At 57.6% G+C, this 115,343-nt stretch carries 89 protein-coding genes and 1 pseudogene; 38 read left to right on the forward strand and 52 right to left on the reverse strand.

Going from position 1 to position 115,343, the window contains the following annotated elements:
• Positions 1-447: 447 nt before the first annotated feature.
• Both J1G34_RS07460 and J1G34_RS07465 read right to left on the reverse strand, forming a co-directional pair.
• The gene (locus J1G34_RS07460) at positions 448-933 is read right to left on the reverse strand and encodes a hypothetical protein (RefSeq protein ID WP_186753139.1); all 486 of its coding nucleotides are present in this window, start codon (positions 931-933) and stop codon (positions 448-450) included.
• A gap of 20 nt (positions 934-953) precedes the next feature.
• Positions 954-1,160 carry a hypothetical protein gene (locus J1G34_RS07465; protein ID WP_186753138.1) on the reverse strand — a complete coding sequence of 69 codons (207 nt, stop codon included), beginning with the start codon at positions 1,158-1,160 and terminating at the stop codon, positions 954-956.
• A gap of 855 nt (positions 1,161-2,015) precedes the next feature.
• On the opposite strand from J1G34_RS07465, the gene J1G34_RS07470 reads away from it, so the two are divergent.
• The 6 genes from J1G34_RS07470 (at position 2,016) to J1G34_RS07495 (ending at position 17,424) form a co-directional block, all read left to right on the forward strand.
• The gene (locus J1G34_RS07470; protein ID WP_186753137.1) at positions 2,016-3,329 is read left to right on the forward strand and encodes a PDDEXK-like family protein; all 1,314 of its coding nucleotides are present in this window, start codon (positions 2,016-2,018) and stop codon (positions 3,327-3,329) included.
• 168 nt (positions 3,330-3,497) lie between these two features.
• Positions 3,498-4,118 carry a hypothetical protein gene (locus J1G34_RS07475; protein WP_225930663.1) on the forward strand — a complete coding sequence of 207 codons (621 nt, stop codon included), beginning with the start codon at positions 3,498-3,500 and terminating at the stop codon, positions 4,116-4,118.
• 536 nt (positions 4,119-4,654) lie between these two features.
• Positions 4,655-5,950 (forward strand): DNA cytosine methyltransferase, encoded by a 1,296-nt coding sequence (locus J1G34_RS07480; RefSeq protein ID WP_225930664.1) that lies wholly within the window; start codon positions 4,655-4,657, stop codon positions 5,948-5,950.
• A gap of 477 nt (positions 5,951-6,427) precedes the next feature.
• Complete coding sequence (locus tag J1G34_RS07485) at positions 6,428-9,490, forward strand: hypothetical protein (protein WP_186753136.1); 3,063 nt, start codon at positions 6,428-6,430, stop codon at positions 9,488-9,490.
• A 36-nt stretch (positions 9,491-9,526) separates the two neighbouring features.
• Positions 9,527-15,796 carry a DEAD/DEAH box helicase gene (locus tag J1G34_RS07490; RefSeq protein ID WP_222993705.1) on the forward strand — a complete coding sequence of 2,090 codons (6,270 nt, stop codon included), beginning with the start codon at positions 9,527-9,529 and terminating at the stop codon, positions 15,794-15,796.
• An 11-nt stretch (positions 15,797-15,807) separates the two neighbouring features.
• On the forward strand, positions 15,808-17,424 hold the full coding sequence (locus J1G34_RS07495) for an NERD domain-containing protein (RefSeq protein WP_186753134.1): 1,617 nt from the start codon (positions 15,808-15,810) through the stop codon (positions 17,422-17,424).
• A gap of 633 nt (positions 17,425-18,057) precedes the next feature.
• Here the strand turns inward: J1G34_RS07495 and J1G34_RS07500 are convergent.
• Complete coding sequence (locus tag J1G34_RS07500) at positions 18,058-18,447, reverse strand: transposase domain-containing protein (protein WP_437182532.1); 390 nt, start codon at positions 18,445-18,447, stop codon at positions 18,058-18,060.
• A 4-nt stretch (positions 18,448-18,451) separates the two neighbouring features.
• Complete coding sequence (locus J1G34_RS07505) at positions 18,452-19,249, reverse strand: NYN domain-containing protein (protein ID WP_222993707.1); 798 nt, start codon at positions 19,247-19,249, stop codon at positions 18,452-18,454.
• 156 nt (positions 19,250-19,405) lie between these two features.
• Between J1G34_RS07505 and J1G34_RS27125 the strand changes: the two genes are divergently transcribed.
• Positions 19,406-19,711, forward strand: a complete 306-nt coding sequence (locus J1G34_RS27125) for a hypothetical protein (RefSeq protein WP_225930665.1) — start codon at positions 19,406-19,408, stop codon at positions 19,709-19,711.
• A gap of 326 nt (positions 19,712-20,037) precedes the next feature.
• A complete protein-coding gene (locus J1G34_RS27625) occupies positions 20,038-20,385 on the forward strand; it encodes a DUF6957 family protein (RefSeq protein ID WP_437182540.1) in 348 nt (115 codons plus the stop codon).
• Positions 20,386-20,552: 167 nt separating this feature from the next.
• On the opposite strand, the gene J1G34_RS07510 is transcribed toward J1G34_RS27625, so the two are convergent.
• The 3 genes from J1G34_RS07510 to J1G34_RS07520 are packed head-to-tail and all read right to left on the reverse strand — an operon-like array spanning position 20,553 to position 24,837.
• On the reverse strand, positions 20,553-21,902 hold the full coding sequence (locus tag J1G34_RS07510) for a transposase (RefSeq protein WP_186753132.1): 1,350 nt from the start codon (positions 21,900-21,902) through the stop codon (positions 20,553-20,555).
• Positions 21,899-23,908: a transposase gene (locus J1G34_RS27130; RefSeq protein ID WP_262411745.1), complete on the reverse strand. Its 2,010-nt coding sequence runs from the start codon at positions 23,906-23,908 to the stop codon at positions 21,899-21,901. Before J1G34_RS27130 ends, J1G34_RS07510 begins: the two co-directional genes overlap by 4 nt.
• Positions 23,905-24,837 carry a PDDEXK family nuclease gene (locus J1G34_RS07520; RefSeq protein WP_225930667.1) on the reverse strand — a complete coding sequence of 311 codons (933 nt, stop codon included), beginning with the start codon at positions 24,835-24,837 and terminating at the stop codon, positions 23,905-23,907. Before J1G34_RS07520 ends, J1G34_RS27130 begins: the two co-directional genes overlap by 4 nt.
• A gap of 644 nt (positions 24,838-25,481) precedes the next feature.
• Here J1G34_RS07520 and J1G34_RS27630 point away from each other — a divergent pair.
• Both J1G34_RS27630 and J1G34_RS27135 read left to right on the forward strand, forming a co-directional pair.
• A pseudogene (locus tag J1G34_RS27630) lies at positions 25,482-25,967 on the forward strand (TniQ family protein); the annotation flags it as partial.
• Between the two features lie 531 nt (positions 25,968-26,498).
• Positions 26,499-27,065, forward strand: coding sequence for a TnsD family Tn7-like transposition protein (locus J1G34_RS27135; RefSeq protein ID WP_262411746.1), 567 nt, complete (start codon positions 26,499-26,501; stop codon positions 27,063-27,065).
• A 51-nt stretch (positions 27,066-27,116) separates the two neighbouring features.
• On the opposite strand, the gene J1G34_RS07530 is transcribed toward J1G34_RS27135, so the two are convergent.
• The 17 genes from J1G34_RS07530 to mnmG form a co-directional block, all read right to left on the reverse strand.
• The gene (locus J1G34_RS07530; protein ID WP_222993711.1) at positions 27,117-28,178 is read right to left on the reverse strand and encodes a TniQ family protein; all 1,062 of its coding nucleotides are present in this window, start codon (positions 28,176-28,178) and stop codon (positions 27,117-27,119) included.
• Between the two features lie 155 nt (positions 28,179-28,333).
• Positions 28,334-30,166 carry a glutamine--fructose-6-phosphate transaminase (isomerizing) gene (glmS, locus tag J1G34_RS07535; RefSeq protein ID WP_065886689.1) on the reverse strand — a complete coding sequence of 611 codons (1,833 nt, stop codon included), beginning with the start codon at positions 30,164-30,166 and terminating at the stop codon, positions 28,334-28,336.
• 10 nt (positions 30,167-30,176) lie between these two features.
• A complete protein-coding gene (locus tag J1G34_RS07540; protein ID WP_065886690.1) occupies positions 30,177-30,944 on the reverse strand; it encodes a DeoR/GlpR family DNA-binding transcription regulator in 768 nt (255 codons plus the stop codon).
• Between the two features lie 220 nt (positions 30,945-31,164).
• Positions 31,165-32,532, reverse strand: coding sequence for a bifunctional UDP-N-acetylglucosamine diphosphorylase/glucosamine-1-phosphate N-acetyltransferase GlmU (glmU, locus tag J1G34_RS07545; RefSeq protein ID WP_122464291.1), 1,368 nt, complete (start codon positions 32,530-32,532; stop codon positions 31,165-31,167).
• 123 nt (positions 32,533-32,655) lie between these two features.
• On the reverse strand, positions 32,656-33,072 hold the full coding sequence (locus tag J1G34_RS07550) for a F0F1 ATP synthase subunit epsilon (RefSeq protein WP_003195825.1): 417 nt from the start codon (positions 33,070-33,072) through the stop codon (positions 32,656-32,658).
• A gap of 44 nt (positions 33,073-33,116) precedes the next feature.
• Positions 33,117-34,493, reverse strand: a complete 1,377-nt coding sequence (gene atpD / locus J1G34_RS07555; protein ID WP_065886692.1) for a F0F1 ATP synthase subunit beta — start codon at positions 34,491-34,493, stop codon at positions 33,117-33,119.
• 27 nt (positions 34,494-34,520) lie between these two features.
• Positions 34,521-35,381 carry a F0F1 ATP synthase subunit gamma gene (atpG, locus tag J1G34_RS07560; protein WP_003195829.1) on the reverse strand — a complete coding sequence of 287 codons (861 nt, stop codon included), beginning with the start codon at positions 35,379-35,381 and terminating at the stop codon, positions 34,521-34,523.
• Positions 35,382-35,431: 50 nt separating this feature from the next.
• Complete coding sequence (atpA, locus tag J1G34_RS07565) at positions 35,432-36,976, reverse strand: F0F1 ATP synthase subunit alpha (protein ID WP_003177064.1); 1,545 nt, start codon at positions 36,974-36,976, stop codon at positions 35,432-35,434.
• Positions 36,977-36,997: 21 nt separating this feature from the next.
• Positions 36,998-37,534, reverse strand: coding sequence for a F0F1 ATP synthase subunit delta (locus J1G34_RS07570; protein ID WP_015886646.1), 537 nt, complete (start codon positions 37,532-37,534; stop codon positions 36,998-37,000).
• 12 nt (positions 37,535-37,546) lie between these two features.
• Complete coding sequence (locus J1G34_RS07575) at positions 37,547-38,017, reverse strand: F0F1 ATP synthase subunit B (protein ID WP_003195835.1); 471 nt, start codon at positions 38,015-38,017, stop codon at positions 37,547-37,549.
• 56 nt (positions 38,018-38,073) lie between these two features.
• Entirely contained in the window at positions 38,074-38,331 is a 258-nt protein-coding gene (gene atpE / locus J1G34_RS07580) for a F0F1 ATP synthase subunit C (protein ID WP_002555987.1), read from the reverse strand.
• Between the two features lie 133 nt (positions 38,332-38,464).
• Positions 38,465-39,334, reverse strand: coding sequence for a F0F1 ATP synthase subunit A (atpB, locus tag J1G34_RS07585; protein ID WP_057725770.1), 870 nt, complete (start codon positions 39,332-39,334; stop codon positions 38,465-38,467).
• Positions 39,335-39,350: 16 nt separating this feature from the next.
• Positions 39,351-39,758 carry a F0F1 ATP synthase subunit I gene (locus tag J1G34_RS07590; RefSeq protein ID WP_065897804.1) on the reverse strand — a complete coding sequence of 136 codons (408 nt, stop codon included), beginning with the start codon at positions 39,756-39,758 and terminating at the stop codon, positions 39,351-39,353.
• Between the two features lie 160 nt (positions 39,759-39,918).
• Positions 39,919-40,791, reverse strand: a complete 873-nt coding sequence (locus J1G34_RS07595; protein WP_065894359.1) for a ParB/RepB/Spo0J family partition protein — start codon at positions 40,789-40,791, stop codon at positions 39,919-39,921.
• A gap of 9 nt (positions 40,792-40,800) precedes the next feature.
• Positions 40,801-41,598, reverse strand: coding sequence for a ParA family protein (locus J1G34_RS07600; protein ID WP_057725767.1), 798 nt, complete (start codon positions 41,596-41,598; stop codon positions 40,801-40,803).
• Positions 41,599-41,616: 18 nt separating this feature from the next.
• On the reverse strand, positions 41,617-42,261 hold the full coding sequence (gene rsmG / locus J1G34_RS07605; protein ID WP_065894363.1) for a 16S rRNA (guanine(527)-N(7))-methyltransferase RsmG: 645 nt from the start codon (positions 42,259-42,261) through the stop codon (positions 41,617-41,619).
• Positions 42,258-44,150 (reverse strand): tRNA uridine-5-carboxymethylaminomethyl(34) synthesis enzyme MnmG, encoded by a 1,893-nt coding sequence (gene mnmG, locus J1G34_RS07610; RefSeq protein WP_065897870.1) that lies wholly within the window; start codon positions 44,148-44,150, stop codon positions 42,258-42,260. Before mnmG ends, rsmG begins: the two co-directional genes overlap by 4 nt.
• 541 nt (positions 44,151-44,691) lie before the next feature.
• On the opposite strand from mnmG, the gene J1G34_RS07615 reads away from it, so the two are divergent.
• The 3 genes from J1G34_RS07615 (at position 44,692) to J1G34_RS07625 (ending at position 48,664) form a co-directional block, all read left to right on the forward strand.
• Positions 44,692-45,198, forward strand: a complete 507-nt coding sequence (locus J1G34_RS07615; protein WP_065886696.1) for a sigma-70 family RNA polymerase sigma factor — start codon at positions 44,692-44,694, stop codon at positions 45,196-45,198.
• Entirely contained in the window at positions 45,198-46,142 is a 945-nt protein-coding gene (locus J1G34_RS07620) for a FecR domain-containing protein (RefSeq protein ID WP_065894364.1), read from the forward strand. The genes J1G34_RS07615 and J1G34_RS07620 overlap by 1 nt, the downstream gene beginning before the upstream one ends.
• 89 nt (positions 46,143-46,231) lie before the next feature.
• Positions 46,232-48,664, forward strand: coding sequence for a TonB-dependent siderophore receptor (locus tag J1G34_RS07625; protein WP_222993713.1), 2,433 nt, complete (start codon positions 46,232-46,234; stop codon positions 48,662-48,664).
• 8 nt (positions 48,665-48,672) lie between these two features.
• Here J1G34_RS07625 and mnmE read toward each other — a convergent pair whose 3' ends face one another.
• The 5 genes from mnmE to rpmH form a co-directional block, all read right to left on the reverse strand.
• Complete coding sequence (mnmE, locus tag J1G34_RS07630; protein WP_222993715.1) at positions 48,673-50,043, reverse strand: tRNA uridine-5-carboxymethylaminomethyl(34) synthesis GTPase MnmE; 1,371 nt, start codon at positions 50,041-50,043, stop codon at positions 48,673-48,675.
• Between the two features lie 79 nt (positions 50,044-50,122).
• A complete protein-coding gene (gene yidC / locus J1G34_RS07635) occupies positions 50,123-51,805 on the reverse strand; it encodes a membrane protein insertase YidC (RefSeq protein WP_065894368.1) in 1,683 nt (560 codons plus the stop codon).
• Between the two features lie 2 nt (positions 51,806-51,807).
• Positions 51,808-52,053, reverse strand: a complete 246-nt coding sequence (gene yidD, locus J1G34_RS07640; protein WP_003233592.1) for a membrane protein insertion efficiency factor YidD — start codon at positions 52,051-52,053, stop codon at positions 51,808-51,810.
• A complete protein-coding gene (gene rnpA / locus J1G34_RS07645; protein WP_020302575.1) occupies positions 52,046-52,453 on the reverse strand; it encodes a ribonuclease P protein component in 408 nt (135 codons plus the stop codon). The genes yidD and rnpA overlap by 8 nt, the downstream gene beginning before the upstream one ends.
• Before the next feature lie 13 nt (positions 52,454-52,466).
• The gene (gene rpmH, locus J1G34_RS07650; RefSeq protein WP_003213577.1) at positions 52,467-52,601 is read right to left on the reverse strand and encodes a 50S ribosomal protein L34; all 135 of its coding nucleotides are present in this window, start codon (positions 52,599-52,601) and stop codon (positions 52,467-52,469) included.
• A 585-nt stretch (positions 52,602-53,186) separates the two neighbouring features.
• Here rpmH and dnaA point away from each other — a divergent pair.
• From dnaA to gyrB, 4 genes are read left to right on the forward strand one after another with little or no spacing between them, the layout of a single operon-like run.
• Complete coding sequence (dnaA, locus tag J1G34_RS07655) at positions 53,187-54,692, forward strand: chromosomal replication initiator protein DnaA (RefSeq protein ID WP_065886701.1); 1,506 nt, start codon at positions 53,187-53,189, stop codon at positions 54,690-54,692.
• A gap of 38 nt (positions 54,693-54,730) precedes the next feature.
• The gene (gene dnaN, locus J1G34_RS07660; protein ID WP_065886702.1) at positions 54,731-55,834 is read left to right on the forward strand and encodes a DNA polymerase III subunit beta; all 1,104 of its coding nucleotides are present in this window, start codon (positions 54,731-54,733) and stop codon (positions 55,832-55,834) included.
• Between the two features lie 20 nt (positions 55,835-55,854).
• Positions 55,855-56,958: a DNA replication/repair protein RecF gene (recF, locus tag J1G34_RS07665; RefSeq protein ID WP_057725758.1), complete on the forward strand. Its 1,104-nt coding sequence runs from the start codon at positions 55,855-55,857 to the stop codon at positions 56,956-56,958.
• A gap of 4 nt (positions 56,959-56,962) precedes the next feature.
• Entirely contained in the window at positions 56,963-59,380 is a 2,418-nt protein-coding gene (gyrB, locus tag J1G34_RS07670; protein ID WP_065894369.1) for a DNA topoisomerase (ATP-hydrolyzing) subunit B, read from the forward strand.
• A 175-nt stretch (positions 59,381-59,555) separates the two neighbouring features.
• On the opposite strand, the gene J1G34_RS07675 is transcribed toward gyrB, so the two are convergent.
• From J1G34_RS07675 to J1G34_RS07695, 5 genes are all read right to left on the reverse strand, one after another.
• Positions 59,556-60,320: a fimbrial biogenesis chaperone gene (locus J1G34_RS07675; RefSeq protein ID WP_262411747.1), complete on the reverse strand. Its 765-nt coding sequence runs from the start codon at positions 60,318-60,320 to the stop codon at positions 59,556-59,558.
• A complete protein-coding gene (locus tag J1G34_RS07680) occupies positions 60,317-61,630 on the reverse strand; it encodes a fimbrial protein (protein WP_065936493.1) in 1,314 nt (437 codons plus the stop codon). The genes J1G34_RS07675 and J1G34_RS07680 overlap by 4 nt, the downstream gene beginning before the upstream one ends.
• Positions 61,631-61,654: 24 nt before the next feature.
• Positions 61,655-64,294: a fimbria/pilus outer membrane usher protein gene (locus tag J1G34_RS07685; RefSeq protein WP_222993717.1), complete on the reverse strand. Its 2,640-nt coding sequence runs from the start codon at positions 64,292-64,294 to the stop codon at positions 61,655-61,657.
• Between the two features lie 19 nt (positions 64,295-64,313).
• Entirely contained in the window at positions 64,314-65,039 is a 726-nt protein-coding gene (locus J1G34_RS07690) for a fimbrial biogenesis chaperone (protein ID WP_222993719.1), read from the reverse strand.
• Between the two features lie 90 nt (positions 65,040-65,129).
• Positions 65,130-65,657, reverse strand: coding sequence for a fimbrial protein (locus J1G34_RS07695; protein WP_222993721.1), 528 nt, complete (start codon positions 65,655-65,657; stop codon positions 65,130-65,132).
• A 225-nt stretch (positions 65,658-65,882) separates the two neighbouring features.
• Between J1G34_RS07695 and J1G34_RS07700 the strand changes: the two genes are divergently transcribed.
• The 5 genes from J1G34_RS07700 to J1G34_RS07720 all read left to right on the forward strand — a co-directional run bounded on the left by J1G34_RS07700 (position 65,883) and on the right by J1G34_RS07720 (position 74,349).
• On the forward strand, positions 65,883-68,690 hold the full coding sequence (locus J1G34_RS07700) for an ATP-binding protein (protein WP_222993723.1): 2,808 nt from the start codon (positions 65,883-65,885) through the stop codon (positions 68,688-68,690).
• Entirely contained in the window at positions 68,687-69,883 is a 1,197-nt protein-coding gene (gene pvrR, locus J1G34_RS07705; protein WP_065886709.1) for a response regulator cyclic di-GMP phosphodiesterase PvrR, read from the forward strand. Before J1G34_RS07700 ends, pvrR begins: the two co-directional genes overlap by 4 nt.
• A gap of 91 nt (positions 69,884-69,974) precedes the next feature.
• Complete coding sequence (locus J1G34_RS07710) at positions 69,975-73,220, forward strand: hybrid sensor histidine kinase/response regulator (protein ID WP_222993725.1); 3,246 nt, start codon at positions 69,975-69,977, stop codon at positions 73,218-73,220.
• 2 nt (positions 73,221-73,222) lie between these two features.
• Positions 73,223-73,870: a response regulator gene (locus J1G34_RS07715; RefSeq protein WP_065897826.1), complete on the forward strand. Its 648-nt coding sequence runs from the start codon at positions 73,223-73,225 to the stop codon at positions 73,868-73,870.
• Between the two features lie 86 nt (positions 73,871-73,956).
• A complete protein-coding gene (locus tag J1G34_RS07720; protein ID WP_222993727.1) occupies positions 73,957-74,349 on the forward strand; it encodes a hypothetical protein in 393 nt (130 codons plus the stop codon).
• A 91-nt stretch (positions 74,350-74,440) separates the two neighbouring features.
• Here J1G34_RS07720 and J1G34_RS07725 read toward each other — a convergent pair whose 3' ends face one another.
• Positions 74,441-75,097, reverse strand: coding sequence for a NeuD/PglB/VioB family sugar acetyltransferase (locus J1G34_RS07725; RefSeq protein ID WP_122685339.1), 657 nt, complete (start codon positions 75,095-75,097; stop codon positions 74,441-74,443).
• 487 nt (positions 75,098-75,584) lie between these two features.
• Here J1G34_RS07725 and J1G34_RS07730 point away from each other — a divergent pair, with 487 nt between their 5' ends.
• From J1G34_RS07730 to J1G34_RS07740, 3 genes are all read left to right on the forward strand, one after another.
• Complete coding sequence (locus tag J1G34_RS07730; protein ID WP_222993729.1) at positions 75,585-76,709, forward strand: DegT/DnrJ/EryC1/StrS family aminotransferase; 1,125 nt, start codon at positions 75,585-75,587, stop codon at positions 76,707-76,709.
• 118 nt (positions 76,710-76,827) lie between these two features.
• Positions 76,828-81,159 (forward strand): glycosyltransferase, encoded by a 4,332-nt coding sequence (locus J1G34_RS07735; RefSeq protein WP_222993731.1) that lies wholly within the window; start codon positions 76,828-76,830, stop codon positions 81,157-81,159.
• A gap of 90 nt (positions 81,160-81,249) precedes the next feature.
• Positions 81,250-81,918, forward strand: a complete 669-nt coding sequence (locus J1G34_RS07740) for a class I SAM-dependent methyltransferase (RefSeq protein ID WP_065886714.1) — start codon at positions 81,250-81,252, stop codon at positions 81,916-81,918.
• Between the two features lie 26 nt (positions 81,919-81,944).
• On the opposite strand, the gene J1G34_RS07745 is transcribed toward J1G34_RS07740, so the two are convergent.
• On the reverse strand, positions 81,945-82,667 hold the full coding sequence (locus tag J1G34_RS07745) for a response regulator transcription factor (protein WP_065886715.1): 723 nt from the start codon (positions 82,665-82,667) through the stop codon (positions 81,945-81,947).
• Between the two features lie 431 nt (positions 82,668-83,098).
• Here J1G34_RS07745 and J1G34_RS07750 point away from each other — a divergent pair, with 431 nt between their 5' ends.
• On the forward strand, positions 83,099-85,075 hold the full coding sequence (locus J1G34_RS07750) for a CHASE2 domain-containing protein (protein WP_222993733.1): 1,977 nt from the start codon (positions 83,099-83,101) through the stop codon (positions 85,073-85,075).
• A gap of 181 nt (positions 85,076-85,256) precedes the next feature.
• Here J1G34_RS07750 and J1G34_RS07755 read toward each other — a convergent pair whose 3' ends face one another.
• The 4 genes from J1G34_RS07755 to glyQ form a co-directional block, all read right to left on the reverse strand.
• Positions 85,257-86,027 carry a lysophospholipid acyltransferase family protein gene (locus J1G34_RS07755; RefSeq protein WP_065886717.1) on the reverse strand — a complete coding sequence of 257 codons (771 nt, stop codon included), beginning with the start codon at positions 86,025-86,027 and terminating at the stop codon, positions 85,257-85,259.
• Positions 86,028-86,109: 82 nt separating this feature from the next.
• Positions 86,110-86,649, reverse strand: a complete 540-nt coding sequence (gene gmhB / locus J1G34_RS07760) for a D-glycero-beta-D-manno-heptose 1,7-bisphosphate 7-phosphatase (RefSeq protein WP_222993775.1) — start codon at positions 86,647-86,649, stop codon at positions 86,110-86,112.
• On the reverse strand, positions 86,649-88,703 hold the full coding sequence (gene glyS / locus J1G34_RS07765) for a glycine--tRNA ligase subunit beta (protein WP_130138103.1): 2,055 nt from the start codon (positions 88,701-88,703) through the stop codon (positions 86,649-86,651). Before glyS ends, gmhB begins: the two co-directional genes overlap by 1 nt.
• Complete coding sequence (glyQ, locus tag J1G34_RS07770; protein ID WP_003187265.1) at positions 88,700-89,653, reverse strand: glycine--tRNA ligase subunit alpha; 954 nt, start codon at positions 89,651-89,653, stop codon at positions 88,700-88,702. Before glyQ ends, glyS begins: the two co-directional genes overlap by 4 nt.
• 81 nt (positions 89,654-89,734) lie before the next feature.
• Here glyQ and J1G34_RS07775 point away from each other — a divergent pair, with 81 nt between their 5' ends.
• On the forward strand, positions 89,735-90,292 hold the full coding sequence (locus J1G34_RS07775) for a DNA-3-methyladenine glycosylase I (protein WP_065936502.1): 558 nt from the start codon (positions 89,735-89,737) through the stop codon (positions 90,290-90,292).
• A 40-nt stretch (positions 90,293-90,332) separates the two neighbouring features.
• Entirely contained in the window at positions 90,333-91,220 is an 888-nt protein-coding gene (locus J1G34_RS07780) for a lysophospholipid acyltransferase (RefSeq protein ID WP_065886720.1), read from the forward strand.
• Between the two features lie 124 nt (positions 91,221-91,344).
• On the opposite strand, the gene J1G34_RS07785 is transcribed toward J1G34_RS07780, so the two are convergent.
• From J1G34_RS07785 to def, 5 genes are all read right to left on the reverse strand, one after another.
• A complete protein-coding gene (locus tag J1G34_RS07785) occupies positions 91,345-91,656 on the reverse strand; it encodes a tetratricopeptide repeat protein (protein ID WP_222993735.1) in 312 nt (103 codons plus the stop codon).
• Between the two features lie 18 nt (positions 91,657-91,674).
• Positions 91,675-93,048: a Trk system potassium transporter TrkA gene (trkA, locus tag J1G34_RS07790; RefSeq protein WP_065886722.1), complete on the reverse strand. Its 1,374-nt coding sequence runs from the start codon at positions 93,046-93,048 to the stop codon at positions 91,675-91,677.
• 22 nt (positions 93,049-93,070) lie between these two features.
• Positions 93,071-94,381 (reverse strand): 16S rRNA (cytosine(967)-C(5))-methyltransferase RsmB, encoded by a 1,311-nt coding sequence (gene rsmB, locus J1G34_RS07795; RefSeq protein ID WP_065897833.1) that lies wholly within the window; start codon positions 94,379-94,381, stop codon positions 93,071-93,073.
• The gene (gene fmt / locus J1G34_RS07800) at positions 94,378-95,331 is read right to left on the reverse strand and encodes a methionyl-tRNA formyltransferase (protein WP_065895242.1); all 954 of its coding nucleotides are present in this window, start codon (positions 95,329-95,331) and stop codon (positions 94,378-94,380) included. Before fmt ends, rsmB begins: the two co-directional genes overlap by 4 nt.
• A 68-nt stretch (positions 95,332-95,399) precedes the next feature.
• Positions 95,400-95,906 (reverse strand): peptide deformylase, encoded by a 507-nt coding sequence (gene def / locus J1G34_RS07805; RefSeq protein WP_005783383.1) that lies wholly within the window; start codon positions 95,904-95,906, stop codon positions 95,400-95,402.
• 135 nt (positions 95,907-96,041) lie between these two features.
• On the opposite strand from def, the gene J1G34_RS07810 reads away from it, so the two are divergent.
• The 3 genes from J1G34_RS07810 to J1G34_RS07820 all read left to right on the forward strand — a co-directional run bounded on the left by J1G34_RS07810 (position 96,042) and on the right by J1G34_RS07820 (position 98,601).
• A complete protein-coding gene (locus tag J1G34_RS07810; protein ID WP_065895243.1) occupies positions 96,042-96,818 on the forward strand; it encodes a peptidoglycan-binding protein in 777 nt (258 codons plus the stop codon).
• A 63-nt stretch (positions 96,819-96,881) separates the two neighbouring features.
• Positions 96,882-97,985, forward strand: coding sequence for a DNA-processing protein DprA (dprA, locus tag J1G34_RS07815; protein WP_065895244.1), 1,104 nt, complete (start codon positions 96,882-96,884; stop codon positions 97,983-97,985).
• Positions 97,986-98,043: 58 nt separating this feature from the next.
• Complete coding sequence (locus tag J1G34_RS07820; RefSeq protein ID WP_065886727.1) at positions 98,044-98,601, forward strand: L-threonylcarbamoyladenylate synthase; 558 nt, start codon at positions 98,044-98,046, stop codon at positions 98,599-98,601.
• Positions 98,602-98,705: 104 nt separating this feature from the next.
• Here the strand turns inward: J1G34_RS07820 and J1G34_RS07825 are convergent, their stop codons facing one another.
• On the reverse strand, positions 98,706-99,683 hold the full coding sequence (locus J1G34_RS07825; protein ID WP_065895245.1) for a quinone oxidoreductase family protein: 978 nt from the start codon (positions 99,681-99,683) through the stop codon (positions 98,706-98,708).
• Positions 99,684-99,842: 159 nt separating this feature from the next.
• On the opposite strand from J1G34_RS07825, the gene hemF reads away from it, so the two are divergent.
• Together hemF and aroE are read left to right on the forward strand one after the other, a co-directional pair.
• Positions 99,843-100,775, forward strand: coding sequence for an oxygen-dependent coproporphyrinogen oxidase (gene hemF, locus J1G34_RS07830; RefSeq protein WP_065895246.1), 933 nt, complete (start codon positions 99,843-99,845; stop codon positions 100,773-100,775).
• The gene (gene aroE / locus J1G34_RS07835; protein WP_122561522.1) at positions 100,775-101,593 is read left to right on the forward strand and encodes a shikimate dehydrogenase; all 819 of its coding nucleotides are present in this window, start codon (positions 100,775-100,777) and stop codon (positions 101,591-101,593) included. Before hemF ends, aroE begins: the two co-directional genes overlap by 1 nt.
• Positions 101,594-101,706: 113 nt before the next feature.
• On the opposite strand, the gene J1G34_RS07840 is transcribed toward aroE, so the two are convergent.
• The 3 genes from J1G34_RS07840 to betC form a co-directional block, all read right to left on the reverse strand.
• Positions 101,707-103,275 (reverse strand): SulP family inorganic anion transporter, encoded by a 1,569-nt coding sequence (locus tag J1G34_RS07840; RefSeq protein ID WP_222993737.1) that lies wholly within the window; start codon positions 103,273-103,275, stop codon positions 101,707-101,709.
• A 173-nt stretch (positions 103,276-103,448) separates the two neighbouring features.
• Positions 103,449-104,363, reverse strand: coding sequence for a choline ABC transporter substrate-binding protein (gene choX, locus J1G34_RS07845; RefSeq protein WP_065936510.1), 915 nt, complete (start codon positions 104,361-104,363; stop codon positions 103,449-103,451).
• Between the two features lie 19 nt (positions 104,364-104,382).
• Positions 104,383-105,894, reverse strand: coding sequence for a choline-sulfatase (betC, locus tag J1G34_RS07850; RefSeq protein WP_222993739.1), 1,512 nt, complete (start codon positions 105,892-105,894; stop codon positions 104,383-104,385).
• Positions 105,895-105,997: 103 nt separating this feature from the next.
• Here betC and J1G34_RS07855 point away from each other — a divergent pair, with 103 nt between their 5' ends.
• The 5 genes from J1G34_RS07855 to J1G34_RS07875 all read left to right on the forward strand — a co-directional run bounded on the left by J1G34_RS07855 (position 105,998) and on the right by J1G34_RS07875 (position 111,385).
• On the forward strand, positions 105,998-106,948 hold the full coding sequence (locus tag J1G34_RS07855) for a choline sulfate utilization transcriptional regulator (RefSeq protein ID WP_065886734.1): 951 nt from the start codon (positions 105,998-106,000) through the stop codon (positions 106,946-106,948).
• Positions 106,949-107,119: 171 nt separating this feature from the next.
• Positions 107,120-108,079, forward strand: coding sequence for a 2-dehydro-3-deoxygalactonokinase (locus tag J1G34_RS07860; protein ID WP_065886735.1), 960 nt, complete (start codon positions 107,120-107,122; stop codon positions 108,077-108,079).
• A 1-nt stretch (position 108,080) separates the two neighbouring features.
• Positions 108,081-108,701, forward strand: a complete 621-nt coding sequence (locus J1G34_RS07865) for a 2-dehydro-3-deoxy-6-phosphogalactonate aldolase (RefSeq protein ID WP_222993740.1) — start codon at positions 108,081-108,083, stop codon at positions 108,699-108,701.
• 48 nt (positions 108,702-108,749) lie between these two features.
• The gene (dgoD, locus tag J1G34_RS07870) at positions 108,750-109,898 is read left to right on the forward strand and encodes a galactonate dehydratase (protein WP_003187297.1); all 1,149 of its coding nucleotides are present in this window, start codon (positions 108,750-108,752) and stop codon (positions 109,896-109,898) included.
• A 182-nt stretch (positions 109,899-110,080) separates the two neighbouring features.
• Positions 110,081-111,385, forward strand: coding sequence for an MFS transporter (locus tag J1G34_RS07875; protein ID WP_065897841.1), 1,305 nt, complete (start codon positions 110,081-110,083; stop codon positions 111,383-111,385).
• 35 nt (positions 111,386-111,420) lie between these two features.
• On the opposite strand, the gene J1G34_RS07880 is transcribed toward J1G34_RS07875, so the two are convergent.
• The 3 genes from J1G34_RS07880 to trpB all read right to left on the reverse strand — a co-directional run bounded on the left by J1G34_RS07880 (position 111,421) and on the right by trpB (position 115,294).
• On the reverse strand, positions 111,421-113,082 hold the full coding sequence (locus tag J1G34_RS07880; RefSeq protein WP_222993742.1) for an FAD-dependent oxidoreductase: 1,662 nt from the start codon (positions 113,080-113,082) through the stop codon (positions 111,421-111,423).
• A 176-nt stretch (positions 113,083-113,258) separates the two neighbouring features.
• Positions 113,259-114,068, reverse strand: a complete 810-nt coding sequence (gene trpA / locus J1G34_RS07885; RefSeq protein WP_065897843.1) for a tryptophan synthase subunit alpha — start codon at positions 114,066-114,068, stop codon at positions 113,259-113,261.
• Positions 114,068-115,294, reverse strand: coding sequence for a tryptophan synthase subunit beta (gene trpB, locus J1G34_RS07890; protein WP_065886741.1), 1,227 nt, complete (start codon positions 115,292-115,294; stop codon positions 114,068-114,070). Before trpB ends, trpA begins: the two co-directional genes overlap by 1 nt.
• Positions 115,295-115,343 lie beyond the last annotated feature (49 nt).

The raw sequence follows: 115,343 nt of genomic DNA on the forward strand, positions 1-115,343 counted from the left end.
CAACTGGAACCCTATCGGGACGGTGTATCTGAACCCCGAAAGGGAGCTGACCGTGGTAATAAAAGTCGCGTAGCGCGACGGTGGACGCGACAACTACCTTGAAAAACGCCGATCCCTTGATGCTTTGAGGGGTAAAGCCACATATGGAACCGTAAAGTGGAATGCAGTCCGACCTGTTCTTGAAGGACAAAACAGCGTTTGTAGGCACACAAGAGGCCATATCCCTAATGAAAGTACGCCACTCATTTCTATGTCTAGCGACATCGGGCCCGTTCAGGAGTGACCCTATTCATTGCAATTGAGAATATGGCTTAAGAGGGGCGGGTAATCTGCTAGCCCAATGTCAATCTCTCGCGAATTTTTTCGCCATTTTAACACGCTCAAATCGATGTCAATGCACGAGGGGGCATTGTCAGCTTTCAACAGCTTCTTCATCGCTTTTCCCCCTCAAAGAGCGGCGCTGACTTTGGCAGCACATTCACTGACGCGATCAGCAATAGATTCGAGGGCCGCGTAAGCATTCTCGGGTGTGCCATAGGATGACGCCATCAGCTCAAAAGCAGGTCCGTTGAGACCTGCGTTGGTCAACCGGTCAAAGCGGTATTCGTTATTGCGAACTGTCATGGCGAAGGCGACGTAGTTGCTGAACTGGAGGGAAGCGTAGGCCTTTCCACTCGACTTAACTACTCCATCGATTTGTACCGGGGTTACTGTTAATCCATCGACTTCAGCCTGCATACATGCAAGGACACGAGAGACATCGGCTTTAGGACGCTTAAACGTGATGGACTTTACGACAGGGTATCCATCCTTTCCCGTACCGGTGATAACACCCTGTTTAGACGCTAGCTCCTGCGAAACAGTTTTTGTACCGCAGCCAGCAGCTATAGCCGTACAGATTAACGCTCCGATAGTTACCAGCTTCCAATTCATAGAATTTGTCCCTTTTTCCCTTAGCTGATGATGTTCCTGATGATCCGTGCAAGGCCAAGGCCCGAATAGCCCTCCGAGTATCCGTGAGACACATCAACCTCATGCTGCTCCAATGCTTTCAGGACACGGTTCTTCACCATCTTTGAGCCACGCGATTGCCCGGCCTCATAGGCGAGGAAAGCCGCAAAACAGGCCAGTACAAAGCACATAGCGTAAGTGCCAAACATTTTTGCTCCATTCCAATATCGCCCCGGCTGGAGGGGCTGTGGTGTTGCGGGACTTTTGTTCGCACATGCGGCCAGAGCGATGTGCAAGCGCTCCATCCACTCTCGTTGATCAGCGCTAGGCTCATCCACGTTAGCGGCCGCGTCCAGCACATCCAGCAACTCGGTGGCAACCTCGACAATCGCAACCGTCCGACGGCGTATCGCCTCATCCAGTTGTTCGGCGTCTTGGCAGTCTTCACGCAGATTGGCAGCGAGTTGCTCTGGTGTATCGCAGTACCCGCAGGCTTAGGGGATACCTACCGAATGCTCATCACCCTCGATTCTGTAAACGAACAGCAGTCATCTTCGCCCTTTGCTGCTCCCTGACCACAGCCTGCTGATCTATTCGCGTCTGGATTTGGGTATAGAGCTGAGCCCGCTCGTTGTCGCGGTCGGCCACCGTAACCACCAGCGAATATTGTTCCTTTTCTGCAGCCGAGGGATTCCAGTCACGATCCTGCCTGACTACGACCACAAACCACTTCTCGCCGGGTTTCCCTTGTTTGAACGTCCAGCGAGAAGACTGAACCGTGCCATGGTTTCTCATTTGGGCGGGAATGTCGCGATTTGTGTCCCTGGCTGTTGGCGCCGGCGCCGAATTAAACCAGTTGCGGAGATATTACTGACCCGGGCAGACTCCTCGAGAACCACTACTTTTACTGGATTTGTGTTGACTTGAGGGTGGGTTAATCCCAAGTCAGCACGTGGGTCAATTCAGCGTTGGCGTTAAAAGCCTGGGCTATGGAACGGATCTACTGGTTTTTGAATTGCCCCCCAGAAATTTGTGATTAGCATTTTACCAACATGGAGGTGAACGTGGAACCGGCGGAATTTTATGCATTCTTGAGGGACCCCAAGCTATTGGAGCTGATGGAGCTCAACAAAACCGTCGACGACGTTTTTGAGGTGACGACACTTCTGGAGAACCAGAACTCTGAAGTGCTTGCTTGGTGCATGAACCCCCATGAAGGCCATTCCCAAGGCGACTGGGTTATCAAGGACTTTCTGGAAGCGGCCCACGCCGCCAGCGATGGATGCACGTATGACAACCGTAAGTTTTTTGCGAAGTGGACGCCGGGGAAAATTCGCACCGGCAGCTTCGGTGCGGCATTCGTCACCCGCGAGTTCAGTATCAAAGTAGACGAAGGCACCGCCAATGGTAGGCTGGATCTGTTTCTGGTCGACCCGGCGAACAAGATTCTGGTCGCGATTGAAAACAAGGTGAAGGCATCGCTGACAGTGCAGCAGCTCGAAAAATATGTACGTGCTGTCAAGGGTCAAATCAGCAATCGTAGAGTGTTTGCGGACTACGACTTGGCTTTCATCGTGCTCGATCAGGACCTTGAGAGCTACAAGGAAAGGCAATTGCTGGAGTTGGGCAAGCGCTGGGCGCTTCTCGACTATCGATGGCTGGAAGCCTCCGCTAGCAGGGCGCGATTCCAACTGAGTCGGGGTAACAACTCCGCGCAGTTGCTGATTGCCTATTGCCAAAGCGTGACCCGATGGCAAAGCCCGACCAACGAAAAAATCTCGGACCTTGCAGCGGATCTGGTCCTGACTCATCAGACTGTGGTTAATGCAATGCGCTCGTCGAAAGGTAAGCCGCTGAATCAGTGGATACCCGCCACCGTCCAGGGGCATCTGGGCGAGTTGACCCTGTTCGTCGTCCAGCATCGCCAAGTATGCGACAAGCTACTGAGCGTAAGGGGCGTGGCCAGCCTAACGCCCCTGTTGCTCAAGGCCATCCCGACGCTCTCAACCGAGCTGGTTGATCAAGGTGTTCAATGGATCTCAATAACACCACCGGAAACGACGGGGCTAATGCGCGATGAAGGCTGGCCGGTCTACGTCACTATCTACCGGGTGGCCAAGGTGTCTAAGCCATCGGCACCCAAATATAACGTAAGGCTGGTCTGGGATAAAAACGAATTCGATGTGGACAAGGTCAGTGAGAACGCTCTACGGCTTCACTTGAGCAAAAGCTTCCCCGGGTTGGAGAAGTTTGCTTCATCGCAAATGCGCCGGATCCTGTTGGCTGAGCATGTAACGCCCATACAGGCGATCAACTCTGCCGCAAAAATCATGAAACTTCTATCTGCCCAGATATCCAATTGTCCCGGGCTGGATTAAACCGATAAGGAGGCAAATCGGGTCGAGCCCAGCTTTGCACGTCTACCCATCAAATGGATTCAAAGTGGTGGCGTCGCGGCCTTCGATAGTCGTGTAGGAAATGAGGCACGCTGCGCACTGCAGCAAAACACCAGCATCGGAGCACTGAGGCTTTTCGTAAGCTTGTGCATGCTTGCGGATTACTACACTGGGCAGGTGAAGACTACTTATCCAAAGCTGATTGCTTTGTCCGGTTTATCGAGGCCGATTGTTGCTCGATCACTCAAGCGACTCGTGGATGAAGGGATGCTCGATAAATATGACAAGCCCGTGCGTGAGGGGACCATATTGCAGATGGCCGGATGGGAGGATGGCTTCCATGGAAAGCCTCCCAAATCCAAACTCTACGACGGAAGCAGGACACAATTGCTCATGTTGCACCAATTTGAATTTAGTGCGTTGAGCCTATACGCGCTAAAGGTATTTTTCGTGCTTTGTGCGTTCAGGAATAGAAACAATTTCAACATCGCAACCATTAACTATTCCACCATTTCGCGCCTGTCGGGTGTACCGATGTACCAGATTCCAAGCTCATTGAATCGTCTGTATCACTTGGAGCTAATCTCCTACAAACAGGCTGACTACTACGAGCCAGGAAACACTGATCAAGATCGGACCAATCGCTACCTGATTCGAGGCCTTGGTGACAAGTCGCCCGCATTCAATCCTGAGAAGTCGACAGCTAAGTCAGGCAAGGCAAGCAAGGCGAAAATCGCGGCTGCCAATGAATTCGTCGCCATCAAACCCTGAATTCGTAGATGTAAATCGCCCGCATCATCAGGTGTTCGGTCATTCGTTCGTTGTCAGTCTTGAAACGTGACACTGTTTATCGGCTACTTGGCCATTGAGGGAAGTGCTGAGTAGCGTGGATGAATCCACTCAGGGATTTTGGTCATAGTGGTGAGGAGGCGCTCGGTAAGCGTACGGCCAACTCATCTTGACGTAAGCGTCCGGCTAGGACTTGGTACTCCAGGAGAGACAGAGCTGTCGGCGCCGAGGCCGATGTGACCCGGTTGCCGAGATTTCACTGCCCCAGCCTGACTTTTCGTAAATCATTGTCTGTGCTGGATTTTTGCAGGTTTGGAGATGGGGCAATCTTGCGTCGGCAACTGGATCAATCCAGGGGCAGCGCCAACAGCTACGCGCCCTGTCGATAACCGCATGCACAAGCTAACCATGCATCCTCCAGAACATTCAAACCTCCTAAAAATCATAGCCGCTCAAGCACTACTAAAGCAGTCCTGGAACTTAATATGGGGCTGTGCGACAATTCATTGGCACACTAAGTGGCCGAAGGCCATCACTTGACTATGCTAAATGCGATGACAACCCCGAAAAAGCTACGATTTTGCGACGTGTTTGCCGGATGTGGAGGCCTCTCATTGGGCCTCCTTGAGGCTGGACACGAAGGTGTCTTTGCCATAGAGAAGAGCTCTCTAGCTTTTGAAACGCTTCGCTTCAACTTGATCGAAGGAACTAAGTACCAGTTCGCTTGGCCAAAATGGCTTCCAAAGCAGGCCATGACCTGCGAAGACTTACTCTCAGGCTTTTCTGAAAACGTTGCGGCGCTCCGAGGCCAGATTGATCTCATCGTTGGTGGTCCTCCATGCCAAGGATTTTCAACGGCGGGAAAACGCGACCCCACTGACCCTCGCAACAAAATGACAGAGCAGTACCTTGCTCTTGTTGGTTTATTGCAACCTCAATACTTAGTTATTGAGAACGTTGCTGGATTCAACATGCGCTTCGAGACCAAGGGAGGAGTTGCCGAAGATATTGCGAATGCCGGCCAGGCCTCATACGCGAAATACATTGCAGAGAAATTAGATGCTCTCGGATATGACGTCGACTCAGGACTCGTCAATTGCGCAGATTTTGGTGTCCCCCAAACCCGCCATCGCTACTTTATGCTCTGCGAGCGAAAAGGGAATTCTTCTCAACGATCTAACCTGCTGAAAATGGTACAGGAAAGCCGGCGCGATTTTCTAACCGCCAAAGAATTACCCATCACTCGCCATGTAACAACACGAGAAGCAATTTCTGACCTTGAAACACATGGGAAAATTCTTGTTTCCAATGAAGACTCTGGAATGTCGAGATTTCTTGAAGCAGAATATACCCCTCACCCAAACCCCAATGCGTTCCAAAAACTTATGAGGCTAAGCTGCGAGAATCGTGCACCGAATAGCCGAAGACTTGCGAGACACAAGGCCGAAACCAGAGAATATTTTAAGCATATTCAGGAAATCTGTCGCCCAGGGTATTGCTTATCACAGGAGGAGCGAGAACAAGTAGGAACTAAAAAGCACGCAACAACAGTTCTCGATCAAGGTAGACCAGCCCCAACAATTACGACCTTGCCTGATGATATCCTCCATTACAGTGAACCAAGAATTCTTACCGTACGTGAAAATGCTCGGCTTCAATCATTCCCAGATTGGTTCGAATTTCAGGGAAAGTATACGACCGGTGGAAAGCAAAGAAAGCAAGAATGCCCCCGCTACACTCAGGTTGGTAACGCCGTCCCACCATTAGTCGGCGAGGCTATTGGTCGGATGTTAGCCGTCCATAAGCTTTACTAAATCGCAGAGCTCCTTACCGGTACCATTTGAAAATACCGGCCTTCGGGTCGGTGTTACAAAAGCCCGCTACACAACACCTCCCATATCCGCCCGGGAACTGCTCTGTCACCTAAAGAGCTCTTGCTGCACTGCCTGCACAGTATGCATATAGCCTAATCTAAGGGTATGATAGCCATGTGCTGCATACCCTATACAAGCGTCCGCCACACCCAGCAGCCTACATCACTAAACATCTCAAGGGAGCTCCCGATCTTGAGACAGTCTGCTTGTGACTGGCCGGCTGCCCGGACAGGCCAGCTGCTTCCGGACTTCGCAAAACTAACTCTGACAAGAAGCCAAAAGAGTGCTTTAACTATACCCAAACAGGGAGGCTGCTCGGACGTACCAGGCACAAACGACTAAATGCATCGCACCTGACTATACGGAGCTACCTTTCAACGGTTCGCTATCTTGCCGCATGAGTGAGAAATCATACGTATGAACGCTAGTGAGGACGGCCTTCTCGAACCCCAGACTGAGATACCCAGCCAATTTGGCCATGTACAGGAGCTGCCAGATTCCAAGAGCAAGCCACTCGACGATAGATTCAGCGAATGGAATCTTCGCTTGCTACATAGCTTCTTCTCCGAGGCATCCAAGGGTGAGGAGGTGTTCCTTAGGGTGGACAAGGAGTTTCTCGACCAAATTGGTCAAGATATCGGTGGTGACGCTGGATTTTTGGACGCAGTTCGTATTGGCCATATCTGGGCCAACCCAGACGGTAGCCTCGCTCAACGCATACGTGATCTGGTTGAACAACGAAAAGGAGATGCTAATAACCGCAACTACATGGACCCTGGCGCTTTGGATCCTACCTACCTAGGCCTGCATGCCCCTGCATACCTTCCCTACCTTGCCGCTCTGATCAGGAACGATGCGGAGAACCCGAACTCGTATTATGGGGGGCTACAAGCAGATCTTAAACTGCACCATACTTTCGGCCCCAATGAAATGGATCGCGTTGAATCGGCTTGGGCCGATTTGCAGAAGTGGACGGAAAGAAATGCTGGGCGGTTCGGCTCCTTTAAACTGAGGAGATTGGGTGGCTATCACCGGATCGGCGTGCCAAGATCCCAAAGCATTTTAAAGCCCCAAGATATAGAAAGCCTTGCACAAGCGTTTGTACAGGCACAAATTAGACCTGGCCAAGAATTGTCCAAAGCATCCTTATCGCGGATATTGGACGAGGCGCGTGCGACGAAACGGATTTTCACTGCCGGATTTCAAAAGGCACTCGATATTCCTGATTTCGAACAGCCTATCCTTGCTGCAATCAGCACTGCATATTCCGATTGGGATGGAACATTAACGGATAAAAATAGTAGTTCACATTATTCATCCACTGATTTAAAAGATTTAAAAGGAGTTGGCATTTCTTTAGTGGTGGTGCAGGATGCCCCCCTGGAGATTTCCCCTCGCTGGCGTCTGCCTGCTTTACAAGATACTGGTAAGTTTGTGCTGTCCCACAATGAATTGAAGTGGAAGGGATGCTTTTCCGGCACGGAAGGGACAAACTGCACGTCATCTGCCAAGCAAGATGCGGAGTTCTGGAGAATCGCTGAACAAGCATCTGAAAACACCCTGCAGTTTAATGTCCAGTACCTTGGTATCGAAGAGTCAGAACCTACAACACTCCAACTTCTGTTAAGGCGACATCTGCTCTGGGTTCTGGTTCCGGCGTTTGATTCTGTGACTGGAAACTTAGAGTTGAGAGAGGGTGATCTTCCTGGGAGTGGACAGGCCTTTCTATTGGCCCCGCCCCACAGTTTTGCATCTCTCAAGAGCTACCTCGAACGTGTCAAACCTGATCACAAACTGATATCGGCGGCAGGAATTCCTGATAACTGGTTGTTTGTTAATTTAGTGGCGTGTGACAGTCTTACGCTTGAGCAACGTCTTCTCCCTGATGGGGAGGAATGTGCCCATCCAAAGCCTCGTAGTATCCGTTTTGTTGGTGGAAGGTCGATTCGACGCGGCTACAGTCGCATGTATCTGCCCTACGATCTACCCATGATTGAGTTAGACGCTCCTGAGGACACGCGCATAACATGCTCTCAAGACATCATTATCCATGAGACGTTCTTACCCACTTATGCGAACACGGGCGAGCAAGCCCAATTGATACCGTTAAGACGATTCGAGATTAGGCTGCCTAGTGCAAGAAGTGCATCGTATGTGCTCCACGCAACTACCAAAAATGGTACCCAACTCGGCCAGGCAAAGTTGAGAGTTGCCGGTCTGGGAGGAGACTTTGTTGATATAGGGCGTCCATTTAGTCTGGACAATCTTGGAATACCGATGACATCAGACGAAGGTTTGTCTGGTGTTTTCCTGCCAGTTATTGAGCAATCAGCCTTCAAGGTCGTTGGTTTTGATTTAAAGCCCGTAGAACTTGGGGCCATCGTTAAACACGACGCTGTCATTATCGATGTTCGGAAAAAATTCCTCGACTCACTCGCCCAGTCAGGTAGTTTTGATTACGGCGTAGCAAGAAATCAATTACAACGACTTATCCGTACTTCTGATGCATTCGGTGATCCCGCATTAATCCTGCTGGACCTTTGTCGGCGCGGTCACCTCGAAATTTCCAGAACGCATAAGGGGCATATAGCTCGAATACATTCGGTTAAGCCCACTTTTTACTCGCTACCTTCCACATCTCACGGCCCTCAAATTTGGGGGGTTGCGGGAACCTTACGTATCTCTCATTGGGAGAATATCGCAAGAGCAGAAAAGGCGTGGACTACGCACAGCTTGATCACCAATGCGGTTGAATTCGAGTCATGGCGATTGCTCATCATTAATGAATTTGAAGCTAAAAAAACATTAGATCAAATAGGTTTCCAGCTTACACAAACACCTTGCATTTCAATTGCGAATTGGGCTGGCAGTTTGAAGGAATTCACAAACGTAACGCTTCACAACACAATGGAGTCTATTGGAAGCGCTCGAGGTAGCGCCATGCGATTCCACGCAGGCCAGGGGCGATTTACAGCCAACCCCTGCGGCAATACAAGCGAGCTTTGGAAGGTGCAAGATCTTGACACAGGAATGGACAACCTGTACGTGCTCGCGGACCAAGGAAGGTACGCCTTCGTCCGCGACTCACGTTGGGGTGTTTGGCTGGCGCTTGACGCATTTGCAAAGTGGGTGAGCATTAGAACAGGCCTTGAGGACCTTCACCCAATACCTATCACGTATGAGCGAAATAATGGGACCGTTTGGCTCCCAGCCAGAATTGGCTTACCAAGTGTTCTTGAACGTGCCCTTGTTCTATGTGCTGGCTATGCCCCAGAGGTTCTTACGCTTCAAAAACAAGAGACGAATGGCTCAGGTAATAGGATCTCACTTTCCTACACAGTAGATGGACCAACAGTCTTTTTCGCCAATCGGTTTTACAACGATATGGCAGAAGGCAAGTGGCTTGCATACCGACATGTCCCTGAGGTGGTTGCTAATCTTATTGCCACCAAACTTGGGGCGGTTCTAGATATTTTCTGATTCGCAGCACACTAATTGAAGCTATAAGGAAAAAAAATGAAAGACCCAGTTGGCGCTTTCGATACTTTCCAGAACGGAATCAAGCGATACATAACCTCAGCATTTCGAACGAACTCCCAAACCTTTGAGGAAGATCGAAAGGAATTACTGGACCTGCCTGGGGTTCTGTTTCAAACACCCTATGTTGAACCAATTCCTTCCTACAAGTCAGGTCGAAAACTTACAGAGTTGCTCGAAAGTGACCTCCCTAGCTTAAACGAGGTGGGACGCGATGCGTTCAAAGCGGTTGTCAGTGCTGGGCTATTCAGTGGTGGTCATCCACTCTACCTACATCAGCAAACGATGCTTAGGAAGTCACTGGAAGGCAAGCATTGCGTCGTCGTAACCGGCACAGGTTCAGGCAAGACGGAATCCTTCTTGCTTCCCGCCTTGGCCAATATCGTCCGGGAGGCTACAAGTCTATCCACTCAATGGCAACATCCTTCGAAGACTCCTAGTGAGTGGACCAAGGAAGAACTGCCGAAATGGAATGATACTCGAAAAGAGTTGCGTGGTGAGAAGCGTACGGCGGCAGTTCGGGCACTCGTTCTGTATCCCATGAATGCACTCGTTGAAGATCAGGTTTCTCGCCTACGCCTCGCACTCGATACAGATGAAGTCCATGCAGCGCTTGACCAATATCTCGCGGGTAATCGAATCCGATTTGGCCGCTACAATGGTTCCACGCCAGTTTCCGGCCATCCTTTCAAGGCCGATGGGAAGCCACATACAGGCAAGCGCTCCGAGCTACGCGAGGATTTGAAGGCAGCAGTCACAGACTATGTCTCAATGTGCCAAAAAATTAAGCATTGCCGTGATGCGGTTGCTGAAGCTGAGGCAGCCAATATCTCGGAAGAGATTGACAAGGCCAGAAAACAACTATCTCAATCATTAGAGGAAGCCAGTTTCATCCGACGTATGTCACCAGACGCGGCGGAAATGTTTCATCGCTGGGAAATGCAGGCAATGCCGCCGGACATCCTCGTCACAAACATCAGCATGTTGTCCATCATGCTAATGCGGCACCCCGATCCCCACATACCCGGTGATCGTGCCGACTCCGACATGTTCGAGGAAACGCGAAAATGGCTTGAAAAAGATCGTCAGAACCACGTATTCCAACTCATCGTAGATGAACTCCACCTGCATCGTAGCTCGGCAGGTACGGAAGTCGCTTATCTAATACGTCTCCTTCTGAACAGACTCGGGCTTGACCCGACAAGCCCTCAGTTACGGATACTCGCATCTAGTGCGTCGCTTGATGGAAGTGATGATGCCACCTACGAATATCTTGGCGGCTTCTTTGGTTATACGAGTGAGGATGCGAAGTCTCGCTTCCATATCGAATCCGGAGAGCACCTCCATACACTGGAAGACGACATCCCCGAATTCAACAATGCCATAGTGGAAGCCTGCCTCAAGGCTGGGGGTACCAATATTCAAGAAGGCGACGACAATGAAACCCTAGAAGTGATTTCTGTCGTTGATCTCCTTGCCGTCGACGAAGTCACCAGCAACAAGTGCATTCTCGCTGGATTCGATACCAACGGGCAGATCCGAGCCAAGCCGATCAATATGCTTTCCGATTACTGGTTCGCTAGCCTTCCCGCTAACAAGCGCCCCATTGCCGCTAGGGGTTTGTTCCGTGCCATTGGTTCCAAGCACGCGAGGGACAAGAGGCTGTCCTTCCCGCGCCTTCGCTTCCATTGGATGGCCAAGAATGTCGAAGGTCTCTGGGCAACCATCGAGTTGCACGACGAAGACCATGATCGACGCAGCGGAATGCTCCTGCCTGACCGGAAGCTCTCCTTGGATGGGCGGCGCGTGCTTGAAGTTCTTTATTGCGAGTGTTGTGGCACGCAGCTTCTATGTGGGAACAGGATTCCGCTAAAGAATGGGCTGGGAATCGAAACACAATTCGAATTAACTTCCCTCGAAACCCAAATCAACGGACTTCCCGAGACTACAGTCGAGACACGCACAGACGCCCAGAGATATAAGGATGTCGGTGTCGTTTGGTTGCGTAACCTTGATTTCGACCCTACTACAATCCCGGACAATCTGAAATGGAAGCACGGTACGATTGAAACTGACTCAAAGGATGGTCGCCCAGGTAAGCCACGAGACAACAAACCCGCAAGTTGGATTACGGCGACCATCGATCCCATTACAGGTCTAGTCACTACTGGGACACAAAAAGGTGGTCAGCCCTGCTATCTCTTTCACGCAGAAATACCAGAGGCAAACCGCCATGAATACTCGGCGATGCCCCAGCGTTGTCCATCGTGTCACATTGACTATTCAGAACGTTATGGCCGTCGTACGCCGATCCGATCGTTTGTGACTGGCTTGGCGCGCATGTCACACTTGTTCTCCAAGCACCTGATGGGAGTCCTACCTGAGGGAAAGAGCCGTAAGCTTGTGGCTTTCTCTGATAGCCGCGAGGCGGCAGCGAATCTTTCTGTTGGCGTGGAAGAAGAGCAGTGGATGCTGCTGCTACGCACTTTCATCAATCAAGAGCTGAAGAAACGATCTGATAGCGGCATAGATGTGTTGATGAAGGACGCTCTGCATGCAATTGAATCTGTAGAGGTAGAAAAAGTCCAAGGCATTCGTGAAAGGGTCAAGAATCTATTTGGTCAAACAGATGGATCGCTACAAAGATTCAATTTGTTCGTGCAAGCCGCAAGGGCGGTGGTCGAAGACAAGGAAGGCGCTACAGACGAGCAAGTAGACCAAGTAAAAAGAATACGCGCCCATAAGCATGGGTATGTGCGTGTCGATGACATCATTGCAAAGCCAGGCCCCGATAGACAGTTAAGCCCTCTTTGGCGAGATTTCATCGAGAAGGGAATTAACCCTGGCGGTGCATCCGTCGATAAACGAAAGGTTGGACACAAAGGGAAAGATTGGACGTCTATCTTCAAGACATCTGACGGAAACCTGGTCGCCAAATTAGAAGATGAGGCCAACCTGCATGATATTGAGTCAATTTCCGAGTCGCTGAGAAAGGTTTCGTGGCGAACTCTAGCCGGGCGCCTCTTGTATGACCTTGAGGCGCAAGGGATAGGTCACCTAGCTTTTCCGCCAGACAAGGCTCTTCAGTCGCCAATTGGCATGCCTTCAGAAGTCTTCCGCCTCGCATGCGATAGCATCCTCCGTATCCTCGCTGAGGAAAACCGGCTGGATCCCAATCCATGGAACAGGCCAACCGATGGCTGGAGACACGACCAGCCCACTGGCGCGGCAAACGAAGGAGCTGCGAAGAAGCGCGTCCATGGCTATCTGACGAAAGTGGCTGCGGCCCATAGAATTAACCGTGACGCACTGCATGACTCCATGGTTAATGCCTTCAAGTTGGTGGGGCATGTACAGGGGGACCTTTGGGGCGTGGTCCGGCTGGAAAAACTGTGGACCCGTGTTGTCGGTCCTGAAGACTATCCATGGGTATGCTCGAACTGCGGGCGGGTTCATTGGCATGCATCTGCGGGCGTGTGTTCACGCTGCCTAGGCAAGCTCGAGACACAGCCCAATGGGAAGGCCACGGCCAAGGAAATCGAAGACGAGCACTACTATGCCCACGAGGCGAATGATAAGTCGTCTGCATTTCGCATTCATGCTGAGGAGCTAACCGGCCAAACTCAAGACCAAGCCCAACGCCAAAGGCACTTTCGCGACATCTTTTTCGATGAAGAAACGATTGAAGATATCGGTACGCGCAATGTATTGAGGAATGTAGATTCCATCGATTTCCTGTCGGTCACGACAACGATGGAAGTTGGTGTGGACATCGGTTCGTTGCAGGCTGTGATGCAAGCGAACATGCCCCCAGAGCGCTTTAATTACCAGCAGCGTGTAGGGCGAGCTGGTCGTAAGGGACAGGCTTTTTCAGTGGCCTTCACCTTTTGTCGCGGACAAACTCATGACCGCATTCACTTCGAACACCCCAGCGAAATGACAGGGGGCGTGCCCCCGCAGCCACGACTTGCCATGGGCGACGATCAACGCATATTAGCCGAGCGCCTCATCGCCAAGGACATTTTGAGACAAGCTTTTCGTGCTGCAGGCATTTCATGGGTTGCAACTAGCCAAGATCCTGATACACACGGTGAGATGGGCACCCTTGCCAATGCCGAAGCAAATATTGCGTTGGTCAGGAATTGGATTGCTGTGAATGGAGAAGCCATCAAGAACGTGGCACGAACCATAACCTCAGGCTCTAATGTATCCACCGAGACCCTCATAGAGTATGTGTCACATCTGCCCGAAAAAATGAAGGATGCCGTTGAAGGAAATGAGTTCGTGGCATCCACACTGGCTCACCGCCTCGCTGAGGCGGGTATTTTGCCAATGTTTGGCATGCCAACGAGCGTCCGAGAGCTCTACTTCAAACTTCCCTCTGGAAAAGGTGACGCGGAGCGCGATGCAAAGTCTCTCGACAGGCCTGCAGACCAAGCCATCGCGGACTTCGCTCCAGGCTCGGAGCGCACATGGGACAAGCGACGGCTAACCCCACTGTACGTTACAGGACCACTGTTCAATGATCCTCGTGTTGGTCGCTGGAAAGCCTCAGGGGCCCCCATAGGAGCAGCGTATGTGCACGTACGCTGCGGAGCATGTAGGCAACTTCATGTAGAGCGCATTTCTATAACCGCCATGAGGACTCACGCAAGTGAATCAGGGTTGTGGAATCCAAGCTGGCTTCAGAACCCTCCTCTGAGCGTTATTTGCCCAAATTGTGGGGCACAAGACGCGAAGCCTTACATGGCCGTAGCTCCGCGTGCATTTGCAACTGACATGGATACTACTAAGCCAGCGCTTGGAGGCGGCGAGAATAGGGGGCGTTCGGGCTCAACAGACATCTCCAGCCCCCGACTCAGCGCTGAGGGTTTCAAACAAGTCTGCAATACACAGGTCAAGCTAGAGCGGCAAGCTCCCGTATTTCGTACCAATACCAACCGTAGTGAATACTTTGGCTTTAAAGAGGTTGGTAGTATTCAGGAAGGCGGGAGTAAATGGATTCATGCTGAGGGCGAATCCATCTGGCGATCAGAAGACGAAAACCCGGATTTTAAGGTTGCACTTACTTCACCCAAGACCACGGATATCCTTGCAATACGCATGCTCGATGGTAATGGCTTGAAATACTTCGAAAGCAAGGACGAGGCTAGCCTAACAAGACGCCGCGCCGCTTGGTATTCTGCCGCGACCATCTTGCAGCGTGCCATCGCTCTAGAATTAGATGTTGATTCGATGGATGTAGAGATCGCATCTGTCCACGCGGTCACAGACCTTGGCGGTGGGGAGATGTACCTTGCCGACGCCCATCCGAACGGTGCGGGAATCGTAGATTCGGCAATGTCTCAATGGGAATCCATCCTACGAGGGAGCTTGTTTGGGGAGGGTGACACTCCGCGAATGGGCAATATGATCCGTGAAGAGATTGATCTCTCAAAAACGAAAGGCAACGAGTGGCGCAGCCCGGACCTCCTACTCCGGGGTTTCCGTAACCGTCAAGTTCATGGTCTTCTTGATTGGGAGCTAGGCATCGACTTGTTGGCCTCCATGCTAGATGCTAACTACAAACCTGGGTTAGATACCGTGGCTGCCAACAAGGTCCTGCCCATTGGAGCAGAGGGCAAATGGGACGTTCGCGCAGCTAGGCTTGTCGATGCATGGACTAAGAATGGATTTCCTGCAGAATCTATCATCCACGATGGTAACGTTCATGGATGGGCAACTGATGGAGTTCTCAACGTAGTCGTCCATCCTCTGTGGGATGGCTATGCTAGCGAACGAAACGCGATTGGTGACGCACATCATCTCGCTGCCAAACAAGGCCTTGGCCGGATCCGGCGCATCGATTCCTTCAACTTGTCCCGTCGCATGATCTGGGTCCGCGCTAACCTACAAAACGACCAGATGTTTGTCGTCGAAGACGTTGATCCCAATTCCACGCCGGGAGCACTGAGCAAGACGCAACTAAGCTCGCAGTACAATGTAACTGCGAAGGCTCTTACCAGCCTTCCGGATGACACCACTTTTTCTTTTGCCGGCAGAAACTGGCGGAAAGTTGGCCCGCGCAAGATCAGCCAGCTCAGTGATGGCGAGGAATGGCTAGCAGTTACTAATAGGGGGGAACTCTTGCCTGTCACCGCGTACTTCAAACGGAGTATGGCTACCCCAAGGCTCCGCACCCGCGACGGTTTCATCCGGAGCGAAGAAGCCGAAAAATTTCGGTTTGTTGCGCTGCTTACCAATTCATAGGACGGAAACCGATGCCAAGGATCATTGGAAATCTTCCAGCAGACCGCTGGGAGAACGAAGTGCTAAAAGCACTCAAGAACCAGTTACCAGACAATTGGGTCGTCATGCCTAGTGTTAAATGGACGCTTGCGAAGAACGGCTACGTCCGTGATGGAGAAGCAGACTTCGTCGTTCTCGCACCAGACTCAGGTCTTGTTGTCCTTGAGGTGAAGGGTTCCAAGGAGTTCAAGGTGGACGAGGATGGGAAGTGGAAGCGAAAGCAAGACGATGAGACGTGGGTCTTGCTTAAGGAATCCCCACCCGAACAAGCCATGCGGAATATGCACGATCTGCTTGGTGTCCTGTTGGAAAGAAACAAATGGAAGGAGTTTCCGGGACGATTCTCCTACATCGTTGTGTATCCCCAAGGAGAGGCACGCAGCCTTCCGGCTATGTTCGATGAGTCCACCATCGGAACTCGCCGTCATATGAGCCAGTTAGTGTCCCGGCTTCGAAATTCACTGGAAAAGCGTGGAGGGACGGGACGTGCCGCGCAGTTCACTCCACAAGTCGTTGAGTCTGTGATCAATGACCTCAAGAACAGACAATTCCAGATCCAGAAAGTGGATACGGACGAGGACGTTGTCAGCGACATGGGGAAAATCGAGCAACTGACTCGACAGCAGTTCGCTAGCCTGAAAGGCTTATTCCAGCTTCCAAGCGTTGCAGTTATAGGCCCTGCGGGGTCAGGGAAAACTGTTCTGGCTATGTGGAGACTGCACGCTTTAGTCGAACAAGGTCTACGGTGTATATACGTTTGCTATAACCGCACGCTCGCCAACATCTTGCGTCTTCGCAATCCAGACCACACCGAGTTCATCTGGAACGTTGATAGGTTGTTCCTTGAACTTTGCCCGGATTCGCGCCACAGGTTTGGCCAAGACGATTTCCATCGGGAGGTTCTGCCGAGCCTGGTCATGGACAGATCGGATGAAGTAGTCAAATACGATGCCATCATCGTTGATGAAGGCCAAGACTTCTCGGAAGAACAGATCATCGCACTACTCGAGCTCCTTTCTGACGAAGGAGGATGGGCATTCTTCGCCGACTGGAAACAGGATTTGTACAGTGCCGGAAAAGGTGTCCCGATCGGCGCAGAAGTGATTTTCCATCTCCACTACAATTGCCGGAATACGGTGAAGATCAACGAGGCATCAAATCGCTACTTAAATACAAAAGTTGAATCAATGACCGGCATGCCGGTTGGTGTTTCGCCAATGGTCGAATCGACTAACGATCAGGTGAAACGCGCTTGGGAGATTGCGAAACAATGGAGTGGAGAAGGCCCAGTGGCGATACTGAGTCCATTCAAGCTTGAAAATTCCGCTATGAAAGGCCAGAAGTCTGGGCACGGACTTAGTCTAAGTACAGATATTGAAGATCTAGGAAAGAAGGATACAGTTTTCTTCTCTACTATCAAATCATTCAAGGGTATCGAGGCCACATCAGTCATTGTTGTTGACGTAGGCATCCCAGGTGAACATATTGCGTTCACAGATGAAGACCTCTATGTCGCTTGTACACGCGCAACCACAAGGCTGGCCCTTCTTTCTTCGAAGAAAGAAGTAGTCAATTATTATAATAATTGACTGGCTGTTGGCGCTGATGTGATTTTGATCCCACCTGCTGATTTCGACTGACCTATATGCTTCCTCTGAAACTCCGCGCAAAGACAGAGTGTTACTGAGTATCCGGTTGGGTTAAAAAATTTCCGCAGTTTGGGTCAGAATCGCATCAGCGCCAATATGCCGATAGCCCAAAGTAAAGAAATGTTGTCCTTATGGTTATTTTTAGCACTTAAAGGAAACATTTCTTTTCCTTGCTGCATGGATTTTTTGGACGCCCAGCCAGCAAGCTGTTGGCGCCGGCGCCGAATTGACCCAGTTGCCGAGATATCACTGACCCGGGCAGACTCCTTGCGAACCACTACTTTTACTGGATTTGTGTTGACTTGAGGGTGGGTTAATCCGACTTCAGCACGTGGGTCAATTCAGCGTTGGCGTTAACATATGGGGTAATGAAAGCATTCCTAGAGATCTTCCTCAAAAGCCGCTTACCCTCCTTTGTTACAGGGTCGAATTGCCGCGCTTCTCTTCGTACGAAAACTATCGGCTGAACCGGGCGAAGCTGTAGGGAGGAATGCATGGATAACCAGCATAAAGGCTAAGTAGACCGGTAATGGCACCAGTTGGAGGTGCGTCCGGACATCCCGTCTTGCGCAACTAAACCGGTCGCCACCTATGCGGTAGTAGCTCCGCAATCTCACTTGCCCGCTGCGTCGGCAGGCGCGTGAGGACGTCCTTCAAATAAGCATACGGATCATGGCCGTTGAGTCGCGCCGATTGGATCAAACTCATGATCGCCGCTGCACGTTTACCGCTGCGTAACGATCCCGCAAACAGCCAGTTCGAGCGACCAAGAGCCCACGGACGAATTTGATTCTCGCACCAGTTATTATCGATGGGCACAGCACCGTCATCGAGATCCAACTCAACTTCGGAGCCGTGTCGCACACCCGGCCAGAAGAAGCGTCCTTGATTCAAACGCCGGGCGGCAAGGTGTGTTGCCCGGACGGTTACTTCGCGGTGCCCAAGCCTGGTGATTAAGAACAAATCATTATCTGCTCTGCTGTTTATGCCGGGCGTACATCACAGCGCTGCCACCGGAAGCATTACGTGCCTGAAGCTCGAAGGCGTGCGGGTAGCCTTTTATAAGGTCGCTCAGCTTTTTGTAGCCATGAGTCCTGGGATCGAAATCTGGCCGCAGCTTCGTGATGTTCGCGCCAAGCGCGCCTAGGTGTGCCCACCCATCCTCGTCAGCGATGTCGTCGAGGATTTTCGCGATGAATCCCACAGGGGCTTTGGGCTTTTTAAGCGGCTCAGTCTGCGTGGCTTCACTGGACTCGCTGGCGCTGGTAGCGGATGTACCGGATAGTTCACTTGTGGGGAGAGGAAGGGCATCCTCACGTAGCAATTCGATGTAAACGAACTTGTCGCAGGCAGCCACGAACGGCTTCGGTGTTTTCTGTTCACCGAACCCATATACCGTCAGTCCCTCTTCACGCAGGCGAGAGGCGAGGCGGGTGAAGTCGCTGTCACTGGACACTAAGCAGAAGCCGTCGAAGCGTCGGGTGTACAACAGATCCATCGCATCGATGATCAGTGAGCTGTCGGTCGCGTTTTTCCCTTTGGTGTAGGCGAACTGCTGGATCGGCTGGATGGAGTGATCGAGCAGGACCTTCTTCCAACCGCCTAGCTGTGGGCCAGTCCAGTCGCCATAGATGCGCTTGACGCTGGCAACCCCGTATTTGGCGATCTCTTCGAACAGAGCTTCGACGATTGCTGCCGGGGCATTATCAGCATCGATCAGAACTGCCAAATGCTTCTGTGTATTGGAGGAGGTATTTATGGCCATGGATCATCCTTGAGTGATAGCACTGCACACCACCATACCCACAATTGGAGAATTATTCCGGGCATTTGGGCGGTTCTGTAAGAACTGACCGATGGCAAAGCGGCCAAGCTTTGAACCTCTAAACTTGAGTTATGTGTTAACCGAGGCTTGGATGGGATGAAAATCACAGGTCGTGTAGAAGTCGAAGCTGTGACCGACGTGCGTTGTGACGTATGCGATTGCTCTACCCGTCTAGGAAGCGGCAATTTGAAGTATGGGAGCCTCCATGCGCATTGGGGCTATGGTGCCTTGCACGACGGTGAACGCTATGAGGTGCATCTCTGCGAAACCTGTTTTTTTGCTACCCTCGCTTACCTCAAGCAGGAGAGACGCACAGCGCACATGTTTGAGACTGACCCTAAATGGCCGGGAGACGATTTCGGGCTGGCCACCAAGGATGACTTTTTCCATGACAGGCACTGACCGACAACCATGGTGAGGTCATCTATCTAGGCTTTTTGGAACCGGATGACGGCGACTCCATGTACTGACGGAAGGATCGCATTAAGTCCTCGTCGGTAGCCTTTGGTACGGGCGCGCACCGCGTGGATTTGGCTGGGTGTCGCCAATCGTTGTGGCGATACCGCATAAGCCAAAGCATGAGTCGCAGGGGAAATTGCTGGGCAACTCACTTACCTTTGGAATGACCAACCAGGCTATCGAACACGCACATTGAAGAGATTGTGAACACGGAGGCGCCGCTCATGAAACTCTCGGACTTCGCGATTTATTTGGGAGCAGGTGAGCCTATGTCAGGTTGTTCTTTGCCTCTAGAGGCAGCAACGGATCTGGCTAAGACGCGATGTCCCGAGCACCCCTTCTGCTTGGTTTCGGACTGGATACTCTTTGACCTCACGATGACGCCCGAGCAGATAGGTGCCGTTCATTCCGTTGGACAAGAGCCTTCAGCTGTCTATGCGCGCAAAGTTGTTTTGGACAGTAGACGTAGATTTCAGGAAGGCGACTGGGTAGTGAGCACTTTAAAGATCTGGTGCGAGGACGAAGGGCTTTTTTGTACGCGTAACACGCTCTACATACTTTTAGGAAATGGACGCCGACATTCGCTTACGCTCACAGACTATCTATCACTTATCTGAAAGCGGCCTGCCGCGGCCCACATGATTATGGACTGATGGGCTCGCAGCCTGTGCGGGTTTGTGGCGGCAAGTCCATGTTGTTTGAACGCTCCTGCCCAACGCGCGTAACAATCTGATTTCATCACATAGAAAAGACCCAAGCCATTTTACACATGATTAAGGAATCGCTATTTGGGCTTCGTCGGCTTGGGCGGTGCTACCGTATCGATGTACTCGAAGAATGCACTCGCTTGCTCCTCTGCCGACAGTTGAACTAATGAGGTGGACCGACGTTTTTTGGATAGTTGGGGATCTGTCTGCACGAGAACGTCCACAGACTTCTGAGCCGCTCGTTCGTGCTCAGTCAGCGCTGAATCGAAGACCTTAGAAATGACACGCTGATGACGGTCATCACGCGTAAATTTCACAACGTTCGACTTCATCGGTGCCGGCACATCAAACGGGCATACCAAATGCAGCTGCGCTTTCTTGGGCCGCCCACCTATCGCCAAGTATTGCAATTCCTCCACCTGACCGGCGCTTACTGTGTAGGCGGTAGACCGGTATGCGTTAAGGATGTCTATAACATTCACCGACTGCCGACCCGCACTGCGACATTCCACATATGCAAGCTTCAAAAGCAGCGCTACCAATCGCTTGATCCCAAAAGTGCAACGGTATACCTCCTCAGCAAGCTCAACGATGTCCACGCTAATGTAACCATTGCTCACCCGCAGGCATTCAGCGATGTAATCTATCCAATCCTGGCTATTGGGCTCTTCCGGTAACATCAGTCGAGGAGCAGCAAGCAGCCGCTGAGTATCTTCGCTGTTTCGCTTAAGAAGCTTGTGGGCAAGACTGTAGTTGCACACGAAAACCATGGGTGGGCCAATCGCTGCCATGGTCAACAGGATATCAGTCACCATTGCGGCCCCAGCCCCCGTGCTAATGTGTTGCATCTCCTCCAGTATCGTGAGAGAGACCCCATGCTTGTTAGCCGCTCGTCGCGACTCCTTTAGAAGTATGGCAACAGTGCTCATGCGAAGCTTGGGGTTATCTCCAAAAACAAAGTTCTCAAGAAGAGCTTTTCCGCTCGCCTTACCTCTAGCACTAGCATACCAATGCGACAGCAGGGGCACGGTGCCTTGGTAAAGATCGCACGACAGCTCTGTTGGCTGCGGTAGTACCTTGCGCAACGCCACAATGGTTTGGCTTTTTCCAATCCCGGCCAAACCCGTTAAGCACAGGGGGGATACTTCGAGCTCTGGTGGGTTGAATACCCTCGCTGAGTATTGGGCCTGGCTCGAGAAGAGCTGCTGACTGTGTAATGACGCCCTGCCTACCATCTCTTTGATGAATGCCAGGGAAAACTGATTGGGGATAAAAATTTGTTTAAGCGTACTTTCCAACAGCTCAGCTGCAATCAGAGGATCGATGGATTCCAGTCCCTCTACAGGCTCTGGTCTTACGGTGACCTTGGTACGGATTTTTTCTGAGTCCAGGCAATCACTGAACCGAGTGTCGGTTAGAGTGTTCATCCCGTTTTACCTGTTAAGCGATCATAGTCGTCTGAATCTCGCAGCACCGACGAGTTTCTTGGAGGACGCCCCGGTTTTCGACTACCGCTGAATGCTTCCTCCCCTGTGTTCTGCTTGAACTTGTCCCACATGTGCTGCTCCGTGGCTGGGGTTTCGTCGCGAAGCACAGCCTTACCTTCGTGCCTCATTTGATCAATGTCTTGGAGATCGCGTAGCGAAATATCCACGAACCTCTCACTGGTCCTTTGAGAGCGGAGGAAGTCGAGCTCATAGAGCGTACCGTTTACCTCAATCCATATGTGCCGTACGCACATTGTGAGGGTGTAGGCTGATGTAGAAATCACTCCGTTCTTCGCTACCCGATCAAATACACCTGTCGCGACCAGCGATTGAGATCTGTACTTACGCCCGTAAAAGTACACTGCGTCCTTCTGGATTGTGGCTGGTCTTTCCGCCAGGAATTTCCTGACAGCAGTATCGGGATGCATCGTTTGGCCTGAGTTTCTGGCCCGCTTGTCCCAGTACTGAAAGATCGCAACCGGTGTAGGCTTAACTCCCGCCAGTATCAGCTCCTCATCCATTCGACGACTGGCGTCTGACACACGATTATCCAGTAGCACCTGCACGATTTCTCGTTTTGCCATCTGCACGAAATTCAGCGTGCTGTGGAAATAGCTGGGTTGATCCCATGTTTTCTTGTCTCTCGGGTGAGATGACTCCACCGTCGCTTTGGACTGTCCGGAGAACACAGGGGTATTCTCAAAGGTGCCTAGCCAACCGATTTCGGACTCCACGTCGTAGTTAGCTCCCGGACCGCGATCGAATACGAGCGCCCCAGATAGACCGTGACTTGGCCAATCATCAGCCTCAATGGGAATCCCGAATAGCTCACAATATTTGACCTTATCGCTAGCCATCGAATACAGGCACATTCTGTAGGCGTCCATGCTTTCCTTTCCATCAGCGAAACCGATGCCCAAGATGAGTCCCGAGAGTCCACACACGGCTCGAACGACGCAAAAGCTATCGACCGCGCTACCCTCCGTTACTCCGGAAAGCTTCTCGGAGATGTAATAGCCATCAAATTCAACACGCTGATTCACGTTGAGCAATCGATCCGCGAAGCTTCCCAGAGATCCCGAGATGGCACGCGTCTTGTGCGTCCCTCTAACCCCAATGGATCGCTGCTTAGGATTGACCGCTTGTTCAATCTGATATCGGACTTGGGAAAACGTGGGAAAAGGTTCACCGTTGGGATGAATGAACCTGATGCCATCGCTACCTTTCTTCGTCACACACCCAAACACCTTGGTAAGAATTTCCGCATAAATGGTGTTTGCAGTTTTGTAGGGAGAACGGCAAGCGATATATCCCGAAAGAATCTTTTCTTTCATCGCTTGGTCGGACCGAAAGCCCCAGCTCTTACCATGTGGCGAGGGGCGCCCCAATTTGCGTACGTATGACGGATCATCTCGATTCCACCCACCAATACGATGCAGTGGTGGCATCAGCGCCCATTTGTTGTGGCCGAATACGATGTAGGTATAGAACCAGAGCCGTAGACGAGCAGCATTTTGCTCAGGCTTGTGAGCCTTGGCATGTGCATTGATGATGGCGTCCGGGCTGTCACTGGAGAGTATTTCGGCGAGTCTTAGGACCAGATCAGAAATGGCAGCGAAACGACGATTGACCTTCTGATCATAGCTTTCCTTGGAAGACACACGTCGGCTCTCTCGATGCGATATGGAAATGCCTCCAACAGGCTCAAGCCACGGGGGAGTATTGTCTGTTATACCAAGCTCGAGTATCAGTCCATCCTCAAGCGCCTCTTCAAATTCGATTCGTGTCAACGTAATGAGAAGTGAGGCAAGCTCATGATTGCCGTCATAAAACTCAACCAGGCGGACTCGGTTGGTACTGCCGTCACTGTGGAGGAAGTGGTAGATCTTCCCCTTTTCCAGAGACAAAAAACCCTCAGGCGCGATCAGTCTAGCGCCCGAGATCACGACGCTATCCCCTGAAAAAGTGATGCGTATATCTGAAGAAGATCACCTCCTTCCATGTCGAGAGGCTGATCAATGAGTATAGGTTTTAAGAAGTTGACCAGGAGCTTGCGTTGCCAGATATCCTGGTAGATTTTCGCAATGAATTGATCCCGACTCGCCCAGCATTTCGCGTATCGGATCGCAACGTACGCTACAGGCTCGCCGGCAAAAGCTGCTTCCCGAACCGCAGAGCTAAAGTCATCTAACAAATTAGGACCTAGCGACAACGGCAGTTCGTGGGTCATGAATAGCAGGTCCAAATTGGCAATCACTGTAGGGGACAGCTCATCCATGGACATCTGCACAGTTCTGACGCCAGCGCTGGCGTAGTAGAGCTTTTCCAACTCGGTTCGAAGGGTAGCGTGCGCGCGATCTTTCTTTTGCTGCACCGGGGTTTTTGCAGCCGTGATCCGACGTTCACCGAATGCCGCTTTGCTGTCCTTCACCGTCCAGTTGATGGTATATGGAATGCCTTCCTGGTCCTTCAGATACAACAGGAGGTCTCCTTGGTAGGGGAACGGCATTTTCACCCGCCGCCCATCGGCCAAGTCCACACCGATCTCGTGATGCTTAAATCCCAACTCTTTGGCTATCTCGACCGTCCCAGTGACAGGACAGAGGAAGTAGCCCTTCGTGAGTGGATGACCGCGGAGCGGATGCCCGGAGCTCAACGGCCACAGCATTTTCTGCTCGTGAAGGTCGATCAAATCGGGATGGTAGAGCGCTAACTGACTAAAGACCTTTTCTGGAGTCGAAAGAGCATGTATTGCGCGGCCCAGCCTTCGACTATTGAGCCGGCTTATGCGAGAACCCTTCGGTGCCTCCCGGGGAATTGCCAACGTCGCCGGGATGTACGTGTCGCCCCATTCGAACCGACCTTGCCGGCTCATTATGAGCTCCATTCTTTTCTGCGGTGTCATACAGATAGTCCAATTTCTATAGGGCACCACTCAGTCATAAAAGCTGGGGATAAAATCAATGACTTACGTGGAGCCCTTGCCGTTCGGGCACGTGTACATCAGCGCTTCTGTGGATAAAGCGCATTTCTTGTGGATGAACGAATCCTTGCGAGGCTTGACGCCTCACAACCAGAAATAGAGAATGGAATGGTCAGCCGGTTAAATCTGACTTATCCACAGGGACTCAAGGTCGCACTTGAGTCCCTGTCTCTAATTAGTTCGTAACGTAGAAATTTAATAGTTATTCATCGGTAGCCTCGGTGATTCCGCCATTGCTTACCCCATAGTCAGTTATCACTCTACCTTCTCTGGGTTTAAACGCGCATAGAAGAAGCATATTACCGTTAGGACGGCGACAGTGACAACAGATAGCGTTGTTCCCGTCGGTGGGTGTTCGTGGGCTATAAGAGGTTAATCGACAAGCTCTCATAATCATTTCTTACTTAAAATATCCAGTTATACGATTTGGAAATTAAAAGCCTAATTAAAAATTTTGGAATACCACTGTTATAAAAATAAATCTCCCTCCGTGTAGAAGCATTTCCTAGTCTTAATGCTCTATCGAGGATGGACTAATGAGTATCTGCATTTCAACAGCGCCCACAGAAGTGCTCAAATGGTTTGAAGATGAAACCTTCTACAGCCTTTGCAGCCGCCAGCACTGCTGGTTGGGGCATATAGATACGCCGGCAACGCTAGAGTGGCTCTATGGCCCTAACTACCGCTCAGTAACTCACGATTTCCCTGGCAATCTCGATGCGCTAAGCAGCCGGCTTACAGATTGCTGGGGCGACGTAGAGTCCATAATCTATGGACACACCATCTTCCCGTTATTTCGCCCATTCCAGTGCCAGACACAGATCCAAAGTGTAGAGACGTTGATGAGAGGTCCATCAGTCGGCTCACTGAAATATCGCTTAGGGTTGCTAACAGGCCGGTTCGGGGCTGAGCACCCCTTGAAAGCATGTTCCATCTGCATGGGCCGAGATCTGAGTCTACATGGCGTAGCTTACTGGCATAGGAGCCATCAATATCCAGGAGTGCTTTTGTGCCCAATACACCATTCGCCTCTGCTGGTAAGTGCACTCAATCGCCCATGGTCAGGGCGCTTTCGCTGGGTCCTTCCGGAAGAGCAATATCTGGAACCCTATACATCAGTCCTTCAAACGAACAGTGCAGCGCGGTCTATTGGAGGCGCTGTTTTGGATCTGGCATCCCTCCCATTATCGAGACGTTTTGAACCATCCATAGTCTGCACCGTGTATCGAGACTTTATAGATAGACCTACGCATAACCTATCAACTTTTTTGGAGCACACTAACTTACTGCAGCCGTATTCACCGTTCACATCACTCCCTACTACTAATAAGCAAGCGAAGATGTTCATCTCGCAAATGTTAAGAGCCCCACGTGGCCATCACCATCCGTTGAAGCACTTGACGTTAATAACTTTCCTTTTCGACAGCTTCGCTGAGTTCGTTAGTGCGTATGATCGCATGGTAATTTCGCACGATGAGCAACCCCATTTCAGAGTTAGTGCTAATAAGCGCCTCAAAACAACGCGAGTTTTAACATCCCCGAATCGCCAGACTATGGCTCGCAAGCCAAAAAAGCTAAAACCTCCTATACGGGCTAGCATAGTTCGGCTCTTGTTAACAGGATTACCAAAGCAGGATATTTGCGATAAATTCGATATCACTATCTGTACGCTAAATCGGATTATCCGAGAAGAAGAAGGCCTAAAGTATAAAAGGAAAGAAATTGAGCTGGAATTAAATCTACAAGCGTATCGATCAACGTGGACAAATGCAGTCTCTTTAAATAAAGATGCTAGTGCCAAAAAAATACGATATGTTATTCCTGAAACCTACGCTTGGCTATATAGAAATGATCGAGAATGGCTGAATACGCAAATCCGCAAATTGCCGTCAGGGCGTGGCGGAAACAATTCTAGATTGAATTGGGATGAGCGTGACGTGTCGCTTGTCTCTCTGGTCGAGACCGTCTTAAAAGAAAGCGCTCAAAAACCGGATGGAGCACATATTAAAATGAATGATATTTATCGTTTGGTGCCTATGTTGTATCGATCCCTCGAGATAAAGGACCGCTATCCGAAGACTAGAGCATTAATCCGAAAAATTATTTGTGGACGATATTAGTTCTTATAAACTCCGCTTACTCTGATGTTTGACGTTCAAAATTATGCATCGCTATAAACAAGCGGTTTTTTTTGGGGCGGGAAAGTCGCAGCACGCATACCTTGCCTTTTTTCTACGGGCGAGACTATCTAAAGTTTCAGATTCCGCAAAATCTTTAAACGGATACGGACAAGACCAGTACCCCATGCCATGCACTTCATCCTCTTGTACAAACTGAAGCGACTCGAATCCACCAGAGTTATAAGTATGCCAAAGAGAGTCTATAGGACGAAAGCTAGCGCTGGCTGCTCTCAGGCTATTCAGAAAATGATCGAACCTGTCAAAATAAACTATTACCATGTCAAAATAAGAGAAGCTCAGCACATTGACCATCAGTCCGTTATTTTGGGACTTGGCACAGCTCATCGAATGTATGCGCTTATCGAGCCATTCTAGGTCATTTTCAAGTTGATCGATACGTTCAGACGTTGTAGATCTAAGTTGAAGCAGTCTTTCTATTAAAACGCAAATGGCTTTTTCAATTGGAATATGGAATGAGCATTTATAGAAACCCACTACGAAAGAGGCCAATTTAGCTTCCACTTCATCAACACCGGTGTCTGCAACTACCTCATTCAGATATCTGCCATTGCAGCCACTCCACATTACTTCCAGCCCATGATTATCGACCGAAAAATGTTCACCACAAAATGGACAGTTGTGAACCAGCTTGGTTGAATGCTTTGTACAAACATTCACATCGCTGTGCAAGGGACGGCGCCAGTACGAATAGCCCAATGACTTTATGTCGTCTGATAAACAACCAGGGCAGAACGAGTGTGAAAGCGCGCTGCTCTCAATCACATATCCAGAATTGGTGTAGCTGGCTAGCGAATATGAAATGTCATGCTCATCCTTGAAAACTGAGTTCATTGGATAGTTAGTATGCTCATGCAGAAGCCGATTAAACCCATGACATCCTGACCAGCCAAGGATGGAAGCAATCTTTCTAACATCCTTGGTTAGGATATTCCCATTGGCTAACGAGGAAAGCTCATGTTTTCCGAAATTCAGGTACAGAGTCCGCGCTACGTATGAACGCAAAGACTCACCACGCTGGATTCTGAGACGCATCGAATCCCCAGTGATTGGCATTTCTTTCACCACGACACAACCGACGATCAAGAAATGTCGAGAGGCTACCTAGCCTGGCAGCCCCATCGACAGTTTTAATTCGCAAGCGACAGCTTTAATTCACAAAGACCAACCTTTCGGTACGCCAGTGAGGCTTATTCCACCGTCACCGACTTCGCCAGGTTGCGCGGCTGGTCAACGTCGGTGCCCTTGAGCACGGCGACGTAGTACGACAGCAACTGCAGCGGAATGGTGTAGAGGATCGGCGACAGGGTGTCGTGGATGTGCGGCATGTTGATCACGTGAGTGCCTTCACCGTTGGTCATGCCGGCCTTTTCGTCGGCGAACACGATCAGTTGGCCGCCACGGGCGCGTACTTCCTGCAGGTTGGACTTGAGCTTTTCCAGCAGTTCGTTGTTCGGCGCCACGGTGACAACCGGCATGTCGTCATCCACCAGGGCCAGTGGGCCGTGCTTCAGCTCGCCGGCCGGGTAGGCTTCGGCGTGGATGTACGAGATTTCCTTGAGTTTCAGCGAACCTTCCATGGCCACCGGGTATTGCGCGCCACGGCCGAGGAACAGGGTGTGGTTCTTGTCGGCAAACAGTTCGGCGACTTTTTCCACGGTGCCGTCCATGGCCAGGGCTTCGCCCAGGCGGGTCGGCAGGCGGCGCAGCTCTTCTACCAGGGTGGCCTCAACGCCTTCGGCGAGGGTGCCGCGTACTTGACCGAGGGACAAGGTCAGCAGCAACAGCCCGACCAGTTGGGTGGTGAAGGCTTTGGTCGAGGCGACGCCGATTTCGCGACCGGCCTGGGTCAGCAGGGTCAGGTCCGATTCACGCACCAGGGAGCTGATGCTGACGTTGCAGATCGCCAGGCTGCCGAGGAAGCCCAGCTCCTTGGCGTTGCGCAGGGCAGCCAGGGTGTCGGCGGTCTCGCCGGACTGGGAGATGGTCACGAACAGGGTGTCGGGCTGCACCACCACTTTGCGGTAGCGGAACTCGCTGGCAACTTCGACCTGGCACGGGATACCGGCCAGTTCTTCGAGCCAGTAACGCGCAACCATGCCGGCGTGGTAGCTGGTGCCGCAGGCGACGATTTGCACGTTGCGCACTTTGGCGAACAACTCGGCGGCTTGTGGGCCGAAGGCGTTGACCAGCACCTGGTTCTGGCTCAGGCGACCTTCGAGGGTGCGCTGTACCACGGAAGGCTGCTCGTGGATTTCCTTGAGCATGAAGTGGCGGAACTCGCCTTTGTCAGCGGCTTCGGCACCGTCGCGGTATTGCACGGCTTCGCGCTCGACGGACTGACCGTTGATGTCCCAGATCTGCACGCTTTCACGGCGGATGTCAGCGATATCGCCTTCTTCCAGGTACATGAAGCGGTCGGTGACCTGGCGCAGGGCCAGTTGGTCGGAGGCGAGGAAGTTCTCGCCCAGGCCCAGGCCGATCACCAGTGGGCTGCCACTGCGCGCGGCAACCAGGCGGTCCGGCTGGCTGGCGCTGATCACGGCCAGGCCGTAGGCGCCGTGCAGTTCCTTGACCGTGGCCTTGAGGGCGGTGGTCAGGTCGCTGTGGTCCTTGAGCTTGTGGTTGAGCAGGTGGGCGATGACTTCGGTATCGGTGTCCGAGGTGAATACGTAGCCCAGGCCCTTGAGTTGTTCGCGCAGCACTTCGTGGTTTTCGATGATGCCGTTGTGCACCACGGCCAGGTCACCCGAGAAATGCGGGTGAGCGTTGCGCTCGCACGGCGCACCGTGGGTGGCCCAGCGGGTGTGGGCGATGCCCAGGCGGCCTGCCAGTGGCTCACCGGCCAGGGCCTGGTCCAACTCGCTGACTTTACCCGGACGGCGCATACGCTCCAGCTTGCCGGCGTTGGTGAAGACCGCCACACCGGCGCTGTCATAGCCACGGTATTCCAGGCGCTTGAGGCCTTCGATCAGGATGGCCGTTACGTTACGTTCGGCGACTGCGCCAACAATTCCACACATGGTATTTCTCCTAGATGACTGCCGCGCATATCAGCGTAATGCCGCGGGCTTGGATCTGGTCGCGGGCCTCGAGCGGCAGGCGATCATCGGTGATAAGGGTATGGACACTGCTCCAGGGCAGTTCCAGGTTGGGAATCTTGCGGCCGATCTTGTCGGATTCGACCATCACCACGACCTCACGGGCGACCTCGGCCATGACGCGGCTCAGGCCCAGCAATTCGTTGAAGGTGGTGGTACCGCGCTGCAAATCGATGCCGTCGGCGCCGATGAACAGTTGATCAAAATCGTAGGAACGCAGCACCTGCTCGGCGACCTGGCCCTGGAACGAGTCCGAATGCGGATCCCAGGTGCCGCCGGTCATGAGCAGCACTGGTTCATGCTCCAGCTCGCTCAAGGCGCGGGCCACGTTCAGGGAGTTGGTCATGACCACCAGGCCGGGTTGATGGCCCAGTTCGGGGATCATCGCAGCGGTGGTGCTGCCGCTGTCGATGATGATGCGCGCGTGTTCACGCAGGCGCACCACGGCGGCGCGGGCAATCGCGCGCTTGTAAGCCGAGACCGGCTGGGCCGCGTCGCCCACGAGTTCTTGAGGCATGGTGATTGCGCCACCGTAGCGGCGCAGGAGCAGGCCATTACTTTCGAGGGCGGCCAAGTCCTTGCGGATGGTCACTTCCGATGTTTCGAAACGCTTGGCCAATTCGTCCACGCTGACTTCGCCCTGTTCATTGAGCAAGGTCAGGATGTTGTGGCGACGTTGGGGGGTATTTCGTTTCGACATGGGAGTGATAAGTTTCGTTTCGAAAGATAACGAAGGCAATCAAAACCTATTGGCGAAAGATCGTCAAGCGGTGGCTATCACTATTTTTGAAATAACGCAGGCAAATGTGGGAGGGGGCTTGCTCCCGATGGCGGTTTATCCGTCAGCCCTTTATTGACTGACCCACCGCTATCGGGGGCAAGCCCCCTCCCACATTGGAGTTTTGTTGCTGCCAAGGGCGTCAGGTCTTCTTGATTTTGACCGGGCGTTTCCAGCCGTCGATGTTGCGCTGGCGGGCACGGGCCACGGCCAGTTGCGACTTATCCACATCCTGGTTGATGGTTGAGCCCGCTGCGGTGTTGGAACCATCACCGATGGTTACAGGAGCAACCAGCGAGTTGTTGGAGCCGATGAATACGTCTTCACCAATCGTCGTCTGGTATTTGTTGGCGCCGTCGTAGTTGCAGGTAATTGCACCGGCGCCAATGTTGCTGCGAGCACCGATTACCGCATCACCGAGGTAAGCCAGGTGGCCGGCCTTCGCCTCGTCGCCCATTTTCGCGTTTTTCAGCTCGACGAAATTGCCGACGTGCGCCCGCGCGCCCATCACCGTTCCCGGACGCAACCGTGCAAACGGCCCGGCATCGCTGCCCTCGCCCATCACCGCACCGTCGATATGGCTGTTGGCCTTGACCACCACGCCTTTGCGCAAGGTGCTGTCCTTGATCACACAGTTAGGACCGATCACCACGTCGTCTTCGATGATCACGCGGCCTTCGAGGATCACGTTGATATCGATCAACACGTCGCGGCCCACCGTCACTTCGCCACGCACATCGAAACGCGCCGGGTCACGCAGGGTGACGCCCTGGGCCATCAGGCGGCGGCCTTCGCGCAGTTGGTAGTGGCGCTCCAGCTCTGCCAGCTGCTTGCGGTCGTTGGCGCCCTGCACTTCCATCGGGTCGTGGGGCTGTTCGGTGGCGACCACCAGCCCGTCACTGACCGCCATCTCGATAACGTCGGTGAGGTAGTACTCGCCTTGGGCGTTGTTGTTGGACAGGCGGCTCATCCAGTCGCCCAGCTTATCGGCCGGCACGGCGAGAATGCCGGTATTGCCTTCAGTGATGGCGCGCTGGGCTTCGCTGGCGTCCTTGTGCTCGACGATCGCGGCGACCTTACCGTCGGCGTTGCGCACGATGCGTCCGTAGCCGGTGGGGTCGTCCAGCTCAACGGTGAGCAGGCCCATCTGGCCCGGCACCACATGCTTGAGCAGGCGCTGCAGGGTTTCCACTTCGATCAGCGGCACGTCACCGTAGAGAATCAGCACGGTGTCAGCGGTAATGAACGGCACGGCTTGCGCAGTGGCGTGGCCGGTGCCCAGTTGCTTGTCCTGCAATACGAAATTCAAGTCGTCTGCGGCCAGGCGCTCACGTACCACGTCGGCACCGTGCCCGATGACGACGTGAATGCGTTGCGGGGCCAACTGCCGGGCGCTGTGGATAACATGACCGAGCATGGAATTGCCTGCGACCGGGTGCAGCACCTTGGGCAGGGCTGAACGCATGCGGGTGCCCTGGCCTGCGGCGAGAATTACGATTTCAAGAGACATGAATGGCTACCAATCCTGGGCGGTCCGGCTTCAGACCAGAGAAGTGTTTTGCAAAAAAAGAAAAAGGGTAGCCGAGGCTACCCTTTTTAATCAATCACGCGTGAAGCGTAACGGCAAAGCCGCTTACTTCTTGCGGATCTGCTGGAGCGTACGCAGCTGCGCTGCAGCTTCGGCCAGACGGACTGCAGCAGCGCTGTAGTCGAAGTCTGCGCCTTTTTCGTTCAGCGCCTTCTCGGCAGCCTTGACGGCTTCCTGAGCGGAGGCTTCATCCAGGTCGCCGGCACGTTGCACAGTGTCGGCAAGTACCTTGACCATGTTCGGCTGAACCTCGAGGAAACCACCGGAGATGTAAAACACCTCACGTTCCCCGCCTTGCTTGGTCAGCGTGATCGGACCTGGCTTCAAGCTGGTAATCAGCGGAGCGTGACCCATGGCGATACCAAGATCACCCAGGTCACCGTGCGCTGTTACAAACTCGACCAGACCGGAGAAGATTTCCCCTTCCGCGCTGACGATATCGCAATGGACTGTCATAGCCATCTGATTGCCTCAACCTGATGAGCGCCCGTTTCCGGGCGCCAGGATTACAGTTTCTTGGCTTTCTCGATCGCTTCTTCGATGCCGCCGACCATGTAGAACGCTTGTTCTGGCAGGTGGTCGTAGTCACCGTTGAGGATGCCTTTGAAGCCAGCAATGGTGTCTTTCAGGGAAACGTATTTACCCGAGGCACCGGTGAAGACTTCAGCCACGAAGAACGGCTGCGACAAGAAGCGCTGGATCTTACGAGCACGGTTTACCAACTGCTTGTCGGCTTCCGACAGCTCGTCCATACCCAGGATCGCAATGATGTCCTTCAGTTCCTTGTAACGCTGCAGCACGTACTGAACGCCGCGAGCGGTGTCGTAGTGCTCCTGGCCGATCACGTTCGGGTCCAGCTGGCGCGACGTCGAGTCGAGTGGATCGACCGCTGGGTAGATACCCAGGGAAGCGATGTCACGGGACAGAACGACGGTGGCGTCCAAGTGGGCGAAGGTGGTGGCAGGCGACGGGTCGGTCAAGTCATCCGCAGGTACGTATACCGCTTGGATCGAGGTGATCGAACCTTCCTTGGTCGAAGTGATACGTTCCTGCAGAACGCCCATCTCTTCAGCCAGGGTCGGCTGGTAACCTACTGCCGAAGGCATACGGCCCAGCAGTGCGGATACTTCAGTACCGGCCAGGGTGTAACGGTAGATGTTGTCGACGAACAGCAGAACGTCGTTACCTTCGTCACGGAACTTCTCGGCCATGGTCAGGCCAGTCAGTGCTACGCGCAGACGGTTTCCCGGCGGCTCGTTCATCTGACCGTAAACCAGTGCCACTTTGTCCAGAACGTTGGAGTCCTTCATCTCGTGGTAGAAGTCGTTACCCTCACGGGTACGCTCACCCACACCGGCGAACACGGAATAACCGCTGTGCTCGATGGCGATGTTACGGATCAGTTCCATCATGTTGACGGTCTTGCCTACACCGGCACCACCGAACAGACCGACTTTACCGCCCTTGGCGAACGGGCATACCAGGTCGATAACCTTGATGCCGGTTTCCAGCAGGTCGTTGCCGCCCGCTTGCTCGGCGAACGAAGGTGCTGGACGGTGAATGCCCCAGCGCTCTTCGGTGTCGATCGGGCCCGCTTCGTCGATCGGGTTGCCCAGTACGTCCATGATCCGGCCCAGGGTCGCTTTACCGACCGGTACGGAGATGGCAGCACCCGTGTCGACAACGTCCAGACCGCGCTTCAAGCCTTCGGTGGAACCCATCGCAATGGTACGAACTACGCCGTCGCCCAGCTGTTGCTGAACTTCCAGAGTAGTGTCCGCGCCTTGTACTTTCAGCGCGTTGTAGATGCTCGGTACGCTGTCGCGTGGGAATTCCACGTCGATAACGGCGCCGATGATTTGAACGATACGTCCGCTACTCATAGCTGGATCCTCTGAATATTTGAACCGTTAAACCGCGGCAGCGCCGCCGACGATTTCCGAGATCTCTTGGGTGATCGCAGCCTGACGCGCCTTGTTGTAGATCAGCTGCAAATCGCTGATCAGATCACCGGCGTTATCGGTAGCGTTTTTCATCGCGATCATCCGCGCCGCTTGTTCAGCTGCGTTGTTCTCGACCACCGCCTGGTACACCTGCGACTCCACGTAGCGCACCATCAAGCCGTCAAGCAGCTCTTTGGCGTCTGGTTCGTAGAGGTAGTCCCAGTGGTGCTTGAGTTCCTGATCCGGGGTCGCCACCAGTGGAATCAATTGCTCCACGGTTGGCTGCTGGGTCATGGTGTTGATGAACTTGTTGGATACCACGGACAGGCGGTCAATCCGGCCTTCCAGATACGCATCCAGCATCACCTTCACACTGCCGATCAAATCATTGATCGACGGCTCTTCACCCAGGTGGCTGATAGCTGCAACGACGTTACCGCCGAAGTTACGGAAAAAGGCCGCACCCTTGCTACCCACAACACACAGATCGATCTCGACGCCGTTTTCGCGGTTTACCGCCATGTCCTTGACCAGGGCCTTGAACAGGTTGGTATTCAAGCCACCGCACAAACCACGGTCACTGCTCACTACCACATAACCGACACGCTTGACGGCGCGCTCGATCATGAACGGGTGGCGGTATTCCGGGTTGGCGTTGGCCAGATGCCCAATTACCTGGCGGATACGCTCCGCATAAGGACGGCTAGCAGCCATGCGCATTTGTGCCTTGCGCATTTTGCTGACCGCCACTTTTTCCATGGCGCTGGTAATCTTTTGCGTGCTTTTGATGCTCGCAATCTTACTGCGAATCTCTTTTGCGCCTGCCATGTAACACCTATCAGGTTAGCAAGCGGGAGCCTTGCGGCTCCCGCTGCGGCTTACCAGGTTTGGGTGGCCTTGAACTTCTCGATACCGGCTTTCATGCCAGCGTCGATATCGTCATTGAAGTCACCCTTCACGTTGATCTTCGCCATCAATTCGGCGTGATCGCGGTTGAAGTAAGCAATCAGCGCTTGTTCAAAGCTGCCGACCTTGGCGATTTCAACGTCGGTCAGGAACCCACGCTCAGCGGCATACAGCGACAACGCCATGTCAGCGATCGACATTGGGGCGTATTGCTTCTGCTTCATCAGCTCGGTAACGCGCTGACCATGCTCAAGTTGCTTACGGGTCGCTTCGTCCAGGTCAGAAGCGAACTGGGCGAATGCCGCCAGTTCACGGTACTGAGCCAGAGCGGTACGGATACCACCGGAGAGCTTCTTGATGATCTTGGTCTGAGCGGCACCACCCACACGGGATACCGAAACACCGGCGTTCACTGCAGGACGGATCCCGGAGTTGAACATGGCCGATTCCAGGAAGATCTGACCGTCGGTGATGGAAATCACGTTGGTCGGAACGAACGCGGAAACGTCGCCAGCCTGGGTTTCGATGATCGGCAATGCGGTCAGGGAACCGGTTTTGCCGGTCACTGCGCCGTTGGTGAACTTCTCTACGTACTCTTCCGAAACGCGGGATGCGCGCTCCAGCAGACGGGAGTGGAGATAGAACACGTCGCCTGGGTAGGCTTCACGGCCTGGTGGACGGCGCAGCAGCAGGGAAATCTGGCGGTAAGCCACTGCTTGCTTGGACAGATCGTCATAAACGATCAGCGCGTCTTCACCGCGGTCGCGGAAGAATTCACCCATGGTGCAACCGGAGTACGGTGCCAGGAATTGCAGCGCAGGAGATTCCGAAGCACTGGCAGCCACGATGATCGTGTTGGCCAGGGCGCCGTTTTCTTCCAGCTTGCGAACCACGTTGGCGATGGTCGATTGCTTCTGACCAATGGCTACGTAGACGCAGAAAATGCCGCTGTTCTTCTGGTTGATGATCGCGTCGATGGCCAGAGCGGTTTTACCGATCTGACGGTCACCGATGATCAGCTCACGCTGGCCACGGCCGACAGGGATCATGGCATCGACAGCCTTGTAGCCAGTCTGTACAGGCTGGTCTACCGACTTACGCCAGATCACGCCTGGAGCAACTTTCTCGACCGCGTCGGTCTCGGTGTTGCCCAGTGGACCTTTACCGTCAACAGGGTTACCCAGTGCGTCGACTACTCGACCCAGCAGTTCCTTACCAACCGGAACCTCCAGGATGCGGCCTGTGCACTTGGCGCTCATGCCTTCGGCCAGACTGGTGTATGCGCCCAATACAACGGCACCTACGGAGTCTTGCTCCAGGTTGAGGGCCATACCGTAGACGCCGCCCGGAAACTCGATCATCTCGCCGTACATGACGTCGGCCAGACCGTGAATCCGCACGATGCCGTCAGATACGCTGACGACAGTGCCTTCGTTACGGGCTTGGGAGGTCACATCGAGCTTGTCGATGCGGCCCTTGATAATTTCACTTATTTCGGAAGGATTGAGTTGCTGCATTGCTCTGCTGCCCCTTCAAACTCAAGATTTCAATGCTTCGGCAAGTTTCGCGATTTTTCCGCGAATCGAGCCATCGATAACCAGGTCGCCGGCACGGATAACGACACCACCAATCAGGGATGCGTCCTCCGAAGCTTGCAGGCGCACTTCCCGATTGAGTCGTGCACTGAGAACCTTGGCGAGTTTGTCTTGCTGTTCTTGGTTCAATGCAAAAGCACTGGTCACTTCAACGTCTACCGATTTCTCTGCTTCGGCCTTGTACAGGTCGAACAGAGCGGCAATCTCCGGCAAGAGCGGGAGACGGTCGTTTTCGGCAACGACGTGGATGAAGTTCTGCACTTTCACATCAAACTTGTCGCCGCACACTTCAATAAAAGTGGCGGCCTTGTCTGCGCTCGTCAGGCGCGGGGCCTTGAGCACGCGCTGCATGGTGTCGTCTTGCGACACTGCTGCAGCCAGGCCGAGCATGGCTGACCAAGAGGCCAGCTGCTGGTGGGCCTGGGCGTGCTCGAAGGCTGCCTTAGCATAAGGTCGGGCCAACGTGGTCAGTTCTGCCATGATCGCCCTCGCTTAAATTTCAGCAGCCAGTTTGTTAACCAGCTCCGCGTGCGCGTTTTGATCGATTGTGGCACCGAGGATCTTCTCGGCACCGCCGACCGCCAGAGCACCCAGTTGGGCACGCAGCGCGTCTTTGACGCCGTTCAGTTCCTGTTCGATCTCGGCATGAGCCGAAGCCTTTACACGGTCAGCTTCGACGCGGGCTTTTTCAACAGCCTCTTCGACGATCTGGTTACCGCGCTTCTTGGCTTGCTCAATGATCTCGGCTGCCTGTGCTTTAGCTTCGCGCAGTTGCTGACCCACTTTCTCGTGGGCCAACTCCAGGTCGCGAGCTGCACGGCTGGCAGCGTCCAAACCGTCCGCGATCTTCTTCTGACGTTCGTGCAAAGCCGCGATGACCGGAGGCCACACGAACTTCATGCAAAACACTACAAAAATGAAGAACGCAACGGATTGGCCAATCAGGGTTGCATTAATGTTCACGCCAACACCTCGCTCATTCGTTGTCCATCACCCCAATCACTCGAAAAGTCGAGTGATCAGCCAGCGAGTTGACCAACGAAGGGGTTCGCGAAGGTGAAGAACAGTGCGATACCAACGCCGATCATGGTCACGGCGTCGAGCAGGCCGGCAACGATGAACATTTTAACTTGCAGCATTGGAACCATTTCCGGCTGACGCGCTGCGCCTTCCAGGAATTTGCCGCCCAGCAGGCCGAAACCAATGGCAGTACCCAGGGCGCCCAGGCCGATCAACAGTGCAACAGCGATAGCGGTTAGACCAACTACAGTTTCCATCTTTCCTCCCGACTTTTACGTCGTATGGTTTAGGTTTTTTAGATTTTAAAGCGGTAAAACAAATCGTTTCATAGCCCTGTTGGGCCACCTTCCCGTTTCACCGGGAAGGACATCAGACTAGTCGAGACTGGTCTTAATGGTTCTCTTCGTGCGCCATCGACAGGTAGACGATGGTCAGCATCATGAAGATGAAGGCCTGCAGGGTGATGATCAGGATGTGGAACACAGCCCACGCCCACTGCAGAACGATGCCCAGGCCGCTAAGCCAGAGCAGACCGCTGCCGAACATCACAGCGATCAGAATGAACACCAGCTCGCCGGCATACATGTTGCCGAACAGTCGCAAGGCCAGGGAAATCGGCTTGGCAACCAGGGTCACGAATTCCAGCAGGAAGTTCACCGGGATCAGCAGGGCTTGAACGAAGATGTTCTTGCTGCCGAACGGGTGCAGGGTCAGTTCGCCGATGAAGCCGCCGATGCCCTTGACCTTGATGCTGTAGAAAATGATCAACGCGAACACCGACAGGGCCATGCCCAGGGTAGCGTTCGGGTCAGTGGTCGATACGGCACGGAACGGAATGTGCGCATCGCCGGAGATCAGGATGGCCAGCTGAGGAATCCAGTCAACCGGGATCAGGTCGACGGCGTTCATCAGGAACACCCAGACGAAGATGGTCAGTGCCAGCGGTGCGATCACCGGGCTGCGGCCATGGAAGCTGTCTTTCACGCTGCCATCGACGAATTCGACCAATACTTCAACGAAGTTCTGCAAAGCACCTGGCTGACCGGAAGTCGCCTTTTTTGCCGCCATGCGGAAAATCAGGACGAAGATCAGACCCAATGCGACCGACCAGCCCAGAGTATCCAGGTGGAAGGCCCAGAAACCCATTTCCTTGGCTTCTGCTGCGGTGTGGGCAAAGCCCCAGCCGCCGTTGGGAAGCTGACCGAAGGTCAGGTTCTGCAAGTGGTGCTGGATATAGCCCGAAGCGGTTGTTTCTGCCATGGTTGCCTCAAACGCCCTAAGGTTTCGAAAGTCTTGTTTTCATTAGCAGGGGAGCGAACCAGCTGACCAATTGGGTCAACACGAAGACGCCGAATACAGCCAGCGGCGCCAATGGCTTCACACCTGCAAAGGTCAGTGCGAACAGCACTGCCGTCAAAATCAGTTTCCCCGCCTCGCCGGCATAAAAAGACCGGACGATGGCCTGGGCTGCTCGGGCGCCGGAAAACCGAAAGGCCCTGTGAGCAAAATACATATTGGGCAGCAAGGCTATCAGGCCTCCGCAGAGTCCTGAATATCCGGCTACGACTCCATGCCAGTACCAAAGCGCCAACGCGGCGATCAGCAAAACGACAAGTTGCGTCAATAAAACCGGAAAAACAGCCAAGCGATGGAACGGCAACGTGTTTGGCGTGCGGGTTTCCATCACTCTTGCTCCTCAATGGTCGGCTGCCGGAAATCAATAACTTGGCATACTTTGTGCCGACAAAATGCGCGCAGAGTATAGGGGCGGTTCAGCCCCTATTCAACTGCCGGGTAGTGATTTCCGATCACACGCTACATGAGCAAATGTTTCAGCGAATGTTTCAACGGATGTGGGAAAGGACGCCTTGAAGCTCATCGAGAGAGTTATATCCGATGACCAATTGCCCTTTGCCTTTCTTGCCGTGGCGAATTTGTACCGCAGAGCCTAGGCGCTCGGCCAGGCGCTGCTCAAGGCGCGCGATGTCCGGATCAGTTTTGACGGTTTCGACCGGTGCAGGTTTGCCGCTCAACCATTGACGAACCAGGGCTTCGGTCTGACGAACGGTAAGCCCGCGTGCGACAACGTGTCGCGCCCCTTCAACCTGTTGATTTTCCGGCAAACCGAGCAAAGCACGGGCGTGACCCATTTCCAGATCGCCGTGGGACAACATGGTCTTGATGACTTCCGGCAACGCGATCAGGCGCAGCAGGTTGGACACGGTCACGCGGGATTTGCCCACCGCCTCGGCCACTTGTTGCTGGGTCAGCTGGAACTCCTGCTGCAGACGTTGCAACGCGATCGCTTCTTCGATCGGATTGAGGTCTTCGCGCTGGATGTTTTCGATCAGCGCCATGGCGATGGCGGTTTCATCCGGCACGTCGCGCACCATCGCCGGGATGGTGTCCTTGCCCGCCTGCTGGCTGGCGCGCCAGCGGCGTTCGCCGGCGATGATTTCAAAGCGGCCGCCGCCAATGGGGCGCACCACGATCGGTTGCATCACCCCTTGGGCCTTGATCGAGTTGGCCAGCTCTTCCAGTGCCTGCGGGTCCATGTCCCGGCGCGGCTGGTATTTACCGCGCTGGATCAGGTCCAGCGGCAGGTGCTGCAGCTCACGCTCGTCGGCCTGCACCGCTTGCTCTTCCAGCGAAGTGACGGTCGGACCACTCAGGAGTGCATCCAGTCCACGTCCGAGACCTCGTTTTTTGACGGCCATGGGGATTCCTTAAGTTGGCTGGGCTGCAGCGGTGCGTGAATTGCGACGTTGGCGACGCACCATCTCACCGGCCAGCGCCAGGTAGGCAATGGCGCCACGGGATGATTTGTCGTAGGCCAGCGCCGGCATGCCATAGCTTGGCGCTTCGGCCAGGCGGATGTTGCGTGGAATCACCGTGTCGTAGAGCTGGTCGCCGAAATGCTCCTTGAGCTGCGCCGACACATCGTTCATCAGGCTCAGGCGCGGGTCGTACATGGTCCGCAGCAGGCCTTCGACTTTCAGGTTCGGGTTGAGCAATTCGGCGATACGCTTGATGTTATCCACAAGGTCGCTCAAGCCTTCGAGCGCAAAGTACTCGCACTGCATGGGGATAATCACCCCGTCGGCGGCCACCAGGGCGTTGAGCGTGAGCATCGACAGCGACGGCGGGCAGTCGATCAGGATGTAGTCGTAATTCTCGCGGATGGGCGCCAGGGCGCTGCGCAGACGGCTTTCCTTCATCTGCATTTCCAGCAGCACCACTTCCGCCGCCGTCAGGTCGCGGTTGGCCGGCAGCAGTTGATAACCGCCGTGCTCGGAGTAGTGCATGGCCTGACCCAGGTCGCACTCGCCAATCAGCAAGTCGTAGACCGAGTTTTCCAGGCCGTGTTTATCCACACCGCTACCCATGGTGGCGTTGCCCTGTGGATCGAGATCGATCAACAGCACCCGGCGCTTGGTCGCGACCAGGGATGCTGCGAGGTTGATGCAGGTGGTGGTCTTACCCACGCCACCTTTCTGGTTCGCTATCGCGAATACCTTAGCCATTCTTGCTTGTGTTCCCAATCATGCCGTGCGGCGCAGTATCAGCAGATGGCGTTGGCCTTGGCAACCGGGTACGGCCAAGGCGTGTTCGCTATCGAGGTGGAAGTCCGCCGGCAATGCTAACAGCTCGTCGCTTGGATGGACGCCCTTCATTGCCAGCCAGCGGGTGTCGTGGTCGCCCAGGTGGCGAGTCCAGTTGCTGAAGTTCTCCATGCTGCTGAACGCCCGGGAAACAATTCCGTTGAAGGGCTGTTCAGGCGTAAAGGCTTCGACGCGGCTGTGGACAACGTGCAGGTTGTCCAGCTTGAGTTCGAGTTTGACCTGGGTCAGGAAGCGGGTCTTCTTGCCGTTGCTGTCCAGACAGGTCACTTGCGACTCGGGAAACAGGATGGCCAGCGGAATGCCAGGCATGCCGCCGCCGCTGCCGACGTCCAGCCAGCGACCGTTTTCGATAAACGGCATCACGCTCAAGCTGTCGAGCAGATGGCGCGAGACCATTTCGTCCGGATCACGCACTGCGGTCAGGTTGTAAGCCTTGTTCCATTTGATCAACAGGGCCAGGTAGCCCATCAGCAAGGCGTGCTGGGCTTCGGTCAGGTCGACGCCCAACTGGCGCGCACCTGTGGATAACTCTTCGGCGTGTTGCGAGGTGACCAACGAACTCAAGCGCTTTGCTCCAACTGACGGCCCGCGCCGCGTTTTTTCAAATGAATCATCAACAGCGAAATCGCTGCCGGGGTAACGCCGGGGATACGTGAAGCCTGGCCGAGGGTTTCCGGCCGAGTTATCCCCAGCTTGCTTTGAATTTCCTTCGACAGCCCGGAAATGCCGGTGTAGTCGATATCCACAGGCAGCTTGGTGTTTTCACTGGCGCGCAGGCGAGCGATCTCGTCCTGCTGGCGATCAATGTAACCGGCGTATTTGGTCTTGATTTCCACCTGTTCGGCGACCTGTGGATCTTCTGCGCCGCCGCCGGTCACTTCGACCAGGCCGGCGTAATCGATCTCCGGACGCGATAGCAGGTTGAGCAAGTTGTATTCGTGCGTCAGCGGCGTGCCGAATTTTTCGGCGATCGCATCACCCTGTTCAGTACCCGGACGAACCCAGGTGCTCTTCAAGCGCTGCTCTTCGAGAGTAATGCTCTCGCGTTTTTTGCAGAAGGCCGCCCAGCGCGCGTCATCGACCAAACCCAGCTCGCGACCTTTTTCGGTCAAGCGCAGATCGGCGTTGTCTTCGCGCAGGATCAGGCGATATTCGGCCCTGGACGTGAACATCCGGTACGGTTCCTGGGTGCCCAGGGTAATCAGGTCGTCGACCAACACGCCGATATACGCTTCATCGCGACGCGGGCACCAGCTGTCTTTGCCCTGTGCTCGCAGTGCAGCGTTGGTACCGGCCAGCAAACCCTGGGCGCCGGCTTCTTCGTAACCGGTGGTGCCATTGATTTGCCCGGCGAAAAACAAACCACCGATCACCTTGGTTTCCAGGCTGTATTTCAGGTCACGCGGATCGAAATAGTCGTACTCGATGGCGTAGCCAGGGCGAACGATGTGGGCGTTTTCCATGCCGCGAATCGACTGCACGATCTGGATTTGCACGTCGAACGGCAGGGAAGTGGAAATCCCGTTCGGGTACAGCTCGTGAGTCGTCAAGCCTTCGGGCTCGATAAACACCTGGTGGCTTTCCTTGTCGGCAAAGCGATGGATCTTGTCTTCAATCGACGGGCAGTAACGCGGGCCGATGCCTTCGATCACCCCGGAATACATCGGCGAACGGTCGAGGTTCGCAGCAATGATTTCGTGGGTACGCGCATTGGTATGGGTAATCCAGCAGCTGACCTGTTTGGGGTGCTGCTCCTTGGAACCCATGAAAGACATGACCGGGATCGGCGTATCGCCGGCCTGTTCGGTCATCACCGAAAAATCCACGGAACGTCCGTCGATACGCGGCGGAGTGCCGGTTTTCAAGCGGCCCACGCGCAGCGGCAATTCACGCAGACGGTGTGCCAGGGCAATCGACGGCGGATCACCGGCGCGACCACCGGAATAGTTCTGCATGCCGATGTGGATAAGTCCGCCAAGGAAGGTCCCGGTGGTCAACACCACGGATTCTGCGAAGAAGCGCAGGCCCATTTGCGTGACAACCCCGCGTACCTGGTCCTGCTCGACGATTAGGTCGTCTGCGGCCTGTTGAAATATCCACAGGTTCGGCTGGTTTTCCAGGGTTTCACGTACCGCGGCCTTGTACAAAATACGGTCGGCTTGTGCACGAGTGGCACGTACGGCCGGGCCTTTGCGGCTGTTGAGCACGCGAAATTGAATACCACCTTTGTCGGTTGCCATGGCCATTACGCCGCCAAGGGCATCGATTTCCTTGACCAGATGGCTTTTGCCGATGCCACCAATGGCAGGGTTGCAACTCATGGCGCCGAGGGTTTCCACGTTGTGCGTCAGCAACAGGGTTTTTACGCCCATGCGTGCTGACGCCAGTGCTGCCTCGGTACCGGCATGACCGCCGCCGATGACGATCACTTCAAAACGGGAAGGGAAATCCACCACGCACCTCGTGCCTGCTTATGTAGGTAATCAGGAATTGTTGGTTGAAAGAGTTTTGCAGCTTATGGCGGCAAGTATAGGGACTTCGCCCTGCCTAAAGAACCCTTTGCACAAAATTTAACCAGCTGTGGATGGATCACGGACAATAGAAATTAAAAGAGAGAAATTTATTAAATCTTTGTTTTTATGTTTATTTCTACTGAGCATCTTTTCTGTGGATAGATTTCTACAGGCCTTTATCTACGTCGTGTACAGGGATTCAAAAGTCTGTGGTCATGTGCCAATGAGGGGCTTGGATAAGTGCTTTAAGCCTGTGGATTAAACAGGTGGTTATCCACAGGCGGATTTTTACTCAGGTTTCAAGCGTGGTTATCAACCGGGCACAAGGGCGGTTATTCACAGGGCTTAATCCACAGAAACGGCTGATTCAATGTCGACCAGCATAGGGATTCAACGCGGATTCGCGGTCAAGACGGCTATTGTGGGAACACACGAGGGCAGTTAATAATAGCGATTATCATTAACCTACCTCGTCGCGCCTATGTCCCCTCCTTCACACACGGCAGCTGTGCAGCGCATCTATGAGCAACACCATTCGTGGTTACACGGGTGGCTCAAAGGCAAATTGCATAACGCCTGCGATGCAGCCGACGTGGCCCACGATACGTTCGTGCGTATCCTGGGTGGACGCGACGCCGTGCAGATCCTTGAGCCACGGGATTATCTGGCGACCATTGCAAGGGGCCTGGTGATTGATCGCTATCGCCGGCACGCCATTGAGCAGGCTTATAAGCAAACCCTGGCCGAGCGTCCTGAAGCCACCGCCATCAGTGAAGAAGACAAGGCAATCATTATCGAAACCCTGGTGGCTGTGGATAAGGCACTGTGCAGCTTGGGCGAACGTGCTCGACGGATCTTCATGCTGTCGCAGATCGAGGGGCTGACTTATCAACAGATCGCCGATCAACTGCGGGTGTCATTGACCACTGTGAAGAAACATATGGTCCGTGCCCTGACCGAGTGTTCACTGATCATGGCCAGTCTCTGATGCCCGCCCCTGATCGCAAGACATTCGAGACGGCCGCCAGTTGGTATGTGCAGTTCCAGGCGCAATCGCCGACGCCGGCTGATCGGCTGGCCTGGCAACAATGGCTCAATGGCGACCCTTCCCATCAGGCGGCCTGGAACCAGTTGGAGCAGTTGCAGCGCAGCCTTGGCGCCCTGCCCCAGGACTTCACACGCCGCGCATTGACCAGCACGCAGAAGCGCCGCCAGGTGCTCAAGTGGATGCTGGTACTGGGCGGCAGCGGGTATTTGGGTTGGAACATTCAACAACACACGTCCGTGGGTAACGTATGGGCCGACTACCGCACGCCTGTGGGTAAACATCGAAGGGTCGAACTGGCCGACGGCACTCAGGTTGATCTCAACACCAGCACAGCCATTGATGTGATGTTCGACTCACGCCAACGCTTGATTCGCCTGCGTGAAGGTGAAGTACTTATCCACAGTGGCAAACGTGGCGCCAACACGCCCTTGTATGTGGAGACTCGCCACGGGCGGGTTCAGGCACTGGGCACTCGGTTTACTGTCCGCCAATTGCCGGATTTCACCCGGGTCGGTGTGCTGGAAGATCGGGTCAATTTGTCCCCGGGCGATCAACCCGACCACAACCAGACCCTCGGAGCTGGGGAAAGCGCTGATTTTGATCGACACACGATTAGCCTCCCCCAGCGATATGGCGTGGCGCAAGCCGCCTGGGCGGACGGTCAATTGATCGTGCTCGATGCCAGACTCGGCGATGTCATCGATGAGTTGGCGCGCTATCGGCCGGGCGTGCTGAACTGTGATCCGGCTTCGGCTCAACTGCGCGTTTCCGGCGCGTTCCGCCTGGACTCAACCGACGCGGTACTGGCCAACCTGCAAGCGACCCTGCCGATCCGGGTGAAGTACTTCACGCGCTACTGGGTGTCGGTTAACCGGATCGGTTGATAAAAAATAATCCTCAGGGGGGTTATCTTTTTTTTATCACGCACGGCCCTTCAGGTAATCACGACGCTACCTTCAGGGCTTACCCATCTATGCGCCTTTCCATCCCGCTCCGTCAGCGACTTTCCTGCCATGCCATCACCTACGGCCTGCTGCTTGCCAGCACCGGCGGTACGTTGTTATCCACAGGGGTCATGGCCGCCAGCACCACCCAGCACTACGTCATCGCAGCCGGTCCCCTGGACAGTGCGTTAAGCCAGTTTGCCGCCCGGGCCAATGTGATCCTGTCCTTCTCGCCACAACAGACTTCACGGCTGACCACTTCCGGACTCAATGGTGATTATTCGGTGGATCAAGGTTTCGCCCTGCTGCTGCAGAATTCCGGGTTGCAAGCCGTCGCCCAGGCTCCCGGCAGCTATGGATTGCACACAGTCCCTACGGGCCAGCTCACGCTCGCACCCACCACCGTCAGTGCTTATCAACCGGATGGCTTCAATCAGGATATAGCGGGGGATGTGGGCTACAAGGCCCAGAACAGCCGGGTCGGCACCAAAACCAGTACGCCTCTGTCGCAGACACCCCGTTCGGTATCGGTGGTGACCGGGCAACGTATCAAGGATCAGAAATCGCAGACACTGACCGAAGTGCTGGGTTACGTACCCGGCATCTTCGCGCCGCCTTTTGCTGCGGGCGACGGGCTGGCGGGCGATCTCTTTTTCATTCGAGGCTTCAACGCCACGGACTACGGTTACGGCCTGTTGAGAGACGGACTACGTGTGCAAGGTAATCGGTACGACACCACCAGCGAGCCGTATGGTCTGGAGCGGGTCGAAGTGTTTCGCGGTCCTTCTTCGCTGCTCTACGGTGAGAACGCACCGGGCGGCTTGGTCAACCTGGTGAGCAAACATCCGACCGCCAACCCGCGCGGCGAGGTGCAATTGGGGTATGGCTCAAACAACCGACGCCAACTGGGTGTGGATATCTCCGGTCCGCTCAATGACAGCGACAATGTTCTCGGCCGCCTGGTAATGCTGGGCCGCAAATCCGACACGCAGACCGACCATGTACCGGATGATCGTGTTTACATCGCCCCTTCCCTGACCCTGAATTTCGACGACTACAACACCCTGACCCTCCTGGCCAACTACCAGAAGGACCACACCAACCTGGAACTCGGCCTGCCAGCTGCAGGCACTTTGCTTACTAATCCCAACGGTAAACTGTCCAAGCACACCATGCTCGGCGACCCGGATTGGAATACCTTTGAGCGCGAAGCCTGGAGCACCGGTTACGAGTTCAGCCACAGCTTCAACGACGACTGGCAGTTCCGTCAGAATTCCCGGTACATGCAGTCACGCATCAACCGCCATGAAACCTGGCCGAGCGCACTGAATAATCGGGGCTTCGGTACTCAGCTGAACATGACCGCCTACGATCGCTACAACAAATCCATGGTTTATTCCCTGGATAACCAGCTCGAGGGCAAATTCGATATCGGCGCATTGGAAAACACCGTGTTGTTAGGCGCCAGTTACGACCGCACCTCGTTCAACCAGGATTGGGACGCCGGTTTCGCCGGTACCATCAATGTGTATAACCCGGTGTACCTGCGCGAACCGCTCACGCCGATCGCGGTGCAAAACACCTTGCTCGAGCAACAGATGAAAGGCGCATACGCTCAGATCCAGAGCAAGTATGATCACTGGCTGTTCCTGCTCGGGGGGCGGCAGGATTGGGTCGACAGCGATTTCCGCGACAAGGTCAACAAGGCCAGCAACACCGGCAGTCAAGACCGCAAGTTCACCTACCAAGGTGGCGTGATGTACCAGTTCGACAACGGCCTCACGCCGTATGTCAGCTATTCCACGGCATTCGTTCCGGTCCAGCAGATTTCCAATGCCGGCGCCCCGTTGAAACCCATCACCAGCAGCCAATATGAAGCGGGTGTGAAGTACGAGCCGATCGGCTGGGACACGGCGATGACGCTGTCGGTGTACGACTTGCGCAAACAGGACGACACCTACCTGGATGCCACCACCAACAGCTATCGTCAGGTGGGTGAGAGCCGCGCCAAGGGCGCCGAAGTTGAAATCAACAGCAACCTTACGCCCAACCTGAACGTAACGGCGGCTTATACCTACACTGACGCGCGGATTACCAAGGATTCCGCCACCTCCCTGGTCGAAGGGCGCCAGATGACCGGCGTTCCTCGCAATCAGGCTTCGGTATGGAGCAAATACCGTTTCCTGGAGGGTCAGCTCAAGGGCCTGTCCGTGGGGGGAGGTGTGCGTTATTTCGACAGCACTTTTTCCTACACGGCACCGACGCTCTACGGGAAGCTGGATGCAGGCAGTGTCACGTTGGTGGATGCCGTGGTGGGGTATCAGATCGACCCGCACTGGTCAGTGGACCTGAACGCGAAGAACCTGTTCGACAAGGAGTATGTGTCCGGTTGCAACGATGCGGGGCGCTGCTATTGGGGTGACAGCCGCACCCTGTTGGGTACGGTGTCCTATAACTGGTAAAGACCTGGCTATTTGCCGATACAGAAACTGGAAAAGATTCGGCCAAGCAAGTCATCGGAGCTGAATGCGCCGGTAATCTCACCTAGCAGCTGCTGCGCCTGACGCAAATCCTCAGCCAGCAGCTCTCCGGCGCCCGCCAGGGTCAGCTGTGCTCGCCCGTGCTCCAACGCCGCACTGGCATGGCGAAGCGCCTCCAGATGCCTGCGGCGTGCACTGAAGCTGCTTTCCGAGGTCTGCTCGTAGCCCATGCAGGCCTTGAGGTGGTCACGTAGCAACTCCAGGCCCTCACCCGCGGATTTGGCACTCAGGCTGATAGTCACATGGCCATCCTCGCTGGTTTGCATCGCGATGGTTTCACCCGTCAGGTCGGCCTTGTTCCGGATCAGGGTCACTTTGGCTGGGTCTGGCCGTTGCTCGAGGAATTCCGGCCACAACGCAAAAGGATCCACCGCCTCAGGGGCGGTGGCGTCCACCACCAACAACACACGGTCGGCTTCGCCAATGGCTTTGAGCGCGCGTTCCACGCCAATCTTCTCCACCTGGTCGTCGGTGTCGCGCAACCCTGCCGTATCGACCACGTGCAACGGCATGCCATCAATGTGGATATGTTCGCGCAGGATGTCGCGAGTGGTACCGGCAATTTCGGTAACGATGGCTGCTTCGCGTCCCGCCAATGCATTGAGCAGGCTGGACTTGCCGGCATTGGGTCGCCCCGCAATCACCACGGTCATGCCGTCACGCAGCAATGCACCCTGCCCGGCTTCGCGCAACACTGTGGATAACTCATCACGGACCTTGTCCAGCATTGCCAGAACGTGGCCATCGGCGAGGAAATCAATTTCCTCCTCAGGAAAATCAATGGCCGCCTCGACATAGATACGCAGGCTGATCAGCTGCTCGGTCAAGTTATGCACACGCAGGGAAAACGCCCCCTGCAACGAACGCAATGCGTTGCGTGCAGCCTGTGCAGAACTGGCTTCGATCAGGTCGGCGATCGCCTCGGCCTGAGCCAGGTCGAGTTTGTCGTTGAGGAATGCGCGCTCGCTGAACTCACCCGGACGGGCCAGGCGGCAGCCCAATTGCAGACAACGCTGCAGCAACATGTCCAGGACAACCGGACCACCATGGCCCTGCAGTTCCAGTACATCTTCACCCGTGAAGGAGTTTGGCCCCCGGAAGTAGAGCGCCAGGCCTTCGTCCAGCACACTTGCGTCGCCATCCAGAAACGGACCGTAATGGGCGAACCGCGGCTTCAACTCCCGTCCGCTGATCGCCTTGGCGGCCGCGCTGGCGAGCGGCCCGGAAATTCGAACGATACCGACGCCGCCGCGACCTTGAGCGGTTGCTACAGCAGCGATGGTTTCACGGGGAGCGCTCATCAGCAGGTTCCAGAAGTAAAGTGTCGGAAAGCAAAACGCCCCACTAGGGGGCGTCTTGAGTGGTTATCCACAGAGTAAATTACGCCTCGGCTTTTTTGGTAGCCGCTTCGATTTTACGTGTGATGTACCACTGTTGGGAGATCGACAACACGTTGTTGACTACCCAGTACAGTACCAGGCCCGCTGGGAACCACAGGAAGAAGAAGGTGAAGATGATTGGCATCATTTTCATTACCTTGGCCTGCATCGGGTCCGGCGGAGTCGGGTTCAGACGCTGCTGGATAAACATGGTTGCGCCCATGATGATCGGCAGGATAAAGAACGGGTCCTTGATCGACAGGTCGGTTATCCACAGCATGAACGGTGCCTGGCGCATTTCCACGCTTTCCAGGAGTACCCAGTACAGCGACAGGAATACCGGCATCTGTACCAGAATCGGCAAGCATCCACCCAGCGGGTTGATCTTCTCTTTCTTGTACAGCTCCATCATGGCCTGCGACATTTTCTGCCGGTCGTCACCATGTTGCTCTTTCAGCGCAGCCAGTTTCGGCGCCACGGCACGCATGCGCGCCATCGACTTGTAGCTGGCGGCCGACAGCGGGAAGAAGATCCCCTTGATCAGCATGGTCAGGAAGATGATCGACCAGCCCCAGTTACCGACGATGCTGTGGATATGTTGCAGCAGCCAGAAGATCGGCTGGGCAATGAACCACAGGAAGCCGTAATCCACAGTCAGTTCCAGGCCTGGGGACAACTCTTTCAGTACCGCCTGGCTTTTCGGGCCGGCATACAGGGTGGCGCTGGTTTCAGCCTTGGCACCTGGTGCGACGGTCAACGCCGGGCCAGTAAAACCAATGATGTAGTTGCCCTGGCTGTCCTTGCGGGTTTGCACCAGGTTCGCTTCACCCTTGTTCGGGATCCACGCGGTCACGAAGTAGTGCTGCAGCCACGCTACCCAGCCACCTTGAACGGTTTCTTTCAGCGCGCCCTTGTCGATGTCTTTCATCGACACTTTTTTGTACGGCTCGTTACTTGTCCACAGGGCGGCGCCCAGGTAAGTCGCGGTGCCGGTGGCGGTGCTGGAAGAAGGGTCAGAGCTGGCGTCACGCTTGAGCTGGGCAAACAGGTTGCCGCTCCAGGCCTTGTCGCTGGTGTTGTCGATCAGGTAAGTGACCTTCAAATCGTACAAACCACGGGTGAAGCTGAAACGCTTGATGTAATTGACGCCGTCGAGGCTGAATTTCAGGTCGACGTTCAACTGGTTCTGGCCATCAGCCAGTTGATAACTCTTCTGCTCGGTCGAATAAATCGGACGACCGGTAGCACGAGCGTCCGGACCATTGGTGCCGGTCAGGCCACTTTGCGCCAGATAAGTACGTTCACCGCCGTTATCGAACAGCTGGAACGGAACATCCGGATGGTCTTGGCGACGTGGATAAAGCGGCAGCTTCAGCTGGGCAATATCGCCACCCTGCGGGTCGATCGCCAGGTCGAGCACATCCGTTTTAACGTGGATGAGGTCTTTGTTGGTGACAACTGGCGTTTCCAACGGGGCACTTGTCTCGCCATTCGCGCTGGGAACATCGGCACTCGCGGACGCATTGTTACCCAGCGGGGTGTCCGGAATAGCCGGCGCAGCCTGATTGGTAGCAACATTCTGAGTCGGCAGGGCAGCCTGGCCGTAGTCCTGGTTCCATTTCAGGACCATGACGTAGGACACGATTGCCAGGGCGACGATCAGGATCGTGCGTTTAATATCCATGATTACTCGGCCATCGAAGAAGAACGGGAGGTAGGGATAGGTGGAACCGGGTCATAACCACCGGCATTCCACGGATGACAGCGACCTAAACGACGAAAGGTCAGCCAGCCACCGCGCAGAAGACCATGGTTTTCTATGGCTTCTAACGCGTAGCAGGAACAACTGGGGTAGAAACGACAGTGGCTGGCCATCAGAGGACTAATGGCATAGCGATAAAACTGGATCGGAACGATTGCCAGTTTACGCATCAAGGCTGTCTACCCCTACAGTTTCGGTGCTGACTGCTGGTGCTGGTTTGTGGGTACGCGCCAGACGTTTCCAGAGCTTGCCGAAATGCTGAATCAATTCGGGGTTTTCTACATCCCCCAAGCCTTTGCGCGCGACGATAACAATATCCCACCCAACCAGAGTGTCCTGGTGGAGGCGAAACGATTCGCGCATCAGACGCTTGAGGCGATTGCGCTCAACGGAGAGCTTTACGCTCTTCTTGCCGATCACCAACCCGAGACGGGGGTGATCAAGATCGTTGTTACGCGCAAGGAGCAGGAGATTTTTCCCCGGAACCTTGCCGGTGGGGGAGTCAAAGACTGCCTTGAAGTGCCGGGGGGTTAGCAGACGCTTTTCCCGACTGAAGTCCTGACTCACCACCAGTACCGGATTATCAAACTGCCAGACGCGCACGACCTTTGGCGCGGCGACGCGACAGGACAGCACGGCCGTTCTTGGTAGCCATGCGAGCACGGAAGCCGTGAGTACGGGCGCGTTTGATGGTGCTTGGTTGGAAAGTACGTTTCATGGCGTTGTTACCTGGTTCGTCCACAACGGGCCGGAATGGCCCCCGTTTTAAGAGACCGGCGATTCTAGAGAAAGCAAGCCTCTAGGTCAATTTCCAACCAGCTTTTCCTTCAATTAGATATCTGGAGGCCACCTCGCCCTTTCCATCCGCCTGGCTTCCACGAGGAGTGACATAGATATAAAAATAAAGAAGGAAGTTATTTAAAGCTTTTCTGTAAAGCTTATAAAAGCTAGAGAGGCGTTCTTCTGTGGATAACTACGTTCAGGCCATATTCGACGTGGTGTACAGAGGATGACAACACAGGGGAGAAACGGTGCTCTGCCTGTGCTGCGCTGTCGGATAAGCTGTGGGTGGAATGGGTTGTTATCCACAGGTCAGTTACCCACAGACTTTTGCTCCTACTTGTGCAACGAGCTCAGGTACGGTTATCCACAGAGCTTATTCACAGACCGGCGGTCGCCTTTATTCCAGTTAAGGCGTTGATTTTGGGTGCCCTGTGAGCAACCTTCATGTGGATAAGTGGACGGCTGGCCGCTACAATGGCGGCTGTTTTTGCCTCACCGGCTTTCAACTTAGGGGATATCCGTGTCAGTGGAACTTTGGCAGCAGTGCGTGGAGCTTTTGCGCGATGAGCTGCCTGCCCAGCAATTCAACACCTGGATCCGTCCGCTACAGGTCGAAGCCGAAGGCGACGAGTTGCGTGTCTATGCGCCCAATCGTTTTGTTCTCGACTGGGTCAACGAAAAGTACCTTAGCCGCGTTCTCGAATTGCTCGACGAACATGGCAACGGCATCGCCCCCGTGCTTTCCTTATTAATAGGCAGCAAACGCAGCTCCGCCCCTCGCGCTGCCCCGAATGCGCCATTGGCTGCGGCTGCCTCGCAGTCCCAGGCTGCACCGGTTGCTGCAGCGCCTGCACCGACGCCCGCCAAATCATCTGCGCCTAAAAATGCACCGCAGAACGAAGAGCCGTCCCGTGACAGCTTCGATCCCATGGCCGGAGCCAGTTCTCAACAAGCTCCCGTTCGTGCCGAACAGCGCACCGTGCAGGTGGAGGGCGCGCTCAAGCACACCAGCTACCTGAACCGCACGTTTACCTTCGAGAATTTCGTCGAGGGCAAGTCCAACCAGTTGGCTCGTGCGGCCGCCTGGCAAGTGGCCGACAACCCCAAGCACGGTTACAACCCGCTCTTCCTTTATGGCGGCGTCGGCTTGGGTAAAACGCACTTGATGCACGCTGTGGGTAACCATCTGTTAAAGAAGAACCCGAATGCCAAGGTGGTCTACCTGCATTCGGAGCGCTTCGTGGCTGATATGGTCAAGGCCCTGCAACTCAACGCCATCAACGAGTTCAAGCGTTTCTACCGCTCCGTTGATGCGTTGCTGATCGATGACATTCAGTTCTTCGCGCGCAAGGAACGTTCTCAGGAAGAGTTTTTCCACACGTTCAACGCCCTGCTCGAAGGCGGGCAGCAGGTCATTCTCACCAGTGACCGTTATCCGAAAGAAATCGAAGGCCTCGAGGAGCGCTTGAAGTCGCGCTTCGGCTGGGGTTTGACGGTTGCCGTAGAGCCGCCCGAGCTGGAAACCCGCGTCGCGATCCTGATGAAAAAGGCCGACCAGGCCAAAGTCGACCTGCCCCACGACGCCGCGTTCTTTATTGCCCAACGTATTCGGTCAAACGTGCGTGAACTCGAAGGTGCGCTCAAGCGGGTCATCGCGCACTCCCACTTCATGGGGCGCGACATCACCATCGAGCTGATTCGCGAATCCCTGAAAGACTTGCTGGCGCTGCAGGACAAACTGGTGAGTGTGGATAACATCCAGCGCACCGTTGCCGAGTACTACAAGATCAAGATTTCCGATCTGCTGTCCAAGCGCCGTTCGCGCTCGGTCGCACGCCCGCGCCAGGTGGCCATGGCTCTCTCCAAAGAGTTGACCAACCACAGCCTGCCGGAAATCGGTGATGTGTTTGGTGGTCGCGACCACACCACGGTTTTGCACGCGTGTCGCAAGATCAACGAACTTAAGGAATCCGACGCGGATATTCGCGAGGACTACAAGAACCTGCTGCGTACACTGACTACCTGATGACACCAGCGCAGCTTATTAAGGCAAGGGACTAGACCATGCATTTCACCATTCAACGCGAAGCCCTGTTGAAACCCCTGCAACTGGTCGCAGGCGTCGTCGAGCGCCGACAGACCTTGCCGGTGCTTTCCAACGTACTACTGGTGGTCGAAGGCCAGCAGTTGTCCCTGACCGGTACCGACCTTGAAGTCGAGCTGGTTGGCCGTGTGCAGCTCGAAGAGCCCGCCGAACCTGGCGAGATCACCGTGCCGGCACGCAAGCTGATGGATATCTGCAAGAGCCTGCCGAACGACGCGCTGATCGACATCAAGGTTGATGAATCGAAACTGGTGGTCAAAGCCGGGCGCAGCCGTTTCACCCTGTCCACCTTGCCGGCCAACGATTTCCCGACGGTGGAAGAAGGCCCAGGTTCGCTGACCTGCAGCCTGGAGCAGAGCAAGCTGCGTCGCTTGATCGAGCGCACCAGCTTCGCCATGGCCCAGCAGGACGTGCGCTACTACCTTAATGGCATGCTGCTGGAAGTGTCCGAAGGGATCATCCGCGCGGTCGCCACTGACGGTCACCGCTTGGCGATGTGTTCGATGCGCGCCGATATCGGCCAGCCGGATCGTCACCAGGTCATCGTGCCGCGTAAAGGTATCCTCGAATTGGCGCGTTTGCTGACTGAGCCGGATGGCAACGTCAGCATCGTTCTGGGTCAACACCACATCCGCGCGACCACCGGCGAATTCACCTTCACCTCCAAGCTGGTCGACGGCAAGTTCCCCGACTACGAGCGCGTGTTGCCTAAAGGTGGCGACAAGCTGGTACTTGGCGATCGCCAGGCCTTGCGTGAAGCGTTCAGCCGTACCGCCATTCTGTCTAACGAGAAGTATCGAGGTATTCGTCTGCAACTGGCCAATGGTCAGCTGAAGATCCAGGCGAACAACCCGGAACAGGAAGAGGCGGAAGAAGAAGTCGGCGTCGACTACAACGGCGGCAACCTGGAGATCGGCTTCAACGTGAGCTACCTGCTGGACGTGCTGGGGGTGATGACCACCGAACAGGTTCGCCTGATTCTGTCGGACTCCAATAGCAGCGCACTGGTACAAGAATCCGATAACGACGACTCGGCTTATGTTGTTATGCCGATGCGTCTGTAATCATGCTCAGCAGAAGCTAGATGTCCCTCAGTCGTGTCTCGGTCACCGCGGTGCGCAATCTGCACCCGGTGACCTTCTCCCCTTCTCCTCGCATCAACATTCTTCATGGCGCCAATGGCAGTGGAAAAACCAGCGTGCTGGAAGCCATCCACCTGCTGGGGCTCGCCCGTTCCTTTCGCAGCGCTCGCTTGTTGCCGGTGATCCAATACGAGCAGTTGGCGTGCACGGTATTTGGCCAAGTTGAATTGGCTGAGGGTGGGCACAGCGCCCTGGGGATATCCCGTGATCGCAGTGGGGAGTTTCAGATTCGCATCGATGGGCAGAATGCGCGCAGCGCAGCGCAGTTGGCGGAAATCCTGCCGTTGCAGTTGATCAACCCCGACAGTTTCCGCTTGTTGGAAGGTGCACCAAAAATTCGCCGGCAATTCCTCGATTGGGGAGTGTTCCACGTGGAACCCCGTTTCATGGCCACGTGGCAGCGCTTGCAGAAGGCCCTGCGGCAGCGGAACTCATGGCTGCGGCATGGTACACTTGACGCCGCTTCACAAGCGGCCTGGGACCGGGAGCTGTGCCTGGCCAGCGACGAAATAGATGAATACCGCCGTGCCTATATCAAAGCCTTGAAACCAGTCTTTGAGCAGACCTTGAGCGAGCTGTTGGACCTCGAGGGGCTGACGCTGAGTTATTACCGTGGTTGGGACAAGGAACGCGAGCTGAGTGCAGTGCTTGCGACCTCCCTGCAGCGTGACCAGCAGATTGGCCACACCCAGGCCGGACCCCAACGTGCTGATTTGCGTCTTAGATTAGGCGCTCACAATGCTGCGGATATTCTGTCCCGCGGCCAGCAGAAGTTGGTGGTGTGTGCATTGCGTATCGCGCAGGGGCACCTGGTCAGCCAGGCCCGACGCGGTCAGTGTATTTATCTGGTGGATGACTTGCCGTCCGAACTCGACGAGCAACACCGCCGCGCGTTATGCCGCTTATTGGAAGACTTACGCTGCCAAGTGTTTATCACCTGTGTAGACCACGAATTATTGAGGGAAGGCTGGCAGACGGAAACGCCAGTCGCTTTGTTCCACGTGGAACAAGGCCGTATCACCCAGACCCACGACCATCGGGAGTGAAGGCATGAGCGAAGAAAACACGTACGACTCGACCAGCATTAAAGTGCTGAAAGGTTTGGATGCCGTACGCAAACGTCCCGGTATGTACATTGGCGACACCGATGATGGTAGCGGTCTGCACCACATGGTGTTCGAGGTGGTCGATAACTCCATCGACGAAGCTCTGGCCGGTCACTGCGACGACATCAGCATCATCATCCACCCGGACGAATCCATTACCGTGCGCGACAACGGCCGCGGTATTCCGGTAGATGTGCATAAAGAAGAAGGCGTCTCGGCGGCAGAGGTCATCATGACCGTGCTCCACGCCGGCGGTAAGTTCGACGACAACTCCTACAAAGTATCCGGTGGCTTGCACGGTGTAGGTGTGTCGGTAGTGAACGCGCTGTCCGAAGAGCTGGTGCTCACCGTACGCCGCAGCGGCAAGATCTGGGAACAGACTTACGTCCACGGCGTGCCACAGGAACCGATGAAAATCGTCGGTGACAGTGAAACCACAGGCACCCAGATCCACTTCAAGCCTTCGGCTGAAACCTTCAAGAACATCCACTTCAGCTGGGACATCCTGGCCAAGCGGATTCGCGAACTGTCGTTCCTCAACTCCGGTGTCGGCATCATCCTCAAGGATGAGCGCAGCGCCAAGGAAGAGTTGTTCAAGTACGAAGGCGGCCTGCGTGCGTTCGTTGAATACCTGAACACCAACAAGACTGCGGTCAACCAGGTGTTCCACTTCAACATCCAGCGTGAAGACGGCATCGGCGTTGAAATCGCCCTGCAGTGGAACGACAGCTTCAACGAGAACCTGTTGTGCTTTACCAACAACATTCCGCAGCGCGATGGCGGTACGCACCTGGTGGGTTTCCGTTCCGCGCTCACGCGTAACCTCAATACCTACATCGAAGCGGAAGGCTTGGCGAAGAAGCACAAAGTCGCCACCACCGGTGATGATGCCCGTGAAGGCCTGACGGCGATCATCTCGGTAAAAGTGCCGGATCCGAAGTTCAGCTCCCAGACCAAAGACAAGCTGGTGTCTTCCGAAGTGAAGACCGCTGTGGAACAGGAGATGGGCAAGTACTTCTCCGACTTCCTGCTGGAGAACCCGAACGAAGCCAAGCTGGTTGTCGGCAAGATGATCGACGCCGCGCGTGCCCGTGAAGCGGCGCGTAAAGCCCGTGAAATGACCCGTCGCAAAGGCGCGCTGGACATCGCCGGTCTGCCGGGCAAGTTGGCTGACTGTCAGGAGAAGGACCCTGCCCTCTCCGAACTGTACCTGGTGGAAGGTGACTCTGCTGGCGGTTCCGCCAAGCAGGGTCGTAACCGTCGCACCCAGGCCATCCTGCCGTTGAAGGGCAAGATCCTCAACGTCGAGAAAGCGCGCTTCGACAAGATGATTTCCTCCCAGGAAGTCGGCACCTTGATCACCGCTCTGGGCTGCGGCATCGGCCGTGACGAGTACAACATCGACAAGCTGCGCTACCACAACATCATCATCATGACCGATGCTGACGTCGACGGTTCGCACATCCGTACCCTGCTGCTGACCTTCTTCTTCCGTCAGTTGCCAGAACTGATCGAGCGCGGCTACATCTACATTGCCCAGCCGCCGTTGTACAAAGTGAAAAAAGGCAAGCAAGAGCAATACATCAAAGACGACGACGCCATGGAAGAGTACATGACGCAGTCGGCCCTGGAAGATGCGAGCCTGCACTTGAACGACGAAGCCCCAGGTATCTCCGGGGAGGCGCTGGAGCGCCTGGTCAATGACTTCCGCATGGTGATGAAGACGCTCAAGCGCTTGTCGCGCCTGTACCCTCAGGAGCTGACCGAGCACTTCATCTACCTGCCGGCCATCACCCTGGAACAGTTGGGCGATCATGCACACATGCAGGATTGGCTGGCCCAGTACGAAGTGCGTCTGCGCACGGTGGAGAAGTCTGGCCTGGTGTATAAAGCCAGCCTGCGCGAAGACCGTGAACGTAACGTATGGCTGCCGGAGATCGAATTGATCTCCCACGGTTTGTCGAACTACGTCACCTTCAACCGCGACTTCTTCGGCAGCAATGACTATAAGACGGTCGTCACCCTCGGCGCGCAACTGAGCACCCTGTTGGACGACGGCGCTTATATTCAGCGTGGCGAACGCAAGAAGCAGGTCAAGGAGTTCAAGGAAGCCCTGGACTGGTTGATGGCTGAAAGCACCAAGCGTCACACCATCCAGCGCTACAAAGGTCTGGGCGAAATGAACCCGGATCAGCTGTGGGAAACCACCATGGACCCGGCTCAGCGCCGCATGCTGCGCGTGACCATCGAAGACGCCATTGGCGCCGACCAGATCTTCAACACCCTGATGGGTGATGCGGTCGAGCCTCGTCGTGACTTCATTGAGAGCAATGCGCTGGCCGTGTCCAACCTGGATTTCTGATCAGGTAGGTTCACAGAATAGTTGCGACGTTTCACAAAGAAATGGTTCGACCAGCCCCTGGGGTTAGGTAGTCATTTCAGAAGAAAGCCCGCTGATAGCGGGCTTTTTTTTGCTCATAAAACAGTGGGATGCGCGATGTGACGTTGCCACAGGGGAGTGAATCTCGCCATGTCCATTACTGCGCTCGGTGCACGTAGGCGGTTGCGTGACCATCCAGATAATGGCCGTCATCATCGATTAGCGTGTAGTTGACGGGCACGCTGGCCCTCGCGTCATCGGTGAAATGGCCCAGTGGGTAGGTTTTCTCGCTCAAAGGCGGGGTCATCATGTCGAGTGCCTTTGCCACAGGATATTCATGTCCTGTGGCGCTCACGCGTAAAGAAGAAAACGATGCGTGATAGGGGCTTGGGTTATGGCATACCAGCACCCAGGCACCGGCCTGCTGTTCAATCCGAAACGTCAGGCTACTCGCCATGCTTTCCGGTTGGCTGGGCAGGTGAGCGGGACGGTAGAAAATTTTCATTTGGGTGTTCATCGCTACGGCAATGCGCGTAGGCAGCGCCGGCGCATCGGTCTTAGCCGGCGGGATTTCGTACAGGTTCAGCCAGCTCACCGACTCGCGGTCCTTGGGCAACGCGCTGCCGTCGTAAACAATGCGCAGGCCCTGCAACGCTTGAGGTTGCAGACGAAATACCGAGGGCAGCGCGATCATCGCCGAGGTTGAGTTTTCCGGCGCACGGTTGCCTTCGCCGTCGTCGATCCAGGTTTGCACCACCACCGGATACGGGTTGGTATTGGCGAGCATCAACGAGCGTTGGGTCTGGCCCTCATGGAAAATCAACCGGGTCTGCTCGGGCATCACGCCGGCATGCGAAATGGAGGACGCGCTCATCGCAAAGCATGCCCACACCAGCACTGCGTAGAACATCAACTTGATCATTGCACCTTCACCAAGACGTAAGCGGTGGCGTTCACCCTGCCCGGCTTGGCCGTTGCGCCTGGCAAAGTACTGAGGGTCGCGGTGATCGTCTGCAGGTAGCTGGTGTAGCCGGACGTATTGCTGCCGGCATTGCTGGCGCCCGCCAGCACCGGGTACCAGCCACCGGTGGCGCCCGTGCCGGTGCCTGACCATCCGAGGAAATTCATCGCGTTGCCGTTGCTGGCGTTGCGCAAGCTGATCCCCACCCCGGTCGCGACCGAAGGGTCGGTGCCGTAGCCGTTGGATACCAGGTAGGTAACCCCGCCGCCACCCGTCAACAGTCCCAGCGACTGGGCCTGGGTATACGCGCTGTAGGCCACTTGAATACCCAATGCAGTCTGGTTGTTGGCAGTGCCGGAGCTTGCGGTGTTGCTGCATTCCAGGCCGATAGTGAAGTCACTGCTGCGCGTCATGCCCTGGTTCAGTTCAGTTGCGGTGATCGGCAAGAAACTCACCACCGGCGTGACGTTGCGGGCCACGCAGGTGGCGGTGTAGCTGATCGAAGACGCGGAGCGCATGCCAAATGCGATGCCGTTGGCCGCGCCCCAGAAGTTGTAGTGGTTATTGGAGTCCGAGCCAATGGGGTCCGAGGCGATGCCGCCGCCGCGAAACTGCACATAGCCATTGGGTTGGGTACACGTGTAGCTGTAGGTGCCGCTGCCACTGGAGGCCGCCTGGCCGCCGCAATAGTTGCTTCCCGAGCCCGACGCAGGCGGCAGGCTGGACACGCGAGCCAGGTCGCCCTGGATCATGCTCAAGTGTTTGGCTTTGATCTGGATCTTGCTGCCGACCGTGTCGTACTGGGTAATTTTGGCGTCCTGCCAATAGCGTGTGAACACCTTGCCGGAGTTCAGGTGCGTCAGTTTGATCCCGACATAGGGGAACCAAGTGGCGTAGTAACCGGGCAGCCCATCGTTGACCGAAGCCCCTGAACCGTTGCCGATTTCCCAGTAGCCGCCCACCCGGTCGTCACCGTTGGTGGCGAACACCTCGTAAATACTGTCAGCGTCACTCACATCGCACTCCCACAGCACTGTCTCGCTCGTGAGCCCGGGTGCCGTTGCGGGAGAGATCACCACCGAACCCAGCTGCGTGCCGACCGGTTGCAGGTAGGTTGACGTGAGGTTGACCCGGCCAAAGGTCAGTTGCGCCGAGTTGCCGTCGTAGACCTGACTGCCGTTGTAGACGCGTCTGCAGGTTGCCTCGGCGTTTGCGCCCAGCGTGGCGCCGAGAACTAGAAGCACAGTGAACAGTGTGCGAGCAAGAGTCATGGGGAGCTCCGATTTCAAAGAGGTTCAGGGGCGACGGCAATCGCTGTTGAGTTTGATCAGGGCTTGACTGACATCCTGTCGCGCCAGGTCGAACTGCATCCGGCACTGTTCGTCTGCGCCCTCGCCCCAACGCACGGTCAGGCGGCCCTTGAGTTTTTCGGTGCGCAGGTACGCCTGGCTGCCTTGGCCAACCATGCCGATCACGCTGCCGTTTTCGTCCAGTACATCGGCGCCCATGGGCACAGCCTCACCGCCTGGGCGCACGGCCTTGACCAGAATGGCGTTGCCGACACGGGTCCTGAACTCAACCTTCACAGCAGCGCCGGCGTACGGTGCGACGCGGCGCTGGCCGTCATCCAGTTCGGCTTTTTCGCTCATACCCTCGGGGTTGATGGCCACGGTGTTGTAGCGGTAAGGGGTTAGCGACGGCACCAGCGCGTAGCCGTCGCTGTCGATGGTTGCACCCATGCCGTTCATGACTTTTGCCCCGCTGGCGCCTTTGGCTTCGATCAAGGCAAAGGTATCGCCCAGGTACGGCCCGAAAGTCACCCCGCCGCCGTGCACGGCCAGGGCCCCGCGCGCGCTGCCGGAGGCTTGCCAATAATCCTGCCCCTTGGACGCGCTGGCGCTGATCGAGGTGTTGGGCAGGTATTTTTGAACGTTGGCGCTCCACACGTTCTGCTTTTGATCGGCATCGCGGGACACGTCCACGCTGTAGCTCAAGGTCTGGTCGGCGCCCTGCGTGCCTGATAGCGAGGTCTGGTAAAGGTCGCCTGACCTGGAACTATGCGTCACGGAGCTGCTCAGCGACGGCACGTTCGCACGGGCCGGGCTGCCCAGCGGGAACGACACCGAGAGCAGAGTGACGGTCTCCTGGGTACCGGCGGTGCGCGTGGTGCCCACGCCATTGTTTGCCACAGCGTTGCCCAATTGATCGTTGTAGTTACCGCTGCGCCGGTTCAGGTAGCTGCCGGTGCTCTGGCGCGACACCGAGAGGTTGACGCTGACGTTGTTGCGCAAGGTGTTGGCCCAGCCAAATTGAAGCTGCGTGTCGCGTTCGCGGCCACTGCGATAGTCCTGGGTCGAACCGGATAAAAACACGCTGCCGTATTCTTTGAGGTTTTGATTGATCGACACCTCGAAGCGCGAGCGTTGCATGTAGCTCGTCGACTCCCAGGTCTGGTTGTTGCGCAGCGACTCGCGCACACCCAGCACGTCGCCGAGGTCGCGATAGCCTTCGGTGGAATAGCGGTAGCCGGCAATCGACAAGGTGGTGTTGGTCGGCTGGAACGTGCGGCTGTAAGACAGGCGCGCCATCCAGCCATCGAGCTTGCCTTCGTTCGGCAGGCTGGCGCGCGAGTAGGTGGTGTCCAGCCCGAACGCGCCGAGGCTGCTGGCGTAGACGCCGCCCAGCACCATCGCCTGGTAGCCCTCGGCGAGGCGCAAGCCGCTGTTGGCGGTCACGCTGTTGGTCAGCCCGCGCTGGTAGGTCATCTCGCTGAACGGGTCGTGGTCGCCCAAGTCACGGCTGCGGCCCAGCGCCATGCTGTAGCGCGAAAGGCCGGGACGCAGCGATTCAGGCACCGCCGAAAACGGTACGGTAAAACGACTGACGCTGCCGTCGGCCTCGACCACCGAAACGTCAAGGTCGCCGTTGTAGCTGGTGGAATAGAGGTCGCTGATCTCGAAAGGACCGGGCGCGACGGTGGTCTGGTAAATGTCATTGCCGTTCTGGCGCACGATGACCTGCGCGTTGGTCTTGGCAATCCCGCGGACCGTCGGCGCATAACCGCGCACAGACTCCGGCAGCATGCGGTCGTCGGAGGCGATCTCCACCCCGGTGTAGCTCATGCCGGAAAAGAACCGACCCGAGGTAAACCCCTGGCCTGCGGTCATTTCGCCTTGCAGCCCGGGCAGCGCACGTTGGACGTAAGTGCGCGTGGTGTTCCAGTGACTGCCGTTGTCGGTGTCGTAACGCAAGTTGCCTTGTTGGCGCAGGCGCCACAGCCCCACGTTCAAGCCGCTGTTGAGGGCCAGGTAACTGGAGTCGGAACTGCCGCTGAAGTTGCCGGTGCGCGTGACGTGGTACTGGCTGGCGCTGTAGTTGACGAAGCCGATGGTGTCGCCGCCGTCGAGGTTCTGCGGAGCAACGTAGCCCCGTGGTGTTTTCTGCATCAGGCTCTGCGGCACCTTCAAGTCCAAGCGCATGCGCCCAAAATCGAAGGCGGTCGATGCGCCCTCGACGGCATTGCCGAGCACCAGGCACTGCGCGGTCGCTGGCGACTGGATGGCGCTTTTCAGTACGCCGCCGCTTTCCAGCAGCACGACGGGCAGACAGGGCTGAACATCGCCTGCGCCTTGGTCGGCGAAGCGCAGGTCGACGCGGTCGATAAAGCGGCCGTTGATAAACAAGTCCACCCGGTATTGGCCTGGCTCGATGGCGTTGACCTTGTTGAAGCGTGCCAGCGAACCGCCGCCGAACAGCATGTTGTCGTCGAACACATAGGCGTCGCCGGGCGTGGCCGTAGCGCTTTGCGCAAGGGCAATACCCGGGCTGACCAGGCTGAGCGCGCCAAGCAGGCTTGAGTGAACGAAACCGCGCAACCAGGGGTGGTGTGCGCGTGCACAATCCAGTTTGAATGTTGATACGCGACGAGTAGGCATGACGAATACTCCGGGCGGATCAGAGAAGCGGCAGATCAGTGACGACATCCGCACCGAAGTCGTTGACCAGGGTCAGGCGCACGGTGTCTCCCGCTGCGGCGGAGGCGCCGGCGGGCAGTGGCCAGTTGGCGTGGCTCAACGGCGCGACCATCGACGCCTGGGACAGCGTGTAGGCCTTGCCGTGGCTGACCACATCGGCACGGCGCACGGTGGCGAAATAGCCGCTGTCATTGCTGGCGATCACCGCCCTGCCCTGCAGCTTGAAATGCAGCGACTGGCTCAGCGCGTCGGGGCTGCCGGCCAGCCCTTGCGGGCGGTAGAACAGCTTCATGCGGCTACTGACACTGAGCAGCAATTTGTTGGCTTGCAGTTCGCTGGTCTTGATGGCCGGCATCTGCATGAAATTGAGGTAGAACAGCGATTCGCGGTCTTTTGGCAGGTCGCTGCCGGTAAACACCAGGCGCACCACCTGGCCGGCATTGGGGTTCATGCGAAACACTTGCGGGCTGGCAATGAACGGGGCATCGGCAGTCTGGGCCGTGAGGTTCGGGTTACCCGTGTCGAGCCACATTTGGACCAGGTAGGGATGGGTATCCTGATTGGTCAGTTGCACCACTTTTTCCTGAGCTTGAGCCGGGTAGATAACGCGGGTTCCGGTCATTACGACGCTGGCGTGCGCGCAAGAGGTCATGGCTGTGCCGAGCGTCAGCGCCAGGGCCAGGGTGGTTTTCTTCAGGCGAGTCATGGTGTTCTCCGTGCAGCAGGCGCAGAGCGAATAAAGAGTTGGGGGGTGTGGATAAACCTGCCGGGCACGCGGCCCGGCAGATGCCTGGCCTTACAGGTAATCCAGGGCGTATTGAGCGGTGGCCGATACGGTACCGGCGGTGGCAGCACCGGCTTCGCTGATGTAGCGAACGGCGAAATCGTGGCTGGCGCTGGTGGCGCCGGAGTTCAGGGTCAGGCCCGAAACCGAGGTAATCCCGTTGAGTACCACAACAGAACCGCCAGCGGCGTTCAGGAGTTGTACTTGCACGTTGGAGGCTGTGCCGGCGTTGGCCAGGTTGCCTGCGCTGGTCACGTTGTTACCGAGGAACGCGGTTTTGATGGCCAGGTTCGAAGTCGGTGCGGTGCAGCCGCTCACGCTGATGGTGAACGGCGTTTCGCCCGCTGTGCTACCCACGGCGGTCAGGGCGGCTGCGCTGACGGTAGGCATCAGGATCACCGGGTTCGCAGCGTTGCCATTAACCGATACGGCGCAGGTTTGATCCGATACCTGGCCAGTGAACGTGATGGTGTTCTGGCCCGCGGCGAAGGTCAGGGCGGGCGCGGCGGTCATCGCCAGGATCAAGGCAATACGCTTCATGGTGGAACTCCTCATTAACGGTGATTAGGACAATGCATGGAGGCTGTCCGGTTCGCCGACGGGCGTAACGGTGCTTTTCCAGGCGCCGCAATCTTAGGGAGAGCAAGTGCGGGGTTTAATCAGGCGATTCTTAAAAGTCACGCCGGGGGGAGCGCCGACAGCACCGTCTGCGACTTTGAGGATCGTCTTATTCCGAGGGCCAGGGCCTTGGCTTAACGTTCCCTGATGAAACTACGCCAAGCCTTACCTCCGCTCGACACGTCGCTCTCCACCCCCGCGGCGGCGAGAAAGCTACTGCGCCTGTTGTTCATCGCTCTGGTGCTGGGGTTCTACGCTGGCGTCTACAGCTACGTGAGCGCCACCTTGAGCCAGGAAATATCCCTGCGGCGCAGCTACATGAATGCGGCAATCGCCAACGCGCAAAGCTTTTTTGTCAGCCGCCAGACGCTGCTCGATACGCTGCGACTGGCGGCCGTGCGCAGCACCACGGCGCCGGTCGCCAGTGCCAATGTGGTCGCCGGCGAAGAGGTGCACATCGGCCTGGGTTCGGACAAACAGGCCTGGAGCCTCTGGCTGACGCGCCGCATGACCGACCACCTGCGGCTCAACAAAGTGAACCTGCTGTACGTCGCGACCGGCGACCGGGCTGAGGTCCTGCGCCTGAATCCTGCGCGCGAACCGGTCCAACTGATTGCTCCACATTTGCTGGAACGGCTCAACGCACAAGACGACAGCAGTGTTGACGAGCTGTGGCTCACCGACCCTGAGCGCGATGATTCGCCGCTGTACATCTTCACCCGGCTGGATGACCGCAGCCCGCAGTCGGGGTGGCTGGGCCTGGAAGTCGAGTCGCCCGACCTGCTGAGCGCCCTGCACAACGAAAACGCCGGCCAGTTCATCCTGCTCGATGCCCGCGGCGAGCTGATTTTTGACAGTGCGCAAGGCCAGTCACTGCGCCAGGAATTGGCCCAACTACCGGCGCCCCAGTCGTTCGGCCTGGTGGGCGGCCACTGGTTGCCGGATCATCTGGCGATTCGTAAACAGCTGGGCTTTTCCAACTGGCAAATCGTCTACGCCCTCGACATGCAAGCGCTGTTCTCCGCGCTGATATCCCCCGTGCTGACCAGCCTGGCGCTGTGCTTGCTCTTTACCTGGCTGATGATCTGGCTGATGCGGCGCATTGATCAGCGCCTGATCATTCCGGCCAGCAACCGTATTGAAGCGCTGGTGGAAAGCGAGGCGTTCAGCCGAGCGGTCATCCGCATCGCACCGGTTGCGCTGTGCGTGCTGCGTCGCCAGAACGGCGAGGTGGTGCTTGATAATCCGCTGTATACGCAGTGGATCGGCCACAGCCAGGAACGCGAGCAACGCAGTGCAGACTGGATTCGTCGCGGCTTTGATGATGCCGAACACAACACCTTCGACGAGCTGCAATTGGCCGACGGTCGACACCTGTATCTGAGCTTCGCGCGCACTCGCTACAAGCGCGAGGATGTGTTGATTTGCGCGTTCAGCGATATCAGCGCACGCAAGCAGGTGGAAGTGGCGCTCGACCACGCACGGCGTATGGCTGACGCGGCCAACGAGGCCAAGACCCTGTTCCTGGCGACCATGAGCCATGAAATCCGCACGCCGTTGTACGGCGTGCTGGGCACCCTGGAATTGTTGGCACGCACCGAGTTGAGCGATCAGCAAAGAAGTTATCTGCAGGCCATCGAGGGCTCTTCTGCCAACCTGTTGCAGTTGATCAGCGACGTGCTGGATGTGTCGCGTATCGAGGCGGGTCAGTTGCAACTGGAGTGCAACCGCTTCTCACCTCTGGAGCTGATCGAGGAAGTGATTCACGGCTATGCCGCCGCCGCTCACCGCAAGGGCCTGCAGTTGTTTGCCTGTGTCGATCCGCAACTGCCGGATTGGCTCAATGGCGACGTCAGCCGCCTGCGGCAGATCCTCAGTAACCTGCTCAACAATGCGCTGAAATTCACCGACAGTGGGCGAATCATCCTGCGCGTCAAACTCGACAGCCGCGACGGTGAGCGCGTGATGTTGCACTGGCAAGTCTCTGACACTGGCAAAGGCATCTCCCACGAAGACCAGCAACACCTGTTTGAGCCTTTTTATCAGGCCGATGGTAATACTCACGTGGTCGCCGGCACCGGCTTGGGCCTGTCCATCTGCAAGCGCTTGATGCACCTGATGAACGGCAGCATGCGAGTGGTGAGCGAGCCGGGCCTGGGCAGCAGCTTTACCTTGCACCTGCCCCTTGAGCAGTTGTCTGCACTGGAGCCCTCGGCGGGCGCTGACGAACTGTTGCCGGAGCTGGTCTGCGTGGTCTCGCCGATACGTGAGCTGGCCGAGAGCATCTGCGGCTGGTTGTGCCGCTGGGGTGCGCGCGCCCAGGTGGGGTTGCCCAAGGCTTATGACACCACCGAGGGCGCGGTGCTGGTTGAACTGCATCCCGGCCGACTGGGCGAGACCCTGGCTGCACACTGGCAAGGCCCGCGGGTGCTGGCGATCGGTGACTTGCACGATGAGGCATTGAGCAATCCGGTCGGCGTGGTCAGTTTCAATAGCCTCAAAGCCCTGCGCAAGGCCGTCGGCGCTGCTCAAGGGCAACTCATGCGCGGCGCGGCGGCACCGGCGCAAAGCTATCCGGTATTCAACCTGGGCATCCATGTGCTGGTGGCCGAAGACAACGTCATCAACCAGCTGATTCTGCGCGATCAACTCGAAGAGCTCGGCTGCACAGTCGAACTGGCCGGTGATGGGCTGACGGCGCTGGAGATGTGGCGCCAGTCGACGTTCGACCTGATCCTCACTGACATCAATATGCCGCGCATGAACGGTTACGAACTGACCGCCACATTGCGCAGCCTCGACTGCCACTTGCCGATCATCGGCGCCACCGCGAACGCAATGAGCGAAGAAGGCGAGCGGTGCCTGCAGGCCGGCATGAACCGCTGCCTGGTCAAGCCGTTTGCCTTGCGCACGCTGTACACCTGCCTGGAACCTTACCAAAGGAGTGGCAATTGAAACCCTATCGGGTGCTGATTGTTGAAGACCACCCGTTTCAGCATGAATTTTTGCGCAACCTGTTCGGTACCTTGGGTGGGTTCCAGGCGGAGGCCGTGTGGGATGGCGCTACGGCGCTGCAGCGCCTGAATGCGCAGCCCTACGACCTGGTAGTGACGGACTTGTTCATGCCCGTGATGGACGGTGTGCAACTGATCCAGAGCATCGCCAGGCTCGACAACGCGCCGGCCCTGGCGCTGATGAGCGTGGCCTCGCGGCGCATGTTAGTGAGTGCCGGGCTGGTGGCGAAGAACCTGAGCCTGGAGGTGCTCGGGCTGATTTCAAAGCCGGTGGAGGCGTGCGATATCCTGCGCCTGCGCGCGTGCCTCGATAAGCGCCGCAGCGACCTGGATGTCGCCCGCAACCATCCGCTGCAGCCGGCGCGCCAGTGCCTGTTGGCCGCCATGCAGAGTGGAGAAATACAGGCGTGGTTCCAACCGAAAAAATCCCTGCGTGACGGCAGGGTGTGCAGCGCCGAAGCGCTGGTGCGTTGGCGACACCCGCAGCAGGGGACGTTGCTGCCCAGGGATTTTCTGCCGTCTCTGCAATGCTTCGGGCTGGAGGAAGCATTGCTGTGGCTGATGCTGGAGCAGACCATCGAAGCCCAGGCGTTCTGGCGGCGCCGGGGCTGCGAAGTGCCGGTATCCATCAACCTGCCGACCCACTTGCTCGACAGCCATGACCTTGCCGATCGCCTGCATGACCGCGTGCTGGCATTGGGCGCCGAACCCGCCTCGATCGGCTTCGAACTGCTGGAGACATCTACCACCGAGTCGCTCAGCGATTATTACGCCGGCGCCTGCCGCTTGCGCATGAAAGGCTTCGGGCTGGCGCAGGATGACTTCGGCAAAGGCCTGAGCTCCTATTTCAACCTGGTGTCTACGCCCTTCAGCGAACTGAAGATCGACCGCTCGCTGGTTCACGGTTGTGTCGACAACGACAGCCTCGCCACCGCGCTACAGAGCATTGTCGAGCTGAGCCGCAAGCTGGGCCTGATCGTCACCGCAGAAGGTGTGGAAACCAAAGACGAGCTAGAGTTCTTGCGCAAGATCCAGTGTGATCAGGCGCAGGGCTTTTTGATTTGTGCGGCGGTCTCGCCTGAAAGATTTCTGGAATTGCTGCGTGAAGATGGCTTTAAGCCAGCACTAAATTGAAGCCAAATTGTCTACCTGTAGCGCGCCATGGAATGGCAACAGTGGCGGAGAAACTCCCCGCCGCCTCATTCCTGCACCCGGGGCGTCGGTGATGAAAAATGCAAGCCTGAAGTTCGGCGTCTTCGCCTTGAGCTCTCAACGAATCAACAAGCTATTGCTGGTACTCGCCGGTCTTACCGTGCTGCTGGTCAGCATGTGCTACTGGGCGGTCGAACGGGTATTGGACGAAGAGCGGATCAAGGTCGACTTTCATTTTTCGGGCCTGATCGAAAGCATCCACGAGTACGACACGTTTTTGCGCAGCGTCGCCAGTGCGTATGACCGCAGCAACCAGAACACCCTGACCGACATCCGGCCCGTTTCCCGTGTCGAGATCCTGCAGAAAGGCCAGGAGCGCGTGTTCCAGAACCACGGCCTGGCCCTGTCCCAGCCGTTTACCCTGAGCGAGCGCAAGCATTACGACCTGCAGCAGTTGCAGGGCGGTTATTCGCTGGGCGTGCAACTGACCGATTACTACAGCGCATTCTGGGCCAGCTCGTTCTATTCGGCGCCGCAGATATTCCTGTTTTCGCCGACCGACCAGTTCAACATCGCGATTCCGGGCGTCGATGGCACGCGCAAGGCATCGGTGTTGCTCAAGAGCAACTTCTTTGACGTGACGTCGCGCCTCCACCAAGGGCTCCTCCCCCGTCACGAACAACTCAACAACCGGCGTGTGAGCTGGATGCGCGCACCCCCAGGGCTGTTGCAGGGTTCCGAAACGATTGTGGCGTTTATCGGCCTGGACATTAATCCGTTGGTCATGCCCGAACACAGGGATGACGGCCTGCTGACGGTCGCGGCGTTGTTGGACGCCGGGCAGATCAACGACCTGGACCGCTTGCTGATACGCCCGATCGACCACCGCGTCACGCTGATCTCGCCGGCAGGCGAAATATTGCTGGGTGATGCCAAGGATTCAGCGTCACTGCCGGTGGGCATGAGTCTGGGCGCCGAAGGTTTGCGCTTCAAGGTGGTGTCCACCGGCAAGGATCAATGGGTGGGTTTGTACACCATCAGCTATGAAAACTTCTTTCGCTTCGCCAAGTGGTCATTGCTGGGCACAGCGGCGGCGTTTCTGCTCGCGGTGTTCCTGGGTTGGCGGATCAACCGCTGGTACCGCGCTGGCATCGTCGAGCCGGCGTTACGCGCCACACGCTTGCTGACCGAAAGCGAGGAATTCAACCGCGCCATGCTGCAGAGCGCGCCGGTGGGGTTTTGCGTGGTGCAGCGCAACAACAGCAAGGTGTTGCTGGAAAACCAGCGCGCCCAGGAATGGCAAGGAACCGCAGAGCTGATCGGCCTGCTCAACCGCGACTATCGCAACGAAGACCCGCGTGAGATGCAAATCGAGGTGGCCGGGCGGCATTTGCTGGTGTCGTTCAGGTTCAGTCGCTATCAGGACGAAGACGTGGTGCTCTGCGGGTTCAACGATATCACTCGGCATGTCGACGATGCGCAGTTGCTGGAGCAGGCCAAGCGTTCCGCCGACGAGGCGAGTGCGGCCAAGACGCTGTTCCTGGCGACCATGAGCCATGAAATCCGCACGCCGCTGTACGGCGTGCTGGGCAACCTGGAGTTGTTGGGGCTGACCCCGCTCGACGCCCGCCAGCAAGACTACCTGCAGACCATCGAGCGCTCCTCGGCGGTGTTGTTTCAGTTGATCAGCGATGTGCTGGACGTGTCGAAAATCGAGTCCGGGCAGATGGCGCTGGAAACCGTGGCGTTCTGCCCGCTGGACATCTTCGAAGATGCGGTCAACAGCTACGCGGCGGCCGCGCTCAACAAAGGCTTGCAGGTCTTCGCCTGTGTGGACGCGAACGTGCCGGCGCTGATGAGCGGCGACCCTGGGCGCATTCGGCAGATCCTCAATAACTTGCTCAGTAATGCGATCAAGTTCACCGACTCCGGACGGGTAATCGTGCGCCTCAAGGTGACGGACCTGGAGCCGGATCATGCAACGTTGCAATGGCAGGTGTCCGACACCGGCACCGGCATCAGCGAAAAGCAACTGGGGCAATTGTTCAAGCCGTTCTCGCAACTGGCTGGCAGCCAGCAGGCGGGCGGAGCGGGTCTTGGTTTGTCGATCTGCTCACGCTTGAGCGAGCTGATGGGCGCGCAATTGCGGGTGGTCAGCGAGCCGGGGCTGGGCAGCAGTTTCTCTCTGTATCAGCGCTTGCCCATCGTCCCCGGCCCATTGCCGGAGTGTGCGGCCATCGAGCTGCAAGGGTTGGCGGTTTACGTACGGGCACCGTTCAAGGAGCTTGAGCAATCGCTGATCGACTGGCTTAACCGTTGGGGCGCTCGCGCGCTCGCACTGCCGTCGGGTTACGAGGGTGATGAAAATGAATTGCTGCTGGACAGCGTGACCGGGCCCGGCCAGCAAGCGGTTTGGAAGGGCCGACACATTACCGCCACCGAACTCGGCGCACCGTATGCCCACGCGTTGGCGCAGAGCTGGACGGTCAACGCCTACGACATACGCGGCATTGCCCGTACGCTGTCGCAAGCGCGCCCGGGCAGCGTCAAGCCGTACGGAGCAACCGAAACCGCCATCGCCCAGCCTGTGGGGCTAAGAGTGTTGGTGGCTGAAGACAACCCGATCAACCGCGCCATTTTGCAGGAACAACTGGAAGCACTGGGCGCCGCCGTCGTTGTCGCTGAAGACGGTGAAGACGCGCTGCAACGCTGGTCGCCTGGCGCCTTTGACCTGATCATCACCGACATCAACATGCCACGGCTCGACGGCTATGGCCTGACCCGAGCCCTGCGCGAACGCGACGGGCAAATGCCGATTATTGGCGTCACCGCTAATGCCCTGCGCGAAGAAGGCGAGCAGTGCCTGGCAGCGGGCATGGACACGTGGGTGGTCAAACCCTTGAGCCTGGATGCGTTGCGCAAAACCCTGCTGCGCTATTGCGGCGAGCGCGGGGTCGAGCCGCTCGAAGATACCCGCCTGCAGCAGGGCGATATGGATGGGTGGAGTTCGTTTTCCGCGAGCATGCACCAGTTGTTCATCACCACCATGCAGGACGACATGCGCTTGACGCGCCAGGGCCTCGACGCCGCTGACAAGGAACAGGTCGTGCGGCACTTGCACCGCATGAATGGCTCCCTCGCATCGGTGCGTGCTTCGCGCTTGAGCGCTGCCTGCAATGCGCTGGAGGAGGCGCTGTACAAAGGCTCGCTAACCACGAGCCTGGCCACGCGGGTGCGCAACCTGCTACAGCGCCTGGAAGCGGTACTGGACGCCCTCGCGCTCAACCCTGGCTCACAGGGCCAACCATCGGACATGTAGACATGAAGAAAATCAACGTAGTGATTGCTGACGACCACCCCATCGTGCTGCTCGGCGTGCGTGAAGTCATCCAGCGCGACGGACGTTTTGAAGTGGTCGGCGAAGCCACCAGCTCCAGCCAACTGATCGAAAAGCTGCAGAGCGAAAAACCGGAGGTGGTCATCACCGACTTCCACATGCCCGGCGACTCCACATTCGGCGACGGCCTCAAACTGATCGAGTACCTCACCCGGCGGTTCGTCGACACGCAGATCCTGGTGCTGACCATGATGTCCAACAGCCTGATCGTGACCCGCCTGCATGAACTGGGCGTGATGGGCGTGATTCAAAAAAACCACCTGCACGAAGAAATCGAGAACGCCCTCAACGCTATCGCATCGCGCCGTAATTATCAGAGTCCCGTGCAGGATGCCACCTCGGTGATGCACAACCCGCAGCAGGTCAACGAGCGCTTTGCCGACCTGTCCCTGCGAGAAATGGAGGTGCTGCGCCTCTTCGTCGCCGGCCACAGCGTGACTGCTATCGCGCGCATGGTTAATCGCAGCAGTAAAACGGTGAGCGCACAAAAGGTCTCGGCCATGCGCAAGCTGGAAGTCACCACCGACCAGGCCCTGGTGACCTATTGCGTGAACGCCGGGAAATTTCAGTAACCCTCATCCACTTTTAAGAACTGCCTGATGGCCGGCAGCTGACGCACCTTCGATCATGCGTTCATCGACCTACACGGATCATCGACATGAACGGCAAGTGCGTGAAGCAGAAAAACATCCTGGTGCTGTGCCGTCACGCCGGCGTCCTGCTGAAATACAGCGCGCTGTTGAACGACGTCGGCTACTTTCGGATCGGCCTGTGCTCATCGATCAAGGAAGTGAAGCGTACCCTGGCAAAAACCCAACGGATCGACTGCTTTATCGTCGACGGTTTCAAGATTGGCACTGCCGACGAACAGCACATCCGCACGCTGAGTCACGGCTGCCTGATAAAGCGCTTTTTATTACTCGGTGACTTCACCTTCGCCGATCAGCCGAAAATATTTGCCTGGGCCAGGACCCATCATATTCAGTTGCTGGGGATGCTGAGGCAGCCGGTGAATGCGGTTGAGTTGGAGCGGTATTTGCGGGTGTTGTAGCGTTGCGAGGCCGGACAGGGCGCTGATTGGAAACTGACCGATCCTGCCGATAGCCCTTCCCTTTTGGGCCAGGTTATCTAGTCGCGTTGATTTACGGTTGAGCGGTGCGCATGGGCTTTGCTGGATTACCAAAGACTGTTGTATAGGGTGCCACGCTTTTCGTTACAACGGACCCCATCCCAACAACGGCGCCCTCACCAATAACGATTGGTCTGTCGGGGGAACCTTCACGAATGATCGCGCCAGTTCCAATGTAGGCATGATCTTCGATGACAACACGTCCATTGCAATGCACGTTAGGGGCGAACGTCACAAAGTTACCGATCACACAGTCGTGAGCAACATACGAATAAATGTTTGCATGAAAAAAATCACCGATTTTTGCATTCGCAGTGATAGTGGTAAATGGGCAGAGGACAGCGCCTTGACCAATAGTATTGTGGCTCAAATTTACCGCATTCAACGCTGAAACAGTAAATGGAGTAATACCCGCCGAAATAAGGTGTTCGGAGATTTCCTGTCTATGTTTACTGTCAGCGATGGCAATGTTGAAAAATTTATCCCCCTCCATGTTTAAGAAAGATTCCCTGCTCACCACATCATAGCCATTAATAGTCTGATCTTTCGAGTTATCGACCACGAAGATAATTCTGAAACTATCTTGATCTATTATGCTCGGCATTGTGTTGACCAGAGGTGCAACTTCACGGCCAAAACCGCCCGCGCCTACAATTGCGTAAATTTTCATATCAGCTCCTAAAGTGTTAGCTGAATTATCCGTGGTCTGAGCAATGCTACGGCCGAACGTTGTCAGTATCAGGAGTGTATTGAGTATTCCAGTGTGCTGTTCTCGGAATAACTGACTTCTTATTTATGTATTCAAACGTCTCGCGCATTCATTGAGTTTTGTTCAAACCTTCTTCTCTCTCTGCGTTCCAAATATATCGGGTCGGCTGAGTGTTACGTAATCCATAATGTTGCCATTTCGCTTTTCAGGTCAAGGCCGGGGGCGGAGTTGCCATCGCGCGGATACACCTTGATGCCTCCAAAGAAGCTCTCCACCCTGCTCATCCAGGCAGCCAGCGGGATAATGCGTCTGGCCGGCCTTCTCGCTGAAGGATGGCGGCAGTGTGGAACTTGCCGTCAGAGGTATGGCCGTTGGAAGTTGGCGCGAATTCTGCTTAAGCCTTCCTCTGATCATACAGGACGACATTTCATTGACGGCAGTGTGTACCATGAAAAGCATCATCAAGTTGTTAGTTCCTGAGATGCCTAAAGTCGAGCAGATTCTCACTTACTGGCAGCAAATCGATGAAAACCAGTGGTACACCAACTTCGGACCGCTTGTAACCGAGCTCGAACGTCGGCTGTCGCTCTCATTCAGTCGGGAGCCAACGCAGGTGCACGTTGTATCCATGGCGAATGGCACCTGTGCGCTGCAAATTGCTTTGGAAGCGTTGAAGCTACGCCGTGGAGCGCGCGTACTGGTGCCCGGATTGACATTCGTCGCCACGGCAACTGCGATCATCCGGGCAGGACTCACTCCCTTGATCAGTGACGTAAACGCCGAAAGCTGGTTACTGACGCCCGCTATCGCACGCGTAGCCCTTGCTGAAGCGCCATTCGACGCAGTGATGCCGGTGTCCACTTACGGTTGCCCCCAGGATGTCACAGGGTGGGACCTGTTCACTGCCGAAACCGGCATTCCTGTTGTTGTCGACGCCGCAGGTGCCTGGGGTAACCAGGAGATTGGCCTGACCACCAAAGTCGCCTTCAGCCTGCACGCCACTAAGGCCCTCGGTAGTGGAGAAGGCGGTTTCGTCGCTTCGCGGCACCTTGCGTATGCCCAGAGCATGCGAGCGTTGAGTAACTTCGGTATCGATGCACACAGCGGCGGGCTCGTCTTCGAGGCGGGTGAGAACGGTAAGATGAGCGAATATCACGCCGCAGTTGCATTGGCTGCCCTGGATAACTGGCCAACCGTTGCTCAAGCACGGCGCAATCTACATCAGCGCTACACTGAACGGCTTCTGGAAAAAATTCCCGCGCTGAAACTCCAGGCCAAACCCATGGATGGCGTTTACAGCCTTATGCTGGTGCTACTGCCCCCGGGATTCCAGGCTGCTGATATTCAACTGCGGCTGCTGGGCAAAAACATCGAAACCCGCCGCTGGTACTGCCCTCCCCTCCAGGGACACCCGGCCTTTCAGGCGTGCGCGATGGGCCCGCTGCCAATTGTTGACCTCTTGGCCGAACGTCTGCTGGGTTTGCCATTCCACCTTTCATTGAACGATGCAAGCATCCAGAGAGTGATCGAGTGCCTGGCTGAGCTGCTTGCTGAAAAGCAGGTGAATCAATGACCCAAGAACAATTACTGGCACCGTATAGGCCGGCCGGCAAAGAGTCAGGCTGTCAGCCAGGCAGTGAAAGCGGCTTAAGCGAGTCCTACCTTCATCCCTTGTGCAAATTGGTGTGAGCATGACAAATCCCCTCTTGGCTGAACGCTTGCCGCTTGTCAGCATTGCGATACCGGCTCACAACCCGCGCTTCTTCGAAGTAGCGCTGAACAGTGCGATCAACCAGTGCTACGCCAATATCGAAATCGTGGTCACCGACGACTGTCGCGGCGATGGTATTCGTTTGATCACTGAACGTCTTGCCGCACAAACCACGGTGCCGGTTCGTTACCTGAAAAACGAACAGCAATTGGGCGGTCTGCTCAATCTCACCCGCGGCCTGGAAGAAGCCAGGGGTGAGTACATCAAGTTTCTCAACGACGATGACGTATTACTGACAGATTGTGTAACGCGCATGGCCGCTGTGCTGGATGCCCGCGCCGACATATCGCTGGTCACCTCGCGGCGCCGTTTGATAGATGCCCAGGGCGAGACGCTGCCGGATATCCTCGAGACGTCTAAAGTATTTGACGAGGATTTCTGCCTTCATGGCGCCGACCTGACTTCACTGCTCTGCGACTGGCCCGTTAACTTCATTGGCGAACCCACCACCGTCATGTTTCGCCGGGTTCAGGTGATAGACAAAGTCCCGAATATTTGCGCCCTTGGAGGCGTGCTCGTTGATGCGATCAACGACCTGGCGTTGTATGTGAACTTGCTGCAACACGGCCACTTGGCGTTTCTAAGTGAGCCTCTGTCGCTCTTTCGCCATCACGTCGAACAGCGCCAGAAACAGCCAGACATGCAAGACTTATTCAACGAGGGTCGTGCAAGGTTCGTCAAGCAGATACGTGCTCTGGGGCTGTATAACCCACAGCCGTTAAGGCAAGTGCGCCGAGCGCCCTTGTCAGCCGGCCAGGCCTTTCAACTGTTTCGGTTGCGAGAGGCTTACCTGGCGCCTGACAGCCTGAACCTCTATACCGCCGGCAGCATTATCCCCTTCGCCGAGCAGTGCGAAGTCCTGTTCTTGGGCCAACCTTGGCTTGAAGACGGTGAGCCGCCAATCGGAGTCGTCATCCATGCGTATTACCCGGGTGAGCTGCAGGAAATCCTGCGCCGGTTGACGCAATTGAATGAACACCTGCACCTCTACGTCACCTGCGTGGGAGGTAATGATAAAGAGGTGGGCGACCTGCTGGCAGCGAGCGGGCTGAGCTATTCGTTGTATCGGGTACCCAATCACGGAAGGGATATTTTGCCGTTCCTGCGAGTGCTGCCGTTTTTACGTGCAGACAACATCCAGACGGTGGTCAAACTCCACACCAAGCGTTCGCTGCACATGGAAAGCGCTTGGGCCCAAGACCTTTTCAATGATCTGCTAAACCCTGTGCGCTTCAGGGAATCAGTAGAGTACCTTGCCGACCCAATGCATCATCCGCTACTCGGCACTGAGCCTTACCGACAGGCGGTGGCCAAAAACCTTAGTGAGGCCAACTACTCTCACCTCCTTACTCTCGCTAAGCGTGCTGGCATTGATCCACAGCGAATAGGCCAGGCAGATTTTTTTGCCGGTACCATGTTCTTTGTGCGTAGAGAGGTGTTGGCTCACTTAGAACAGATGCATTTGACCGACGAAGATTTTGAAACTGAATGCGGTCAGTTGGACGGCACCATGGCCCACGCTTTGGAACGTTTTTTTGGCGTGTTGGCGAATGTGGGTAAAGAGCAACGCGATATCAATCTGTATCGTCGCTGGCTGGATACCCGGCAACTATCCGCCGCTGAGTTCGAAGGTTTGCCCGCACGGCTTGCGAATTGGCAGCAGCACCCAAACATTCTGGTGGTGTTGACTGATACCACAGGTGACATTGCGCAGTTACGTTCCAGCCTGGAAAGCATTGATCGCCAGCTTTACGGCGCGGCAGCCATCGCGGTGCTTTCTAACGCCGAGCCTGTCGGGGTAGCGGCAGCCGACAATTTGGTCTGGCTGCCGCTCGCTGAGTGCTGGCCAAGCCAGCTGAATGAGCTGCTGCAAGGGATCGATGTCGACTGGTGCTATTTGCTTCGGGGTGGAGACCAAATCGACCCCCACGCACTGCTGCTACTCGCCGAGGGTATAGCCCTGAACCCGGGTATCAGCGTGTGCTACAGCGATGAAGACACGCTTACCCCAGAGGGTTGCCAAGACCCGATATTCAAGCCGGACCTGAACCTGGACCTGTTGCGCAGTTATCCGTATGTCGGCCGAGCGTTGGCCTTCAACCGAACGGCCGCGCTGGATGCTAATGGCTTCGATCTCGCTTTTGCCGAACTGGCACCCCACGATCTGCTGTATCGGTTGATTGAAATTAATGGACTGGGCACTGTCGGACACCTCAGTGAAGTGCTGGTACATCATGCAATCAACTTCGGCCAGTGGCTGGTCGAACCCCAGGTCGTCAAGTACAGCGCTGCTATCGTCGAGGCGCACCTGCAACGTCTGGGCGTGGCTCATGAGTTGCGCCCAGGACCTTTGCCGATGGTCAACCGGGTGATCTACCAGCACACCTCACAGCCGCTGGTGTCTATAGTGATTCCTACTAAAGACCAACTGCCGATGCTGATGCGCTGCGTCGAAAGCGTCATGGAAAAAACCCGCTACACGAACTTCGAACTCATCATCGTCGACAACAACAGTGAAACGGTTGAAGCACAGAATTGGTTCGCGGGTATGGAGCGCCTGAACAGCGAAAAGGTGCGCATCCTGCGTTACCCCCACGCGTTCAACTATTCGGCGATCAATAATTTTGCCGTCAGCCACGCCCGTGGTGATTATCTTGTGTTGCTCAACAATGACACCGCCGTCATTGATGGGGACTGGCTTGGTTCGCTGCTCCATCACGCCCAGCGGCCGGAAGTTGGGATAGTCGGCGCCAAATTGCTCTTTCCCGACGGAACCATTCAGCATGCAGGTGTGGTGCTCGGCTTGCGTGGCTTGGCAGACCACGCATTCGTCGGTGCCCCGATGCAGTCCAATGGTTACCTGCACCGTCTCCAGGTTGACCAGAATTACAGCGCCGTGACGGCCGCCTGCCTGATGATCCGCACCGAGTTGTACCGCCAGGTCGGTGGCATGGACGAAACCAGCCTGGGGGTTTCTTATAATGACGTCGATCTGTGCCTGAAAGTCGGCCAGGCCGGGCAACTGATCGTCTGGACGCCTTATGCGCTTCTCATGCACGAAGCTAACGTCAGCCAGAATAAGGTCGACAAGGCGAAGTTGAACGTCAAGCAAGAGCGTTTCAAGCGCGAGCAGTCGGTGATGTACGAGAAGTGGCTGCCTCAGCTCGCTGGCGACCCCGCCTACAACCCAAACCTGACCTTGGAACGTGGCGGCTTTGGCTACGAATGCCGTAGCGAGGTCGCTTGGCAACCGCTGGCCGGTCGCTCTTTGCCTTACGCGCTGTGCTGTCCCTCCGACCCTTTCGGCATTGGACATTATCGTGTTCGCCAGCCCTTCGCGGCCCTTGAAGCCGCAGGCCTGATAGGTGGCACTGTAAGCAATTGGCTGCTTCGCCCCGTGGAGCTGCATCGCCTGGCGCCAGACACGATCATTTTCCAGCGGCAATGCAGTACGCCTCAGCTGGAAATCATGCAGAACACCCAGGCCTTCTCTAAGGCATTCAAGGTTTTTGAGCTGGATGACTACATTCTTAAATTGCCCAGCAGCAACCCAAGCCGAGAACTGTTTCCCAAAGATATCGCCAAGCGCCTGAAAAAAGCTGTGGGTATGTGCGACCGGCTGGTGGTGTCGACCCGGCCACTGGCCGATGCGTTAAAGGGTTTTAACGCTGACATTCGTGTGGTGGAGAACCGCCTGCCAATTCACTGGTGGAGCGGGCTGACGAGCCATCGCCAACAAGGCCGCAAACCTCGGGTCGGTTGGGCGGGCGGGTCGAGCCACGGTGGCGACTTGCTCGTGATCGCCGATGTCGTTCGTGAACTGGCTGGCGAAGTGGAATGGGTATTTATGGGCATGTGCCCACCTGAACTTCGTCCGTATGTCCATGAGTTCCATAACGGCGTAAATATCGAGAGATATCCTGCACAGCTGGCCAACTTGAATCTGGACCTGGCGTTGGCGCCTTTGGAAGACAATTTCTTCAACGCCTGTAAAAGCAACTTACGGCTGCTGGAATACGGCGCCTGCGGCTTCCCTGTGATCTGCTCGGACATCCTTTGTTATCGTGGTGATTTGCCAGTGACTCGGGTGCGGAACAAGTCAAAAGAATGGATTGCCGCTATCCGCGAGCATCTTGCTGACCCAAGCGCCAGCGCCGCTGCCGGAGAGGCTCTACGCAGCGCTGTCGTCGATAAATGGATGCTCCGGGATGAACACCTGGTTGCCTGGCGAAATGCCTGGTTCAGGGATTGACTGCTCCGCTTGTTATTTCAATGTCTTATCAATTCTGGAAGTCTTTTTCAGAGCTTCCCTCGTAATCATTAGAAGTAAGCGGAGAGAACCATGATAACTATTCAAGCGCTCAACGAATTTACCAGTGGCCCGGAGTTGACTGACAACATCACGCAGATCTGGGAGTTTATCGGCCAGCATTTCGAGCAGGCGCAGGCCAGCTTGCCGCCTGAGCTCGCAATGGAGCGTCGCGAGTTGTCGTTCCATGATCAAGTGCGTTTATTGGGCTACCTTACGTTTCTGATTGCCGAGCTACCGGGTGATTTGGTGGAAATCGGCGTGTGGAAGGGCAAATCGTTGATGCTGATGAATGAGGTATGCAACCACGAGCGTCGCGTCATTGGTATTGACCCGTTCGAATTGCCAAACCAGTTCGAAGAGTTTAGTTATTACAAGGACCTGATGCTGCCTGATGCACAGGTGGTCCGTGGCTTTTCGGAACTGAGTGCCGAACGTTTCTATAACCTCGAGCCCTCCGTTGCGCTGTTGCATATCGATGGTGGCCACACGCGGCGCAACGTGGTGCTGGATTTCCTGCTGTATTCGCCAAGCGTAGTCTCGGGCGGCTTCATCGTATTAGACGACTACCGCGATTTTCAGCACTCGCCAGAGGTGGGTCCGACGGTCGACCTGCTCAGAGCCACAGGTTTCTTTGAAGGTTTCAATGTGCTGGGCAGTGTGCACGGCTTCGAGAACAGCTACGTTCTGCAACGGATATGAGCGTTCCACGTGGAACATCAACTTTTTCAGTCCGGAGTCACTGCCGATACACTCTCCAACCGATACCCATACCCATAAATCGTCAATAACTGCCACCCCCTGTCCGCAGTCAGCCCCAGCTTATTGCGCAGCCGATAGATATGCGTATCCAGCGGGCGCGAGGAGACCATTTCTTCGTGAGTCCAAAACCGTTCATACAGGTATTCGCGCGACAGCGGCCGCGCCAAATTGGCGAACAAGCAACTGGCCAAACGGTATTCACGTTCAGTGAGATTGATAGGCTTGCCCGAGCGGGTCACAGTCAGTTCAGCGTCGTCAAAGGTCAGGTCGTTGAAGCTCTGCACTTCCTGGGTCGCCGACTTCTTTAGTCCATGGCGCCTTAGTACCGCCGTCACGCGAGCTTTCAGCTCATTAGGGCGAAAGGGCTTGCTGACGTAATCATCGGCCCCACTGTTCAGCGCCGTGACGATATCGCTCTCGGCATCCCGGCTGGTCAGCATGATAACGGCGGGCGGCGATTCCATGTGTTCACGCGTCCAGCGAAGAAGCGCGATCCCGGTGATGTCCGGCAGTTGCCAGTCGAGTATCAACAGGTCGAAGGTTTCCCGGCGCAGTTGGCGTAGCAGGTCTTCGCCGCGCTCAAAGCAATGCAGGGTCCAAGGCTGTTCGACGTTACTGGGGATCTGTCGCAGTGTCTGTTCTACCCGGCGCAGTTCTGCGGGTTCGTCATCCAGTATTGCGACACGCATGGGTGGGTCCTTTCTTCTTGAAGAGTACGGCAGTCGTCGGCACGTACTGCGCAGATGCCAGTCTTGAATCTGAAGAATTGTGCTCGGATTCGTCGACCCCCTGGATCTATCGGTACGATGGGGCTAATGAGCGGTTTTACACTTTAAAGTCCTCCGTACCGACAGGGGAAAGATACCGGCTCCCGACGGTTAGGAAAAGGATCAGCCGACGCATGCGCTGACGTAAACGGCTGTGTGCTGATCTCAGTGGCTCTTTGGAATGAACATCAGACAGAAAAATTTTTCCTGCGTGCCGAAAAATGAGCTTCACTGGGCTCAAAGCTTCGTTCTCTGAAGTGCGCTGGTCGGCCCACGACGACAATAGCCAGCAGGGAGGAACCGCGACCCATGACAGTTCATATCACCCACCAACCACCCAGGCACATTGACCGATGACGCTCTGGAGCACGGCCGATAAACGTCAACCTACCCAGGCCCAGCGCTTGTTTCATCGTCTCGTGCGTGAGTGGTTGTGGATCGGTTTGCTGTTGTTGCCCATCACCGCTTACCTGTCGCTTAGCCCGGGCCTGGCCTTGAATAGCCCGTTATACGACAGCCTGCGCCGCCTCACTCCACTGCCCGTGGACTCACGCATCCTGCTGGTGACCATCGATGAGGACAGCCTGAAACAGCTGGGGCCATGGCCCTGGCCGCCTAACGTGCACGCCGATCTGATCGGACGCCTGAGTGCGGCGCAACCAGCAGGTATTCTGTTCGATGCAATCTTCAGTGACCCCGCCGCTCCCGCGAATGACAAGCGCCTGGCCGAAGTCGTGCGCGCGGCCCAGACCGATTTACCGCATGTGTCCTACGCCAGCGTGTTACGCGGTGAAGTGCCTGCCGAGCAACTGCGCAATCGCCTGATCCTGGTGGGGGCGACGGCGTCCGGGATGGGCGACCGGTTTGTCACGCCGCTGTCTTCCATGCCCGGTACTACAGAGGGGGTGGAGATTCAGACGAATGTGCTCGATAGTCTGTTGCAGGGGCACAGTACTGTCGATCTGCCCGGCTGGCTGGCGGCGCTGATGGCGACCTCACTGGTGGCGTTGTTGCTGGGTTTGCTGCTCTACCGTCCGCGTTATGCGTTGTGGATGACCTTGGGCTGCATGGCCGCAGCGGTGCTCGGCGCCTGGGCCCTGTTGCGTCTCGGCCATTGGTGGTCGCCTGCGGCCAGCCTGATCGGGTTGCTGCTCAGCTACTTGATCTGGAATTGGCGCCGCCTCAGCGTGATCATCGCTTACTTCGGCTGGGAACTGGCGCGCCTGGATAACGAACCCAAAGTGCTGCCTGAGCGCCGCCGTGCGCCCGCCAGCCAGGGTGATGTATTGCAGGCGCGTATCTTTGCCCTGGAGCAAGCCGTAAGCCGCACACGGGATACCCGGCGGTTCATGGCCGATGGTCTCGAATGCTTACCGGTGGCCACATTGATTACCGACCCCAAGGGCAATATCTTGCTGGCCAACCGCGTTGCCCGCGAGGTATTCGGCAATGACCTTGTCGCCGAGAACCTGCTGGAGCAGTTGGCCGACCTGGGTTATCCGCCGTTGCACAATGGCGTGCGCGTTGCCCTCTCTGAGCTGGTGCTCGTGGAGTTCCGTGATATCCACCAACGCAGTCTGCGCATGGAGCTTGCGCCTTTGCTGCCGGCCGAAGGTGACACGGCCCTGGGTTGGCTGCTGAGCCTCACGGATTTAAGCAAGGAACGCGAAGCCCAACAGCATCGCGAAACCATGCTGCGCTTCCTCTCCCATGACCTGCGTGCGCCGCATTCGGCAATCCTCGCCCTGTTGGATTTGCATGAGAGCGAATCGCCCGTGTTCGGCCAGATCGAACAACAGGTCCGCCGCGCGTTGAGCCTCACCGAGTCCTTTGTGCAACTGGCGAAAGCGGAGGCTGATGGTTACCACTTCCAACCTACCCTGTTTGCCATGCTGGTGATGGACGCTTTCGATCAAGTCGCGGTTATCGCCCAGCTCAAGGGCATCCACCTGGTTCACGATCTGGATGAAGCGGATGAAGGCATGGTGAACGCCGATCAATCGCTGCTCACCCGAGCGTTATTCAATGTGCTGGAAAATGCGATCAAATATTCTCCCGCCAACACCCGTGTCAGGTTAAGCCATGGCAGCGCGCAGGGCTGGCTGGAATGCCGCATCAGCGACCAGGGGCCAGGCATTGCCCCGCAGGATCTGCCGGAACTGTTCAATCAATATCGGCGCTTCGACTCGGCCCAGGGCAGTGAGGGCTTGGGGTTGGGCCTGACGATGGTAAAGGCCGTGGTGGAACGCCACGGTGGGCGTGTGACCTGCGAAAGCGAGTTGGGCACGGGCTCGACGTTCATCCTGCGACTGCCACTGTTGGACGACTGAAAAGCGACCTCCTGCGTGTGCATTAAAAAACCGGTCACCAGGACCGGTTTTTTAATGAGGAAAAAACTTATGCACGTTTTTGGTGATTTTATAAGTTTCAGAAATATGTAGCCAGATCAGCCAGTTATGATCAAAAAACTCCAATTTGCCAACAAACCGTACACAGGTTATCCACAGAAGTTCAAACAGCGGGTGTCTCCACCACCACCGGCTCCGGCGGCAATGAGCCCATGGCCCGTTGCTGCGCTTCATTCCATGCCGCGGCGCGGTCATTCAACGCAGCAATCGCGCGTGGGCCTTCGCCTTCTGCGTACATGGGTTCGCCGATCACCACGGTAATGGTGCCTGCGCGTTTGGCCCAGCCGGTCTTGGGCCAGAACTTGCCGGCGTTATGGGCAATCGGCAGCACCGGCAGGTTGGCATTGACCGCCAATGCAGTGCCGCCGCGCGAGAATTTGCCAACGGTGCCATAAGGCACACGCGTGCCTTCGGGAAAGATCAGCACCCAAACGCCATCCTTGAGCAGCTCGTCGCCCTTCTTGGCGACGTGCTTGAGCGCCGCCTTGGGATTGTCACGGTCGATCGCAATCGGACGCAGCATCGCCATGGCCCAGCCAAAGAACGGCACGTACAGCAGCTCACGCTTGAGCACCTGGCTCAGCGGCGAGAAGTACGCCGAGAGGAAGAATGTTTCCCAGGTGCTCTGATGGTTCGACAGAATCACGCAGGGCTGCTCCGGGACGTTTTCCGCGCCCTTGATCTCGAAGCGGATGCCCAGGAACACCTTGGACAGCCACAGCGCACAGCGGCACCAATACACATTGATAAAGCGATAGCGCGCCTTGAACGGCAGGAAAGGTGCAATAAAAAAGCTCAGGGTGCACCAGAGAAACGAACTGGTGCCCAGCAGCAGGTAAAAGAAAAAGGTTCTGATGGCCTGCAAGATCGACATGGCGGCATTTACCGTTGCGGGACACGGCCCGCCTGTTAAAAGCGCACTCCCGAACAATCCCTGGTCAGGAAGTCGAGGGCGGCTAGTTGTTGATAAGTTCTGCGGCAACCGCCGCCAGATCGTCAAAAATCAAAGTGCCTACCGGCAGGTTTTTCGCCTGGGTCTTTTCGCCTTTCCCGGTCTTTACCAAAACTGGCTGAGAGTCGACGGCTTTGGCCGCCTCCAGGTCACCGAGACTGTCCCCGACGAACCATATCCCAGCCAAGGGCACCTTGTAATGTTCTGCAATAGTTTTCAGCATGCCAGGCTTGGGTTTGCGGCAAGCGCAGCCCTCATCCGGCCCGTGGGGGCAGTAAACCACCACCCCCACCTCTCCGCCCTGCTCGGCCACCAGCCTGCGCAATCGCGCGTGCATGGCGTCCAGGGTGGCAATGTCGTAATAACCGCGGGCGATGCCGGACTGGTTAGTGGCAATGGCCACGGTCCAGCCGGCTTTGCTCAACTGCGCGATGGCCTCGATCGAACCAGGCAGTGGAATCCATTCCGCCACCGACTTGATGTAAGCGTCGGAGTCGTAATTGATCACCCCGTCCCGATCGAGAATCAGCAGTTTCAACATGATCAGCCCAGTACGGAAATGTCAGCGATATTGATGAACAGGCCACGCAGACGCGCGAGCATGGCGTAGCGGTTTTTCCGCACGCCGGCATCGTCGGCATTGATCATCACCGCTTCGAAGAACGCATCCACCGGCTCACGCAACGACGCCAGGCGCGCCAGCGCTTCAGCGTAGTTACGCTCGGCGATCAGCGGCTTGACGGCGTTCTCGGCCTTGACGATGGCCGAGTTCAGCGAGAACTCCTTGGCATCGGCAAACAGGCTTGGGTCCACGTCGGCAGTGCCCAGGTTGTCGGCCTTGCTCAGCAGGTTCGATACGCGTTTGTTCACGGCGGCCAGGGCATCGGCTTCCGGCAATTTGCGGAACGCCTGTACGGCCTGTACGCGTTGATCGAAGTCCAGCGCCGAACCCGGCTGCAGGGCACGCACCGACAGGTAGACGGAAACGTCCACGCCTTCGTCTTCGTAACGCGCACGCAGGCGGTCGAACACGAACTCCAGCACTTGCTCGGCCAGGCCCGCTTGCTTGACCTTGGCACCGAACTGGCCGACGGCAAACACCACGGCCTGGGTCAGGTCGAGGTCCAGCTTCTTGTCGATCAGGATACGCAGCACGCCCAGGGCTGCACGGCGCAACGCATACGGGTCCTTGCTGCCGGTGGGCAGCATGCCGATACCGAAGATGCCTACCAGCGTGTCCAGCTTGTCGGCGATGGCAACGGCCGCACCGGTCAGGGTGCTCGGCAGCTCGGCACCGGCACCACGGGGCATGTACTGCTCGTTCAGCGCCAGCGCCACATCGTTGGGTTCGCCGTCGTTGAGGGCGTAGTAGTAACCGGCCACGCCCTGCATCTCGGGGAACTCGCCGACCATCTCGGTGGCCAGGTCGCACTTGGACAGCAGACCGGCGCGTGCGGCCCAGGCGGTGTCGCCACCAATGCGCGGCGCGATGTAGGCCGCCAGCTTGGAAACGCGTACGGCCTTGTCGTAGACGCTGCCGAGTTTTTCCTGGAACACCACGTTTTGCAGACGCAGGTTGAAGTCTTCAAGCTTCTGCTTCTTGTCCTGCTTGAAGAAGAACTCGGCGTCGGTCAGGCGCGGGCGCACGACTTTCTCGTTACCGGCGATGATCTGTTGCGGGTCCGTGCTTTCGATGTTGGCCACGGTGATGAAGCGCGGCAGCAACTTACCGTCCGCGTCCAGCAGGCAGAAGTATTTCTGGTTGTCCTGCATGGTGGTGATCAGCGCTTCCTGCGGTACGTCGAGGAAGCGTTCTTCGAACGAGCACACCAGCGGCACCGGCCATTCGACCAGGGCGGTCACTTCGTCGAGCAGGCTTGGCGGCACGATGGCGGTGCCTTCCTGCAGGCGGGCCAGCTCTTCGGTGCGCTTGCTGATCAGCTCGCGACGCTCATTGGCATCGGCCAGCACGTAAGCGGCGCGCAGGTCATTGACGTAGTTGGCCGGCGCGGTGATGCGCACGCTCTCGGGATGGTGGAAGCGGTGACCACGGGAATCACGGCCTGCCTTCTGGGCGAGAATGGTGCAATCGATGACCTGGTCACCGAGCAGCATCACCAGCCATTGGGTTGGGCGTACGAATTCTTCCTTGCGCGCACCCCAGCGCATGCGCTTGGGGATCGGCAGGTCGTTCAGGGAGTCTTCCACGATGGTCGGCAACAGGCTGGCCGTCGGCTTGCCGGTGATGACCTGGCTGAAGCGCAGTTTCGGGCCGCTCTGGTCAATCTCGCTCAGCTCGACGCCGCACTTCTTGGCGAAGCCCAGTGCCGCCTGAGTCGGATTGCCTTCGGCGTCGAATGCGGCCTGGCGCGGCGGGCCGTCGAGGTTGATGTTGCGGTCCGGCTGCTGGGTTTCCAGCGCGGTCAGCAACACCGCCAGGCGACGTGGCGCGGCGTAGACTTTTTTCGCCGCAAACTTCAGGCCGGCGCCGTGCAGGCCTTTTTCGATACCGGCCAGGAATGCATCGGCCAGGGTATTGAGTGCCTTGGGTGGCAGCTCTTCGGTGCCCAGTTCAACCAGGAAATCTTGAGCACTCATTGTGCAGCCTCCAGCTTAGCCAACACTTCATCACGCAAATCCGGGGTTGCCATCGGGAAGCCCAGCTTGGCGCGTGCCAGCAGATAGGCTTGGGCGACGGAACGCGCCAGGGTGCGCACACGCAGGATGTATTGCTGGCGCGCGGTTACCGAGATGGCACGGCGCGCGTCCAGCAGGTTGAAGGTATGGGAAGCCTTCAACACCATTTCATAGCTCGGCAACGGCAGCGGCTGGTCGAGTTCGATCAGGCGCTTGGCTTCGCTTTCATAGAAGTCGAACAGTTCGAACAGCTTGTCGACGTTGGCGTGTTCGAAGTTGTAGGTGGACTGCTCCACTTCGTTCTGGTGGAACACGTCGCCGTAGGTGACTTTGCCGAACGGGCCGTCAGCCCACACCAGGTCATAGACCGAGTCCACGCCCTGCAGGTACATGGCCAGGCGCTCGAGACCGTAGGTGATTTCGCCGGTCACCGGGTAGCACTCGATGCCGCCCGCTTGCTGGAAGTAGGTGAACTGGGTCACTTCCATGCCATTGAGCCAGACTTCCCAGCCCAGGCCCCAGGCGCCCAGGGTCGGCGATTCCCAGTTGTCTTCGACGAAACGGATGTCGTGGACCAGCGGGTCCAGGCCGACATGTTTCAGCGAGCCCAGGTACAGTTCCTGGAAGTTGTCCGGGTTGGGCTTCAACACCACCTGGAACTGGTAGTAGTGCTGCAGACGGTTCGGGTTTTCGCCGTAGCGGCCGTCAGTCGGGCGACGACTGGGCTGCACATAAGCGGCGTTCCAGGTTTCCGGGCCGATGGCCCGCAGGAAGGTAGCGGTGTGGAAAGTGCCGGCGCCTACTTCCATATCGTAGGGCTGAAGTACCACACAACCTTGCTCGGCCCAGTATTGCTGGAGGGCGAGGATCAAGTCTTGGAAGGTACGCACGGCTGGCGTAGGCTGGCTCACGAAATTCACCTGTTACTTGGGCTGCGATTTAAAGAGCGGGAGTATACCCGATTCGGCCCCGCCACCACTCCCTGGAGCCTTATGCCACGCTGCTTTTGGTGTTCTGAAGATCCGCTGTACATGGCTTATCACGATCAAGAGTGGGGAACGCCGCTGCGCGATGCGCAGGGACTGTTCGAGTTGCTTTTGCTCGAAGGGTTCCAGGCGGGCTTGTCCTGGATCACCGTTTTACGCAAACGCGAGCATTACCGGAAGGTGCTGTTCGGCTTTGATGCGCAGCGTCTGGCCAGGCTGACCGACGCTGAAATCGAAGCGCTGATGCAGGACCCGGGCATCGTGCGCAATCGCCTGAAGCTCAACGCCACACGCCGCAACGCCGCGGCCTGGCTGGCGCTGGAAGACCCTGTGGGGTTGCTCTGGTCGTTTGTCGGCGGCAAGCCCAAGGTCAATCACTTCACGGACCGCAGCGACGTCCCGGCGATTACACCCGAAGCCCAAGCTATGAGCAAAGCCTTGAAGAAAGCCGGCTTCACCTTTGTCGGGCCGACCATCTGCTACGCGTTCATGCAGGCCTCGGGCATGGTCATGGACCACACCCAGGACTGCGACCGTTACGCGGACCTGGTCAACGCCGGGTAGAATGCGCGCTTTGCGTACCACACACGATCAGGAGTGACCTGTGGAAAAGTTTAAAGGCGCCTTGCTGGTAGGCGCTCTTCGGTTGTTTGCCCTGCTGCCCTGGCGCGCCGTACAGGCCGTCGGTACGGGCATCGGCTGGATCATGTGGAAAACCCCCAACCGCTCCCGCGAGACAGTACGGATCAACCTGTCCAAGTGTTTCCCGGACATGGACCCGGCCGAACGCGAGCGCCTGGTAGGCCGCAGCCTGATGGACATCGGCAAGTCCCTGACCGAAAGCGCCTGCGCCTGGATCTGGCCGGCCCAGCGCTCCATCGACCTGGTGCGCGAAGTCGAAGGCCTGCACGTGCTGCACGATGCCCTGGCCTCGGGTAAAGGCGTGGTGGGCATCACCAGCCACCTGGGCAATTGGGAAGTGCTGAATCATTTTTATTGCAGCCAGTGCAAACCGATCATTTTCTATCGCCCGCCCAAGCTCAAGGCTGTTGACGACTTGTTGCGCAAGCAACGCGTGCAACTGGGCAACCGCGTGGCCGCCTCCACCAAGGAAGGCATCCTGAGCGTGATCAAGGAAGTGCGCAAAGGCGGCCAGGTGGGTATCCCTGCCGACCCCGAGCCGGCTGAATCCGCCGGCATCTTCGTACCGTTCTTCGCAACCCAGGCGCTGACCAGCAAGTTCGTGCCGAACATGCTCGCCGGCCATAAGGCGGTGGGCGTGTTCCTGCACGCGCTGCGCCTGCCGGACGGCTCGGGCTACAAGGTGATCCTGGAAGCGGCCCCGGAAGAGATGTACAGCACTGACACCGCCACGTCCTGCGCGGCGATGAGCAAGGTGGTGGAGCGGTATGTCGGCGCCTACCCGAGCCAGTACATGTGGAGCATGAAACGCTTCAAGAAACGCCCGCCGGGTGAGGCGCGGTGGTACTGACTCAAGATCACCACAGAAACCAATGTGGGAGGGGGCTTGCCCCCGATAGCGGTGGTTCAGTCAACCATGTATTGGCTGACACACTGCTATCGGGGGCAAGCCCCCTCCCACATTTGGGTTTTGCTCAGGCCTGGCGGTCGAGTTTCTTCAGGAATACCGTCATTTCTTTTTCGGCCTGTTTGTCGCCATGGGCCTGGGCCGCTTCGATGCCCTTCTCCCACGCCTGGCAAGCGGCCACGCTATCCCCCAGCCCTTGCTGCGCCTTGCCCAGCAACTTCCACGCCGCCGAATATTTCGGATCGAACTCGACGCAGCGCTGCAAATGCTCCGCCGCCTTGGCGTTGTCCTTCAGATCCAGATAACCCTTGCCCAAGCCAAACCGCAGCAGCGAATTATCCACACCCTTGGCGAGCATTTTCTCCAGGGATTCGAGCATGTCGTCCACTCCGTCAGATCAGAAAAAGCTCAGGCCCACGTGGAACAGCTTCTCCACATCGCGGATATGTTTCTTGTCCACCAGGAACAGGATCACATGGTCACCGGTGGCGATCACCGTATCGTCGTGGGCAATGATCACTTCTTCATCGCGAATGATTGCGCCAATGGTGGTGCCCGGCGGCAAGCCGATATCGCGGATGGCCCTGCCGATGACCTTGCTTGATTTGGAGTCGCCATGGGCAATCGCCTCGATAGCCTCCGCCGCGCCACGGCGCAGGGAGTGCACGCTGACGATGTCGCCACGGCGTACGTGAGCGAGCAACGTGCCAATGGTGGCCAATTGCGGACTGATGGCGATGTCGATATCGCCGCCCTGGATCAGGTCGACATAGGCCGGGTTGTTGATGATGGTCATCACTTTCTTCGCCCCCAGCCGCTTGGCCAGCAGCGAGGACATGATATTGGCCTCGTCGTCGTTGGTCAGCGCCAGGAAGATATCGGCGTCGGCAATGTTTTCTTCCATCAGCAGGTCGCGGTCCGAGGCACTGCCCTGCAACACCACGGTGCTGTCGAGCGTGTCGGACAAATGCCGGCAGCGCGTGGGGCTCATCTCGATGATCTTCACCTGGTAGCGGCTTTCGATGGCCTCCGCCAAGCGCTCACCGATCTGCCCGCCGCCGGCGATGACGATGCGTTTATAGGTCTCGTCGAGCCGGCGCATTTCGCTCATCACCGCACGAATATTCGCCTTGGCCGCGATGAAAAACACTTCGTCATCAGCTTCGATCACGGTGTCGCCCTGGGGCAGGATCGGCCGGTCACGCCGAAAAATCGCGGCGACGCGGGTTTCCACATTCGGCATGTGTTCGCGCAATTGACGCAATTGCTGACCCACCAGCGGCCCGCCGTAGTAGGCCTTTACCGCAACCAACTGCGCCTTGCCCCCGGCGAAGTCGATCACCTGCAAGGCACCCGGAATTTCGATCAGGCGCTTGATGTAGTGCGTGACCACCTGTTCCGGACTGATCAGCACATCCACCGGAATGGCATCGTTGTCGAACAGGCCGGCGCGGGTCAGGTAGGCGGCTTCGCGCACACGGGCGATCTTGGTCGGGGTGTGGAACAGCGTGTGGGCGACCTGGCAGGCGACCATGTTGGTCTCGTCGCTGTTGGTGACCGCGACGAGCATGTCGGCATCGTCGGCGCCGGCTTGACGCAGCACGGTGGGGAACGACGCACGGCCCTGCACCGTGCGGATGTCCAGGCGGTCGCCCAGATTACGCAGGCGCTCGGCGTCGGTGTCGACCACGGTGATGTCATTGGCTTCGCTGGCCAAATGTTCAGCCAGCGTGCCGCCCACCTGCCCTGCCCCGAGGATGATGATTTTCATCCGGTCACTCCCTTAAAACCATTCAGCCGCGCGCGGCGGCGATCTTGATCAGTTTGGCGTAGTAGAAGCCATCATGCCCGCCTTCCTGCGCGAGCAATTGGCGACCGTGCGGTTGCTTGATGCCGGCCGTGGTCGCGAGGTCCAGTTCCCGTGCGCCGCTGGTGCGGGCGAGGAAGGCTTGAATGACCTCGGTATTCTCGGTGGGCAAGGTGGAACAGGTGGCGTAAAGCAGAACGCCGCCGACTTCCAGGGTGGGCCACAGTGCGTCGAGCAGTTCGCCCTGCAGCACGGCCAGGGCGGCGATGTCGTCGGGTTGGCGGGTCAGCTTGATATCCGGGTGGCGGCGGATCACGCCGGTGGCCGAACAGGGCGCATCCAGCAGGATGCGCTGGAACGGTTTGCCGTCCCACCAGGTGGCGGTGTCGCGGCCGTCGGCGGCGATCAGCTCGGCGTTCAAACCCAGGCGTGCGAGGTTTTCCCGTACGCGCACCAGGCGTTTGGCTTCCAGGTCGACCGCTACCACACCGCCCAGGTCCTTTTCGACTTCCAGGATGTGACAGGTCTTACCGCCCGGCGCGCAGCAGGCGTCCAATACGCGTTGCCCGGGTGCCAGGTCGAGCAGGTCGGCGGCCAGTTGTGCGGCTTCGTCCTGCACGCTGATCCAGCCCTCGGCAAAGCCCGGCAGGCTGCGCACGTCTGTGGCAGCCTGGAGCACGATACCGTCGATGCTGTACACGCACGGCGCGGCGTCGATGCCCGCCTCGCTGAGCAACTGCAGGTAGGCGTCGCGGCGGTGATGGCGACGGTTGACCCGCAGGATCATCGGCGGATGGGCATTGTTCGCCGCGCAAATGGCTTCCCATTGCTGCGGCCAGAACGCCTTCAGGGATTTTTGCAGCCAGCGCGGATGCGCGGTGCGCACCACCGGGTCATGTTCCAGCTCGGCCAGCAGCCCTTCGCTTTCGCGCTGGGCGCGGCGCAGCACGGCATTGAGCAAGGCCTTGGCCCAGGGTTTTTTCAGTTTGTCGGCGCAGCCCACCGTTTCACCGATGGCGGCGTGGGCCGGTACGCGGGTATAGAGCAGTTGATAGAGACCGACCAGCAGCAGCGCTTCAACATCGGCGTCGGCTGCCTTGAACGGTTTTTGCAGCAACTTGGCCGCCAACGCCGACAGCCTTGGCTGCCAACGCGCCGTGCCAAAGGCCAGGTCCTGGGTGAAACCGCGATCACGGTCTTCAACCTTATCCATCTGCACGGGCAGCGAACTGTTCAGCGATGCTTTGCCGTTGAGCACGGCGGCGAGGGCCTTGGCGGCGGCCAGACGCGGGTTCATTGGGCGACCACGCCGAGAACGGTGCCCAGGGCAAACTTCTCACGACGGCTGTTGAACAAATCGCTGAAATTAAGCGCCTTGCCACCGGGCAATTGCAGACGGGTCAGGCACAGCGCTTGTTCGCCGCACGCCACCAACAGGCCGTCTTTGCTGGCGCCGATGATTTCACCCGGAGCGCCTGTGCCCTCGGCCAGGGTCGCGGCCAATACTTTCAAGGCTTCGCCGTTGAGCGTGCTGTGGCAGACAGGCCATGGGTTGAACGCACGTACCAGGCGCTCAAGCTCCACGGCCGGGCGGCTCCAGTCGATGCGGGCTTCGTCTTTGTTCAGTTTGTGCGCGTAGGTGGCGAGGCTGTCGTCCTGCACCTCGCCTTCCAGGGTGCCGGCAGCAAGACCGGCGATGGCCTGGATGACGGCCGGCGGGCCCATTTCAGCCAGGCGATCGTGCAGGCTGCCGCCGGTGTCTTGGGCAGTGATCGGCGTGGTGACTTTGAGCAGCATCGGGCCGGTGTCCAGCCCTGCTTCCATGCGCATGACCGTCACGCCGCTTTCGCTGTCGCCTGCTTGCACCGCGCGCTGGATCGGCGCCGCTCCGCGCCAGCGTGGCAGCAACGAAGCGTGGCTGTTGATGCAGCCCAGGCGTGGGATATCGAGTACGGCCTGGGGCAGGATCAAGCCGTAGGCGACCACGACCAGCAGGTCCGGCTTGAGCGCGGCCAGTTCGGCCTGGGCATCCGCATTGCGCAGGGTCGGTGGTTGCAGCACGGTGATGTTGTGCTCAAGCGCCAGCTGCTTGACCGGGCTGGGCATCAGTTTTTGCCCGCGCCCGGCCGGGCGATCCGGCTGGGTGTACACCGCGACGATTTCATAGGGGCTGGCAAGCAGCGCCTTGAGGTGTTCGGCGGCAAATTCGGGTGTACCGGCAAAAACAATGCGCAGTGGCTCGGTCATCGGAGTTCTCGTTAAAAGCAGTCACAAAAGAAAAAGGCTTGCCGCAGCAAGCCTTTGGAAGGAGGGCATCAAGCTTGCTGGCGATGCTTTTTTTCCAGCTTCTTCTTGATCCGGTCACGTTTGAGCGTGGACAGGTAATCGACAAACAGCTTGCCGTTGAGGTGGTCGCACTCGTGCTGGATGCACACCGCCAACAGGCCTTCGGCAATCAGCTCGAACGGCTTGCCGTCGCGGTCCAGGGCCTTGATCTTCACGCGCAATGGGCGTTCGACGTTCTCGTAGAACTCCGGCACCGACAGGCAACCTTCCTGGTATTCGCCCATCTCGTCGGTCAGCGGTTCGAACTCGGGGTTGATGTACACCCGGGGTTCGCTGCGATCTTCGGACAGGTCCATGACCACGACGCGCAGATGCACGTTGACCTGGGTCGCGGCGAGGCCGATGCCCGGGGCTTCATACATTGTTTCAAACATGTCATCGACCAACTGACGAACCTTGTCGTCCACTACGGCCACCGGCTTGGCGATCGTGCGCAGGCGCGAGTCGGGAAATTCGAGGATGTTCAAAATAGCCATAAGCGTAATTGCTGCACATGTGAGGTAGAGGCAAATCGGCGGTGGGATGGACCCAGGCAGCCGGTGTGAAACGTTCGAAAGCCGCGAAGGCTATGGCGTTTCACGCGAACGTACATAATAAAGGAGATTGACCCCATGAGGAAATCGCTACTCGTCTTGCTGCTGTGGGCCCCGCTGGCCATGGCGCTGATTCCACAGCCCGGCCAGCGCCTGGACCCTGTCACGCAAAAGGCCATACAGGGCTTCCTGCTGCACAACCGCCTGCTCGATTCCCCCGAGGACCTGGATAACGCACCCTATATCGTCGCCGCCGAAGGTGGGCGCGTGCTGGGCGCCAACGGCGAGCGCGTCTACGCCAGGGGCAGTCTGGACCCGACCCAGCCGAACTACGGGATCTTCCGCCGAGGCAAGGTCTATACCGACCCCGACACCCGCGAACTGCTTGGAATCAATGCCGACGACATCGGCACCGCGCGCTTTGTGCTGAGCGATGATCTCACCACCCTGGCCGTGCAACGGGTTACCCAGGAAGTGCGCCCAGGCGACCGCTTGCTGCGCGCCGAACCTGGCGTGGACCTGGCCAATCTGCAAACGCCTGCATCCGCCCCCTTTGTTGAAGGCCACATCATCGACATTCCCAAGGGCGTCACACAGATCGGCGTGCTGGATGCGGTGACCTTGAACAAGGGGCGCCGGGACGGTGTGGTCGAAGGCCAATTGCTCACGGTGATCAGGGCCGGCGCCTCGGTGCGCGACGCGCTGACAGGGGCCCCGACGCGACTCCCGGATGTGCGTGCCGGCACCCTGCTGGTGTTTCGCACCTATGAAAAACTCAGCTACGCCCTGGTTCTCAGCGCGTCCCGCCCGCTGGCCGTGATGGATCGTTTCGAGACTGACGATCAATCGCAATAAATAGCCTGCTAAATAAGTTACCAACAGAGTTATCCACAGCTTGTTGCGATCAAGGATGATCAGATGTTTCCGATAAACAGCAATCAAATTTCCCCGGCAGAGCTGGAAGCCCGGCTGCGCTTGCACCGGTTGCCGGAACTGGGTCCCAGGCGTTTTCACCGGTTGATCGAGGCGTTCGGTTCTGCGTCGAAAGCCATCAGTGCCCCTGCCAGCGCCTGGCGCGCGCTCGGGTTGCCGGCCGTCAGTGCCGATGCCCGGCGCAGTGTGGATATTCGTGATGGGGCCAGTGCGGCATTGGCCTGGCTGGCCCGCCCTGGCCAGCATTTACTGATGTGGGACCAGCCCGATTACCCTGCGCTGCTCGGCCAGACAGAGGGCGCTCCGCCGCTGTTATTCGTTGCCGGCGACCCATCGCTGCTGGAAAAACCGCAGTTGGCCGTGGTCGGCAGTCGTCGTGCTTCGCGCCCCGGCATGGACACCGCCGCCGCCTTTTCGCGCAGCCTGGCAAGCGCCGGTTTTGTCATCACCAGCGGCCTTGCGTTGGGTATCGATGGCGCGGCCCATCAGGCGGCATTGGACGTGGGCGGTCATACCATCGGTGTGCTCGGCACCGGTCTGGAAAAACTTTATCCACAGCGCCACAGGAAGCTGGCCGCGACCATGATTGACCAGGGCAGCGCCGTGGTTTCCGAGTTTCCACTGGACGCGCCACCCCAGGCCGGTAACTTTCCACGGCGCAATCGGATTATCAGCGGTTTGTCCCTGGGGGTCCTGGTGGTGGAAGCCAGCATCGCCAGCGGTTCGCTGATTACCGCACGGCTGGCGGCGGAACAAGGACGCGAGGTGTACGCCATTCCGGGTTCCATCCATCATCCGGCGGCCAAGGGCTGTCATCAGTTGATCCGCGATGGCGCGGTGCTGGTGGAAACCATCGAGCACATTCTTGAAGGCTTGCGCGGTTGGCAGGCGTTGTCACGCCCGGCCCCGGTACCGGTTGTGCATCCGCTGGTGGCGCTGTTGCACGCGGCCCCGCACACCAGCGAAGCCCTGGCGCTTGCCAGTGGACGGCCGCTGGCCCAGGTGCTGGCGAGCCTTACCGAGTTGGAACTCGAAGGCCGGGTGATCTGTGAAAGTGGGCGCTGGCTTGCGCGTGGCGAACGGTTGTAGCTGGGTTTTGCAACGAAGATCGGTAAACTGCCCAGAGCTTTAGTTCGGAGAGTAAACAATGGTCAACAGGTGGCGTGTGCTGGAAGCTGCACGAGAAATTCGCGCAGGTGCGGTGATTGCCTATCCGACCGAAGCGGTCTGGGGCCTGGGCTGCGACCCGTGGAATGAAGCAGCGGTGGACCGTTTGCTGGCGATCAAGAATCGCTCAGTGGATAAGGGCCTGATCCTGGTGGCCGATAATATCCGCCAGTTCGACTTCCTGTTCGAAGACTTTCCCGACACCTGGATCGAGCGCATGGCCAGCACCTGGCCTGGGCCGAATACCTGGCTGGTGCCCCACCAGGACTTGCTGCCGGAATGGGTCACGGGGGTGCATGACACCGTGGCGCTGCGGGTCAGTGACCATCCGCTGGTACGGGATTTGTGCGCCCAGGTCGGGCCGTTGATTTCCACGTCGGCCAACCCCCAGGGCCGCCCGGCCGCACGTACGCGGATTCGGGTGGAGCAGTATTTCCGCGGGCAGGTGGACCTTGTACTGGGCGGCGCCCTGGGTGGACGCAAGAACCCGAGCCTGATCCGTGACCTGGCGACGGGGGATGTGGTGCGACCGTCCTGAGACCGAGTCGCGCCTATCGGGGGCAAGCCCCCTCCCACATTTGATCGGTGTTCGTCGAGACACCTCGGTCAAGGGTGGGAGGGGGCTTGCCCCCGATGGCTTTCTTAAGGCAGCAGGATGGTTGAACCGGTCGTGCGCCGCCCGGACAACTCGGTCTGCGCCTTCGCCGCATCCGCCAGTGCATAGCGCTGGTTGATATCAATGCGCACCTTGCCGCTCTTGATCATCGAGAACAGGTCATCGGCCATCGCCTGCAAGTCCTTCGGGTTGCTCGCGTAGGTCGCCAGCGTCGGCCGCGTGACATACAGCGAGCCCTTCGCCGACAGAATCCCCAGGTTCACCCCGTCCACCGCGCCCGACGCATTCCCGAAACTCACCACCAAGCCTCGCGGTGCGACGCTGTCCAGCGACGTCAGCCAAGTGTCCTTGCCAACGCCGTCATACACCACGGGCACCTTTTTACCGTCAGTCAATTCCAGCACGCGCTGTGCGACATTTTCCTTGCTGTAATCGATGGTTTCCCAGGCGCCGAGGGATTTGGCCACGGCGGCTTTCTCCGGTGAGCTCACCGTGCCGATCAATTTCACGCCCAGCGCCTTGGCCCATTGGCAAGCCAGGGAGCCCACACCGCCTGCGGCGGCGTGGAACAGAATGGTTTCGCCGCCCTTCAGCTCATAGGTCTGGCGCAGCAGGTACTGTACGGTCAGGCCCTTGAGCATGGCACCGGCGGCCTGTTCGAAGCTGATTTCGTCCGGCAGATGCACCAGGTTGGCCGCAGGCAATACATGCAACTGGCTGTAGGCGCCGAGCGGACCGCTGCCATAGGCCACGCGGTCGCCGACCTGGAATTGGCTGACTTCACTGCCTACGGCATCGACCACACCGGCGCCTTCGGCGCCCAGGCCCGAGGGCAAGGACGGTGGCGCGTAGAGGCCGCTGCGAAAATACGTGTCGATGAAGTTCAGGCCAATGGCTTCGTTGCGCACCCGAACCTGTTGTGGGCCAGGCTCCGCCGGCGTGTAGTCCACATACTCAAGCACATCGGGGCCACCATGGGCGCTGAACTGGATACGTTTGGCCATCTACCTTCTCCTTGGGTCGAATAAACGAAGGCCCCTATCGGACTCCTAAGCTTGATCTTCGTCAACTGCGACGACACGAGGTGCGGTGGTATCCTGTGCGCCCATTTGCCGCCGACGCCCAATGGCCTCGCGTAGCTTTGCCCGATTCAAGGTGATGCCATGACTACCCGCACCGAGGCTGTAAAAGCCTACCTGCTCGACCTGCAAGACCGTATTTGCAGTGCCCTGGAAACCTTCGAAACGGACACGCGCTTTATCGAAGACGCCTGGACCCGGCCTGCCGGTGGTGGCGGTCGCACCCGTGTGATTGAAAACGGGTCGGTCATCGAAAAAGGCGGCGTCAATTTTTCCCACGTGTTTGGCAGCGGCTTGCCCCCGTCCGCCAGTGCCCATCGCCCTGAACTGGCCGGTCGCGGCTTCGAGGCGCTGGGCGTATCGCTGGTGATCCATCCCCATAACCCGCACATACCGACTTCCCACGCCAATGTGCGCTTTTTCATTGCTGAAAAGGAAGGCGAAGAGCCGGTGTGGTGGTTTGGCGGAGGCTTTGACCTGACGCCTTATTACGGCAACGACGAAGACTGCATCCACTGGCATCGCGTGGCCGAGCAGGCCTGTGCGCCGTTCGGTGCGGACGTTTACCCGCGTTATAAAGCCTGGTGCGACAGCTATTTCCATATCAAGCACCGCAACGAGCCGCGTGGCATCGGCGGCCTGTTTTTCGATGACTTGAACGAATGGGGCTTCGACACCTGCTTTGCCTTCATCCGCGCCATCGGTGATGCCTACATCGACGCCTACCTGCCGATCATGCAGCGCCGCCAGGCGATGGCTTATACCGAACAGCAGCGTCAGTTCCAGGAGTTCCGCCGGGGCCGCTACGTTGAGTTCAACCTCGTCTATGACCGTGGCACCCTGTTCGGCCTGCAGTCGGGCGGGCGTACCGAGTCGATCCTGATGTCGCTGCCGCCGCAGGTGCGCTGGAGCTACGACTGGAAAGCCGAGGCCGGGAGCGAAGAAGCGCGCCTTACCGACTATTTCCTGCAGGACCGCGACTGGCTCGGCCTGACTGCGCCCAAGGCGGCAGTGTGATGGATCGCTATGTCGTCTTCGGCAACCCTATCGGCCACAGCAAGTCACCGTTGATTCACCGCCTGTTCGCCGAGCAGACCGGCGAGCAGATGGACTACAGCACACTGCTCGCGCCGCTGGAGGACTTCATCGGCTGTGCCCGTGAGTTCTTTCAACACGGCCGTGGGGCGAATGTCACCGTGCCGTTCAAGGAAGACGCTTTCCGGCTGGCCGACACCCTCAGCGAGCGCGCCCAACGCGCCGGCGCGGTGAATACCCTGAGCAAGCTGGCCGATGGCACGTTGCTCGGTGATAACACTGACGGCGCAGGCCTGGTGCGCGACCTCAAGGTCAACGCCGGGCTGGACCTGCAAGGCAAGCGCATCCTGCTGCTGGGCGCCGGTGGCGCGGTACGCGGCGCGTTGGAACCGTTGCTGGCCGAAAAACCCGCCTCACTGATCATTGCCAACCGCACCGTGGAAAAAGCCGAAGGCCTGGCCGAGCTGTTCAACGACCTGGGGCCGGTGTCCGCCAGTGGTTTCGACTGGCTGCGTGAGCCGGTGGACGTGATTATCAACGCCACGTCCGCCAGCTTGTCAGGCGACGTACCGCCGATTGCGGGCAGTTTGATCGAACCGGGCAAGACGTTCTGCTACGACATGATGTACGCCAAGGCGCCGACCGCCTTCTGTCGCTGGGCCGATGAGCAGGGTGCGGCGGTAGCGATGGACGGATTGGGCATGCTGGTTGAGCAGGCGGCCGAAGCGTTCTTTCTGTGGCGCGGCGTACGCCCGGAGTCGGCGCCGGTACTGGCCGAGCTGCGCCGCCAGTTGGCCTGACATATATCCAAATGTGGGAGGGGGCTTGCCCCCGATGGCGGTCTGTCAGCTACCCATGTGTTGGCTGAAGCACCGCTATCGGGGGCAAGCCCCCTCCCACACTTTGATCGCATTCAGTCTTCGAAATGGAGGGGGCACCTGTCTGGCCCTTCCAGCTTCTTCAACTCTTCAACCACCTGCGGCCGGGCCCCGCGCAAGGTCAGGCTACGCCCCAACCCCGCCAACCGCCGCGCTTCCTGGTGCAGCATCTCCACCCCGGAGTAGTCGATAAAGTTGATCTGCTGCGCTTCGATCACCACCCGCTCGCCCTGCAAGCGTTGCAGGCGCACCTGCAGGTAGTGGCTGGCGCCAAAAAAGATCGAGCCACCCACGCGCAACACATCCTCGTCACCGTCGCGCCATTGCTGCACCCGGGGTTGCGAGGTGCGCTTGAGGTAGAAAAACAGCGACGCCAGCACCCCGGCATAAATGGCCGTTTGCAGCTCCTGCAGCAAGGTCGCCACACACGTCAGCGCCATCACCGCGAATTCGGCGCGGCTCACGCGGTACAACGCACGGATGCCGCGGTGGTCCACCAGCCCCCAGCAGATCAACAGGATACTTGCCGCCATGCTCGGGATCGGAATGTGCGCGATCAACCCTGCGCCAAACAGCGCAAACAGCGCCACCCAGAGCGCGGAAAACACGCCGGCCAATGGCGAGCGGGCACCCGCCTCATAACTGAGCCCGGAGCGGGTGAACGAACCTGCCGACAGATAGCCGGAGAAAAATCCGCCGACGATATTGGATAAACCCTGGGCGCGAACTTCCTGATTGGCGTCGAGCAGTTGCTGCGAACGGGCCGACAGTGAGCGGGCAATCGACAGGCTGGTCACCAGCCCCAGCATGCCCACCGCCACAGCGCTCGGCAGCAGGCGCAGGATCGTGTCCAGGTCCATGGGCAACGGGCGCAAGGGTGGCAGCTTGCCGATGAACGAACTGACCAACGCCACCTGCCCGAACAGCGCCGGCCACAGCCATGTGGCGAGGCTGCCCAGGGCCAGGGCGATCAACAGGCTCGGCCAGCGTGGCACCAGGTATTTGAGCAGTGCGCCGACCAGCAAGGTGCCCAGGCCCAGGATGAGCGATGCGCGGTCCCAGTCGCCGGCATGTTCGAGCAGCGCCAGCAGGCTGTTGATCGCGGTGGCCTGGCTCGGCAGGTCCAGCCCCAGCAGGTTGGGCAACTGCCCCAGAGCGATGACCACCGCGGCACCAAGAGTGAAACCGAGCACCACGGAATGGGAGACGAAATTCACCAGCGCGCCGAAGCGCAGCAGGCCCAGCAACCATTGGAACACACCGGCGAGGACGGTCAGCAGCAGGATCAAGGTGATGTAATCCTGGGAACCCGGCACCGCCAGCGGGCTGATACTGGCGTAGAGCACAATGGAAATTGCCGCCGTAGGACCGCAGATCAGGTGCCAGGACGAGCCCCACAGGCACGCGATCAACACCGGAATGATGGCCGCGTACAGCCCGTATTCCGGTGGGAGCCCGGCAATCAGTGCGTAGGCAATCGACTGTGGCAGCGCGAGTACGGCGCCGCTGAGGCCGACGACGGCGTCCCGGCCGACGCTGCCGCGGGTTTGGCACGGCAGCCAACTGAGGAAAGGGAACAGTGTGTAGCGGTTGGGCCGGGGCATCGCAGGCTCGGGTAGAAAGGTTTGAGCCAGAGTATCAGGCTGCCAGTGATCGTTCCCACGCTCTGCGTGGGAATGCCTCTTGTGACGCTCCGCGTCACGGGTTTGAAAGCGGACGCAGAGCGTCCAGGGATGCATTCCCACGCGGAGCGTGGGAACGATCACGAGTGTGATCTTTAGAGGTTGGCTTTTACCGCTGCCAACGCATCCTTGCCATCCAGGGTTTTCACGCCCTCCAGCCACTTGTCCAACACCGCCGGATTGGCCTTGATCCAGGCCTTCGCGGCATCCGCATTGCTGACCTTGTTGTTGGCCACGTCAGCCATGATGCTGTTCTCCATGTCTTGGGTGAAACTCAGGTTGGTCAGCAGTTTGCCCACATTCGGACAGGCCTGCGCGTAGCCCTTGCGGGTCAAGGTGTAGACACTGCCGGTGCTGCCAAAATACTGCTCGCCGCCTGTGAGGTAGTGCATTTTCAGTTGCACGTTCATGGGGTGCGGCGTCCAGCCGAGGAAGGTGACGAAGCGCTGTTTCTTCACCGCTCGCGAAACTTCGGCGAGCATCGCCTGTTCACTCGACTCCACCAGCTTCCATTGGCCGAGGTCAAAGTCATTCTTCTTGATGATCTCCTGCAGCGAGATATTCGCCGGCGCGCCGGAGCCGATGCCGTAGATCTTCTTGCCGAATCGGTCGGCGAATTTATTCAGATCGGCAAAATCATGCACGCCCGCGTCCCACACGTAGTCCGGTACGGCGAGGGTGAACTCGGTGCCGTCGAGGTTCTTCGCCAGCTGTACGACATCGCCATTGGCCACGAACTTGTCATAAAAGCCTTGCTGCGCCGGCATCCAGTTGCCCATGAACACGTCAACCTGGCCATCCTTGAGCCCGCCAAAGGTAATCGGCACGGCCAGGGTGTCGACCTTGGCCGTGTAGCCCATGCCGGCCAGCAGAAAACCGGTGATGGCGTTGGTCGCCGCAATGTCGCTCCAGCCGGGATCGGCCATTTTCACCGTTTCGCAACTTGAGTCCGCAAATGCATTGGCGCTGCTCAACGCCAGGATGCCCAGCACTACCGTTAACTTTTGCATGGCCTTCCCTCTGTATTTTTTAGTGTTGGCAGGGTTGTGGATAACGTGCCTTGCGCTCCAGGTCGTCGAGGTCGATATGGTTGCGCATGTACTGCTGACTGGCGTCCACCAGTGGCTGGTGATCCCAGCTCTTGAGTTTGCCCTGGGTCAGTGCTTGGAACACCAGGCGACGGCGGCGTTGGCTGGCGAGCACCTGTTGGTGGATCGCCGGGATGTCCCACTTGGCCCGCGCCTCGTTTAAAAACGCCTCGAACAGTGGCCGGTGCTCCGGTGACTGGCTGAGGTTCTCCCGCTCGTGCGGGTCGTTGTGTACATCGAACAGTAGACAAGGGTCGTCTTCGCTGTAGATGAATTTGTAGGCGCCCCGGCGAATCATCATCAGCGGGCTGATGGTGCCTTCGGCCATGTATTCGCCAAACACTTCGTCGTGCCCGCCCTCGCCTTGCAAGTGTGGCAGCAGCGAACGGCCATCCAGGGGCAGGCGCGGGTCCAGCTCGCCGCCGGCCAACTCCACCAGGGTGGGCAACAGGTCGGCGGTCGAGACGGCCTGGGTCACACGGCGCGCCGCAAATTGCCCCGGCGCACTGATCAACAACGGCACGCGGGCGGCCATTTCGAACCAATGCATTTTGTACCAGAGGCCGCGCTCGCCCAGCATGTCGCCGTGGTCGCCGGAGAAGATGATGATGGTGTCATCGGCCAGGCCGGTGTCTTCCAGGGTTTGCAGCAGCTTGCCGACATTGCTGTCGATGTAGCTGCACGCGCCGAAATAGGCACGCCGTGCATCGCGGATCTTATCCACAGGCAGCGGCTTGTCCCACAGGTCGTAGACCCTGAGCAAACGCTGGGAGTGCGGGTCGAGATCGCCCTGGGGCGGTGTTGCAGGCAAGGGAATGTCGCTGTCGTCGTACAGGTCCCAGAACGGTTTGGGAATGGTGTACGGGTCATGGGGATGGGTCATCGACACGGTCAGGCAGAACGGTTGCTCGCCGTCCTCGCGGATATGATCGAACAGATATTGCCGGGCCTTGAATACCACTTCTTCGTCGAAATCCAGCTGGTTGGTGCGCACACAGGGCCCGGCTTGCAGCACCGAGGCCATGTTGTGATACCAGCTGGGGCGTACATCCGGCTCATCCCAGTTCACCGCCCAACCATAGTCCGCCGGGTAGATGTCGCTGGTCAGGCGCTCTTCATAGCCGTGCAACTGGTCGGGACCGCAGAAATGCATCTTGCCCGACAGCGCCGTGCGGTAGCCGAGGCGACGCAGGTAGTGGGCATAGGTCGGCACATCGGCGGGGAAATCCGCCGCGTTGTCGTAGGCGCCTATCTTGCTCGGCAACTGGCCGCTGACCAGCGTGAAGCGCGAAGGCGCACACAGCGGGCTGTTGCAGTAGGCGGCGTCGAAGACCACGCCCTGTTCGGCGAGGCGGCTCAGGTGGGGCAGCTTGATCGGGGAAGGTCCGTAGAACGGCAGCAGCGGCGCGGCCATTTGATCGGCCATGATGAAAAGAATGTTCTTGCGCTTCATGGTTTCTCGGCATTCCATAGGCGGTGTTTATGCCACTGAGCATGCGGCCCATGAAAAACGTGGTAAAGCCCATGACGAACAATGCCTAGGATAAGCACAGCTTATGTATGAAGCGCTGGGTGACCTCTCCCTCGACCTGCTGCGCGCGTTCGAAGCGGCTGCGCGGCAGCGCAGTTTTACCGCCGCCGCGATGGAGTTGGGCACCACCCAACCGGCCATCAGCCAGCAGATCAAACGGCTTGAAGAGCAGTTGGCGATCCGCTTGTTCGATCGCATCTACCGTGGCATCGAATTGACCGACGCCGGCGCCCTGCTGTTCGAACACGTGCAGGCCGGCCTGCAAACCATCAACCTGGGCCTGAGCACCGTCACCCGGCAGGACCAGCACGAAGTGCTGCAAGTGGCCACCGACTTCGCCTTTGCCGCCTACTGGCTGATGCCGCGCCTGCATCGGTTCCACGAGGCCAACCCGCAGGTTGACGTGAGCCTGGTGACCAGCGAGCGCAACCACGCCAGCCTGCGCAGCGACATCGACGTGGCCGTGCTGTTTGGCGATGGACGCTTCAAGCAAGGCGACAGCCTTTGGTTGTTCAATGAGGAAGTGTTCCCGGTGTGCAGCCCCCAGTGGCTCAAGAACCAGGCCACTGCGCTGACGGTGCAGACCCTGCCGGACTACCCCCTGCTGCACTTGCGTCAGGAAAACAATCGCCATTGGTTCGATTGGGCCGGTGTGTTTCGCGAGCTGGGTATCAGCGCCGCGCCCACCCCTGGCCAGTTGCGTTTCGACAATTACACGCTGCTGATTCAGGCGGCTATTGCCGGCCAGGGCGTCGCGATCGGCTGGCGCCACCTGGTGGATAACCTGCTGGAGCAGAACTGGCTGTGCAGACCGATCAGCGAGACGGTGGTCTCGCGCTTCGGCTATTACGTGGTGCAGCCCCAGCGCAAGCGTCGCGGGCAGTTGGTCGAACGGTTTGTCGATTGGCTGCTGGCGGAGCAGGCCGGCAGTGCGCAGTCATTGACCGGGCTGGCCCTGCCATCGATTGCGGTCTAGGACCGGCGCTTTCCAAGCTAATGCAATGCTCATTTTCCCAGGAAGATGTATGATTTTTCGCGTTATTCTCCCAATATATGGGACTGATATTTATATATTGAGATATTACAAAGCTTAGGTTTATATTCGCCCATCTGCTTTTTTCAGCACCCACTCATTTCAGGTGAAGCGATGCAGGCGCAATTGATCGCGCTCGATTGGGGAACCAGCTCCCTTCGTGCTTACAAACTAGGCCCCGCCGGCGTGGTGCTGGAACAACGCTCACTGGCGTCGGGCATCATGCATTTGCCCAGCGAACCGCGTGACATTGCAGGCGTGCGCTGCAGCAATGGTTTCGAGCTGGCCTTCGATAGCGCCTGTGGGGACTGGCTCGACGCCCAGCCCGACCTGCCGGTGATTGCCTGCGGCATGGTCGGCAGCGCACAGGGCTGGAGCGAAGCGGCTTACCGCAACACCCCGGTGGATGTGGCGAGCCTGGGGCAGGCGCTGCATAAGGTGCGCAGCGTGCGTGGGGTTGATGTGCATATCGTGCCGGGCGTGATCGAACAGGTCGGCCTGCCCAATGTGATGCGCGGCGAAGAAACCCAGGTGCTCGGTGTGCTGCACGGGCTTGCGAGCGACGTATTGATTGGCCTGCCGGGCAGCCATTCCAAATGGGTCGAGGTCGTCGAAGGCTGTATCACTCACTTCGACACCTTCATGACCGGTGAGCTGTTCGCCGTCTTGAGCCAGCACAGCATCCTGGGGCGTACCCAGCAATCATCGGAACATTTCCAGACCGAGGCGTTTGACCGCGGCGTGCATGTGGCTCTTTCGGCAGATGGCCGGCGCGGCGTGCTCTCGACGCTGTTCAGTGCCCGCACCCTTGGCCTGACTGCCCAACTGACGCCCGAGCAGCAGCCCGACTACCTGTCCGGCCTGCTGATCGGTCATGAACTGGCCGGTTTACCCGACAGCGCAAAACCCAAGCCGATCGTCCTGGTCGGTGCCGCCCCCCTCTGCGCTCGCTATCAACGTGCCCTCGCGCTGTGCGGCTTCACCGACGTCAGCCTGGCGCAGGCCGCCAGCGAGCGCGGTTTGTGGCAACTGGCCGTGGCGGCCGGGCTCACTCAACCTGTAACGGAGGCCTGACATGCTTAAAACAGCACTCGCACAAAACGGTCTGATCGCGATTCTGCGCGGCGTGCGCCCGGACGAAGCCGAAGCCGTCGGCCAGGCGCTGTACCAGGCCGGTTTTCGCGTCATCGAAGTACCGCTTAACTCGCCGGACCCCTACACCAGCATCCGCACCCTGCGCGACAGCCTGCCCGCCGATTGCCTGATTGGTGCCGGTACGGTGCTGACGCCCGAGCAGGTCGAGCAGGTCAAGGCCGCCGGCGGCCAGGTGATCGTGATGCCCCACAGCGATGCCAAGGTATTGCGGGCGGCGAAAGCGGCGGGCCTGTATCTGTCGCCGGGCGTCGCCACGCCGACCGAAGCCTTTGCCGCACTGGCCGAAGGCGCCGACGTATTGAAACTGTTTCCGGCCGAGCAAATGGCCCCGGCGGTGATCAAGGCGTGGCTTGCGGTATTGCCGGGGGGCACGTTGCTGCTGCCGGTGGGCGGTATCACGCCGGACAACATGCAAGTGTTCACCGACGCCGGCGCCAAGGGCTTCGGGCTGGGCTCCGGATTGTTCAAACCGGGTATGAGCGTAGAGCAGGTTGCGAGCCGCGCCCAGGCTTATGTCGCGGCCTGGAAAGCCCTGAGCTGAGTTCAAGTTCCGCGCCTGCTGGCGCTGCATCTATAAGAGAGACAACAGATGAAAATCACCAAACTGACGACCTTCATCGTCCCGCCGCGCTGGTGCTTCCTCAAGGTCGAAACCGACCAGGGCGTCACCGGCTGGGGTGAGCCCGTGGTTGAGGGTCGCGCCCACACCGTGGCCGCTGCCGTTGAAGAATTGTCCGACTACCTGATCGGCAAAGACCCACGCAATATCGAAGACATCTGGACCGTGCTCTATCGCGGCGGTTTCTACCGCGGTGGCGCTGTGCACATGAGCGCCCTCGCCGGTATCGACCAGGCGTTGTGGGACATCAAGGGCAAGGCCCTGGGCGTGTCCGTCAGCGACCTGCTGGGCGGCCAGGTGCGTGACAAGATCCGTGTGTATTCGTGGATTGGTGGCGACCGCCCGGCCGACACGGCCCGCGCGGCCAAAGAGGCTGTGGCCCGTGGTTTCACTGCGGTGAAAATGAACGGCACCGAAGAGCTGCAGTTCGTCGACAGCTTCGAAAAAGTCGACCTGGCCCTGGCCAACGTCGCTGCCGTGCGCGATGCGGTCGGCCCTAACGTCGGCATTGGCGTCGATTTTCATGGTCGCGTGCACAAGCCCATGGCCAAGGTGCTGATGAAGGAACTGGACCCGTACAAGCTGATGTTCATCGAAGAACCGGTGCTCAGCGAAAACTACGAAGCCCTCAAGGAACTGGCCCCCCTGACCAGCACCCCGATTGCCCTGGGCGAGCGCCTGTTCTCGCGCTGGGATTTCAAGCGCGTGCTCAGTGAAGGTTATGTCGACATCATCCAGCCGGATGCGTCCCACGCCGGCGGCATCACCGAAACCCGCAAGATCGCCAACATGGCCGAAGCCTACGACGTGGCCCTGGCCCTGCACTGCCCGCTGGGCCCGATTGCCCTGGCGGCCTGCCTGCAATTGGATGCGGTGTGCTACAACGCGTTTATCCAGGAACAAAGCCTGGGCATCCATTACAACGAGAGCAACGACCTGCTCGATTATGTGCGCGACCCGGGCGTATTCGACTATGACCAGGGCTTTGTGAAGATCCCCAACGGGCCGGGCCTGGGCATCGAGATCAACGAGGAATACGTGGTCGAGCGCGCGGCCATCGGCCATCGCTGGCGCAACCCGATCTGGCGCCATGCCGACGGCAGTTTCGCCGAGTGGTGATGTTGCCCTGAAGAAACGCGGTAAAAATGTGGGAGGGGGCTTGCCCCCGATTGCGGTGTGTCATCCACCGATGTACTGGCTGTTCCACCGCCATCGGGGGCAAGCCCCCTCCCACATTTGATTCGGTTTCGTCAGCCAGTCTCATTTCTGTCCTCAATAAACACAAGAAGAGGCACTTCCCCATGCACCCTGAATCCCTCACCGGACAGGCTTCTGTAGTCACGCCTAGCCGAAAGCGCTTCTTTATCATGGTGCTGCTGTTCATCACCGTGGTGATCAACTACCTCGACCGCAGCAACCTGTCGATTGCCGCTCCCGCGCTGACCAGCGAGCTGGGCATTGACCCGGTCCATGTCGGGCTGATTTTCTCGGCGTTCGGCTGGACCTACGCCGCGATGCAGATCCCTGGCGGCTGGTTGGTCGACCGTGTGCCCCCGCGCATTCTCTACACCGCCGCCCTGCTGCTGTGGTCCATCGCCACCGTCATGCTCGGCTTTGCCGCCAGCTTCATTGCGTTGTTCGTGTTGCGCATGGCCGTCGGTGCCCTGGAGGCCCCGGCCTACCCGATCAACAGCCGGGTGGTGACCACCTGGTTTCCCGAGCGCGAGCGCGCCACGGCGATTGGCGTCTACACCTCCGGGCAGTTTGTCGGGCTGGCGTTTCTCACCCCCGTGCTGGCCTGGCTGCAGCATGCGTTCGGCTGGCACATGGTGTTCGTCGCCACCGGTGGCGTCGGCATCTTATGGGCGCTGATCTGGTACGCGGTGTACCGCGAGCCCAAGGATTTCAAGGGCGCCAACGCGGCGGAAATCCAGCTGATCCGTGACGGCGGTGGCCTGGTGGATATGCAGGAAAAAGCCAGCAAGGCACCGTTCAGCTGGGTTGACCTGGGCATTGTGCTGAGCAAGCGCAAGTTGTGGGGCATCTACCTTGGGCAGTTCTGCCTGAATTCCACCCTGTGGTTTTTCCTGACCTGGTTCCCGACCTATCTGGTGAAGTATCGCGGTATGGACTTCATCAAGTCCGGTCTGCTCGCCTCACTGCCGTTTCTGGCGGCGTTCGTCGGTGTTCTGTGCTCCGGGATTTTTTCCGACTGGCTGATTCGCCGGGGCGCGTCGGTAGGCTTTGCGCGCAAGTTGCCGATCATCGGCGGGCTGCTGATTTCCACCGCGATCATCGGCGCCAACTACGTGGACTCCACCGCCTGGGTGATCGCATTCCTGGCGCTGGCGTTCTTCGGCAATGGGCTGGCGTCGATCACCTGGTCGCTGGTATCCACGCTGGCACCTGCTCGTTTGTTGGGGCTGACCGGTGGCGTGTTCAACTTCATCGGCAACCTGTCGGCGATTGCTACGCCGATCGTGATTGGATTTCTTGCCAGCGGTGATTCGTTTGCGCCGGCCATTACCTATATCGCGGTGCTGGCGTTGCTTGGCGCGCTTTCCTACGTGCTGCTGGTGGGCAAGGTCGAGCGGATTGAGCTGTGAAACAAGGCGACCCTGAGGTCGCCTTCCTTACCTGTTCACGGCACGGACATCTCGTTACGGAACACGTTGTGCCGGTCCCAATGCCGCTTGGTGCGGCGCAGGCGGCTTTCGATCATGAGGTCGGGGACGAAAATCTTGTACCAGTAGGGGTTTTTCGGCTTGGCCGGGTTGCCGTCCTCATGAGTCATGTCCAGGTCCGGGTAGTTGATATAGCAACCCTCGAACTGGTCATTGAGGGGCACCCCCCGATCATTGGCGAAGGCGTTGAAAAACAGTCCCTGAATCCATCGCGCGTGGGCCTGGTCCGCCGCCTCGCCGGCCTCCTGCCAATAGCACTGCGGTTGCCACTTCAGATAGGACGAGCGCTGTGAGGCCGACGACTCCTTGCGAACCGCCGGTGTGGCCTCATTGATGCGCCCGCCAAACGACTGGATTTGTATCAGGCTCTGGGTCAGGTATTGATCGGGGTCGTCCCAGTGCAGCGTGTCCCAGATCGCCTGGAGCACCTGAGGGGTGAATTCGCCCTTCTGATAGGCCGACTTGTAGCGCCCGCGCAGATTGTCCCCTGAACCATTCAAGGTTTGCTGGCACACCAGCCAATCCAGGCGTCGCGTGGCCGCCAATGCGTCGGGCAATGCTTTGATGGCGCGTCCACTGGCGCCGCCGCTTGGCATATGCACAACGTAAAACGGCACCAGGCATTCGGTCGCAGGCAGGCCAATGGCATCGAGCATTTTTGCGACGAAATCTTCAAAGGGCGCCTGGTCCTTCAGCCCTCCGTCGCGATCGACGTAGTGAATGCCCAGGGTCACATTACCGGTGTGCGGATGGCGCATCTCCAGTTTGGTCGCCAACCCCCACGTGTCGGGATTGCTTTGGTTGAGGGCGAACCAGTTCTGATAGGCGATAAGCAGGTTGTCGAGCCTGGACTTATCGGTCAGCAGGGACCAATCCCATTGCAGCACCAGCCAGAGCACTTCCTTCGGCGCCTCGGGCAACGTCTTGAAATAGTAGCTGGTGATGATGCCGAACTGACCGCCACCGGCGCCGCAGCACGCCGCGAAGAGGTCGAGCTCGTCAGGGTCTGTGCTGTCTCGCGAGACATGCACGGGGGTCAGGCCGGTGCCCTGTGCATTGGGCACCAACATATCCACACCGTGCAGCCAATCGCACACCAGGCCATGCTTGCGTGACAGCAACCCATAGCCGCCCCCGCAGATATGCCCGCCCAGGCCGACCGAATAGCATGAGCCGCCCGGCAGTGTCTTATTGGCCAGCTTGTACAACCTGACGTAGGCGTCCCAATTCTGCGCACCGGCCTCCAGGCGAAAGCTGTAGCGCTCGAGCCGCGCGGGGACCAGGTCGGAAGCCAGTTGCCCATCGGCAGCGTAGACCACCTGGTTCAGCGGGCTGATATCCAGGATCGATAACACCTCGTCGCTGCTGCCGGGCATTTTGTTGGCGACGAAACCTTCGTAACAGTGACCACCGCTTCGAACCGTTATACGTCCGTGGGTGATCGCCAGCGCTTCGGCGGCGGCGTCGACGATGTCCTGGGTACTGTGGCAGAGGTAGATGCGGCTGGCGCCATTGGGCGACGATTCGCCCTGCACATTGCCCAACGGCCAGCGCAGGTTGAAGCCTTTCTGCAGGGTGGAATGACGGGGGTCTGAAGACGTGATGAGATCAAATGCCATGATGTACTCCTTAAGAGCCAGGGATGACTTCTGATGCAGCTAACTTAACAACCGGGGGGCAAGAACTGCGGGGGGCTTGCAGAGGCGGTTAGACGACAAGAGGCATGAAGTGCTTGTGGGGGGTGACGGCATGTCACCCCCCCACAAGCCTAGCGCAAGAATCCGGACCGGTGCAGTTACCGACGTGCGTTGCGCACGCCTTCGGACAGCGCCGCGCAATGGCTCAATACGCCATCGATCGCTTGCTGGTGGCTGTCGGCGTTGGCGATGTGATCGATCAGTGCAGACCCCACCACCACCCCGTCCGCCAGGCGCGCGATGGCCGCCGCTTGCTGCGGTGTACGGATGCCGAAGCCTATACTGATCGGCAGGTCGGTATGGCGACGCAAGCGGCTCACGGCTTCTTCGACGTGCTCCAGGGTGGCCGCGCCGGCACCGGTCACGCCCGCTACCGACACGTAGTACACAAAGCCGGAGCTGCCGTTGAGCACCGTCGGCAGGCGTGCGTCATCAGTGGTCGGCGTGGTCAGGCGGATAAAGTCGATACCCGCCGCCTGGGCCGGATCGCACAGTTCGCCGTTATGTTCAGGCGGCATGTCCACCACGATCAGCCCGTCTACGCCCGCTTCCTTGGCGTCGGTGATGAATTGCGGGACACCGTACTTGTGGATCGGGTTGAAGTAGCCCATCAACACCAGGGGCGTGTCGTTGTTGTCTTTGCGGAACTCGCGGACCATCTGCAGGGTTTTCGCCAGGTTCTGCCTGGCCTCCAGCGCGCGGATGTTGGCCAATTGGATGGCCGGGCCATCGGCCATCGGGTCGGTGAAGGGCATGCCCAACTCGATCACGTCGGCTCCGGCAGCGGGCAGGCCTTTGAGGATGGCCAGCGAGGCGTCATAGCCCGGGTCGCCGGCGGTGACGAAGGTCACCAGGGCGGCGCGGTTCTGCTCTTTGAGTTGCGCGAAGCGCGTTTGCAGGCGGCTCATCAATGTTTCTCCTGCTGGGACTGTTCCATATGGTGCATGACGGTCTGCATGTCTTTGTCGCCTCGGCCGGACAGGTTGATCACCATCAGGTGCTCCTTGGGCAGGGTCGGTGCGCGTTTGAATACTTCGGCCAGGGCGTGCGCGCTTTCCAGCGCCGGAATGATCCCTTCGAGGCGGCAGCATTTGTGGAAAGCATCGAGGGCTTCATCGTCCGTCACCGAGGTGTACTGGACACGGCCGATGTCGTGCAACCAGGCGTGCTCAGGGCCGATGCCGGGGTAGTCCAGGCCTGCGGAAATCGAGTGTGCGTCGATGATCTGGCCGTCATCGTCCTGCAGCAGGAAGGTGCGGTTGCCGTGCAGTACGCCGGGCACCCCGCCATTGAGGCTGGCGGCGTGCTTGCCGGTTTCGATGCCATGACCGGCCGCTTCAACGCCGATGATCTCGACGCTGGTGTCATCCAGGAACGGGTGGAACAAGCCCATGGCATTGGAGCCGCCGCCGATGCACGCCACCAGGCTGTCCGGCAGGCGGCCTTCCTGGGCTTGCAATTGGTCGCGGGTTTCCTTGCCGATCACGGCCTGGAAATCGCGCACCATGGCCGGGTAAGGGTGCGGGCCGGCCACGGTGCCGATCAGGTAGAAGGTGCTGTCGACATTGGTGACCCAGTCACGCAGGGCCTCGTTCATCGCGTCCTTCAGGGTGCCGGTGCCGGCGACCACCGGGATCACTTCGGCGCCCAGCAGCTTCATGCGAAACACGTTGGCCTGTTGGCGCTCGATGTCGGTGGTGCCCATGTAGATCACGCATTGCAGGCCAAAGCGCGCGGCGACGGTGGCAGTGGCCACGCCGTGCATGCCGGCGCCGGTCTCGGCGATGATGCGTTTCTTGCCCATGCGCCGCGCCAGCAGGATCTGGCCGATGCAGTTATTGATCTTGTGCGCGCCGGTGTGGTTCAGCTCTTCGCGCTTGAGGTAGATCTTGGCGCCGCCGCAGAATTCGGTCAGGCGTTCAGCGAAGTACAGCGGGCTTGGACGCCCGACGTAATCGCGCTGGAAGTAGGCCAATTCCTCGTTGAACGCCGGATCGATCTTGGCCGCTTCGTATTCACGGGCCAGCTCGAGGATCAACGGCATCAGGGTTTCAGCGACGTAGCGGCCGCCGAACGCACCAAACAGGCCGTTGACGTCAGGGCCGTTGCGCAGGTCGGTCTGGGACTGAGTCATGGGACGCTCCAGGAAAGAAAGGGGTGTGGGAAATAATGAGCACCACTCT

The sequence above is a fragment of the Pseudomonas sp. Wu6 genome, from assembly GCF_019891515.1.
GTDB classification, from domain to species: Bacteria; Pseudomonadota; Gammaproteobacteria; order Pseudomonadales; family Pseudomonadaceae; genus Aquipseudomonas; species Aquipseudomonas orientalis_A.

Coding starts and splice junctions, on each gene's coding strand:
- J1G34_RS07755 (WP_065886717.1), bottom strand. CDS start 86,027: ATGTCGATCTTGCAGGCCATCAGAACCTTTTTCTTTTACCTGCTGCTG.
- J1G34_RS07855 (WP_065886734.1), top strand. CDS start 105,998: ATGTATGAAGCGCTGGGTGACCTCTCCCTCGACCTGCTGCGCGCGTTC.
- J1G34_RS07520 (WP_225930667.1), bottom strand. CDS start 24,837: ATGAGCCGGCAAGGTCGGTTCGAATGGGGCGACACGTACATCCCGGCG.
- J1G34_RS07625 (WP_222993713.1), top strand. CDS start 46,232: ATGCGCCTTTCCATCCCGCTCCGTCAGCGACTTTCCTGCCATGCCATC.
- dprA (WP_065895244.1), top strand. CDS start 96,882: ATGTTTCCGATAAACAGCAATCAAATTTCCCCGGCAGAGCTGGAAGCC.
- J1G34_RS07715 (WP_065897826.1), top strand. CDS start 73,223: ATGAAGAAAATCAACGTAGTGATTGCTGACGACCACCCCATCGTGCTG.
- J1G34_RS07840 (WP_222993737.1), bottom strand. CDS start 103,275: ATGCCCCGGCCCAACCGCTACACACTGTTCCCTTTCCTCAGTTGGCTG.
- gyrB (WP_065894369.1), top strand. CDS start 56,963: ATGAGCGAAGAAAACACGTACGACTCGACCAGCATTAAAGTGCTGAAA.
- J1G34_RS07720 (WP_222993727.1), top strand. CDS start 73,957: ATGAACGGCAAGTGCGTGAAGCAGAAAAACATCCTGGTGCTGTGCCGT.
- J1G34_RS07675 (WP_262411747.1), bottom strand. CDS start 60,320: ATGATCAAGTTGATGTTCTACGCAGTGCTGGTGTGGGCATGCTTTGCG.
- trpA (WP_065897843.1), bottom strand. CDS start 114,068: ATGAGCCGCCTGCAAACGCGCTTCGCGCAACTCAAAGAGCAGAACCGC.
- J1G34_RS07590 (WP_065897804.1), bottom strand. CDS start 39,758: ATGGAAACCCGCACGCCAAACACGTTGCCGTTCCATCGCTTGGCTGTT.
- betC (WP_222993739.1), bottom strand. CDS start 105,894: ATGAAGCGCAAGAACATTCTTTTCATCATGGCCGATCAAATGGCCGCG.
- J1G34_RS07460 (WP_186753139.1), bottom strand. CDS start 933: ATGAATTGGAAGCTGGTAACTATCGGAGCGTTAATCTGTACGGCTATA.
- J1G34_RS07485 (WP_186753136.1), top strand. CDS start 6,428: ATGAACGCTAGTGAGGACGGCCTTCTCGAACCCCAGACTGAGATACCC.
- def (WP_005783383.1), bottom strand. CDS start 95,906: ATGGCTATTTTGAACATCCTCGAATTTCCCGACTCGCGCCTGCGCACG.
- J1G34_RS07740 (WP_065886714.1), top strand. CDS start 81,250: ATGATAACTATTCAAGCGCTCAACGAATTTACCAGTGGCCCGGAGTTG.
- rsmB (WP_065897833.1), bottom strand. CDS start 94,381: ATGAACCCGCGTCTGGCCGCCGCCAAGGCCCTCGCCGCCGTGCTCAAC.
- J1G34_RS27625 (WP_437182540.1), top strand. CDS start 20,038: ATGTCAGGTTGTTCTTTGCCTCTAGAGGCAGCAACGGATCTGGCTAAG.
- J1G34_RS07615 (WP_065886696.1), top strand. CDS start 44,692: ATGTCCCCTCCTTCACACACGGCAGCTGTGCAGCGCATCTATGAGCAA.
- J1G34_RS07475 (WP_225930663.1), top strand. CDS start 3,498: ATGCTTGCGGATTACTACACTGGGCAGGTGAAGACTACTTATCCAAAG.
- J1G34_RS07810 (WP_065895243.1), top strand. CDS start 96,042: ATGAGGAAATCGCTACTCGTCTTGCTGCTGTGGGCCCCGCTGGCCATG.
- rpmH (WP_003213577.1), bottom strand. CDS start 52,601: ATGAAACGTACTTTCCAACCAAGCACCATCAAACGCGCCCGTACTCAC.
- J1G34_RS07600 (WP_057725767.1), bottom strand. CDS start 41,598: ATGGCTAAGGTATTCGCGATAGCGAACCAGAAAGGTGGCGTGGGTAAG.
- J1G34_RS07685 (WP_222993717.1), bottom strand. CDS start 64,294: ATGCCTACTCGTCGCGTATCAACATTCAAACTGGATTGTGCACGCGCA.
- dgoD (WP_003187297.1), top strand. CDS start 108,750: ATGAAAATCACCAAACTGACGACCTTCATCGTCCCGCCGCGCTGGTGC.
- yidC (WP_065894368.1), bottom strand. CDS start 51,805: ATGGATATTAAACGCACGATCCTGATCGTCGCCCTGGCAATCGTGTCC.
- J1G34_RS07550 (WP_003195825.1), bottom strand. CDS start 33,072: ATGGCTATGACAGTCCATTGCGATATCGTCAGCGCGGAAGGGGAAATC.
- J1G34_RS07875 (WP_065897841.1), top strand. CDS start 110,081: ATGCACCCTGAATCCCTCACCGGACAGGCTTCTGTAGTCACGCCTAGC.
- mnmE (WP_222993715.1), bottom strand. CDS start 50,043: ATGAGCGCTCCCCGTGAAACCATCGCTGCTGTAGCAACCGCTCAAGGT.
- J1G34_RS27125 (WP_225930665.1), top strand. CDS start 19,406: ATGAAAATCACAGGTCGTGTAGAAGTCGAAGCTGTGACCGACGTGCGT.
- choX (WP_065936510.1), bottom strand. CDS start 104,363: ATGCAAAAGTTAACGGTAGTGCTGGGCATCCTGGCGTTGAGCAGCGCC.
- J1G34_RS07750 (WP_222993733.1), top strand. CDS start 83,099: ATGACGCTCTGGAGCACGGCCGATAAACGTCAACCTACCCAGGCCCAG.
- atpD (WP_065886692.1), bottom strand. CDS start 34,493: ATGAGTAGCGGACGTATCGTTCAAATCATCGGCGCCGTTATCGACGTG.
- J1G34_RS07490 (WP_222993705.1), top strand. CDS start 9,527: ATGAAAGACCCAGTTGGCGCTTTCGATACTTTCCAGAACGGAATCAAG.
- atpG (WP_003195829.1), bottom strand. CDS start 35,381: ATGGCAGGCGCAAAAGAGATTCGCAGTAAGATTGCGAGCATCAAAAGC.
- hemF (WP_065895246.1), top strand. CDS start 99,843: ATGACTACCCGCACCGAGGCTGTAAAAGCCTACCTGCTCGACCTGCAA.
- J1G34_RS07820 (WP_065886727.1), top strand. CDS start 98,044: ATGGTCAACAGGTGGCGTGTGCTGGAAGCTGCACGAGAAATTCGCGCA.
- J1G34_RS27135 (WP_262411746.1), top strand. CDS start 26,499: ATGGCTCGCAAGCCAAAAAAGCTAAAACCTCCTATACGGGCTAGCATA.
- J1G34_RS07745 (WP_065886715.1), bottom strand. CDS start 82,667: ATGCGTGTCGCAATACTGGATGACGAACCCGCAGAACTGCGCCGGGTA.
- fmt (WP_065895242.1), bottom strand. CDS start 95,331: ATGACCGAGCCACTGCGCATTGTTTTTGCCGGTACACCCGAATTTGCC.
- J1G34_RS07505 (WP_222993707.1), bottom strand. CDS start 19,249: ATGGCCATAAATACCTCCTCCAATACACAGAAGCATTTGGCAGTTCTG.
- J1G34_RS07735 (WP_222993731.1), top strand. CDS start 76,828: ATGACAAATCCCCTCTTGGCTGAACGCTTGCCGCTTGTCAGCATTGCG.
- J1G34_RS07540 (WP_065886690.1), bottom strand. CDS start 30,944: ATGTCGAAACGAAATACCCCCCAACGTCGCCACAACATCCTGACCTTG.
- dnaN (WP_065886702.1), top strand. CDS start 54,731: ATGCATTTCACCATTCAACGCGAAGCCCTGTTGAAACCCCTGCAACTG.
- aroE (WP_122561522.1), top strand. CDS start 100,775: ATGGATCGCTATGTCGTCTTCGGCAACCCTATCGGCCACAGCAAGTCA.
- recF (WP_057725758.1), top strand. CDS start 55,855: ATGTCCCTCAGTCGTGTCTCGGTCACCGCGGTGCGCAATCTGCACCCG.
- J1G34_RS07695 (WP_222993721.1), bottom strand. CDS start 65,657: ATGAAGCGTATTGCCTTGATCCTGGCGATGACCGCCGCGCCCGCCCTG.
- J1G34_RS07465 (WP_186753138.1), bottom strand. CDS start 1,160: ATGTTTGGCACTTACGCTATGTGCTTTGTACTGGCCTGTTTTGCGGCT.
- J1G34_RS07495 (WP_186753134.1), top strand. CDS start 15,808: ATGCCAAGGATCATTGGAAATCTTCCAGCAGACCGCTGGGAGAACGAA.
- atpA (WP_003177064.1), bottom strand. CDS start 36,976: ATGCAGCAACTCAATCCTTCCGAAATAAGTGAAATTATCAAGGGCCGC.
- J1G34_RS07680 (WP_065936493.1), bottom strand. CDS start 61,630: ATGACTCTTGCTCGCACACTGTTCACTGTGCTTCTAGTTCTCGGCGCC.
- J1G34_RS07570 (WP_015886646.1), bottom strand. CDS start 37,534: ATGGCAGAACTGACCACGTTGGCCCGACCTTATGCTAAGGCAGCCTTC.
- yidD (WP_003233592.1), bottom strand. CDS start 52,053: ATGCGTAAACTGGCAATCGTTCCGATCCAGTTTTATCGCTATGCCATT.
- J1G34_RS07725 (WP_122685339.1), bottom strand. CDS start 75,097: ATGAAAATTTACGCAATTGTAGGCGCGGGCGGTTTTGGCCGTGAAGTT.
- J1G34_RS07710 (WP_222993725.1), top strand. CDS start 69,975: ATGAAAAATGCAAGCCTGAAGTTCGGCGTCTTCGCCTTGAGCTCTCAA.
- J1G34_RS07775 (WP_065936502.1), top strand. CDS start 89,735: ATGCCACGCTGCTTTTGGTGTTCTGAAGATCCGCTGTACATGGCTTAT.
- J1G34_RS07620 (WP_065894364.1), top strand. CDS start 45,198: ATGCCCGCCCCTGATCGCAAGACATTCGAGACGGCCGCCAGTTGGTAT.
- J1G34_RS07530 (WP_222993711.1), bottom strand. CDS start 28,178: ATGCGTCTCAGAATCCAGCGTGGTGAGTCTTTGCGTTCATACGTAGCG.
- J1G34_RS07860 (WP_065886735.1), top strand. CDS start 107,120: ATGCAGGCGCAATTGATCGCGCTCGATTGGGGAACCAGCTCCCTTCGT.
- atpB (WP_057725770.1), bottom strand. CDS start 39,334: ATGGCAGAAACAACCGCTTCGGGCTATATCCAGCACCACTTGCAGAAC.
- J1G34_RS07690 (WP_222993719.1), bottom strand. CDS start 65,039: ATGACTCGCCTGAAGAAAACCACCCTGGCCCTGGCGCTGACGCTCGGC.
- J1G34_RS07825 (WP_065895245.1), bottom strand. CDS start 99,683: ATGGCCAAACGTATCCAGTTCAGCGCCCATGGTGGCCCCGATGTGCTT.
- J1G34_RS07730 (WP_222993729.1), top strand. CDS start 75,585: ATGAAAAGCATCATCAAGTTGTTAGTTCCTGAGATGCCTAAAGTCGAG.
- atpE (WP_002555987.1), bottom strand. CDS start 38,331: ATGGAAACTGTAGTTGGTCTAACCGCTATCGCTGTTGCACTGTTGATC.
- glmU (WP_122464291.1), bottom strand. CDS start 32,532: ATGTCTCTTGAAATCGTAATTCTCGCCGCAGGCCAGGGCACCCGCATG.
- glmS (WP_065886689.1), bottom strand. CDS start 30,166: ATGTGTGGAATTGTTGGCGCAGTCGCCGAACGTAACGTAACGGCCATC.
- J1G34_RS07785 (WP_222993735.1), bottom strand. CDS start 91,656: ATGCTCGAATCCCTGGAGAAAATGCTCGCCAAGGGTGTGGATAATTCG.
- trkA (WP_065886722.1), bottom strand. CDS start 93,048: ATGAAAATCATCATCCTCGGGGCAGGGCAGGTGGGCGGCACGCTGGCT.
- J1G34_RS07595 (WP_065894359.1), bottom strand. CDS start 40,791: ATGGCCGTCAAAAAACGAGGTCTCGGACGTGGACTGGATGCACTCCTG.
- trpB (WP_065886741.1), bottom strand. CDS start 115,294: ATGACTCAGTCCCAGACCGACCTGCGCAACGGCCCTGACGTCAACGGC.
- J1G34_RS07700 (WP_222993723.1), top strand. CDS start 65,883: ATGAAACTACGCCAAGCCTTACCTCCGCTCGACACGTCGCTCTCCACC.
- J1G34_RS07880 (WP_222993742.1), bottom strand. CDS start 113,082: ATGGCATTTGATCTCATCACGTCTTCAGACCCCCGTCATTCCACCCTG.
- J1G34_RS07865 (WP_222993740.1), top strand. CDS start 108,081: ATGCTTAAAACAGCACTCGCACAAAACGGTCTGATCGCGATTCTGCGC.
- J1G34_RS07510 (WP_186753132.1), bottom strand. CDS start 21,902: ATGAACACTCTAACCGACACTCGGTTCAGTGATTGCCTGGACTCAGAA.
- glyS (WP_130138103.1), bottom strand. CDS start 88,703: ATGAGTGCTCAAGATTTCCTGGTTGAACTGGGCACCGAAGAGCTGCCA.